Below are 115,343 nucleotides of genomic sequence, written 5' to 3' on the forward strand. Positions count from 1 at the left end.
AATCAGCAAATAAATACTAGATAAAGGGAGCTTTTGCTCCCTTTTTTATGTGGAAGGACTTAGAGAATATTTATAAAGAGATATTCGCTGTAACTTATGGTGCTCCAATGGATGAGCTATTTACACGCTACATGTATTATAAAAGAGCTAAACAAAAAATTAGCAATACAACAGTTGAAGGATTACGCAAATTTTATGAAAAAAACAACTATGAACTATTATGCAGTGAAGATACTTTTAATGATTTAGAATTTTTAGCTGATTTTTGGTTAAAGATATACAGACAAGATGATTGTTTTTCTAAGAGAATATTACAAAAATTATTTGTTTTAAAATACTCCCCTAATAGTATGTGGACATATTTAGTTACAACTTATTTTTTTAAATATAAAAATAAAAATAATGAATTAGATGAGAAAGATTTTTGTTTCTTTTTAGATAAAATAATTGCATTTATTTTTGGTTATTCATTAATAAAACCAGGAATAAGTGCATTAAAAATTCCAGTATTTGCTGAATTAGTAAATATTATAAATAATAGTCAAATTGATTTTAAAAGACATAGAATTAATAAAGAATTAATTGCTCAAATGTTTGCTGACTATAATACATTTACTAATAATAGACCAATTACTAAATCAATGCTTGCATGGTGGGCATTTTATCAGAAAGAGCAAAAAATATTTGATTCAGATAAAAGTTTTCATATAGAGCATATTTATGCTAAAAAAAGGTATGATATAGATGGTGATTTACAGAATAAAAAGAATATTGAACTAATTGGTAATAAAATATTACTTGAAAATTATGTAAATATTAGAGCCGCAGATTATAGATTTAAAGAAAAAAAAATATATTATCAAGGGTATACTACTAATGATGGGGTACAAAAGGAAGGTACTGGAATTGAAGAATTTCAAATATTAATGACTAAAGAAGATTTTAATGAAAAAGATATTATTGATAGAACAGATGAAATTAGAGATTCTTTTATAAATTATTTAGAAAAAATGAATCTAATAGAAAGTTAATTTATATACATTATCTAATCTATGGGTAAATTTTTGAAAACTTTACCCATAGATTAAGTTTGGTGTGTAAAAATCAGCAGATTTTACCCATTACTTATGTATTAGATAATATATTAGCTAATGTTTCATTTATATAATATACATTATTGCCTAATTTATGTTTAGATAAAATATTATATTCACATAATTCGTTTAAATATTTAGCTGATGTTCTTCTAGTAATATTTAAATATTCTTCTATAAATGCAATTTTTGTATATGGCATATAAAAAAGAGCATTTATAAGTTCCTGAGAATAGTAATTGAGTTTTAATTCATCTCTTATTTTATGTTTTACTTCCATCATTGTTTTTGATATTTTCTCAACAATACTGATAGTATGGCATGAAGTTTCATAAACTGCATCAAGCATAAATAATATATATGGTTCATAATCATTTGTTTTTGTAACATAATCAATTTTACTGTAATATTCCTGCTTATTTTCTATAATATATTTACTTAAATATAAAACTGGACTGTCTAAAAGTTTTTTTAAAGTTAAGTATAGCACATTGATAATACGACCAGTTCTGCCATTACCGTCAAAAAAAGGATGAATTTTTTCAAACTGATAATGAATTATTGCCATTTTAATAAGATTATCAAGTTCTGGATATAAAGCATCATTATTAATAAAGTTTTCTAAGTCAGCAAATAATATTTCTATTTCCTGTTTTGTTTGTGGTGGTTCATAAATAACTTTACCTGTTGCAGCATTTAATATTTTAGTTCCACTTTGACTTCTAATTCCAGCATTATTTCTTTCAAGTATAGACTGAATTTCACATATTCCATTTATTGTTAAAAGCTCAGTATTTTTAATAATATCATAGCCACTGTATAGTGCTTCTACATAATTTTCTACTTCTTTTGCTGCAATATGTTGTGATTTATCAAAAATAAACTGTTTATAAAGTTCATCATGTGTTGTAATAATATTTTCAATAGCAGAGCTGTCTTTAGCTTCCTGTAAAAATATGAAGTTAATCAATATTTTTTCATTAGGAATTGTTTTCACAATACCTTTAAGCTCTGCAAGCTTTTTATTTGCAATATTAACTTTTTTTAATATGGATACTGTTTCCATATTATCTGTAATATTTATTTTATCCAAATGATACACCTTAATATAATTTTAATTATATATAAGCAATCAAAAAAATCAATAGATAATGGGTAAATTTTTTAAAATTTTTCTTAACTAACAGGACATATGTTACATTTTTAATAAAAAATAAATCTTAATTTAATATAAATCAAGCAATAATTTATTTTCAATAACAATCTCATATGGAGATTTAAAATTTAAGCATGTTTTAGCAGTATTATTATATCTATCTTCATGCTGTTTAAGAGCCTTAATTAATTCATCTTTGGAATAGAATTTATTATTTGCATATAAAATTTTTCCATCCTCTCTATGACTTCTTTCCACCTTTCCATTCTGCCAAGGTGAATAAGGTCTTATTCGTTTAATAGTATATCCTTTCTTTTCAGCTGTCTCTTCAAAATAGCTTTTCTTGTTTGTAACTTCCTTATCATTTACAAACTCATAGCCATTATCCACTTGAATTGTTTTTAGTGGAAAGCCAAATTTACTTTCCAGTTCGTCTAAAAACTTACCTGTTTCAAATGTGCTTTTTTCTTCTACTATTTCTAATATTCTCATTCTGCTGTATTCATCTATCGCTGTTATCTGATAATATTTTTTACCATAGCTGGAAAACATTATACATTCCTGTGGAACATATTTTATATCTATCTGAACCTTGTCGCCTATATACTGACCTGTTATTGGTTCATATCTTGTATAGCTCTTTTTTGACTTGTTTAATGACTTTAAGCCTTTCTTCCTTATCTGCATACACATACTGCCAAAACTACGATTATAACCAATTTCTAGAAGTCTGACATATACCTCCGCATTACCATACAAACCATGTTCGGCATATGTGTTAAATATTAAATCAAGCTCTTCTTTACTATGCTTATTTGGACTGGTTCTTGGTCTACGACTTTTAAAAGATAAACTCTGAACTGTTCCATCATATTTCTTTAAATGCCTGTATACAAACATACGGTTCACTTGATATTTGCGGGCTGCTTTCGTTGCTCCTTTTTTTAATGCATACTCACATAACCGTTGACGAAATCGCATTTCTTCTGTTATTATCACTTTATTCATTGTTATACCTCTTAGTTTAGTTTAGTTTTTTGCTTAATTTTATACTATATACTAAGAGGTATTTTGTTATACTTATTTTTGTAACATATGTCTTATACTCTTACAAATTTTTATTTTATATATTCTTTGTAAAATCTAAAAACGATTGCAACATTTTAAGCAGTTGTTTAAGTTCTCATAAAATATATCATTAGCCGATTTATAATTAAATAATTTTCTAGGATAATTATTCATCCAGTCTTGTATTTTTTTAATATAAGCAGCTGAAAAGTTTTTAATATCAGTTTTCTTTTTAATAAATTTCCTTATAAGTTTATTATTATTCTCATTACTTCCCCTCTCCCAAGAGCAATAAGGGTGAGCATAATAAATAGTTGTTCGTTTAGATACTTTATCATACACTGATTTTTCTAAACCTGCCATATCTAAAAATTCTACACCATTATCTACTGTTATGCTCTTAAATATTAAGCTGAATTTATCTTTATACTTTCTTTCTAACTTATCTAATGCTGCTATTATACTTTTCTGTGTTTTATTTCTTAATTTGATTATTATTTCAAACCGTGATACTCGTTCTGTAAGCACCAGTAAGGCTGATTTACTGCCTTGTTTGCCCACCACTGTATCCATCTCCCAATTGCCATATAGTCGCTCTTTCAGTTCAAATGGTCGTTCGTCTATACTTCTGCCGCGTGTATTATTATAGGCTGTTCGTGGATTACTTTTACATTGTTTAGTATATTTTCTATATTCTATACTTTCTAATAGTCCTAATGATATATAGTTATATATTGTTTGGGTACTTATTGTTGATATACACTGATGCCTTAACTCTCCAGATATAACATCTGGGGAATACTTCTCATCTAACTTACTCTGTATATAGTCTAATAAGCCATATTCAATGTTATATTGTAATTTCCTACCTGTTTTACTCATTAAACCTTGCCTTATATTTAGAGAATAGTATGCACTATATTCTTTCCTTACACTCAAGTCACTGTTGAGAAATTCCACTGTCCCTCGCTTTATTTCTCGGTATATCGTGCTTTTAGACCTGCATAATATCTACGCTATTTCCAACACACTAACTTTGGATTTCAACAGACCTTCTAATTTATAACACTCAAATGCATTTAAGTGTTTATTTTTACGATTTTTTGGTGTAGTATCCATTTGTGGTTGTTACCTCTCTTACTCTATTTTTTGGCTAAAAAATATTATTTTATTTAAAGAGTTTTAACAACCACTTTTTTATTTATTCACTTTTTCGCAATCGTTTTTAGATTTTACCATTTTATATATTCTTGTATCTTTATTTATAATTTGATATTATAAATAAAAATGAAAACAGGAGTAAAAATATGGCAAAAGAAATAGAAATACAAATAAGGTTTAATGATTTAGATGGCTATGGTCATGTAAATAATGCTGTTTATTTAAGCTACTGTGAAATAGCCCGCACAAATTGTTATTCAGATATATTTCATAACAGTATTGAAAATAAAATGTGGTTTATTTTAACAAGTGCAGAAGTGCATTATAAAAAGTTTTTAAAATTAGAAGATAAAGCATTTGTCAAACTTTGGCTTTCTAGTGCAAAAGGTGCATTATTTACTTTTGAATATGAAATACATAATGGAAATGGTGTCATATATGCAGCAGCAAAAACTACTCATGCAGTATATGATGCAGTAAAAAATAAGCCTGTAAGAGTCCCACAGGCTGTAATAGATGAAGTTGAGACTTTATAATAAGTATATTACTTATATTTTCCCTTGAATAGTGAAATAGTCAATAAGCCTGCTGCAATATATCCAATAGTAGTAAAAAGTGGCAGGTTAAATATTACAGGCTGAATATCTGCTATTGCAATAAGGCTTGAGCCTATTATTATGGCAGCAGTTATTAAAGCCAGTATTATTCTTTGTATCATTCTTTCTATAAATGACTGGGCATTTTCTGAAATTTGCAGTTCAGAATTAATCTTAACCTGTCCTTTGGCTATCATTTGGAGAATATCTATTGTAAACCCTGGAATTAAAGCCAGCTTTTCTAAACTTCCGCTTAATTCCATTACTGCTTTTCGCACTTTTTTAGTAAATTCGGATGCAGGATTTTTACTGTTTTTTATATGTGCTGCTGTAATATCAATAACATTAATGTCTGGGTTTAAAAAGGCAAGAACACCTTCTAATGTCATAATACCGCGTGCAAGCATTGATATAGTAGAAGGAACTTGTATATGATGAGTATGCAGTATTTCAAGCAGTTCACTTACGATACCCGCAAGGCTCATATTTCCTAAATCCATTGTGCTGTATTTACTAAGAAACAAATCAATATCAGAATAAAGCCTGACATGGTCCACATCTTTTACAGGGTTTCCAAGTGTAAGTGCAATATCTTTTATTCTGCCTGTATCATGTTTTGCAACTGATGCAATTAAATCAGCAATAAGCCCTTTGTCCCGCGGGCTTAGTTTGCCCATCATGCCTAAATCTATCCATATAATCTGACCATCTCTTATTTTAATATTGCCGGGGTGTGGGTCTGCATGGAAAAAACCATAATCAATAACCTGAGAAATATAATCTTCTGCCAGTTTTGCAGCTATTTCTTTTTTATCATAACCACCTGCTTTCATCATTTCTTCATTATCAATAAAAAAGCCATCCACATATTCCATAACAAGTATTTTTTCAGAGCTGAGCTCTGTATATACTTCTGGGCATGTGGCATATATTACATTTTTATGGTTATTATAAAAAGTAACGGCATTTTCTGCTTCTTTAAGAAAATTCATCTCCTCCTGAGCTGTTTTCCAAAGTTCATCAATTATTGTTTCAAAATCAATAATAGTGTCTTTTTTAACTTTCTGCACCATGTTGGCAACACGACGCATAAGTTTAATGTCCTGCTCCATGCGTTTGTAAATATCACGCCTTTGGATTTTTAAGACAACCTGAGTGCCACTTTTTTTTAATTTTGCTGAATGGACTTGTGCAATAGAAGCAGAGCCTAATGATTTATAGCTAAAATCATCAAAAAGCTCAGAAATATCTTTATTATATGTTTCCTGAATAATAAAGCATAAATCTTCGTCACTCATAGGCGGAACATCAGTTCTCAGCTTTTCTAATTCTTTAAGAAATGCTTGGGGCAGGGCATCTGTCTGCATAGACATTATCTGCCCCATTTTAATATAAGTTGGACCTAAATCTTCTAATATGCTGCGTAATTTTTCAGGCGTAATACCTGTAATAATATTATGTTTTCTAATAATAGAAAGTATTTCACGCAGGCGTGTCCTTTCATTATACTTACTTTTCATTTTTTTCTTTTTCTATTTCTGCTATTTTGTCTTTTAATATTTTAATATCTTCATCAGATAAGTTTTTCATATCTTTAATCTGGCTTATAAGGTCGGAATTTAATTCTTTTTCTTTTTCAATGATTTTTTCCTGCAGATTATGTTTTAATTCTTCATTTAAAGTTTTTCCCTGCTCAACAGTAAGAGCACCTCTTTCAATTAATTCATCAATTAATTTTTTAGATTTTTCGCTTGTTTTAGCAATAGCTCCAACACCAAATAAAAATGCTTTTTTCAAATCATCACTTAAATTGCTCATTTTATCCTCCTTGTATTAAAATACAGCTTTTAGGACACATTTTTATAATATATAAAAGTATTTAAGATGTGATATATCCATAAGCTATACTCTCAATTATATAATATAATAAGATAAAAGAAGATAATATATCTGTCAATCCATTTTTTATGTTGTCATTGTAACCATTTTTGTTATACTGCAACATATTATATACATACAACATATACATAATGGAGCATCCTATGATAATTGAATTAAGAAATGAAGAAACAGGAAATGTAAAAAAAATAAGTCATGGTATAAATTGGTTTTTACTGATTACTGCACCAATCTTTGGCATAACATTATTTAAGAATAAGTTAAACCGTTCTGGTTTTATAATGCTTATAACAAGTGCCTTATTTGTTTTAGGGATAATATGTTTTTCTGTATTTAGTTCATCTTATGCCAGCTTATATCCTTATGCTGGAGAGCAGGTGCAGCCAAGTGCATCTTTTGTTATGCAGATATACTATTTATTAGATATAGATTATGAAGATGTGCTGGAATTTTTTCTTGTAAGCTCTGCATGTCTTATTTTATTTATATCATGTTTCAGCTGTTTTACAGCATATAATGCTAATAAATGGATTGCAGAAAATTACAGATATGCTGGATATAAAGTTATTGCACCTAATACATTAGTTCGCAGTCTTTTGAAAAAAGACTGGGGATTAACTGATGATGACTTTATAGAAGAAAGTAAATAGTGCAGGGCGGTTTTTCCGCCCTTTATTTTTATAAACCTGTTTTATACCCTTTAATAATAGATACAAACCTTTTTGGGTGCATAACAATAAGTATAATTGTAAATACTATATATATAACACTGAAAGTTATAAGCACAGTATCATGTGGTGTTGCATTTGGAATATATGCAGGAAGCATTTTATCATAAAATGGTGATAAAAATTGCAGCATAAATAATGCAAGAAGAGCAAAAGCTTCTTTTCTACCAGCAACAAGTCCTGCGATTAATGCAATAGCAAATGCAGATTGAGCAGCAGTTAACAGCAGTTCATGCATCTGCATAGCTGCAAGCGGCATAACTGTATAGAAGAAACCAGTATTATGTGGGTGGTCTGCTGTAGAGTAAGAAATGCTGTAAACAAGTGGTATCATACCAACAAGCAGTGTCCATTGGTTTAGTTTTGAAGAAACAAGGCTTCCAAGGGCAAGTCCTGCACTTCCGCGGAGAGCAAAAGTAACAGCTACAATAAATTCTGGAGCTTCTGAAGCAATTGGAGCAAGCCACTGAACAAGTAAAAATTCATTTACACCAAGCAGTTTACCGCTTGAAACAAGGCTTTCGCTGAATAATTCTGCATCTGCAAAAATAACTACGGCAGATATTAAGAAAAGCCCCCATGTAACAATAAGTCTTTTTTGTTTTGGGAGAGCAGCGATTGTTTTTGCGGGTCCTTCTATTTCTTCATTTTCTACTGGTTTTCTAATAATAATAGTAATATACCATATAAAAATACCTATTAAAACAACAGTATCAAAAAGATTTAAAAAGCCTTTTAATGGGATAGTAATTGCATATATAGTAGCAAGCATTAAAAAAAACAGTTCTGTTTTATGAGTGGATTCCAGCACAACTTTTTTTCTGAATTTAAAAGCAAATATTAAAATAATTACAGACCAGCCTACACCAATAAGAAGCCTGTTTGCACCTGTCATATTTGCAACAGCATAGTGGACATATTCACCCTGTGGGTCCTGTCCAGCCATCCATGTAAAATACATATCAACAGCATATTCTGGCAGCACTGCAATTAAAGCGACAAGAGCAACTGCAACAGCCTGAGGAATATCAAGCTGCATGACTTCGCATGCCCATGTTAAAATAAATGATGCAGAAAATATTGCAACAGCAGTAATCAGTGTCATAACAATAGGGTGCAGTTCTATACCAATCACTCTAAGCATAAAGCCCGGAATTGTTGCTGTAACTGCAATAATAATTGGCATCCAGTTTTTCATATTTTTCTCCTTTTTATTTTTTTGCACATATAAAAAAAGACCTTCGGCATGTAAAATGCCGAAGGTCTTGCCAATGATTTTCTAAATCAATGATAAAGCCAGTGTTATAAAAATAACACGAGATTGTTGACTTTATCCAAACAAATTTGGGCTACTCCCCTTCACATAAAAAAGGACAGCATTATATAAAATTAAAATACTATAATAAAAAGTGCTGCAATTATTTATTATATATTTAATAAAACTATTTATTTACAGTTTGTGCTTTGTTAAACTTCATAGTAAGGCGTGAAACTTTACGGGAAGCTTGTTTTTTATGGATAGCACCTTTGCGTGCAGTTTTATAAATAACACTTACAGCTTGTTTTAATAATGCTTCAGTATTATCAGCACCAGTTTCTAAAGCTTTCATATATTTTTTAATATATGTTTTCATAGCTGATTTATTAGATTTGTTAATCAGTCTTCTTTTTTCTGACTGACGAATACGCTTTAAAGCTGACAAAGTATGTGCCACTCTAACACCTCAAAAATTAATAATGATTATTGTAGACTAGAAAAATAGCAATATTTAAAAACTTTGTCAAGCAAATATTATAAAAAAGTAAAGATTTTTATTATTCATTGACAACACACAATATTATGCTAAAATACTATATCATTAATAGAGCATATTTTTTTAGTTAAGAATATGGGTTGTATGAAAAATGTCTTTTTAGTTTTTTTATTTTAATTACCCAGCTTTATTTTGATGAGTATGGCATTAGTTTTGCCAGAATAAATGCTTGTATTCATAGGTTTAGAAAAAATAAATGCAATAAATTATAAGGGAGGTAGGAATATGATTTATTCTACTGAAGTAGAGCATATGTGTCCAATAGCAAAAGGTGCATATCATGGTCCTGCACCAATACCACAGGAAGGTAAATGGGTTCAGGCAAAAGAAATTAAAGATATAAGCGGGCTTACTCACGGAGTAGGCTGGTGTGCTCCACAGCAGGGAGCATGCAAATTAACATTAAATGTTAAAGACGGTATTATTGAAGAAGCACTTGTTGAAACATTAGGCTGTTCAGGTATGACACATTCTGCTGCTATGGCATCAGAAATTCTTCCGGGTAAAACAATTTTAGAAGCATTAAATACAGATTTAGTCTGTGATGCTATCAATGTTGCTATGCGTGAACTTTTCTTACAAATAGTATACGGCAGGTCTCAGACTGCATTTTCAGAAGGTGGTCTGCCAATAGGTGCCAGTTTAGAAGATTTAGGTAAAGGTTTAAGAAGTCAGGTTGGCACAATGTTTGGCACAAAAGCAAAAGGTGCCAGATATTTAGAGATGGCAGAAGGTTATATTACAAGAGTTGCAGTTGATGCGGATAATGAAATTATTGGCTATGAGTTTGTAAATCTTGGTAAAATGATGGATGCAGTCAAAAAAGGCACTCCAGCAGAAGATGCTTTAAACAAGGCAAAAGGTGTTTATGGCAGATTTAACGATGCGGCAAAATATATTGACCCGCGTCATGAATAATAATAAGGAGTGTAATTATGGCATTATTTGAAAGTTATGAAAGGCGTATAGATAAAGTTAATGCAGCTTTAAAAGAATATGGCATATCAAGCTGTGAAGAAGCTCTTAAAATATGTGAAGAAAAAGGCTTTAATCCATATAATATGGTAAAAGAAATCCAGCCTATTGCCTTTGAAAATGCTTGCTGGGCATACACTTGCGGTGCTGCTATTGCAGTTAAAAAAGGCTCAAACACAGCAGCAGAAGCGGCTGAAAATATAGGTATAGGTTTACAGGCTTTTTGTATCTCTGGCTCTGTTGCAGAAGACAGGAAAGTAGGTTTAGGGCATGGCAACCTTGGAGCTATGCTTTTAAGAGATGAAACAAAATGTTTTGCTTTTTTAGCAGGTCATGAATCATTTGCAGCAGCAGAAGGTGCAATTGGTATTGTTAAAAATGCTAATAAAGCAAGACAAACTCCATTAAGAGTTATCTTAAATGGTCTTGGCAAAGATGCAGCACAAATCATTTCCCGCATTAATGGTTTCACTTATGTTCAAACTCAGTTTGACTATTCATCTGGTGAAGTAAAAGTAGTTAAAGAAAAAGCATACTCTAATGGTGAGCGTGCAAATGTTCGCTGCTATGGTGCAGATGATGTGAGAGAAGGTGTTGCAATAATGCACTTAGAAGGTGTTGATGTATCTATTACAGGCAACTCTACAAACCCAACTCGTTTTCAGCATCCTGTTGCAGGCACATATAAAAAAGAATGCAACGAGCAGAATAAAAAATATTTCTCAGTGGCATCAGGTGGCGGCACAGGCAGAACTCTGCACCCAGATAATATGGCAGCAGGTCCTGCATCTTACGGCATGACTGATACTATGGGAAGAATGCACTCAGATGCTCAGTTTGCAGGTTCTTCATCAGTGCCGGCTCATGTTGAAATGATGGGATTTTTAGGTATGGGTAATAACCCTATGGTTGGTGCGACTGTTGCAGTAGCTGTTGCAACTGCTCAGGCTTTAAAATAAGCATATTATAAATTAATTGTAAATAAAAAACCCCGCTTTTTGTTTTACTTTAAGCGGGGTTTTATATGTAGCAAAAGTTTTTATTTATAATGTTTTAATAAGTTTGCAGGTTTAAATATTTTTTATTATTATTTTTTATATTTCATATATTAAATAATATTATATTTATTGCTTACAATTAAACTCAAAAACTTTTTAGGACACTATATTTTTATTCTATAAAATATGTTTGCCGTCTTTATATACAAGCACACCATCAGCTTCTACTGTGCCACCGTTTTTCATATCTTTTATTAAATCCCAGTGCAGAGCAGAAATATTTTTTCCGCCAACTTCCTGATAGCTTGCACCAACTGCCAAGTGCATTGATTTCCCTATTTTTTCATCAAATAATATATTTTTAGTAGGTATTTGTATGTTATCATTAAGCCCGAAAGCGATTTCACCTGCAAAGCGTGAGCCTTCATCCATATCAAGCATTTTATGTAAGAAATCCTGTCCTTTTTCAGCACGAGCTTCTACAACCTTTCCTTTTTCAAACCTTAAAAAAACATTTTTTGCTTCTACACCATTATAAGTTGTAGGTATATCAAATAAAATAGTGCCTTCTGCACTGTCTTCTACTGGGCTTGTAAATACTTCCCCGTCTGGCATATTTCTATAACCGCAGCAGTTTTCCCATTTTCTACCTGTTACATTTAATTTTAAATTAGTATCTTGTCCTTTAATATGCAGCCATTTAGTGCCATTCATCCTTTCTGCTATTGCTTCCTGCTCCGCTTCTACTTTTTTCCATGCAGCTATTGGGTCATCTTCATTTAATTTACATGCTTCATAAACAAATGCTGTATATTCATCAAGAGACATTTCAGCATCCTGAGCCATAGACTGATTAGGATATGGGCATAATGACCAGCGGAATTTGCCTTCTAATTCTCGTTTATTCATAATTTCTCTGACTGGAAGAGCAGTTTTACGCATTAATGCTATTTTGCTGTGGTCTGCATTAGTAAGAGATTTTGTATTGATAGTAGAATCAATATAAATATAAGCTGTCATAATTTCAGCCTGTTTTATATCAAATTCAGGCAGATAAGTAAGCTGTTCATAGCTTGCATATTTTGCCATATATTCTTGACTTTCAGGTATAAAAAGCCTTAAAAATGGATATGCACCAAGTTTTATAATTTCTTTATACATAGCTTTTATAAGTGGTTCTGCTGATGTTTCTGCTTTTATTTGCACCACATCCCCTTTTTTTAATTTAAGAGAATGGTGGGTAATAAGTTGTGCTAATTTCTCTTCATAAGATATATACTGCATAAAATCTCCTTAGTGTGTTTTAATTTTGTAAGATTATGAGACATATGTTACAAAAATAAGTATAAAAAAATACCTCTTAGTATATAGTATAAAATTAAGCAAAAAACTAAACTAAACTAAGAGGTATCACAATGAATAAAGTGATAATAACAGAAGAAATGCGATTTCGTCAACGGTTATGTGAGTATGCATTAAAAAAAGGAGCAACGAAAGCAGCCCGCAAATATCAAGTGAACCGTATGTTTGTATACAGGCATTTAAAGAAATATGATGGAACAGTTCAGAGTTTATCTTTTAAAAGTCGTAGACCAAGAACCAGTCCAAATAAGCATAGTAAAGAAGAGCTTGATTTAATATTTAACACATATGCCGAGCATGGTTTGTATGGTAATGCGGAGGTATATGTCAGACTTCTAGAAATTGGTTATAATCGTAGTTTTGGCAGTATGTGTATGCAGATAAGGAAGAAAGGCTTAAAGTCATTAAACAAGTCAAAAAAGAGCTATACAAGATATGAACCAATAACAGGTCAGTATATAGGCGACAAGGTTCAGATAGATATAAAATATGTTCCACAGGAATGTATAATGTTTTCCAGCTATGGTAAAAAATATTATCAGATAACAGCGATAGATGAATACAGCAGAATGAGAGTATTAGAAATAGTAGAAGAAAAAAGCACATTTGAAACAGGTAAGTTTTTAGACGAACTGGAAAGTAAATTTGGCTTTCCACTAAAAACAATTCAAGTGGATAATGGCTATGAGTTTGTAAATGATAAGGAAGTTACAAACAAGAAAAGCTATTTTGAAGAGACAGCTGAAAAGAAAGGATATACTATTAAACGAATAAGACCTTATTCACCTTGGCAGAATGGAAAGGTGGAAAGAAGTCATAGAGAGGATGGAAAAATTTTATATGCAAATAATAAATTCTATTCCAAAGATGAATTAATTAAGGCTCTTAAACAGCATGAAGATAGATATAATAATACTGCTAAAACATGCTTAAATTTTAAATCTCCATATGAGATTGTTATTGAAAATAAATTATTGCTTGATTTATATTAAGTTAAGATTTATTTTTTACTAAAAGTGTAACATTTGTCCTGTTAGTTAAGAAAATCTCCTTAGTGTGTTTTAATTTTCTATTGAAAATATATAAATAATCATATATCTTAAATATACAGTTAAGTCTGTTATGTAAAATTGTCAATATTTTTATAAAAATAATCTATTCTTTTTTACATTTTTAGTATGTTTATTTTGAATATATGTATTATTTTTATAAATATTTTATGAGTATAGTTATGAAGAAATATTTGATGATTATTTTAATCTTTTCAGTATCTTTCCAGTTATATGGTCAGTCAAGTAATTTTTTTGGCAATATACATGTTATCACTCCAAAAGATTATTTTAATGCAGACAATACATCATATTATTTTGGATATGATGGCATAAAAACAATAAAAATAGATAACAGTTCGTTAATTATGAATGAGCTGGCAGTTTTTTCTAATCATGGTTATGGTCATATATCTTTCAGCAGTTTTTTAACAGGTGTTTCTGAGGCTTTATATGCAGATGACGGCTCATTAGTAATTTATAGAACAAATAATGATTTCAGCTGTCAAAATGATACAGACAGCAACTGTTTATATTCACCTGTATATATAAGAAAGATTAATAAAAAGAGTTTAACAGGCAATATGTCCTTATATAGAATAGATAATACTATTCCACTGGAAGAAAAAGATATTATTAATTTTCCAGCAGGCTCAGAACTTTATTCTATTGTGGTAGAAGTCCCGGGTTATGATTTAAGCACATTTCTAGATATGACAAGCCTTGTATGCTCTAAAAATGAAGATAATCTATGCAGAGGTGTTATAAATAATGGTGTTATAGATAAAGCAGCATTATTTGAGCTTTCAAATATAAAAGAAAAAGATAAAGAGTTTTTATTTTCAGATACAGGTGATGGTTTAGTGTATAACTTTGATTTAATAGATAATAAGGTTATCCCATACAATAAAGAGTGTGTTCAGTCTGCGGTTGCTTTTGATGATTTGCAGGGCTGTATAGAGAGCAGTATGCCAAAAGGCACAATAACACAGAACAGACATCCATCAGGCATTATTTACTGGGAGATTGATTATAAAAATCCTGCTGTGGATAATGTATTTTTTTGGGTAAATAACAGGGGAGAGCCATTTAAAGCTTATACTAACAGCAGGCTGGTTTATAATTTTAGTTTATTTAATAAAAATGCTGCTGATGTTATAAGCAGGGTATTCATTGGTAAATTTGAATAGTGGAGGTTTTATGAGGGAAAGGCATAGGTCGCAGGAAACAAAGGAAAGGTTTAAAAAAGCATTTTTTGCTTTATATGCAGAAAAAAAAATTGAAAAAATTACAATTAAAGAGGTGGCAGATTTAGCAGGTTTTAATCGCGGCACTTTTTATTTATATTATAAAAGTATATATGATTTACTGCAAAAATCAGAGCAGGAGCTTCTTGATGATTTTGCTAAAATGATAGATTTTAATGTTCAGTTTTATTTTGGTTTGATAGATGCACCAGATGAATCAATGCAGCCAAATTCTTTAGAGCATACTGAATATATCCGCATATTAAATGGTGAAAATGGTGACCCTCGTTTTAAATCCCGTATGAAAAATATTATAAAAGATGCTTATAGAAAACATATAAGTCAGGATAATTCTGTCAGGGTAAGTAAATTTGAATATCTGCTTGAATATGTTGTAGAAGCAAATATGTCTATTTTTCAATACTGGTTTATGAATAGAGATAAAGATTTTCCAAGAATTTCATTGAAAGATGTTAGTGAGATTATTCAGTATGTAGACCAGAATGGTTTTAAAAAAGCCTTTGAAACATTTGCAGATAAGTAATTGAATATATTTTATATTATACAGCTTTCACATTATAAGTCATTTTGAGCCTGATTTGTAAAGGCGAAAAAACTAATATTTTATATATTGCAGTAATGTATAATATATTTAAAACTATCTAGCTTTTTAGATACCTCGCCTTTTGGCTCAGTAAGACATAACGATACAGCTCTATTATATAATTATGTTTGGATAAATCTAAATATATAAGTTGCTATACTAATTCACACACATTGTCATTCTGAGCATAGCGAAGAATCTATATATATTAATTTCAATAATTATAAATACTATTTCTAAAACTGTTGCAGTTCTTATATTCTAGATACTTTGCCTTTCAGGCTCAGTAAGACATCTGCATTATATGAAATTTTAAAATTAAAGAGGTTTGTTTTACCAAACCTCTTATTTATATTATCTTAAATTATAAAAAGCTGCTTTTCCAAGATAATCAGAAGAATCAAGTAAATCTTCTTCAATTCTTAAAAGCTGGTTATATTTGGCTACTCTGTCAGTTCTTGATGGAGCACCTGTTTTAATCTGTCCTGCATTAGTTGCAACTGCTAAATCAGCAATGGTGGTATCTTCTGTTTCGCCAGACCTGTGTGATATGATTGCAGTATATCCTGCTCTTTTTGCAGTTTCTACTGCATCTAAAGTTTCAGTAATTGTGCCTATCTGGTTTACTTTAACAAGTATTGCATTACCAACTTTTTGTTCAATACCCTGCACTAATCTGCGTGTATTTGTAACGAATAAATCATCACCTACAAGCTGCACTTTTTTACCAAGTGCATCTGTTAGTTTTTTCCAGCCATTCCAGTCTTCTTCATCAAGTCCGTCTTCAATAGATATGATAGGGTATTTGCTTGTAAGATAAGTGTAGTATTCTATCATTTCTTCGGCTGATTTTTTAGGAGAGCTTTCAGCATTTAAGTAGTAAAATCCGTCTTTATAAAGTTCGCTGGAAGCAACATCAAGTGCAATCATAATATCATCGCCAGGTTTATATCCAGCAGTTTCAATAGCTTTTATGATAACTTCAAGAGCTTCTTCGTTTGATTTAAGGTTAGGAGCAAATCCACCTTCATCACCAACAGCAGTATTTAACCCTTTATCATGAAGCACTTTTTTAAGAGCATGGAAAGTTTCAGCCCCCATTCTTAGTGCTTCTTTGAAAGAGCCTGCACCAGCTGGCATAACCATAAATTCTTGAATATCTACATTATTATCTGCATGTTGTCCGCCGTTTAAAATATTCATCATAGGCACAGGTAAAGTATGAGCAAATACGCCGCCTAAATAGCGGTATAATGGAAGCCCGCATGATTCCGCTGCAGCTTTTGCACAAGCCATAGAAACGCCTAATATTGCATTTGCACCAAGTTTTGATTTATTATCAGTGCCGTCAATCTGTAAAAGCACTTCATCAATAAGTTTTTGTTCACAGACATCTATACCTTCTAATTCCTGACAGATGATTTCATTAACATTTTTAACTGCTGTCATTACACCTTTACCAAGATAGCGTGATTTATCACCATCTCTAAGTTCTACTGCTTCAAATTTACCAGTAGAAGCACCAGATGGCACAGCAGCTCTGCCAACAACACCACTGCTTGTAGTAACTTCTACTTCAACAGTTGGATTGCCTCGTGAATCAATAATTTCTCTTGCAAATACATCAATAATATCAGTCATTATGAACCTCCATTCATTAAATTAATGTATTTTATTATTTTTTTAAATAAAGTTCAATATATTTTACTTCATTTTTATGTTTAAAAAAAATAGTTTTTTTGTTATATATAAAACTAGATATAGTTCTAAATAACAGGCTGTAGTTGAAACTGTAAGCTTTTTGGATACTATCAAAAATTGAAGAGGTAATCGTTTTGTATAAAATACCAAATCTAGTGTATGCTAATGAAAAAGGGGAGATATTTGACCATCCAGAATTAAAAATGGCAGTTCGCAGCGGTCCTTATGATTTTATTCCTTATGAAACGGAGCTTATAAGACTTCCAAAATCATCAAGGCTTTATTTTATGCCACATACTCATCCTGTAGCTTATGATGAGAATAAGGCGAATATGATAGAGTTTAAAGAGGGCTTTGCAGTCAGTGTGTTTTTATCCCCTGGATTTTTAAGGCTTTTTTTACCGGCTTACAGAAAAACAAAAGATTACACTATGCCATTATTTGCATATACTGCGGTAGGTTATCTTGATGGCCACTTTGTAGTGCTTGCAATACAGGTGGATAATATATCAAAATGGGACCCTGCAAATTATGATTTTTCCTGTAATTTTGATAAACAGGTTGATGAATTTATAAAAAATGCCCCAGAAAACAGACTTTATAACCAGCTTAGGAAATGTGCAACAGAATATCACTGCACAGCAGCAAAAAATGTATTTTATCCACGATGGGAGTGCCCTATTCCAACAAGCCCAGCATGCAATAGTGCATGTGTAGGCTGTATTTCATTACAGGCTTCAGAATGCTGCCCGTCGCCGCAGGATAGAATATCTTTTGCCCCAACTGCTGAAGAAATTGCAGAAGTAGCAATACGCCATGGTGAAAGGGCGAAAGACCCGCTTGTAAGTTTTGGACAGGGTTGTGAAGGAGACCCATGCCTTGCAGCAGATAATATTGCAAAGGCAGTTAAAATTATTAAAAGAGAAAATCCAAACCTGACAGTTAATTTTAATTCTAACTGCTCCATACCTGATAATGTGGCAAAGGTTTTAGATGCTGGTGTAGACAGTGTAAGGGTCAGCTTAAATTCTGTAATAGAAAGCACATATAATGCTTATTACCGCCCACGCACATACAAATTTCAAGATGTAGTAAAAAGTGTAGAATTAATTAAGCAGGCACAAGTATTTTTACAGCTTAATTTATTGACATTTCCGGGAGTAAATGACAGAGCATCAGAAACATCTGCACTGCTTGATTTTGTGGAAGAATATAAAGTTGATTTAATACAGATGCGTAATTTAAATATTGATGCAGAGCTTTTACTTTCAAGTCTGCAGTTAAAGCCAGATGAAATACACGGCATAAAAAATATGATGAAACTGATTAAAAAAAGGCATCCAGAAATACAGTTTGGTTATTTTAACAGAATGAAGAAAGATTTTCATGCACACTCAGGTTTTCCTGATTTAAGACAGCCTAAAAAGGGGAAAAGCCATATTTAATAGAAATATGCCTGCCTGTATATATGGCAATAAAAAAATAATAAATACTCGTGACGGTTCATATACATTTTACAGTATGGAGTATAATGAATCCTACAAAACAAAATCAGTAGGGGCATATACTGAAAGTCTGCATAAATTTGTAAACGGCACAAATATAATAGAAAGAGCCAGAGAAAAAAATATCAGGCTTTTAGATATATGTTTTGGTATAGGGCTTAATTTAGCAGTAACATTTGATGAGGCATTAAAAAACGGTATTACAAACAGGATACATGCTCTTTCTGTGGAAAAAGATGCATCTCTTATAAGTATAGTGAAAAATACCCATATTTTAATGCCTGTAAATGGTTATAAAGTAGTCCGAAGTCTTTTAGATAATAATTATGTAGATAATTTTTCAATGGAAATATATATTCAAGATGCTGTAAATTTTATTTATTCACTAAACCATAAGTTTGATGTTATATATTTTGACCCATTTTCTAAAAAGCATAATAGTGAAATGTGGAGCGATGATATGTTCTGCAAGCTGTATTCGCTTTTAGAAACAGGTGGAGTATTAACAACTTATGCTTCTGGCAAAGGTATAAAAGAAAGCCTTGTAAATGCAGGATTTTCCATATCAAGTTTAGTTTCATTAGGCACAAGATACCAGCCTGCAACAAAAGCTGTGAAATATTGATATTATATATGCTAGATTTAGCCAAATGAACTTATCCAATAAAGTTGTACTAGCCATACAAGGAGTGTATATGGCAAGAAAATACAGTTATGAGTTTAAGAAATATCTAGTAACAGTCCTAGAAAATGGAATAATGAGTGTCAGTGAATTATCAAGATGCTGTAAAATCCATAAAGGAGTAATATGTAATATCTATAACAGATATAAGCATTCAGGCGAATCAAGGTTACATCATATCTTTACCCGCAATGAATATAGTAGAGCTTTTAAATTAAATGTGTTAACTTATAAGGCATCAAATAATTTAAGTTATGAGCAGACAGCACTACATTTTAATATACCATCAGCATCAGTAATATATGATTGGCATAATTTCTGCTGTAATTATAATGGAGATAATATGTCATATAAGAGCCCGAATAATAAACATCTTCACTTTGTAAAAGATATTAATAATCAAGCAGAAGTGTGTGAAGAATACAAATCAATGAAAGCAAGAATAGCAGAGCTTGAAAAAGAGCTGTATTACAGTTTGGATATCCTGTTGTCTGTGAGTAATATGAAAAGAAGCACTTACTATTATAATGTTAAAAAGCCTGCTGCATTAGATAAATATGCAGAAGTCAAGGCATCTATATTAGAGATATATGAAAAACCTAACAAGACTTATGGTTATCCAAGAATAACAAAGGTATTAGAGAAACTGGGTTATACTTATGACAGGAAGACAGTGTATAAATTGATGAAAGAACTAAAAATTTCATCACTAATCAGGGTTAAGAAAAGGTATAAACAAGGCAGAGTAAGTCATATATGCAGCAATAAATTAAACAGAGCCTTTACAAGTGAGAGACCATGTTTAAAATGGGTAACAGATGTGGCAGAGATAAAAATTAATAATGAAAAGGTGTATTTATCAGCAATAATGGATTTGTATAACAGAGAAATAACAGCATACAGTGTAAGCAAATATAATAATGAAGATATGGTAATTGATAGTTTAAAGCAGGCAATAGATAAAACAAAAGATACAACAGGGTTAATGATACATTCAGACCAGGGCATATTATATCAGGCTAATGAGTTTAGAAATTTATTAAAGTCCTATAATATAGAGCGGAGTATGTCAAGGCGTGGCAACTGCTATGATAATGCTGTTATGGAAAGTTTCTTTGCTGTATTAAAATGTGAATTTGTTTACATTAACAAGTTCAAAAATATAGAACAGTTTAAATATGAACTTGAAAAATATATTGATTTCTATAATAATTACAGAATCAAAGCTAATGGACTTACACCTTTACAGGAAAAAGAAATTTATTTAGTGGCTTAGTACAAAATTTTTGGATAAGTTCAAGAGTTCCCACATTGCAGTCATTTTGAGCTTGATTTTTTAAAGGCGAAAAATCTAAATTATATATGACAGTGAATCAGGCTAAGGATGAGCTAATTTAGCTTAAATTCTCTTGCTGTATTCATTGATTATATACAGTTTTCATATTACATTATACCTGCCTAAAAAATAAGCTGTCCCAGTAATCATTTATCTTCCCATTACCTGTTTTATAACCAAAGTATTTCGCCATAGAATAAAGCCCAATATAGTAGTTACTGCTTCAGCCAGCGGAACTGCTGCATAAATACCTTTTTCCCCTAAAAATAAAGGCATAATTAATATAAATGCAACAGGAAGCATCAGCCCCCTTGATACTGCTACTGCAACAGAGTGAAGTGGTTTTTGGAAGGCTGTAAAAGATGAGCTGAATATTATATTTAATCCAATAAATAAAAAGGCATATTTTACATAGTCTGCAAAAATAAGTGCAGTATCAAAGGCATCTTTATCTGAAACAGGGTTTAAAAATGTTGCTATTATTTTTTCAGGTATGAATGTAAATAATGCAAATACAAATAAGCCAATAAATATTACAGAAATTCGTGAAAGAGATATTATTTTTTGTATTCTTGTATATTTTAAAGCACCAAAGTTAATAGATATTAATGGCACAAGGGAATCGCCTACTGCATAGCAGAGCATATTTGCAGCCCATAGAGCATAGTTTATAACAGTAAATGCTTCTACACCATAAGTGCCAAGTCTTTGCACCATTATATTATTAAATAAATAAGCAACAACAGCAACAGAAGCTTCACTTAAAAGTTCAGAAGAGCCGTTATAAGATGCATATATTATTTCTTTCCATTTTCCTATTCTGCATGTTAAATACAGCCTGCCTTTTTTAAAGAAAAAGTGTAATAATATTAAAAATGTAGAAGCCATAAATGACAAGCCTGTGCCAAGTGCTGCTCCAGATATTCCCATATTCATATGGACTATAAAAATATAATCAAGTATAAAGTTTAATACTGCACCAAATAATACAGCAGTAGAAGCAAGATATGGATTTCCGTCAGTTCTTATCATTACAGATAGGCAATATTCTAAAGACTGAAATAAGAAGAAAATAGATACCATTTTAAGATATGGCACAGCATATACCATAATCTCATCATTAGCACCTAAAAGTCTTGAAACATTTTCACTAAATATAAAACAATAAGCAGTAAAAAATAATGACATTACAGTTATAGTGATTATAACTTTTGTAAAGACAGCTGCTGCTTTATATTCTTTTCTTTCTCCAAGATATTTGCCTATAAGCACTGCTACTCCAATAGTCAGCATAATGGATATACCAAAAACTACTGTTATAAGCGGTATTATAATATTGACAGCAGCAAGGGCCACACTGCTTACATATCTGCTTACAAAATATCCGTCCACCAGTGAAACAGAGCTCATGGCAATAAGCCCTATCATATTTGGAAAAGTAAATTTAAAATAAGTTTTATATATACTGCCAGAAACTATTTCTAATTCATCATATTTCATAATATTATCTTTTTAATAAAAATTTTCTGCTAAGCATAAACAATGTTAAAGCAGCAGCAAAAGTTAATAATTCACTTACTGGAATAACTGTGTAGATACCTGTTTTGCCAAAATATAAAGGCAGTATTAAAAGCATGGAGCATGGCAGTATCAGCGACCTTAATGTAGCAATTATGGCAGATTCTTTTGGTCGCAGCATTGCAGTAAAGTATGATGAAAACACCATATTTACTCCGCTTAGAAAAAATGCCCATTTAATTATACTCATAAACTCAACAGCCATATTAAAAGCAGCAGATGAAGTATTTTTAATAAATAAAGCAGTAAGAGTGTCTCCAAAAAAACTGATTAAGAAAAATATAAATATTCCATTAGATATTGTAAATATCAGCCCTGTTATTAAGAAGTTTTTAATACGGTTAAATTTACCAGCACCGTAGTTTGTGGAAATAAGTGGGTTAAGAGAGTCTGCTGCTGCATAGTTTACCATATTTCCAAGCCATAAAATATAATTAATAGCAGTAAATGCTGCAACACCTTCTTCTTTTGCATATTTCATCATTATAATATTAAATAAAGCCATAGTAACCCCAACAGATATTTCATTCAAAAATTCTGATAATCCATTAAAGCTTGATTTTAATATTTCAGAGAAATTATTTAGTTTTAATGATATTCTTAACACACCTTTTTTCATTGCAAAATGTATGAAAAGAATGATAAAACCTGCTAAAAATGATATACCTGTTGCATAAGCTGCCCCTGCTACTCCCATATTAAAAACTGCAATAAATAATGCATCTAATACTATATTAATTACTGCTCCAGTAATGAGAGCAAAAGATGCGGTATATGGGAAACCATCCACCCTTGCAAAAACTGATAAACCATAGCCTATTGTAGTAAACATTACAAAGGGGATTACTATTTTGATATATAAAACACTAATAGGTGTTGTTTTATCACTGCCGCCAATTAAATATATTATTTCTTCTGTAAATATAAGAATAATAATAGAGATTATAATAGTAATAACGGCAACTGTAATAATAGATTTTGTAAATATCTGGCATGCTTTTTCAGTATTTTTTTCACCAAGATATTTGCCTGTTGAAACAGCACCACCTACCATTACCATCATGGCAAGACCCCATATAAAGCTGAATACAGGATATGAAATATTAACTGCTGCAAGAGATAACTCCCCAGCATAATTTCCAATAAATATACCATCAACAATACCTGCTGATGACATAAGTATAAAACTTAATATATTTGGCAGGGCAAATTTATAAAACAGCCCTGTTTCATTTAAAGATGTAATATCTGACTGATTAATGTTCATAAAATAATCCTAAAATAACAGCATAAAATACATAAATGCATATTTTACTGCAAAAATATTTAAAAATTTGAAAAATTATAAAAAAATATGTGCTGAAAATAATATTCAGATACAAAGTGGTGGTTTAATGAAAAACCTGTCAAAAGAGAGTTTGTTAGAAAATGCATATTGCGGATATAAGTTCATATTCTAATCCCAGTCTTTAAGCATAACACATTTGTAACATGATGTCAAAGGAAAAAATAAATTGAAAAAATCTATCTTTATTTGTTGACATATAAGTAATATACCGCTATCTTCTATTTCAAGTAGTTATGTTTTAAGTAACTGTATTATAGTATGAAGGGTTAAGATTATGGACTTTCAAAGTTTTTCAGATAAAATAGCAGGTCTTGATTACAGCAGGTTAGAGCAGGAAGCTCTCTTATGCAGAGGCGATATTCTTACAATGACAACACTTGCTGCAAGCGGTCATCCTGGCGGCTCTATGTCAACTATTGATGTTCTTTTAACAGTTTACAATATTGCAAATGTTAACCGTAATAATCTTCATGATTTAAACAGGGACAGAATTTTTGTTTCTCATGGTCATATTTCTCCTGCTGTTTATTCATGTCTTGCTAAAAAAGGTATTTTACCGCAGGATGAGTATATTGCATATTTTAGAAAAGCAGGCAGTATGTATGAAGGTCATATTGAACGCTCTATTCCCGGTGTTGAATGGACAACAGGTAATCTTGGGCAGGGGCTTTCTGCTGCATGCGGAGCTGCTGTTGCTGGCAAAGTTAATGGCAATGAGTTTGATATTTATGTCTTTATGGGTGATGGAGAGCATGAAAAAGGTCAGATTACAGAAGCAAGACGATTTGCAGTTAAATATAACCTTTCAAATATTACAGTAATTGTTGATTATAATGCATTGCAGATTTCTGGAGATATTTCTAATGTAATGCCTTCTATGAATATTGCAGAAAGCTATAAATCTGATGGATGGGAAGTTCTGCATATAGACGGTCATAATTTTAAAGAAATAGCTGGTGCTTTATTAAAAGCAAAATCATGCAGCAGACCAGTATGTATAATTGCAGAAACTTCTATGGGAAGCGGTGTATCATTTATGGAGCATAAAGCATGTTTTCATGGTGCTCCACTTTCAGAAGAGCAGTATTATGAAGCTGTGAAAGAGCTGAAATTAGAGCCATCGCTTGAAAAATATAAAGAAATGCGTAAAGGCTTTATGTGGGCAGCTCCACATATAAAAGCAGAAAATCCTAAAATAAATATTAATCAAGGCAGCCGCATTATATATAATGCTGATGTTAAAACTGATAACAGAAGTGCATTTGGTGCTGCTTTATTAGACCTTGTAAAAATAAATAAGCCGAAAGAATATACAGATGTGGTTGTTTTTGACTGTGATTTAGCAGGCTCAGTAAAAACAAATGGTGTTGAAAAAAATTATCCTGAAAATTTCTTTCAGTGTGGTATATCTGAGCATCATACAGCAGTATGTGCCGGTGCGGCATCAGTTAATGGAGTTATCAGCTTTTTTGCAGATTTTGGCATGTTTGGTGTTGATGAAGTTTATAACCAGCAGCGTTTAAATGAAATTAACTCTGCTAATATAAAATTAGTTACTACCCATGTAGGAATAGATGTTGGCGAAGACGGCAAAACTCACATGTGTATTGATTATATAGGGCTTTTAAGAAACATATTTGATTTTAAAATCATTGTTCCTGCTGACCCTAATCAGGTTGATATAGTTATTAGACATGCAGCAAAAGAACAGGGCAATTTTCATATAGCTATGGGCAGGTCAAAAGTGCCTGTAATTACAAAAGAAGATGGCTCAGTATTTTTTGACGAAAATTATGAATATATTTATGGTGCAATTGATATTATAAGACAGGGCTCAGATGGTGCTGTATTAGCTTATGGCTCTACATTATATAGAGCAGTGCAGGTGCATGATATATTAAAATCAAAAGGCTTAAATTTTTCAGTGATTAATGTGTCTTGTCCTGCATATATCAATGATGAAGCATTTAATAAAATAGCAGGATATAAAAAAATATTCACTTATGAAGACCATATTTCATCAACTGGTTTATACTGCACAATAGCTAATATGGCTTTAAGCAGGAAGAAATTTATTGATGCCACATGTTTTGGAGTTAATGAGTTTCCAATGTCTGGTCAATCTGATGAAGTATATGATATGCTTTCATTAAGCCCTGAAAAAGTGGCAGAAAAAATTATTAAAGAAATGGGTGCATAATTGATAATTTCAGGAAGAAACCCTGTAATAGAAGCTAAAAAAAGCGGTAAAGCTAAAAAGATAATTGTCAGACAGGGGGCAAGTATCCATTTTGATAATATAAACATACCTTTTGAAGTGCTGGGAAGAAGAGCTTTTGAAGAAAAATATGGCACAGAAACTCAAGGGGTAGTATGTGTTGTAGATGATTTTGAATATACAGAGTTAAAAGATATTCTTAAAAAATCATCACGGATAGAAGGTGTTGTTTTTTTAGATAAAATACAAGACCCACATAATTTTGGTGCAGTAATAAGAGCATGTCACTGCTTTGGCATAAGGTATATTATTGTTCCACGACATGACCAAGCCAAAGTGAGCCCTGCTGTATATAAAGCCAGTGCAGGTTCGTTATTTTATACAGAAATATGCGAAGTGGTTAATCTGGGACAGGCAATAGATGAATTTAAAAGCAAAGGTTTTGCTATTGCTGCAGCAGATATTTATGGTGATATTAATTTAAAATCAACATCAAGTATCGTAAAATATCCACTTGGTGTTATTATAGGCTCAGAGGGCAGGGGTATTAGAGAAAGTATTTTAGAAAGAGCTGACTATAAACTTAAAATCAGTATGGCTTCTGATATAGATTCTCTTAATGCATCAATGAGCTGTGCGGTTATACTTTATCAGCTTTTCAGCAGGTAGAGTATTTATATGGCTTTAGTCAGGCTTGCAGTTGAAGGCAGGGTTAAGGATAAGATTATCCTTAATTTTATCAGCGAATATCAAAAACGCCTGTCGCCATACTTTAAACTGGAGCTTGCAGAGCTGGGAGAAGGTGGCAGATATTTTGAAAAATTAAGTAAACAGCAGGCTGCATCAGAAATATTTATTGCTATGGATGCAGGCGGAAAAAAGTTTACAAGTGAGGGGTTTGCAGAATGGTTTAATACTAAACGCAGCCTTTCAAAAAATATAACTTTTGTAATAGGTGAGGCAACAGGGCTGTCTAAGCAGGCACGAGAGACAGTGAGTGAATTTATATCCCTTTCTGATATGACATTTTCATATAAACTAAGTCTTATGGTAATGGCAGAGCAGATATACAGGGCTGTAACAATTATCACAGGGCATCCCTATCACAAGTAGGAGAGTAAGATGGATAAGGCGACTAAGGAACATTTCCGAGAAAAACTTCTTGCTATGAAAAAAGAGCTTATAGAAGCACTAAACAACAAGTATAATGAAGCATTAGAACTTGGTTCTGACGGTATTCAAGATACAGCTGATGAGGCATATAATCTTTATAATAAGAATATCATGCTTGGCAGAGTTGAAACAGATGCTCTTAAATTAAGACTTGTTGATCAGGCTTTGCAGCGTATTGAAAATGATACTTACGGTGTATGTATAGAATGTGAGGAAGAAATAAACCCTCGCAGACTTGAATATGTGCCGTTTGCAAGATACTGCACAGAATGTAAAAGTGAACTGGAGAAAAAAGGTTTAATTAAAATGTAGTATGGCTTTTTTAAGGGGCATTTTTCCCCCTTTTACATATATAAAAGCTGTCTTATGCTGTATAAGACAGCCTTACTGTATTTTATAATTTTCATCTGCTTTTACTATTATTTTCACTTATTATTCACCATACTAAATAATAAGCATGGTTTTGCTTGCTCTAAATTCCCTAAAAACTTTCATAATATTACATTTTAAGCCTGATTTTTACATGCGAAAAATCTATAATTATATATGTGACACGGAAGCAGATTCAGTAAGACAATGCAGGGACAGGAAGTCCCGTCTGAAAGTAAGCAAAGGGAGCATTTACTGCGACCAAGCGTGGTTTTTCAAATTCAAGGGGAGCGTTTTTTGCGACGCAAGGACTTTCCAAGCGAGCAGCGACGGAATTAAAAGTCCGCAGCTGGACAAAATTTGAAAATAAAGGATAAAATAAGATACTTTGCTTATAAATCAAGCTCAAATTTATTGATTTTGATTACTGCCATATACATTAATAAGTAATATTTCAGCATCTGTTCCTACTCTCACAGGCGGACCCCACAGCCCTATACCGCTTGAAACAATATAATAAAAACCATCATCCACAAGCATACCGTGAGAAAGAAGTGTCATTTTTCGCACAATTAAGTTCAGTGGGAATGTCTGCCCGTCATGAGTATGACCAGAAATTTGAATATCTGCATTTATACTTTTGCCGTCTTTTAATCCTTTTGGCACATGGTCAAGTATTATTACAGGTTTTGCTTTATCTTCTACTTTATCATATAGAGTTTTGATATTTTGCCGCATACTCCCATCATCATTTGTATGGCGAAGGCTGTCTCTTCCTATAATATAAACCCCTTTTTCTTGGATATAAGTAACATTATCTATTAATATATTTATATCTGCCTGTGTTAGAAGTTTTTTTATTGTTTCTGCATCTGAACTGTAATAGTCATGGTTGCCAATAACTGCATAAACTCCAAGAGGTGCATTTAGTTTTTTTAATTCATGTATATGAGCCTGTGTTAAATCTTTTATATTATTATCTATAATATCACCTATAATAAAAATAACATCAGGTTTCATATTGTTAATAATTTGGACTTCTTTACTAAGTCTTTTTGGGCTCATATCTGCCCCAATATGTAAGTCAGAAAGTGCGGCAATAGTTATATTTTCTTTCAATTCTTTTTTTAGAGTTACAGTATATGCTGTAATTTTTGTATTATGACTATTTATATAGCCGTATATTATAGTAACTAATGTAAGCACAAGGACAATAATCATCTGCACTTTATGGCTTAAAAATGGAGTATGCAGCAGTTTGAAAATAAGCCTGATAATATCTGTTGCTGCAAGATAGATAAAAAGATAGTTAGTAAAAGCAAGTATTAAATGTGTTGCAAAGATAATGCTGTTTGGAATATGTATGCCAAATGTTTTAACTAAAATTCTTGCGATTAAAAAAGTGCTGAATAATATTAAAAAAATAAAAATAATAAGCCACATATTATACTTTTTAAAAAATGCCTGATAGAGCCTGAATGCAATATATGAGCCAAAAACAATATTTTGAAGTATAATTAATAAAATGATACCCATACTTTCTCCAAGTTTTACTCTATATTACTGCTGTATCCACTATCTTTATTTGTTTGTTACATTAATCAGCACTATTTCTGAATTAGTGCCTACTCTGAAAGGCGGTCCCCATAAACCAAGTCCGCTTGTAACCAAAAAGTGAAATCCATCATATTTTTTCATACCATAAGATACTTCATACATTTTTTTTACAATAAGATTTACAGGAAAAAACTGTCCATCATGAGTATGACCAGAGATTTGTATATCTGCATTTATTTTTATGCCATCTTGTGGTGATTTTGGTATATGGTCAACTATTATGACAGGCTTTGTTTTATCATCTATTTTGCTGTATAAAATTTCAATATCTGTTCTTTCATTATTAGATGAGCTGCTGTGACGCAGACTGTCTCTGCCTATAATATAAACTTCCTTTTCTGGAATATATGCAATATCATCAATTAAGGTTGTAAACCCTGCTTTATTAAAAACTGATAAGACATCTTTTTGACTGCCACTGTAATACTCATGGTTGCCAAATACTGCATATATTCCAAATGGTGCTTCAATTTTTTTAAACTGTTCAATATATTCTTCTGTAAAATCATTTATATTATTATCTATAATATCTCCAGCAATTAAAACAAAATCAGGCTTTAAATTATTTATAATTTGTATTTTTTTATAAAGCCTTTCCGCAGTCATATCAGAGCCTATGTGAATATCTGATAATGCCGCAATAGTAAATGGTGTATGTATTGTTTTATTTAATGCAATATTATATTCATTAACTTTTGTAAGATGGCTGTTTATGAAACCAAGTATACATATAATAACAGATATTATCACAACAATAATACCCTGAATATAATGATTAATAAAAGAAATTTTAAAAAGTTTCAGTATTAATTTTATAATATCTGTAAGCAGATAAAAAATAAATATGTATATAAACAGCCCTAAAAAAATATCAGAAATAAAAATAAAAAAATCATGTATTTGATAGTCTGAAAGTTTTTCTATACTTCTTGTGATTATAAAAGAGTTGCATATTAATATAATCAATGAAATAACTGCAGATTTTTTATATTTTGTAAAAAAAGATAAATATAAGTGGTATGCTGTATATATAGAAAAAATAATATTTTGTATTATAATTAATACCAGCATGCTCATAACTTACTCCTTATAATAAGGAAAATTATATATTTAAAGCTGATACATATCAATAAAAAATCATAATAATTTTACAAATCATTTATATTTGATTATAAAAAAGACTGCCGAAAATTTATCTTCGGCAGTCAAATTCAGCTTACAGCTGCATAGGGTTCAAATATAACATAGGGGAGGTTGTTTATATTTGAAAATTAATATATATGGGAAAGAATAAAAAAGACTTAATTTGTCTTATATTATAAGTATATGTTTTTTTAGATAAAAATCAAGTCTTAAAATATAAAAAGTAAAATTATGTATATAATTTATACACATTTTATAAAAGCAATAAAAATAAAGATATAACATACTGATAATAAAGAGCAAATATTTATTTATAAAGAGTATAAAATGAAAAAGCCTGCCAAAAAGTTTACACAATTCAGCAGGCATATTAAAAATATATTTATTTTGTTATTAATTTTCCATCTTTAATAAGATACTGAGCAGAATTAATTAATTCATCACTAAAAGTGATACCTAATAATTTTGCAGTATCTAAATCAAGCAGTTTATTATAAAATTTAGGGTCATTTAACGACTGTATTGGAAGCTCTTCTGCTTTTTTGCCCTGCAGCACTTCTGCAATAAGTCTGCCTGTCATTCTACCCATTTCATAGTAGCTGAACCCTAAGGCATAAACTACACCGCCATTTAATGTTGGAGTAATATCGCCTCCAAAAACTGGTATTTTATTTTGTTTTGCAGTATCAGTTAAGGCAGACATTGCTGTTGCAATAGAGTTGTCTGTAAAGCAGTAAAAAGCATCCACTCTTGAAACAAGGCTTTCTGCTGCCTGTTTAACTTCTGCAGGTGTTGCTATTGTCTGCACAATAAGTTCAACACCAAGTTCATCACATACCTGTTTTGTTGTTTCTGCCATACTTACAGAGTTTGTTTCAGATGTTGTATAAATGATACCTAGTTTTTTAAAGTCATATACTTTTTTAAACTCAATAAGCTGTTCTTTTATAGGTATAGCATCAATAACCCCTGTAATATTTTTATTTCCTTGTGTTATAGATGAGGCAAGGCCGGCTTTTACAGGGTCAGTCACAGCAGTAAAAACAATAGGTGTATTTGGAAGCTGGTTTGCAAGAGTAACTGTCATAGGTGTTGCAATACCAACTGCAACATCAACATTATCACTTTTAAACTTGCTTGCAATAGCAGAAGAAATGTTTAAATCACCATTAGCATTCTGCAGGTCAATATTTGCATGTATATTTAACTCTTTTAATTCATCAAGTATACCTTTTTCAGCATCATTTAATGAATTGTGTGATATTAATTTTGCAATACCAATAGTTGGCAGTTCCGGTTTTTTTGCTTCATTTTTTTTGCATGCAGTAAAGCTTAAAGCAAGGCATACAGTAAGTATAATAAATAATAGTTTTTTCATAGTGATACCCTATTTTTTCACTTCTTTGCCATTTTCTAAAAATATTGTATTTTCAGAAATAAGGTCTTGTGGTATAGTTACTCCCAGTGCATTTGCAGCATCATTATCAATAATAGTTTGAGTTTCTTTTGCACCTTTCATATATCTTGTTGGTATATCTTCTGTTTTTTTGCCATTTAAAATATCTATAATCTGCTGGCCTGCAAGCCTGCCTATAACATAATAATCAGCCCCAGCAGTATATAAAACACCGCCAAACTGTAAAGAAGATGATGGGTCAGCAGAAAATACTGGCAGATTATTTGCAGCAGCAGTTGATGTGATAGAATTTAATGATGAGCATACATTATTATCTGTCACCACATAAAAAGCATCAACTCTTCCAATTAAACTTTCAGCAGCCTGTTTTATTTCATTAATATTAGTAATAGGCTGGCTGATTAATTTAATACCAAGTTTATCACATACTTCTTTTGTTACTTTATGCATTACAACAGAGTTATCTTCTGAACTTGTATAAATCATACCAAGTCTTGTAAATGGCACAATAGAGCGGAAAGCATTTATCTGGCTTTCAATATCTACAGCATCGGAAACTCCTGTAATATTTTTGCCACCTTTATCTTTACTTGGCACAAGATGAGCAGCAACAGGGTCGCTTATTGCAGCAAAAACTATTGGAGTAGTTTGTAAAGTATTAAGCAGTGCAATAGCCATAGGGGTGCCTATACCAACAGTTACATCAACACCATCTGATTTAAACTTATTTGCAATAGATGTTGCAATATTCATGTCTGCATTTGCGTTTTGAAGGTCATAATTTACTTTTATGCCTTTTGCTGTTAGTTCGTCCTGAATACCTTTTTCAACAGAATTTAATGCAGGATGAGCAAGCAGCTTTGCAATTCCTATTGTTGGAAGTTTTTCCTGAGCTGTATTTTCATTTTTTTTACAGCCTGAAATTGAAACAGCCATTAAAACTGCTGAAAACATAATAATAATTTTTTTCATTTTTTTCTCCAAATCATTATATTATATTTTGTTTTATTTAATTTTATTATTTTCTATTATTTTTGTATTTTCTGTAATTAATGCTTTTGGTATTTCAATATTTAAAGCTTTTGCCCTGTCCATATCTATAATCATAAGTGATTCATCAGGATATTTCATAAATGTAACAGGCATTTCATCTGGTTTTTTACCTTTTAAAATCTCTACAGCCATTTTGCCTGTTTTTCTTCCTGCTTTATAATAGTCAAATCCAACAGCATATAAAACACCACCATTTACTGCTGATGTATAATCTTCTGAAAATATTGGTATATTATTATTTGATGCAGCAGTTATTAGGGCATTTAATCCAGAAACAAGAGTGTTATCTGTTACCACATAAAAGGCATCTACTCTTGAAACAAGGCTTTCTGCTGCCATATTAACTTCTACTGAGCTGTATATTGTAATAGGCAGAAGCTCTATACCCATTTCTTTACATACTTCTTGAGTTATTTTAAGCATTGTAATAGAGTTTCTTTCTGCACCATTATATATAAAGCCAAGTTTTTTAAATGGATATATAGAGTGGTATATTTTTAAATGTTCTTTAATAGGCAATGCGTCAGAAAGCCCTGTTACATTATTTTTACCTTTATCAAGGCTGTCAACAAGTCCTGCACCAATCGGGTCATTAACAGTTGCAAAAAGAACTGGTCTGTCTTTAATGCTGTTTGCAAGAGCAACGGCAGTAGGTGTTGCAATACCTATTGATAAGTCCTTTTTATCTGTCGCAAATTTAGAAGCAATAGCATTAATAATATTTGCATCATTATTAGCATTCTGGCTGTCTATTAAAACATTCATATTTTGAGCTTTCAGCTCATCAATTATACCTTTTTCTATTTCAAGCAGAGCAGGGTGGTTATTAATAACCGCTATCCCAACTTTATATGAAGCACTGTTATTATCACTATTTGCAGCATTTTTATTGCATCCTGTATAAATTATAAATATAACTGTAATTAGAAGTATATATATTTTATTTTTCATAATGTATAACCTGTTTTATTAAAATCTTTGTAAGAATAACATAAAAATTTTTATTTTAAAAGGTTAATTTAGAAAAAATAATAGTATGTGTTAAATCTAGAAATAATTGCAATGTTAAATATTCAGGTCTTACTTAGCCTAAAAGGCGAAGTATCTTAATTATCCTTTATTAAAAAATTCATCCGTGAATTTTTTAAAACATGCTCTGCCGAAACAAGTTCGGCTATCGCTTACTTTCAGACGGCTCGTCCTGAGCCTGATTCTGTATCATGCTGGGCCAAAGGCGAAGTATCTATAATGGTAATGTTTTATAGTTCCTTCGCTCGCAGATACTCACTCAGGAAGACATATTTTAGTATATCAAAAATATATGCAGTATAAAAATGCTACTGCATTAAAAAATATACAAAGTAAAGTAAAATATTTATATACTTCAACTTATGCCACACTGAGCCTGCTATAGTATCATACTGAGCCAAAGGCGAAGTGTCTTAATTATCCTTTATTAAAAAATTCATCCGTGAATTTTTTAAAACACGCTCTGCCGAAACAAGTTCGGCTATCGCTTACTTTCAGACGGCTCGTCCTGAGCCTGATTCTGTATCATGCTGGGCCAAAGGCGAAGTATCTATAATGGTAATGTTTTATAGTTCCTTCGCTCGCAGATACTCACTCAGGAAGACATATTTTAGTATATCAAAAATGTATGTAGTATAAAGATACTGCTGATAAAAATATATACAAAGTTAAGTAAAGTATTCATACACTTCAATTTATGTCATACTGAGCCTAAAAGGCGAAGTATCTAAAAATTATACAATTTAAATATATTATGCAATGTTGTAATAAAATATAATTTAGCTTTTTTGCCTGTTAAAATCAGGCTTACAATGAATTATATAATAAAAATTTTTGGATAAAGCCATTTTTATTATGCTTGTAATCTTTTGGTTATAATAGTAGAATAAGATAAATAATTCAGGGGCATTAAATTGCAGGAAAGGCATTTTTATTCTACAAATGAGATTATAGAAAAAATAGATATTGAGCCTGTTGAGCTTATTAAATCATTTTATCCACTTACACTTTTAAGGCGTATATATTTAACTTTTACTTTTTTTTCTAATAAAAGTCTTATTAATCATGCAGCTTCTGGAGCATTTTATTTCCTGCTTTCTATTGTGCCTCTTGCTTTGTTTTTTGTATATGTGCTTGATTCGTGGCTTTCAGGATATGGCATAGTATCTGATTACTTTTTTCAGCTTTTATCTGAAATAAATCCAGAAATAGATAAACAGTTTTTTGAAAATCTAGGTCTTTTAACGGGTGGAAGTTCTATATATGGTATTGTGAGTATTTTTGGGCTTTTATGGAGTTCAAGGCTTATTTTTACAAGTATCAGAAATGGTTTTGATGTTATATTTCCAAGCAGCAGCCAAAGGGGATTAATAAAAAACAACCTTGTTTCACTAATATTTTTGCCTATTATATTTATTGCAACTACTGTTTTCTTTTTAGCTGGTGCAGTAATTAAGCAGTTAAATAAATTAATATATACATTAGAATTAAATGATATTATAGATTTATCATTTTTAGATAAACTTGCAGGTATCTATCCTGTAATTCTTGCTGTTTTTGTTGCATTTATGCTTTACAGATTTATTCCTAATGTGAAAATAAAAGGCACTTATACTTTAACAGGAGCTATCTTATTTGTGGCAGTTATGATTTTTACACAGAAAATATTAGGGCTGTTTATCTCATGGACTCAATACCATATATTATATGGTGTTATCAGTGCATTAATCATTGCTCTTTTTTGGACATATATACTTTTTTCACTGTTTTATTTTTTTGCAGTTTTTATATATGTGCAAAGCCACTATAAAGAGCTGGAATTTATTAAATGGTATAGTGCTGTTAATGGTAAAGCAGGTATAATTGACAAATTATTTTTTCGTAACTCTTTATCTTCTTTAAAATGTTTTCAAAAGGCAGTATCAAAAGATGAAGTAATATTTAAGCATGGAAGTAATGGCGGTTTTATATTCCTGCTTTTATCTGGAATAGTATTTTTAGAAAAGGATAAAAAGTTTGTTTCAGATATTGCAGTAAATTCATTTTTTGGAGAAAGTGGGGTAGTAGGTGAGTGCATATATGATATTGACGCTGTATGTCAGGTCCCCGGATTTATTTTGCAAATACCGCAGGACCTTTATGAAAAAATAGTTTCAGCAAGCCCAGCTATTTCTCAAAATATGCTTCAAACTGTAATTGAAAGAAAGTATTAATAGTATTTGCTGGATATATCCAAAAATTTTGCATATCAGTCATTTTGAGCCTGATTTTTCAAGGTGAGAAATCTGAATGATTTATTATTATATAAGTGCATAATATATTTAAACTATCTTATTTTTTAGATAATTTGCTTAAAAATCAATCTCAGTATTGACATACTGTTTTTTTAAACATTTATCCTTATCACTCTCATTATTACTGAATTTATTTTATAAGTTCATTATATAGATTAGTCTAAATTTACTTATGTGTTTCAATAAATAAATCTACTGCCTTTTTTAAAGATACACAGGCATTATTTATATCCCACTGCTGTTTTTCAATATTTCCGCAGTAGTTGGAAACAGCCCTTATTTGATATGGTTTTATACCAAACTTATTAGCAGCTATACCAAAAGCAGCACCTTCCATATTTTCAACAAGTGCATTTGTTTTTGCCATATATATGTTAGAAAGGCTGTTAAATTGTGGTATTAATGAAACAGTATTAGATGAAACCTTTTTAAAATTTTCATCAACTTGAAATTCTGCTCTATTATCCTTTGCTATAATAAAGCCTTTTTCGTGAATAGTAGTAAGAATATTTCCATTATAATTTGCTTCATCTGCAAAGTAATCATAATCTATACAGACAACATCACTTATTTTAATGCCTGTGTTTTGGTATGCTCCGCATATTCCTGTTAAAAGTGGATATTTTGGTTTAAATTCTGAAAAGAAAAGGGCAGAGTGAGCAGCAGCATTTGATTTGCCTGCACCTGTTATGATAATTGGTATAGATTTATATACAGCAGTATCAAAATAAAAGTAAGATGAAAAATCAGAAATATTTAAAACTTTTCTGCACTCTAAAAATGTAGGGAAAAAAATAACAATGTTAGTATTAAACATTGATTATTTCAGTCCTGCATGGTTTATCCTGTATGTGTTTGCAAGAAAATGTGCTCTTTTATATTCGCTGTTTGCAAGCACTTCTACAACATTTTGGTTTCTGCCAGTAATAAATCTAATAATAATATCAGCAGGTGCCATGCCTTGTTTTTGCAGTCTGTTTATTATTTCAGCTGCTGCCATAATATTTTCTTCACTATTATATGGGTTTGAAAATGAACTGTTAAGAAAATCAAAGCATGAAATAGTTGTAAGCCCCATACCACCTGTTACTGTCAATGAATACTGGTGTGGTTTAGATATTAGAACAGCAAGCATATTTTTATCAACATCATAAATATCTGATGCTTTTTCAAGAAGAATATCAATATCATCCTGCGAAACAGATTCTAAATTAAGCCCAGTTTCTAAAACTATGTTTTTTGCCAGATAATAAAGAGCTGTAACACGCTCATCAAAAAAAGATGGATTAATTAACTGTCTAGGATTAAACTCAGCAATAAAAGAGATGACATTTATACATAATAAAGCCAGAATACTGGCACTTAATAACTTAAAATATAATTTTTGCAATTTATTACCCAAAAATATTAATATATTTTAGGAATATAGTATAAAAAATTATTTGTCAAGCAGTTTGTTTTAAAAAAAGCCTTTCAAATCAAGAAAAAATCAACTGATTTTGCATATATGCATTAGCTAGGTATAATAGATTTATACTTTAAGTTATCTAATCAGGCTTAAAATTATATAATATTTTATTTTATTTATTTTTTCAAAATAAGATATGCTGAAATTGCAGCAGTATTTAGTGCAGGAACAAGATTTTTTTCATCAAAATCAAAATAATCATTATGATGACCTGCATATCTGTCTATACCTGCTTGAATATATGTGCCTATGCCGCCATTTTCCTGCACACAGCTCATTATACTGGCATAATCTTCCCCAGCACCAAAGCTAACATTTTCTATTACTTTTTTATATTCTGGCACATATTTTACAGCTTCTTTTACATATTCAATCATTTCCCTGCTGCTTTGTCCGCTGCTTGAACCACCTGCTGTTTTTATGGTATACGAGCAGCCTTCCATAAGTGCTGATGCCTCTATTATTCTCCTGCTTTCTTCTACCATATATTCATTTAACTGGCTTGTTTCGCCCCTTGTTTCCATAATAAGCTCAGCTTTAGCAGGTATTATATTTCTTCCCTCACCAGCTGTAAGCCTGCCAACATTTATCCTTGTAGCTCCTTTTCCATTTCTGCTGACAGCATGCAGATTAAGAGCTGCATTACATGCTGCAAGCAGTGCATTCCTGCCATCTTCCGGATATGCTCCAGCATGAGCCTGTTTACCTTGAAATGTTACATCAAATTTAGTAGAAGCAAGAAATTTATCTGCTCCGCATATAATAGTATGACTATCATTAGCCTGAAAGCCTATATGTATACCAATAATATGTGTAATACCATTACATGCACCGGCTTTAATCATAGGCATAGCTCCTCGGAGCCCTTCTTCTGCAGGCTGAAATATAAACCTGATGCTTCCTTTTAAACTGTCTTTAATATTTGCTATAATTTCAGCAGCTGCAAGTCCTAATGACACATGGGCATCATGTCCGCAGGCATGCATTGCACCATTATTGACGGATGAAAAGTTTTCTTTATTTGGTCTATGGTTTTCATCTGCTGTTTCAGTAACATCGTTGCTGTCCATATCAAAGCGAAAGGCAAGATAAGGCCCGTCATCACTAAATTTCATATCTGCCCAAAATCCAGTATAACCATGGGTCATTTTTTCAACAAGTGCAGCATCTGCCCCTTGAGATACTGCCCGCTGTTGATTTTCTTTTAATATTTTTTCAGAAGGCACACCCATCATATAATCTTTATTATTTGCTTTATCACCCATAGTAATAGTGTATCCTAACTCAGCCATTCTTTTTTGGGCAATAGATGATGTGCGAAATTCTGTCCAGCCAGTTTCAGGGTATTTATGCAAATCACGCCTGCATTTTATAAGCTCATGTTCTTTTTCTTTTGCGAGTGTTTTAATTCTTTCTATTATTATATTATCCATAATTTTTTTTACCTATTGCTATAATAGTATCTATTACAACTTACTCTTGCAGGTTTGCTTTTTTAAGCCAGACTTTCTGCAAAAGATAATTTATACCAAAAACACATTTTTTAATTATATGTTATTTTATATAAAAGTCAATATTACAGAATGGCAGTGGCATAAGGCTGCTTATAAATATTGCTGTTATGTTATGCTGAGCTATGCGAAGTATCCAGGTTTGATTTATATTATTACAGTAAAAAAGAAATATATTTATTAGCTTAGTCCAAAATTTTTGAATAAGTCTAACTGCATTATAATTTTTATATAACAAAAAAAGGCAAAGCATATAAAAGCTTTGCCATATAGTATGCCGAAGGCGGGACTTGAACCCGCACGAGGAAGCCCCACCACCCCCTCAAGATGGCGTGTCTACCAATTCCACCACTTCGGCATTAGAGATATTTATATATATTAAAAAAATTTTTTTGTCAATAGAATATAATAAATTTATTTAATTTTGTTCTTAACTAACAGGACAAATGTTACACTTTTAGTAAAAAATAAATCTTAACTTAATATAAATCAAGCAATAATTTATTTTCAATAACAATCTCATATGGAGATTTAAAATTTAAGCATGTTTTAGCAGTATTATTATATCTATCTTCATGCTGTTTAAGAGCCTTAATTAATTCATCTTTGGAATAGAATTTATTATTTGCATATAAAATTTTTCCATCCTCTCTATGACTTCTTTCCACCTTTCCATTCTGCCAAGGTGAATAAGGTCTTATTCGTTTAATAGTATATCCTTTCTTTTCAGCTGTCTCTTCAAAATAGCTTTTCTTGTTTGTAACTTCCTTATCATTTACAAACTCATAGCCATTATCCACTTGAATTGTTTTTAGTGGAAAGCCAAATTTACTTTCCAGTTCGTCTAAAAACTTACCTGTTTCAAATGTGCTTTTTTCTTCTACTATTTCTAATACTCTCATTCTGCTGTATTCATCTATCGCTGTTATCTGATAATATTTTTTACCATAGCTGGAAAACATTATACATTCCTGTGGAACATATTTTATATCTATCTGAACCTTGTCGCCTATATACTGACCTGTTATTGGTTCATATCTTGTATAGCTCTTTTTTGACTTGTTTAATGACTTTAAGCCTTTCTTCCTTATCTGCATACACATACTGCCAAAACTACGATTATAACCAATTTCTAGAAGTCTGACATATACCTCCGCATTACCATACAAACCATGCTCGGCATATGTGTTAAATATTAAATCAAGCTCTTCTTTACTATGCTTATTTGGACTGTTTCTTGGTCTACGACTTTTAAAAGATAAACTCTGAACTGTTCCATCATATTTCTTTAAATGCCTGTATACAAACATACGGTTCACTTGATATTTGCGGGCTGCTTTCGTTGCTCCTTTTTTTAATGCATACTCACATAACCGTTGACGAAATCGCATTTCTTCTGTTATTATCACTTTATTCATTGTGATACCTCTTAGTTTAGTTTAGTTTTTTGCTTAATTTTATACTATATACTAAGAGGTATTTTTTTATACTTATTTTTGTAACATATGTCTCATAATCTTACAATATAATAAATTTATTTAATTTTGTAAAATCTAATATAAAAAACATAATTATTATATTGCTGATACTTTTTTTCTATATATAAAATATCTAAAGTTTAAGCATAAAATATGTAGTTCTGAAATGTCTATATTATTTTTCAGAAACAATATAAGTGAAATCTTTATCTTTTTTAAATAAATTTTCAAGACCGCTTGTAAGATTAATAGATATTTTATCGTCAATAATAATATATCTATCGTGAGCGGCATCATCACTTGATTGACATATAACTTTGTAACCTTTATTTTTAAATTTTGCTTCTATTGTATTACAGGATAATTGCTGTTTTTGACCTTTTAAAGTAAATTCTATATCTTGATTTAAATCATTTTTGTTAAACCAATTTATTAAATTATCAATTACATTTTCTTTATATAAAAATTTATCAATAATAGTAATTTGGTTTGCATTTTTCATTAAGCTTATAATATGTTTTTTTGCTTTATCTCTATTACTGCCGCTTTCAAATTTTTTTGCATAAATATGTGTAGGTTTATCTTTTATGCAGATTTTATGGCAATCTAAAGTATTAAGAGAGATATGGTTATTTGTGAGTAATATTTTATATTTTGATTTTTCAAGCATTTCTTTATAGAACTGATTAGAATAGAGTTCTGAATATGTATCTATACATTCACAATATGGAATTTGAGTGGTTAAGGCTTTTTGCAATGCAATATCATCATTTGAAAAATAATTTATTATTTGTTCATTAGTTATTACAAATGGTTTAAAATGATAAAATAGATTATGTATTGTTTCTTTATTATAGCTATCGCCGTAATAAAATTTAAAAAATTCATTTAATAATGATTCTTCTAATACAATATAGCTCATATTTTACCTGTAAATCTTTAAATAATCAGTAAGAGTTGCATCAAAAAAACCAGTAGGAAATTTACGCTGATTATTTTCTTTATCAACAAATCTTCCTTTTTTATCTGTATATATTGCCTGAAATGGCTTATTAATTTCTTTATATTGAAATACTACTTTATCATAATCTATGATACCTTGGTTTACATTATAGCAGAGTTTATATATTAAATGTTCGCAGTGGGTTTCAAGTATGACCTGCACACCAAGTTGTGCAATAAATGCAAAAAAGTCAGCCAGTTTGCTTTGAGCTTTTGGGTGCAGGTGCACTTCTGGATTTTCAATTATTACAGTATCGCCAATTTTGGCAGTTAAGCATGCAATAAGTATAGGAAATACCATACTTGTTCCAAAGCCAGTATTTAGTGGGGAATATGCTTCCACATCGTGTGGGGCTTGATAGTATAATGATACTTTATCTGCCTGTCTATCTGCTTTTACAGTAGTCCCTAATATGTATTTCATCCAATAAGCTGTTTGGCTTCTTAATGTCGTATTAATATCATTTTCATTATCGTTATTAATTGATAATTCAACTATATTGTCATGCTGTTTTATTGAATATATATAAGGGGCATATTCTCCACGAATTCCTAAATTATCATCAGTTGTAATATCATATTGTTTATCAGGACTTACCCTATCAGCTTGCAAAAAAGTATACTTTATATTTTTATTTTGGTTTTCTTGTATTACTCCATTATCTATATTTATAGAACTGTTTATGTTATTACTAAATGTATATTCAATTTTTCCATTTACAGCTATTATTCTATCTTTAATATAGCTAGTATAATTTTTATAGTTTCCTGCTAACATACATGCAATAATTGCTGTTGATTTTCCACTGGAATTTTCACCACAAAATATAGTTAATGGTTTAATTTCTAATTTTGTATCTTCTAGCACTTTAAATTTAATAATATTTAATTCTTTAAGCATATTTAGTCCTTAATTCTTCAATATTATCTGATAATTTTATGAAATGTTCTTTCATTCTCTTAATACTATTTGATGAATTATCAAGAGTAGATTGAAACCAACTTTTGTTTATTATATTATCTAATTCTTTATGCCATGTATCTAAATCTATCTTTATTTGATTTTGTAATGATGCAGTAATAAAGAAAAGCGATTCAAACATAATCATATTAAATGTATTTGAAGTGCTGTTTCTTTTAAATGTGTTATCTTTATAAATATTATATAATAACTGCATGCTCGTTTTAAATGTATATTCTAATTTACTACATTCATTCTCATCCATACTATTCATAATACGCATATATTTTCCTAAAAAATTATCAAAACTGCCATTTATTTCAGGGTCAATATTTGCAGGTATTTTTTTAATAAGCTGGACATTATATGCCAAATAAAAAGCCAATGCTCTTAATATTACATATCTATCTCTCATTCTTTTAGAGTCTAATTTTAATGTAACAGCTTTTTTAAATTCATCGCATTCTGCTAATTCTTTTAATAATTTTGTAGATTTACCTTTATATAGAGCATGACGCATTTCCTGTTTATTAAGTGGAGTGCCTCCACTATTAATTCTTTCAAATATATCTAATTTAACTGTTTCTGGAGTATCTGCACTCATAACATATACTTGTATTTGGTATCTTTCTATTCTTGCTTGGTTGTCTCGTTGCAAATCTTTAAACAATTTTCCTTTTACACCATCAATATATGTCAAATCTTGTAGTTTAAATTCATTTTTAAAATATTCTGTGATTGTATGCAGCCTTTGTAAACCATCAACAACACTTAATCCACCACCTTTATTTTCTGCAAAATAAAATAAAGGTAATGGTATACCCATTAAAATAGATTCTATTAGCCTTGATTGTTTTTTTCTATCCCAAAGTCCTTTATTTCGCTGAAATTCAGGATTTAAGTTTATTTCTTTAAACTCATTAATTGCTCTATTGATTTCAAAAAGAGAAAATTGCTCTTTTGAAAATTCTACTTTTGCAGGATATGGGTTACTGCTTGAAGAAAATTTAATAACTTCTTCTTCATCTAATTTTTCCATTTCTTGATTAATTTCTTTTTCACTATCTTCATTTATAGATTCATTATATTGATTATATTCCTGCATCATTTACTCCAATTATTAATAATAAATACCAGTAAAAAAAGTAAAAATCAAAAAAATTATATAATATCTTTTAATTTATTGCAATAGGTTAAAAGTTCATCAACTTTTTTTACAATCCTTTCCTGCTCTTTAAGTGGCGGAAGTGGGATTAAAAAATATTTGATAGTATTTAATGAAATGTTGTCATTAGTTGATATTTTTTCTTTTTGTATTATGTTTTGTATTAAGTTTGATAATATTACATAATGTATATACTGTTCTTTTATTGTATTAATTTTTATTGTTGCAACTCGTTGATTTGTTGCCATTGGTTCTGTTATTTCCTTGATTAATAAACTTTTACCAACTGTTCCCCCTGTCATACATAAAATTATATTATTCTTATTTAAAATATATTCATCAAGTTTATTAGTATACTCATATCTAACTATATTCTTATCTATAAATCCATCTTCATTGAAATCAGAGATGCGTATAACTCTGATACCTTGTTTTTTAAATAATACACTTTTAAAAGCATATCCTCCATTTATTACTGCAATATCCCCCAGTCTGACCCATTTCCAGTTTTCAGGTATATTATAAGGTATTTCATCATCAGTTACAGGCGGCAGTGGTTTTTCTTTTTTTATTTGACCTTGGTTTATTAAATTTTTTTTCTCTTTTACAATTTTATCATAAAGTATGCTTGCAGGCTCATCCTGAATATCCTGCTGCACTAATTTTCCTTCTACTGCATACTGTAAAATAGATTTTGGCAGGTTGTCTGCAAAATATTTATCTAATGATAGTAACTTTTCTTCTTCCTGCTCTAATTTATCACATAAAGCCATAAGCTTATCAACTTTCTTCACAATTCTTTCCTGTTCTTTGAGTGGCGGAAGTGGGAAAATTATGTTTTTTAATTTTTCAGAAGATACTTCAATAACTTTCATTCCTTTTGCAATTTTATTTTTTTGTATTTGAAAGCAGCTAGAATTAAATAAATATATTAAATACAATGGGTTTATTGAATGTTTTATAATTGCGGTATGTCCACCAGTTACTATTGGATAATTACCCAGCCATGCAATACTTTTGCATACATCATTCATATTTTCACTTGTAACTGCCATAATAATATCTGAGTATTCAACTGTTTTTAGTTTATTTCCAATTTGTTCCGATGTGTATGTTATAGTAGTATTTGTTGAATATTTATAATACTTATGTATTTGTCCATAATGGATACATGGAATACCATTATTAGTAAAATCATTTTTAGTTAATCCACTTCCTCGTTTAATCACACACACTTCCCCCAGCCTGACCCATTTCCAGCTTTCAGGTATATTATAGGGTATTTCATCATCAGTTACAGGCGGCAGTGGTTTTTCTTTTTTTATTTGACCTTGGTTTATTAAATTTTCTTTTTCTTTTATAATTTTATCATAAAGTATGCTTGCAGACTCATCCTGAATATCCTGCTGCACTAATTTTCCTTCTACTGCATACTGTAAAATAGATTTTCTTAAATTTTTTATATTCATATTTTTCCTGCTGTATTTATACATTTATGCTGTGTGATTTCAATAATAAGATTTCAGACTATTCACATTCTTTTACAGTGACAACAAGTGTCATTTTAAGCATGTGTAAACAGGCGAAAAATCTTTTTATTTTTGCTCTGTTTTAATCATTATTTTTTTGCATTGTTGTAATAATATCATTTAAAAGATTATCAATATTTTCTGATATTTCTTTTCTTGTATTTATATAGTTATCAATAAACTCATAAGGGTTTAATATTTCTTCTTCCAAATGTGGAAATCCGCAGAAATCAAGGTTATAATTATTTGCAATAATTTCATCTATGCTTATAAGTTTTGATACTTCACTTTCTCTTCTGTTGTGCCACCATGCACGCACTGGGTCAAAATGAATATCAAGCATAGGGCGAGTTTTAGAAAAATGTTTATATCCTTCTGGCATTTCAAGCCTGTAATACCAAATATTTTCTGTTTTTTTGCCTTTTTCAAAAAATAAAAGGTTAGTGTTAATTTTTGTATAAGGTGCAAAAACATCATTTGGAAGCCTTATAATAGTGTGCAGGCTGCACTCTTCTAAAAGTTTCTTTTTTATACTCGTTTTAACATTACCGCCAAATAAAAAGCCGTCAGGCAGGACAAGACCGCATCTGCCATTTTCTTTTAATAAATACATAATATGCACCATAAATAAATCGGCAGTTTCTTTTGACCTTAAATTACTTGGCACAGAGCTTGTAACAGCATCTTCTTCTGCTCCCCCAAAAGGTGGGTTTGTAACAATAATATCTACTAATTCATTATCGTTATAATCTGCAACTGGGGTGCGAAGAGTGTTATCATTTATAATATTTGGCACATCTATATTATGCAGTATTAAATTTGTAACACATAGTATATGGGGGTATGGCTTTTTTTCTATACCTTTAATATTTGATTGCAGCAGTTTATAATCTTCTGGAGTGCTAATCTTATATCTATCTATGACACTTGTTAAAAAACCGCCAGTGCCGCATGCTGGGTCCAGCACTTTTTCATTAATCTTTGGGTCAATCATTTCTACTATAAACTTAGTAACAGGTCTTGGTGTATAAAACTCTCCAGATTTGCCTGCACTTTGCAAGTCTTTAAGCATTGTTTCATATATATCATTAAATAAATGGAAATCAGGCATAGCCGTAAAATCAAGCTCTTTATTTAATTTATTAATAACCTGTCTGAGTAATGTGCCAGATTTCATATAATTTATAACATCATTTATTGTAGTTTTTAAAAGCCATTTGCGTTTTGTGATATCTTGATAAGTTTCAAGGGCTTTAATATCATCAAACATATGCTCAATAAATTTTAAAAGCTCATTACCTGTAATACCTTCATCATCTGCTGCCCAGTTACGCCATTGATAGATTTTTGGCATAACAGGTTTATAGTCATCTTCTAAAAGTTCCCATTCCTGCTCTTTATAATCAAAAGCTTTTAAAAATAAAAGCCATGCAATCTGCCCTATATATTGAGCATCGCCATTTATACCTTCATCCATTCGCATTATATCTTTTAACGCTTTTGTTAAGCCTGATATTGCCATTTTTACCCCTTATGCTGCATAAATTTCATTTTCCAGCTCTTTTATAATATTTTCAAAATTTTTTCTACCCTTAAATATTCTATTTAATATATACATTGGGCTGCCTATTTTATTTACTGGCTCCAGTTTTAATATATCTATCGTTTCTAAATTTATTATGTCAGTTTCTGCATATTTATCAAGAAGTGCATTTATAACTTCCTGCACTTTCGCCCCATATTTTGCAAAATAGTTGCGTTTTTTTACATTTGCTATACGCTCTTTTTTAGTTAATGGCGGTTTATCATAAGCTATATGGCAGAGCATATCAAAAGGGTCTAAATCTCTTTTTGTGTTTGCCTTTAATTCTTCTATAAATATACCAGCTTTTTCCATTTCATCTATTATTATAGATTTTTTCTCTGCACTGTTCCAAGCCTGTAAAAAATTATCAAGAGTAGCATATTTATTTTTTATATTTTTTCTTGTATAATCTTTAAAAGATTCTGTTATAAGTTTGCCATTATAGTCTAAATATTTTACTAAATCTTTTAATACTGATACTTCCACATTATCAACATAGTATTTTTTAGGCTCATTAGTAACTGGTGGCAGTAAAGTTCCTTTCTTTTCTTCTTTTTCTGCAGTTTCTACTGTGTTTACATATTCATTACAAAAGTCATACTCTTTGTTTTTTTTAGTTATATTATATTCTTCACTTTGCAGTGGTTCGCCGTCAAAAGCATTATCAGCAAAAAGCCGTGTAACATTTCTAAAATCAATTATAGTAAAATACAGCTTGTTTTTTTCTTCCACAAGTCTTGTGCCCCTGCCTATAATCTGCTTAAATTCTATTATACTGTTTATATTACTGTCTATTACTATAAACTCTACAGTTTTAGTATCAACACCAGTAGATAAAAGTTTAGATGTGGTGACTAAAACTGGATAGCTTGAGTTTTTATTGCAAAAGTTTTCTATCTGGTTTTTTCCTTCTTCATTATCACTTGTTATCTGCATAACATATTTATTATTAATTTTGACCATATCTGCATTTTCATTAACAAGAGCCTGACGCATAAAGGCAGCATGTTCCTGATTTACACAGAAAAATATTGTTTTTGCCATTCGCTTATTATGAGCTTTTAAATAGTCAGATACATATTTTGCAACAGTTTCTGTTCGTTTTTCTAAAAAAAGTGTTCTATCAAAATCTCTATCATTATATTCTCTATCTTCTATTAAATTGCCATACTTGTCTTTCTGATTAAGCTCTGGTCTAAACCCTTCCACATCTTTATCTAATATTATGCGTATTACTTTATATGGAGCTAAAAAGCCGTCTTCTATACCCTGTTTTAAAGAATATCTTAACTAACAGGACATATGTTACATTTTTAATAAAAAATAAATCTTAATTTAATATAAATCAAGCAATAATTTATTTTCAATAACAATCTCATATGGAGATTTAAAATTTAAGCATGTTTTAGCAGTATTATTATATCTATCTTCATGCTGTTTAAGAGCCTTAATTAATTCATCTTTGGAATAGAATTTATTATTTGCATATAAAATTTTTCCATCCTCTCTATGACTTCTTTCCACCTTTCCATTCTGCCAAGGTGAATAAGGTCTTATTCGTTTAATAGTATATCCTTTCTTTTCAGCTGTCTCTTCAAAATAGCTTTTCTTGTTTGTAACTTCCTTATCATTTACAAACTCATAGCCATTATCCACTTGAATTGTTTTTAGTGGAAAGCCAAATTTACTTTCCAGTTCGTCTAAAAACTTACCTGTTTCAAATGTGCTTTTTTCTTCTACTATTTCTAATATTCTCATTCTGCTGTATTCATCTATCGCTGTTATCTGATAATATTTTTTACCATAGCTGGAAAACATTATACATTCCTGTGGAACATATTTTATATCTATCTGAACCTTGTCGCCTATATACTGACCTGTTATTGGTTCATATCTTGTATAGCTCTTTTTTGACTTGTTTAATGACTTTAAGCCTTTCTTCCTTATCTGCATACACATACTGCCAAAACTACGATTATAACCAATTTCTAGAAGTCTGACATATACCTCCGCATTACCATACAAACCATGCTCGGCATATGTGTTAAATATTAAATCAAGCTCTTCTTTACTATGCTTATTTGGACTGGTTCTTGGTCTACGACTTTTAAAAGATAAACTCTGAACTGTTCCATCATATTTCTTTAAATGCCTGTATACAAACATACGGTTCACTTGATATTTGCGGGCTGCTTTCGTTGCTCCTTTTTTTAATGCATACTCACATAACCGTTGACGAAATCGCATTTCTTCTGTTATTATCACTTTATTCATTGTTATACCTCTTAGTTTAGTTTAGTTTTTTGCTTAATTTTATACTATATACTAAGAGGTATTTTGTTATACTTATTTTTGTAACATATGTCTTATACTCTTACACTTCTATACCCTGTTTTAAAGAATATGTATATACAGGCTCTCCAAAATATGAAATATTAGATACTTCTTTATTTTCTTTTGGTGTGGCGGTCAGACCAATTTGAGAAGCACTATCAAAATATTCTAATACTTCTCGCCACTGGCTGTCTTCGCTGGCACTGCCCCTGTGGCACTCATCAACTATTACTAAATCAAAAAAGTCTTTGCTAAACTGCTTAAATATATTTTTTGTATCATTCTGTCCAGTAATACTTTGATATAACGCTAAATATATCTGGTAAGATTTATCAACCTTTCTATTTGTTACAATAGTCATATTTTCTTTAAATGGAGAAAAATCACCGGTGTAAGTCTGGTTACGCAAAGCTTCTCTGTCTGCTAAAAATAGTATCCTTTTTTTAATGCCTGCAATCCACAGCCGCCATGCAATTTGAAAAGCTACATAAGTTTTGCCTGTGCCTGTTGCCATTACTAGAAAAACTCTTTTTTCTCCATTAATTATGGCATTATATGTATTATTAATGGCATTAAGCTGGTAATATCTAGGGATTTTATCATTTTCAGTATAATATGATGAGCTTAACTGTTTTTCTTTTGCACTGTCTATATTATTATATTGTTTATATATATCCATAAGTTTATCAGGGGATGGGAAATCTAAAAGGCTGATTTCTTTTTCTATTTTTTCATTTTCACCAGAGTATTTATTATGGAAAATAAACCCATCACCATTTGATGAAAATATAAATGGAATATTAAGCATTTCTGCATATCCTAAAGCCTGCTGCATTCCATCTGATATTTTATGTTTATTGTCTTTTGCTTCAATTACTGCAATAGGTGTATGAAAATTATAAAACAGCACATAATCTGCCCGTTTAATAGTATTGGTATCACGGATACATGTATTGTGTCTTGCAATAACTCTGCCTGCTGTAAGCTGGTATTCTTCTCTTATCTGGTGTTCTTGCCAGCCTGCATTTTTAACAGCAGGTGTGATATATCTTGTGCGAATTTCCTGTTCTGTAAGCTCTTTTTTATCCATAGTATCACCTTGATACATATTATAAAAATATATTCAAAATGTAAATATAAATATATGTTATGGACTTATCCCGTCTTAATGAGCAAGAAAGGCGAAGTATCTACAACTATATATATTAAATATATCATACACTGATGTAATATAAATAATCTAGATTTTTCGCCTTTAAAAATCAGGCTCAAAATGACTTATAGTGTGAAAACTGCTAAAAATCAGGTTCAAAATAACTGTAATCTGATTTTTTTGTGTAAGTTCAGTGAGTATTAAGTATTTAATATCATCATTATTGTTTGGTTTGTTTTCTATAATCCCATGGAGCCTGCGGATTATTATCTGCCCAAAGTCCTGCTTTTTTATTTTTAGCTGTAATTTGTGCAAATATAGTGTATAACGATTTATTATAATACATGTAGTTCCATGCACAGCCTTTTTTTACCATTTCAAGATTAATATTTGTATTTCCTTTAAATATTACTGCAACAGTTCTACCATATTTATCAGTGCTTTTATTTTTATTCCTTGGTATATAAGATATATTTTGATTTTTAATCATTTCTTCAAGACATAATTGGGATTGTTCTCCAAAGGGCTGTTTCAGTTCTGGTGCATCTATGCCATAAAGCCTTATTTTCACTTTTTTATTATTATGTGTGGTAATATTTATTGTATCACCATCATGTATTGAATTGATATGTTTTATTGTGATTTTATTCTCATCTACAGCTGAAAAATCATACAATGTGTCATTTAAAAACCCACCCATACTGCCTATAATTGTCGCTATAATAATCACAGCAACAGTTCTTGGTTTAAGATTAAATCGTGTATTTTTCTTTCTTTTCATAATTTCACCGCATTATATATTAACACATTCTTCTTATTTGTTATTGAATTTCTAATTTTACTGCTTGCAAAAAGACTAATAAATACATTAATATCTTCTGAATAGTTTATAAATTATATAGAACTTTAATAACTATAAAATGTCTTACTCATAATTGCAACTATTTTATTAGAGTTTGTTATCAGTGTGCATTATGCAATATAATTGATTGACAAATTTATACAGTTTATGTAATTTATAAATTTCAGTTTTTATTAGGAGATAATATGCTTAGATACCTTATTTTAATTATTGCTGTGGCTTTTATGCCATTAACAGCATCTGCACTGACTATTGATGAAACAGTTACATTAGCTCTTGACACAAACAATAATATTAAAAGTAAACAGTATACAGTAAAAGCTAAAAATTTAGCAGCTGATAATGCTATCCTTATTTTTATGCCATCAATTGGTGTTAGTTATAATTATCAATATTCATGGCAAGATCAAACAAAAGCTCTCAATACTAAAACCGAAGGTGATTTATCAACATTCAGTGCTTATGCAAACCTTAACTTATTTAACGGCTTATCTGATTTATTTGGGTATCAGCTGGCAAGGCTTGACAGAGATATGGCAGTTTCTGATTTAGATGCTGTATCTTATCAGACTATTCTTGATGCTCAGCTTGCATTTATTAATGTATTAAAAGCAAAAAGTGATTTAGAAGTGGCAGAAAGCAATTTAAAATTACTTGAAATGCAAAAAAGAGATGCCCAAATCTCTGCTGATAATGGCTTAATTGCAAAAAATGATTTGCTGCAGACTGAAACATATTTAGCTTCTGCACAGCTTCAAAAAATTACTGCACAAAGTGCCGTTACCAGAGCTATACAAAGCCTTGAAAAAGTAATGAATAGAAAGTTAGCTCCAAATGAAGAGCTTATAGAGCCGGTGTTTATGGATGTTACTTTAGATAGTGAAGAAGCATTAAAAGAAAAAATGTTTGCAAATAGAAGTGATTTAAAAAAGTTAGAGCAGTCTTATGAAGCTGCTAAAAAGACAGAAAACCGTTCATTAAGTGGTGTATATCCAACTATTGATGCATCATTTAACTATGCAGGCTATGGTGATTCTTTTGACCCATTTGCAGGAAACCCAGGCGGAATGGATTCTAACATGACTGTTGGAATTACTGCATCATGGAATATTTTATCAGTAGCATCTGCATCAATGCTGTCTATTTCAGATAAAAGAACTCGTCAGGCACTGGCTTATTCTATTGCAGATGCAAAGCAAAATATGATGCTTGATTTACAAACTAAAATAGAAAGTTATTATACATCAAAAGCTCAGCTTGCTCAGTCAATTATAGGTGTGCAGCATGCAGAAGAAAATTACCGTGTTACTAAAAACCTTTATGACCAAAGTGCTGCAACTATGACAGAGCTTTTAGATGCATCATCTTTATTAAATGAAGCAAAAGTTGCAGAATCAAATGCCAGATACAGTGTTATATCATCTGTATATAATTTAGAATGGGTAATACAGGAAAAACTTCCTGTTCATGATGTTAATCAGTATACCCCAGTTGAAAGCCCATTAAGATAATTAACGCAAAAATCAGGCGGAGAAATATAATCTCCGCTTTTTAAGATAATTACTGCCTACATAATTTTTACATTTTTTTTAAAAATCATAAAAAACTACTTGATTTTATCATACATTTTATATAGAAAATATATGAATAAAATTTACATAAGTTTTTAATGTTAAATAACATAGATATTTATATGGGAAAGGAGTAAATATGAAAAATTTACTAGAAAAATTAAAAGCTTTTTTCAGCGGTAAAAATAGTGCTGACAAAAGCCATGCAGGCGGTTCTGCAGAGAATAATGCAGGTGAAAAACAGCCGGGTCGTTTTAAAAGATTATTTTTAAACATTAAAGCTTATGCAAAAAGAAAGCCATCTGCATTTATTGCTATTATCATTGGTATTGTTTTTGTGCTGCTTTTTATTACTTATGAAGCACTTCATTTAACAAGCACTCCACAGTTCTGCGGTATGTGCCATGTGGAAACAGAAACTGGTGCCGGTGCTGAATATCATACATGGAAGAAAAATATACATGCTGCTGTAGATGTTGGCTGCATTGACTGCCACGGCAAACCGGGTTTTTTTGGCTATATGAGAGCTAAAATGGGCGGTATGTATGACTTATTCAGTGAAATAGTTCATTCTAAAGAAAACAAAATGGCTATTTTGACAGAAGGTGCTACAAACAAAGAATATGCTGCAAAACTTGTTCCAAATGACTGGTGTTTAATATGCCACTCTGATGATGAAAATAAACGAATTAGAGAAAATACATTTATGTCTTTCTTTGGTGTGAAAATGCGTAAAGTAGATGCAGTTAAAAACCCAGAATTTAGAGAGCTTAATGGTTTAAGAGATATATATAATGATGAAATGCCAAATATTTCTTTCAGCCATGATAATCATGTTAATACTCTTGGTTTAAGCTGTATAGAATGTCACATGGGTGTTGCTCATGGTGGTGAATTCCAAAACAGAACTAAAATGGAAGACTGCTTTGCATGTCATAATGCAGAAAGAGAGAAAAATCCTGAAATAAATGCTCCAGAAAATGATGCCTGCAGCACCTGCCATACAACAGTTGCTGCTATGCATGAAGGCACATTATTATTAGAAGAAGGGCAGGAGCCAACTCCACCATCAATGATGGTAGACCAGGGGGTATATGGTGCTGAAAACTGTTCTACATGCCACATGGGAGGTGCATTTGATTTACCAACTGCTGCAACCTGCGGACCAACATGCCACGGCGATATGGATTATGGCTTTATGTATGATGATATAAGAGCTCAGTTTGATGCTGTTAAAGCTCCACTTGATAAATTAAATATGCAGCTTTATGCAGTTGTTGATAAAATGACAAAAGAACAGCATGCAAAATTTAATGAATTTAAAAATTATTATGAAATATTAGCTAATGATAATTCAAAAGGTATACATAATGACAGTATCTATGTTAAAGCTGCAGAAAAAGCAGCAGCAGTTGGCAACGAGCTTGCTTCAAGCTTAGGCATCCCTGTAGCTGCTCCAGAAGAAAATCAGGAATAGATAAGCTAATATCTTTTTTAAGATATAATATATAAGGGGCGGAAAATATTATGTTTTCGCCCCTTTTTTTGTTTTTTACAGATTTTGTTTTTATTTTGCTTGATTTATAAGATATATTTTTTATAATAAATTTTGGAGTAATGCATGACAAAAGATGATAAAAAAATAGTCCGCAATGTAATTTTATTTTGTATTATATTTTCAGTATTTTTTACAGTTTACAGGGTATCATCACTACTTGATAAAAAGTATGAGGATATTTCCCCGCAGGATAATAATACTACTGCTGCACCACCTTTTACAAGCATTGAAAATAACAGCACTCCAAAAAATTATGATAATATTGCAAAAGCATATGTTTTGCCAGCAGCTGATATGTCTTTAATGCAGGAAAATAAACAAGCTGCTGATAATAACAGCGGTATAATAAATTCTCTTGCAGATTTAAATAAAAATGATAAATCTATTGCCAGCCCTTATGATAATCTAGATATTATGCTTTATGAAGCAGCCATTCAAGGTGATTTTGAAAGTGTCCGCAGGTATATTGATATGGGAGCAAATATAAATAGTGTAGACAGCAGCGGAAGCACCATAGTTTATAGGATGAGCCTTTTAAAAAATGTATCTATGGACCAGATGAACTGCTTCAATTATCTTTTGTTAAAAGGAGCTGATGTAAATAAGGAAAACTATAACGGCTATACTCCATTAACTGCTCATTTTTCATCAAATCTTTTCAATAAGGAATTTTTAGACAGGCTTATACAAAATAATGTAGAAATCAATAACCCTGATTTTGACGGCGATACTCCGCTTCATTTTGCAGTTATGAATAATAATATAGAAGCTGTAGAATATTTATTAGAAAATGGTGCTAATGCCAATGTAAAAAATAAAGATGGCATTACACCTTTACACATTGCAGTAAAAGAAAAAAATTATGATATTACTGCCAGATTACTAGATGCAGGAGCAGATAGAAACACAAAAGATATTGACGGCATAAGTGCCTTAGATATTGTTAAAGCCAGTAATGATGTAGATTTATTTAAACTTTTCAGCATTACTCAGGAAGATATTAAAAAAGATAAACTGCAGGCAGAGCTGCAGCAGGCACTTATTAATAATATATCTAAACCAGCAGTAAAGGCTGTGAAAGAAAATATAGATAAAGGATTTTATAACAGACCAGTAAAGCAGGATAAGGGTGCATCATCTATTGATGGTAAATTTGTTGGCGAAAATCCAACTCCATTAATAGCGGCTTTATATTTTGGTTATAATGATATTGCAAAAGCTCTTATAAATATAGGGGCAGATGTAAATAAACCTAATGATTATCCTTTTTATTCTCCATTAATGGTAGCAGCAGAAAGCAGTAATAAAGAAATGGTTAATCTGCTGTTAAATAAAGGTGCAGATGTAAATTATCAATCTAAAATGGATGGTATAACTGCATTAAATGTGACAAATAGTGCAGAAATTGCAGAAATTATATTAAAAGCAAAGGCAGACCCTGATATATCATCAAATGCAGCATGTCGTTCTGCACTGCAAATGGCTGTTATTAATAATAATTATGATTTGGCAGAAATACTTTTAAAGTATGGAGCAGATGTAAACCATGTAGACTGTAGTGAATATAAACCAGTTATTGCAAATGCAATAGATACTGGCAACCCTGCAATAGTCAGACTTCTTTTAAATTATAATGCTGGAGTAAATACTGAAGTAGGCGAAGATTTATCAACCAAAGTGATAGATTATGCAAAACAGAAAGGAAATAAAATGATTATAGATATGATTAATGAAAAACTGCAGCAGTCAATATCTAAAAAACAGGAAGTTTTAAATAAAGATAACTCATCATTACTTATTAAAAACAATGTAAAACAGGAAGATAACATATCAATAAACAGTAAAATTAATGATAATATATCATTTAAAGAAAATATTGAAACAAAAATGAACAAAAACGATAACAGCTTATCAAATGAAATAGATAATATTATGGATGATATTGTTAGTGATTTATAGTATTTTTGCTAAATCATTTTAGCAGTATATGTTGCACTTTATATATTTATGTGCTACAAGTTTTTTAAATCATAAGGAGGATTTATGGAAAATTCATCAGTTTTAGATAACAGTAATAATGGAAGTTCTTTTAAAGAAAAAAAGCCAAAAAGAAAGCTTAATAAAAAAGTTCTTATTATATGCTCATTAATTACTTTTTTAATTATTTTGGCAGCAGTATATTTTATTATAAGTAATAGATATACAAAAATGGTAGAAAATTACATTAATGAAGAATTAAGCTATATTGCTCAAGATTATGGTAATAGATTTAATTATAAGCCATTTAAATGCAGTGGATTTAAGGAAGTAAAATGCAGCACTGATTTTATTGAGTTGTATGAAGAACCATATAAGTTTTCAGTAAAAAATATATCATTTACAGCAGCACCATCAGTAACTGATGTAAGGACAGTATCATCTGGCAATATTGAAATCCGTTCTGCTTATACAAAAGATGATTTAGAATCTAATAATGCTTTTATTAAGTTAAATCTTAATTTTAATTGTTCAGATAATATGACACTGTTAAGTGAGCGTTCATTACTTGCACATAATGTTGTATGCGATTCCAGTATAAATGATATACATTCAAAACAGGTAAGTATAGTTTATATGAAAAATGATATATATGCTCAAAATAGCAGTATATTTGGTGTTTTCAAAGATATTAAAGGCAATAATGAAGATTTTATGAACTTTATGTTAAATAATGCTACGGTAGTGGAATCTTCATTAAATGTTATAGAAAGCCCTGATTTATTTGAGAGTATAATGCAAATTGCTCAGATACTTTTTAAACCATACCTTGCAGAAAATATAACAAAAGAGATGGCTGTATCTTTATATGACAGGTTAAGAAGTGATTATAATCAGGTTAAAGGCTTATATGGTAATGACGAAGATGGATATGCTGCTGTTGTAGATAATTTAATAAATGCAGTAGATGGCATAGTATATCATAACAATAACTCTGTTTCAGTTTCTATTGACTTAAAAGATAAGGATAAAATAGATGATATGCTTGACTATGAATATAGAAACATTATTACTCCAGACTACTATGATATAAATATAACAAGCTCTAAATAACTGAAAAAGTATTTTATCGGCATAATTCATTTTAGATTTTAGCACAGATATTTATATAATATGACTGTTGTGAAAATGTAATTATGCCGTGGCATAAAAAATGAATAATAAAGAAATTATTATAAATGGATATGAAAATGGATTTTGATAATGATATACTTGTAGAATATTACAATGATGTAACAGAAGATATAAGATATATTAGAGAAACAGTTTTTGTTTTAGAGCAGGGTTTTTCTGAAGAATTTGATGAAATAGATAAAAAAAGTATACATTTGCTTGTAAAAGTAAATAATAAAAGAGCCGCAACAGCAAGGATATTTAAATCAGATAATAGTAATGCTAAATGGACTATTGGCAGGTTTGCAGTGTTAAAAGAATACAGGGGCATTGGGCTTGGTTCTTTTCTATTGAAAAAAGTAGAAGAAAAGATTAAAGAGCAGGGTGGCAGAACAGCGGAGCTTTCGGCACAAAAACAGGCAGAAAAGTTTTATTTATCTTCAGGCTATATTCCTATGGGAGATATATATTATGACCAGCATGCACCACATATTCATATGGAAAAAAATATAGATTAGTAATAATAAAGTAGAAAAGCAGCAGAACAAAAGGCACACAGTGCTTCACATTTCAGTAAGACAGGGGAAGCAGGCTCAGGACAAGTCGTCTGAAAGTTGAGCGACAGCCGAACTTGTTTCGGCAGAGTGTTATTTAAAAAATACAGGGGGAGTGTCTTTTACGACGCAAGCATTTCCCAACCGAATAGGGAGGAAGCAGAAATGCATAGCTGGACTGTATTTTTTAATAAAGGATAAATTTATTTACTTCGCCTTTGGCTCAGTATGACCTGATTGTAATAATCTGTATTTCTGTATAAGTTCTCATAGTCAAAGTTTTTATAATAATTCACACATTGTCATTTTGAGCAAAGCGAAAAATCTAAATATCATAAGTTTCAATAATTATACATACTATTTTTATAATTATTGCAGCTTAATTGTAATATCAGCATTATTTTCAGCACATTTAAGTATATATAAAACAGGCATATATAAAAATGCTTTAAAAAAGACTTTATCAAAAAAAATATATATGGTATAAGTATCAGAATAAATAATATGGAGTTATTTTAATGAATACATATATTATAATATCATCAATAGTGCTGATTGTTCTTCTTGTAATATTGATATTATTTTTTATAAATCGTAAAAGTATTAAAATGAAAATTTTAGAAGAGCAGGCAGAAAAAGGCAGCCCTGAAACTCAGCTTGCTCTGGGGCTTATGCTTTATTCTGGGACACAGGTGCCTGTTAATAAAGAAAAAGGGTGTGAGTATATCAAAAAAGCAGCAGAAAATGGCAGTGCACAGGCACAGTATTTATACAGTGGTATAGTTTTAGGGGCAGACAGCGAAACAGCTCCATCAAAAGAGCAGCTTTTAGAGGCTGCATCATGGATACAAAAGGCAGCAGATGGTGGCTTTTTAACAGCAGTTATCACCCTTGCTAATATGTATGCAGAAGGTAAAATTTTACAAAAAGATGCAAAAAAATCACAGCATTATTTTTTAAAAGCTGCTGAAATGGGAGATATTCAATCACAATTAACAGTTGCAGGTATATACCATTTTAGTATAGGCATGGATAGGACTATTGGTTATGCATGGTATAAGGTTGCTGCACATAATGGCAGTGAATATGCTGTGGAAGCTTCTGAAAAACTTTTTGATGAATTATCTGAAGAAAGCAAAGCAGAAGCAGTAAGGAAAGCTGATGAATATATCAGTAAATATGCAGACAGGAAATTACATTAATTATATGATACAGAGATATATTCAGTCAGATTACAGCCCACTTATAGAAATATGGAAACAGTCAGTAATACATACTCATGATTTTTTATCAAAAGAAGATTATGAATTAATACTCTCAAAACTGCCTGAATATTTCAGCAGTGTAGATATGTATGTATATAGAAAAGAAAGCCGAATAGCTGCTTTTATGGGTGTATCTGGTAATAAAATGGAAATGCTTTTTTGTCATCCTGATTATATCAGGCAGGGCATAGGCTCATCTATGGTTAAATATGCAGTTCAGTTTCTGAATATAAAATATATTGATGTAAACGAACAGAATAATAAAGCAGTAGAATTTTATAAATCGCAGGGCTTTATTGTAATAGGCAGGCAGGCTCATGATGCTTTTGGCTACAACATGCTTCATTTAATGTATAGTGAGTAAAACTAAATATGAAAAAAATTTTTTTAGCAGTATTTATTTTTGTTTCTGTAAATATAGTTTATGCAGAAGAATGCAGCCGTCCTGTAATATTTCCATTAATTGCAAAACCTGTAAATGATACAGGCATGGAATATGCAAATTATAACTGGCGGGATAAGGCTGGGGCAAATCAGGCAGTATATGCAAGCTACCGCATTAGAGAAAACCGCACTAAAAAATTAATAAAAAAATCATTCCATGCTTCCCGTGATTTATATACAGATGTGTATAATGATACTGGCAGATACAGTTTTTTAAGTTCTAAAAATTATGTGGTATCAGTATCAGATGGTGAAGTATTAAGCACTGGCAGATTTTATGCAGGCACTTATGTTGTTACAGTTAAACATACAACATGTGATGGCAGAAATTTCATTATCCGCTATGGAGAGCTTGATAAAGACAGTATCAAAGTTAAACAGGGTGATAAAGTAAAACAGGGGCAGGTAATAGGAAAGCCGGGCTTTTTGCAAAAAAAAGATGTTAATGGAAATATTGTTCCAATAGATGTAATTGCAGACAAAGTTGTTTTTATGCTGCATTTAGAATATTTTGCAGATATTTCATCTGATGATGTTTTTTCAAAAGCATTTAGTAATAACAGGTATGACAGGCGAAGTGATATAAAAGACAGTTTAGAGTTACTAGAAGAAGGATATAATAATTCCTTTTGGGAGCAGGCTGCAAAATGAGAAAATTATTAATAGTGTTATTTACATTAATATCTTTTAATGTATATGCTTCTCCCTATGCAAACCCATGGCTTTATGATAAAATGCTTGATTTTATACAAAACCCTGCAGCATATAAGGATAATTTTACAAATGGTATAATACAGGATAGAAACCCTGATATAATTGTTGGTGCATTTATAGAAAATGCTTACTCTGTATATGAAAAAGAAGAAGAATTTACAAGTGAATTAAAATCATGTGGTGATAACTGCTATCAGGATAACAGCTCAAAAGATATACTGCAGTCATACCATAAGTTTTTTTATGTATCTGCGATAGTGCTGCCAGTTTCTGAAATATTAATACAAAACCCAGCAGCAGGTGAAAATATATCATATTATATACAAAATAAACTTGTAAGCTATACATGGGAAAATGAAAACTATTTAGTTATAACTATAAATAAAGATAAACTGGAATTTAAAAAACAAAAAAACAGTATTGTAATAACTACAACAATGCAGGTTTTAAAAAATTACATACTAAACTAATTAGATTAAGCTTGGTGAACTATGAAATACAGATATATATTATTAAACATAGTTTTTATATTATTTTATTCATTAAGTGTTTTTGCATATAATGAGCAGGATATTGATTTATATAATCACTCAAACCAGCATGGTGTTATTTTTCATGCAGAAGATAAAAGAGCATATTATGATAATATAACTTATGATGTAATAAGCTATGGCAAATGTAATAAAGAGCAGTATAAGATTATAAGAAATACCGCAAAAAAACTAAAAGATAAAGAACAGCCTTTCTGGATATATAAATACTGCATTAGAGCAGAATATAAATATAATACAGAAAGCATTATAAAAGCCTATAACAGCTACAGGTTTGATTTAAATAAAAGACTGCTTGAAAGCAAAGATTATAAAGTTATTGATAATATTGTGTCATACCTGCCTGTAAACTTAAAAAAAGGCAGCAATTATCTTTACTATCTAGGAATGAGAAATAATATTATTGAGTGGAGTGAAGATAATAATGTAATGCAAATAACACTTCCAATAATGTTTAGTGGTTTAATAACAACAATGAGTTTAGAAGAAGATAACAGTATATTAGTAAAAGAAATCTTTGTATATGAAAGACCAAATGAAATGCTGCCAAAGGATGAGTATAAAGATTTATTCATCAAATAACAGCTGAACTTTTCCAAAAAACTTAGAATATAGTCATTTAGAGCCTGATTTTTACAGGCGAAAAATCTATATTATATATTGCAATAGTGCAGAATATATTTAAATTATCTATATTTTCTCATGACTTAAAAGACATTACGGACATGCCATATTTTTCCTGCTGTTATAAGTATATAACATTATTAAATAACATATGAGGCAAAAATGGATAAAATATATATCAGTATTATATCTACACTTATAATAATTATCATATCAATTTCTATTTATATATTAATAAAAACTGGATTTTATAACAGTATAATTAAAGAATTGCAGTCAGAAAATAAATATCTGCTTTCTCAAATAAGCAGTGCTGAAAGTTTGATTGACTTTCAAAATGCTAAAATAAATAACTATGCAGTTAATATGAAAAAAGTAGAAGAAAAATATATGCAGGATATAGCTTATATTAACAAAAAATATAATGCATTGCAGGAAAAATACAAAAATGCAGGTAATGTAGAATGTTTAGGTATGATGAATATGATAGATGAAAACCAAAGGAGATTTTTAAATGAAAGAGAAAAGTAAACATTTTTTTATAAATTTATATGAAAAAGCAAAAAATTACATTTTAGAAAAAATAAAAGATATTATTAAAGCAACATCAGATGATTTTGCAGCTATAAATATAGAAAAGGGATATGCAGTATATTCTTTAAACTGGTGGTTCATGAAATCATTAAAGTGGCTTATTGCTGCCATTCTTGCAGTTTTAACATTATTTTTATGGGGCTGCAGCAGCACTGCTGTAACAAAATACTATCCAGTATCAGTGCCTGTTGCATGCAGTGTAGATATACCTTTAATGCCAGAATATAATGAAGATACAGTTATTACAAATTTAAATATATTGGCTTATGCAGAAAAACTTAAATCGGCTTTAAAAATATGTAAAAATGGAGGATTAAATGATTGATAGAGCATTTAATCTGCCTGCTGAAATATGGCAGTGGCTGTGGCTTTTTATTGTATCATTTACTGGCGGGGTTGTTGGATTTATTACAAAAATTTCCCCTACATTAAAAGGCAGGTCTTTCAGAGCAAAATTTTTAGCATTATGTATGGGAATGGTAAACAGTATGTTTATAGCATATATAAGCTATGAAATATTAATGAGTATTATTGATAAACAGGGTCTTGCAGTTGCTCTTGCTGGTATGGCAGCATTTACTGGCACTGATTTATTGATTATTATGCAAAATAAAATAATAGAATTAATTAAAAGAAAAATAGATGCTGTATAGGAAAATAAAATGAATACATTAAGCAAAAAAAGTATACAAAAACTAAACACATGTCATAGTGATTTAAAAAGGCTTATAAAGACGGTGGCATTAGAAGAAAAATGTGCAGTAATATGTGGTTTTCGTGGCAGATATGAGCAGGAAAAAGCATATTATGATGGCAAAAGCAAAGCCAAATGGGGTATGAGTAAGCATAATTTAAAGCCGTCTCAGGCAGTAGATGTGGTGCCGCTGCCACTTGACTGGAATAATATTGAACGATTTGAAAAATTAGGTAGAAAAATTATGCAGAAAGCTGATGAATTAAATATAAATATTAAATGGGGCAGAGATTTTAAAGGTTTAAAAGATTATCCCCATTTTGAATTAAATACAGATATTTGATATAACTTGCAGTATCGTTACCTTGTTTTTACATTAATATTTTATAAGCAGGTAACGATTTTTATTTCTGCTTGACAAATTTTAATTTTAGCTATATATAACTATATATTTATTTTAAATAAAAATATATCTTAAAAGGAGAGAAAAGTATGAATATTTCTCAATTTATTGGAGCATATAAAGATATGCTTACAAACTATTTTAATTTTCAAGGTAGAGTATCTCGCAAGTCATTTTGGTATGCAACCGCAGTAAATATTGCAGTATCAATAGTATTATCTATAATAAGCGGTATATTATCAAGTATTTTGTTTGTTTTTGCTTATATACCATCATTATACTCTCTTGCTGTTCTTTTGCCTTCATTGGGATATTCTTATAGAAGAGTGCAGGATATAGATAAAAATGGAATTTGGTGTTTAGTGCCTTTATATAATATTTATTTGTTTATCCAGCCTGGAACAGACGGAACAAACCAATTTGGTGACAAACCTGCTGAAATATAAAAAATCTATTGTTATGCTCTAAATTTATAATGATTTTTAGAGCATAACAATTTTACTCTTTATTAAAAAATACAGTCCAGCTACGCATTTCTGCTTCCTCCCTATTCGGTCGGGAAATGCTTGCGTTGTAAAAGACACTCCCCCTGTATTTTTTAAATCATGCTCTGCCGAAGCAAGTTCGTCTTCGCTTACTTTCAAGCTCGTCCTGAGTCTTATTTTTGGATAAGTCCATTCTGTCTTTTCTAACAGCTGTTTCAATATAGTTATTTTTTCCTTTTAATATTTGAATAATATGGCAGATATAAAAATAAGTAATAATAATTTAATAATGATTTATAAAAATACTTCATTGCAAAATAAGAAAAAATATGATATACTAACAATAATATCAAAAAGTGCAGAATTTTATAATATTTTTTCTATGAAATTAAAGTAGTAGTATATTACATATTATTGTAGAATAATAAGGAGTTATTTAATGAGTACATTTAGATCCTTTGTTATCAAAGAAAATAATGGAGCTATCGTTAAAGATGTAATCTTGGAAAATACTGAAAATTTACCAGCAGGCGATGTGTTAATTAAAGTAATGTATTCTACAATTAATTCCTATGATGTTCTTTTTTCAAGAGAAAATACTTCTTTTCGTAAAAATACATATCCTTATGTTCCCGGTGTTGATGCAGCAGGTATAGTTGTTGAATCTAACTCTACTCATTACAGGGAGGGAGATGAGGTATTAATATTTGGCAATGGTTTAGGTCAGGATGTGCCCGGTGGATTTGGTCAGTTTGTTCGTGTTCCAGAATCATGGATAGTTAGTCTTCCAACAGGGTTATCTATGCAGGATAGTATGACACTTGGCTCTGATGGTATTGCTGCAGCTATTTCGGTTATGGAAATTATGGCAGCAGGTATTCAGACTAATTCAAAAGAAGTTATTGTTGGCGGCTCATCTTACGGCATAGGTGCTTTTGCTGTTTCTATACTTGCTTTATGTGGTTATAATGTTACTGCAGTTACTAAATATATGGAATGTGAAGATTTTATTTATGAGCTGGGTGCAAAAGAAGTTCTTAGTATAGACAACTTTACAGATAATTCTGGCAAACATCTATTAGAAGATAAATATGTAGCCGGCATAGATACTCTTGGTGGTGATGTTTTAGATACTATGATACGCTCAGTTAAAGGTGGCTCAACTATTGCTGTATGTGGTGCTGTTCTTAGTGAAACATTTTCATCTTCATTACTGCCTTTAATATTAAGGGGTATCAACCTTGTTGGCATAGATTCTCTTAGATGTTCTCATAGTTTAAAAAGGGAAGCTTTATATAGATTAGCAGGTGACTGGTATCTTAAAACTCTTTCATTTATGTGTAATGAAATATCTATTTTTGAAATTAATGAATATCTTGATAAAATGAATAATAATCTAATCAAAGGCAGGATAGTTGTTAATCATAAGTTATAGTTGTTTAATATGTTTCATTAGGCAGGTTTTTTATGCTGCGTGTTATTGTATTTGCTTGTTTTATACTGTTCTATTTTAATCTGAATGCAGCCCCTGCTGTTACTTTTATTGAATTTACACCTATTGCAGCTATTTCAAATGGTTATTCTTTTGGTATTTCTGAAATAAAAGTTAACAAACACACAATTTATACTATCAGTTTTAAAAAAGGAAAAGATGTTTTTGCAGTTACACCTGAAAATATGCTTCGTGGCTATTATCCTGATTTAACATTTACAGGGCTTGCTATTAACAGTAATATTATAATAATAGGCGGCAAAGAAAAAGATTTTTCTAATAAACCTTGGATTTTTATGTTTAAAATTCAGGATAATAAAATATCTATTGCAGATATTATTACAAAAGCCACAGTCAATGAATATAAATATAATTTTGAATATAATCTTCCAAGTATTGATGCTCCAAGAAGTCTGCCTGATATAGATAAGGATAAAAAAGCAGAAATAGAGCTTGATTTTTATGAAACAGGCATCACATTATATGCAGAGATAAGAGATAAAAGTTTGAATATAGATTATTCATCATCAAAGTATAACGATATTTTTAATATGCTTGATATTATGGAAGAAAAAGATGACTATCAGTTTATGCAGTATTTAATGTATGGTGTTCTTGCTGGCAGGCTTACAAAGCAGCAGGCAGAAGATATGTATATAAGCCATATTAGAGAATCTAATCTTAAATTGCAGCATCTTATTACAAATATGAAGCGTATAAAAGGGCTTTCTGAGCAGTATCAAATCAGCAGCCAAATGGTTGAATATTTTTCAAGAGATATTGAACAGGATGAACTTTTTCAGCTTATAGATAGTCTTCCTAACAGCAGGGAATTTAAAAAGCGTATTTCGCTTTTAGATGAGCAGTTAAAGCTTTTAAAAATTGATGAAGTAATATTAAATGACTTTTCAACATATATAAGCGGATATTTAAATAACAGAGAGTTTGCAGATTTATTAACTATTGCAGCTGTTCCATCTTATATTGATATTAATGCTGTTATTTCAAATATTTTTATCTTGGATAGTATTATGCATAAATATGGATATAAAATAATTTATTTAAAAGCAAGTATATAATGTTTATTTTTATATTAGGGGTAATGGATTTTGAAAACAAATAGAATGGCAGGTTTTTTTATTATTTTAGCAGCAATATATTACTGCTGGAATGCTTATGTTTTGCCAGTAAGAGCTGATGAAGCATATCTTTATTTAAAAAGCATGGGTCTTTCATGGTCAACCCTTGCACCAACAGGTTTAATAGAATATATCCTTAAAGGCATGGATTTCTTTGGCTCATCTGCATTTCAGTTAAGGCTGCCGTCTATTATTTTTATTTCTTTTTCAGCACTTATTATTTATGAGCTTACATTAAAAATATCAAATATTTATGGTGCATGGTTTAGTATGATATTATTTTTTGTTTCACCATCTATTACTTATTCTTATATTTCAATGACACCAAATGCACTTTTAATATTCTGTTTTGCCTCATATATTTATGCTTTTTATATGGTCACATCTGATAAAGATAAATCTGTAAAATATTATGTATGGATGGCTGTATCTATTATATGTGCCATTAGTGTAGATTTTTCAGGCATACTTATTTTACTAAACCAGATTATTTATATCTTAATTAAAAGAGATATTCGTTCTGATAAAAAATATTTGCTTGTTATAATTTTATCTTCTGCAGCTTTAATGATATTTGCAGCATGTCATTACTATGGCATATTTGATTTGTTTTATAAATATCCAGTAGAGTTTGGAAACCATTTTGCATACAGACTGCTGCTTTTTATAATTATTTATCTGCCTGTTATATTTATTATTTTTGCAGCAATAAGGAATAAAAAAATAGATGATACTATGCTTCCATTATTTATATCATGTATTGTTTTTGCAGCAGGCGGTATTATTTTTAGTGCAGTATATGATTATGATGTTCGTAATTTAGGAGCACTGCTTATTCCTGCATTAGTTTTATCTGGTTATTATTATGAAATGTATGGCTATAAAATAACAATAGGTGTTATTACCACAGTTTTAATGCTTGTATCTGTATATACAAATATAAGCAGTAACTCATTTCTTAAACCAAAGTATATGGATAATATAAGGATGTATGAATCTATCCGTATGTCTATACAGGATATATCAGGAAGTTATGGCAGCTGTATTTTCAGCTATGACCCACAATTATCATCTATTCTTGCATATAATACATTTACTTATCCAGAAGCCTGCACAGTAACAGAGTGTAGAAGTGTTTCAGGAGTGTTTGTTTCAAAAGAAAAAGAAGATGATTTATCTAAATTTTTTTCAGAAGTTCAGGAAGCAAATATTTATAGATTTATGAGTATAAAAGATGGTAAATCAACATTTTATTTTTATAAGGTAAGTGGTTTAAAGAAAAATCAGCAGTAAATTAATTTATATGTAGAATAATATTGAAATATTTGGTGCAGACTTTCCCATTGTCTATTCTGAGCGTAGCGAAGAATCTAATTTGTATAAGCTGCAAGAATTATAAGTATAGTTTTAAAATTGTTACAGTTTTTATATTCTAGATGCTTCGCTTAAAAGCTCAGCAAGACATAGTTGCAGTTTTTTAATTATAATAAATAGTATTTGCAGTAGTATAATTATAATAAAGTATATTTTTAGATAAGTTCACATCTCACATATATTATATTAATCTACACATTGTCTATTCTGAGCATAGCGAAGAATCTAATTTGTATAAGCTGCAAGAATTATAAGTATAGTTTTAAAATTGTTACAGTTTTTATATTCTAGATGCTTCGCTTAAAAGCTCAGCAAGACATAGTTGCAGTTTTTTAATTATAATAAATAGTATTTGCAGTAGTATAATTATAATAAAGTATATTTTTAGATAAGTTCACATCTCACATATATTATATTAATCTACACATTGTCTATTCTGAGCATAGCGAAGAATCTAATTTGTATAAGCTGCAAGAATTATAAGTATAGTTTTAAAATTGTTACAGTTTTTATATTCTAGATGCTTCGCTAAAAAGCTCAGCATGACATAGTTGCAGTTTTTTAATTATAATAAATTATATTTTTGGATAGGTCTACATATCCACAGGTATTATAATATTAAGCAGTTAATGATATAATAGAGCCAGTATTATAAGATGATGCAGTTATTATTTGATTATTCTTCTGCTTTACTGATGTGATACTGCTTTCTTTTGTATTCTGCACTGGTGTTTGTGCTGCTGCCATATTATTATCTGTATTAGTTTTTTCCATATTTTCTTTTGAAGAAACATTTGCACTTGCAGATGAATATGTGTTTTCATCAATATTTACAGTAGTTTTTTTGCTTTCATTTTCATTTATGCTGGCAGTTGTATTTTCTGTGTTTTCTTTTGAACTTATTTCAGTATTTTTCTGGCTGTTTAATTCTTTTCTTGCATCATTCATCATCTGTCTTGCTTCTGAGGCTACTTTTTGGTCCTGACTTGATGGATCAGCAGGGGCAAGAGCTGCTTTGATAACTACCTGTGCTTTTGCAATAGTTGCTTCTGGGTCATCAGCAACAGGGGAAGTGTCTATATTTACACTGCCGCCAACTGCATACTGTTTCCCGTCTGGTCCAGTCTGATAATCATAGCTTGCACCACCCTTAACATAAGAACCGCCTGCTGCAATATGTGCCTGCTCATGAGTTTTCACTTCTCTATCTCTTGATTTAAGTTTATCTACTTGTTTTTGTTCTTCTTCTGTAAGCTGTTTATCAGAGTTACTGCTTTTTTCTGGTCTTGATGCAAGTATTTCCTCACCAGTAAAATATGATATATTTTTATTATCATCAGAATTATTACTTAAAGTATTTTTATTATTTTCTTCATAACTATTTGATATTATTTGATTTTGTGTTTGTTTTTCATCTGTTGCTTTAATATTTTCTTGTGTTTGAGTGTTAGACACATTCTTATTGCTTGATGTTTCATACTGAGATGAAGTAACAGGAACATAATTGTAAAAAGAATTAGTTAAAGCAGAAACACTCATAATTTCTCCGCAAATAGTGGAAGAAATCAGGCGTGCTGCCTTAATATCAACCTGATGATATAATTTACTATCATAAATATAAACTACATTTTAATATTTTGCAAGTAAAATAATAATTTTATAGTGAAAAATGCTTTTTAGCTTTTTGTGCAAAAAAAGATTTATGTTGATGAATATATTTGTTGATTAAATTTGTTCATATTGCTTAAAAAATAATCAAAAATATATAGAACAAATGTTGTTATTTGCTAGATATATCAAGAAAAATTAAAAAAAATTAGATTTTATTTTTTAAACTACAGTGCATGTTGATATTGCATTTATATCTTATTGATAAATCATTATATTTTTATGCAAAGTTATAGTAAATGGATTTTTGTATAAAATAGTCTGCATAATATTTTTATGTTTTATATATAATATTTATTAAAAAATTATGTAAAACTAGATAAAATAGTAATTATTTAATATTTTTATAAAAAAATAATATATAAATATATATTTAAATTGCTTGACTAATTATAAAAATTTTATTACAAATGGGAAAGGATGACATATAATGTATTAAAATGTCATAATATGTATAAAGAGGGTCAAGTGGGTTTTTCAGGTAATTATCTGAATAAGTTTGATGAAGCTGGCAGATTAAGTCTTCCTGCAAAAATGCGTGAAGAGCTGCGTGCAGGCTTTGGCAATGATGCATTAATGGCATACTCCATTAATGGTATAGTGAAAATCTACCCAAAATCCGTTTATGATGTAAATATGAAAAATATGCATGAAGCAGCAAAGCAGAATGCAAATGCATATAAAATATTTAGAATATTAAGTTCATCAGCTTTTGCTGTAGAAATAAACAGCTCAGGCAGAATGAATATACCTGCACAAATAAGACAGAGTGCTGATTTAAAAGAAGAATGTTATGTTATTGGTTCTTATGATGTTATAGAGCTTTGGAATAAAGAAAAATGGGAAAAAGAAAGTGCTTCTTTTGATTTAGCATTAGAAGATAATGCTGCTGTTTTATCAGGTTTTATGGATATGATTGTTTCGGAGTAATATAAGTGCATATCTCCGTTTTGTATTATGAGTTAATTGATAGTTTAAATATTTCTGCTGATGGTATATATGTTGACTGCACTGGCGGTGGTGGAGGCCATGCTGGTTTGCTGCTTGAAAGGCTTGGAGAAAATGGCAGGCTTATTATCTTTGACAGGGATATAGATGCTGTTGCAAGGCTTAATAGTAAGTTTGCAGAAGATAGAAGAGTAGAAGTTGTGCACAGCAATTTTGCAGATATTGATACTGCTCTTTTAAGCAGAAATATTGAAAAAGTAGATGGGATATATGCAGACTTTGGTGTATCATCCTTTCAGCTGCAAGAGGCTGAGCGTGGGTTTTCTTTTAGAAAAGACGGCCCGCTTGATATGCGTATGGATACTACTTGTGGAGAACCTGTAAGTGAAATCATCAATACTTATTCTGAAAGTAACCTTTCTACTATAATTTATAAATATGGTGAAGAAAGGTTTTCACGCCAGATTGCCTCAGCAGTGATAAAAAGGCGTGCTGTTAAACCATTTGCTGCAACATTAGATTTTGCAGAAGTTGTTAAAGGTGCTATACCTAAAAAATTTCATAAAAAAGGCATAAACCCTGCAACAAAAACTTTTCAGGCTTTTCGTATTTTTGTAAATGGAGAGCTTGATGCAGTAGAAACATTAATGAGTAAAGTATCTTCTCTATTAAAAACTAATGGACGGTTTGCTGCTGTTTCATTCCATTCATTAGAAGATAGAATAGTAAAAGAATGGCTTAATCATTATGCAGCACCATGCACATGTCCTGACAGTTTTCCAGTATGTGTATGTGGTAAAGAGCCAGAGATGAAAGTAATAACTAGAAAACCTATTGTTCCAAGCGAGAAAGAGGTAATGCATAACCCTCTTTCACGCAGTGCAAAATTAAGGGTAGGAGAGAGAATATAATGAGAGTAATAAGTCAAGAGAGAGTATCGGGCATAGGTATATCACTTGCCCCTGTTATGGTTATCAGCACATTAATTTTCGTATTTTGTATGGCAATACTTATGATATTTCGTCAGCACTGTATAAGTGAAGGTTATAAAATATCAGAGCTTGCTAATGAGCTTGATAGAAAATCTTTGCATTATGAAGCAGTTTCTCAAAAATATTCTGATGCTTTAAGGTGGGAAGTGCTTTTTAATAAGGCAGAAGAAATGGACTTTATTTTTCCAGTAGGCGGTAAAGTTTATTATGTTCAAAAGTAGCACAATATTTAAGCTTTTCAGCATATTTTCATTTGTTATATTTGGAATAGTATTTCTCAAGCTTTTTTATTTGCAGGTAATACAGGGCGAGAAATATGAGAAAATGGTGGAAGTTCAGAGTGATCCAAGACTGTCTGTATTTACTGACAGAGGATATATTTATGACAAAGACGGCAGGCTTTTAGCAAGGAATAAAAGTGCAGGCTCTCTTTATGCTTATAGAAAAAATATACCAAATAAATATAATTTTTTCAAAGCATTAGAAGAAAACGGCATAAAAGTAAGCCAGAAAACTAAAAAAGCATTAAAAGAAACAGATTCATTTACATGGATTGCAAGACAGATAGATTTAGAAAAAGCAGAAAAACTTGCGGGTAAGATTCAAGGTCTTGAATATTTTGTTGAAGATGCAAGATTTTATCCACAAGGCTCTTTGATGGCAAATATTGTGGGGTTTACTGGCTCTGATAATATTGGCAGAAGTGGTATAGAATACTTTTTAAATAGTAAATTAGAAGGTAAAAAATAAATGTTACAAGTATAAAAGATTCTAGAAGAAAAGTTATTCTTTTTGAAGATAAAGGAGAGCTTGCAAAGCCTGATACTCAGGTATATTTAACATTATCATCAAGAATACAGGCTGGAGCTGAGCATATATTAAGAGAAGGTGCAAAAGTATTTGGAGCAAAAAATGGCTCTGTTGTAGCAATGGATATAAAAACTGGGGAAATAATAATTTCTGCTAATGTAAACAGCTTTAACCCGCATATTTACTGGAAATATCCAAGTGCATACTGGAGCAACCACAGTTTTAATTATGTTTTTGAGCCCGGCTCTATTTTTAAATCTGTAGCATTCAGTTATCTGCATAATAGTGATAAGCTTGACAGAAACAGGCTGATAGATACAAGTAAAAAAATAACTATTGGAAAATATACTTATTCTGATACAAAATATTACGGCACATTAACTGTTGATGAAGTTTTTACTCATTCAAGTAATATTGGTATGACTCAGCTTATTAGAAATGAAAATAATAATAAGCAGAGTTTTTATGATTTTTTAATAAAATCAGGTTTTGGCGATAAAACTGGTATATATGGAGCAAGCGAGGAAGCAGGTATTATTAAGCCTGTTTCAGCATGGTCAAAAACAAGCCTTACTTCTATGGCAATAGGTTATGAAGTCCTTGTTACTCCATTGCAGGTAGTTCGTTTTTATGGGGCTCTTGCAAATAATGGCATAATGGTAAACCCTAAAATAATATCTAAAATAGTAAGGGGTAATGAGATAGCGATACCAGAGCATGTTGAAACTCAAGTTTTATCAAAGGAAACTGCAAGCTATATGCTTGATTTAATGCAGAAAACTGTTGAAGACGGCACAGGGCAGAAAGCAAAAACTCAATTAACAAAAATAGCTGGTAAAACAGGAACGGCAAGAGTGTATGATAATAAAGCAGGTGCTTATTCTACTCAAAACTATTCTGCAAGTTTTGCAGGAGTTTTTCCTGCAGAAAATCCAAAAGTAGCTATGATAGTAGTGTATGAATCACCTAGAAGCTCAATATATGGCGGCTCAACTGCTGCAAATATTTTCAGGCAGATAGCAGAGTTTGTTTCTACTGAAAAACATTATTTTGAGCCGGAAATAGAGGTGGCAGCAAATGAAAATTAAAGAGCTGGTATCAAAATTAAACCCAGTAAAAGTTAATTACTGTGGCAAAGAAAATATAGAAGTTAAAAATATTGCTCAAGATTCTAGAAATCCGAAAGGCACAGTATTTTTTGCATATAAAGGTGAAAGTTATAATTCTAATAAAGATGCAGAAAATATATATAAAAGCGGTATGGCGGAATTTATTATATGCGAAGAAGATTTAGGTGATAATATCGCCCATGCAGTTATAAAAAATGGCAGGAAGCTTTTGGCTGCTGCTGTATCAGCTTTTTATAATGAGCCTATGAAAAAATACTGCTCTATGGCAGTAACTGGAACAAATGGTAAAACTACTTCCACATATATTATGGAAAGTATTTTTCATGAAGCAGGTATGAAAACATGCAGAATAGGCACTACTGGCATTATGATAGATGATGAGTTTGTAGAAATTGATAATACTACACCCTCTCCTGAGCTTGTATATTCAAGCCTTGCCCGCGGACTAGAAATCGGCTGCACAGCTCTTACTATGGAAGTATCAAGCCATGCACTTGCACAAGGCCGCATAAATGGTGCTTTTTTTGAAATAGCAGTGTTTACTAACTTAACAGGCGACCATTTAGATTTTCATAAAAATATGGAAAACTATTTTGAAGCAAAAGCACTGCTTTTTACTGATACTTACAGCAAACACAGAGTTATAAATGTAAGAAATGAATATGGTAAAAAATTAGCAGACAGAATAAAAGAAAACTTAATTACTTTTAATATTTTTGATAATAATGCAGATATTTTTCCAGTAAAATATACATCAACAGTGTATGGAATAGATGCAGAAATATCTGTATTTGGTAAAATAATAAATATTCATTCTATGCTTATAGGTGAATATAATTTAGAAAATATTTTAGGAGCAGTGGGTGCAGCTTATTCATTAGGAATAAGTTTAGATGATATAGCAAAAGGTATAAAAAACCTTAAAAATGTGCCGGGCAGGCTGGAGAAATTTAGTAATAAAAATATTACTGCATTTGTAGATTATGCACATACTGATGATGCTATTGTTAATGCCATCTCATCACTCAGGCAGGTAGCAGGCGGCAGAATAATCACAGTATTTGGAGCAGGTGGCGATAGAGATACTGCAAAGCGTCCTAGAATGGCTTATGCTTCCACAGAGCTTTCAGATATTACTATCATTACAAGCGATAATCCACGAACAGAAGACCCGCTTAAAATAATAGATGATATTGTAAAAGGTGTTAAGCAGGGCAGCAAATATTATGTAGAAGCAGATAGAGAAAAAGCTATTGCAAAAGCTGTATCTATTGCAAAAGAGCATGACATTATATTTATTGCAGGCAAAGGGCATGAAGATTATCAGATTATAGGAAAAAATAAACATCATTTTGATGACAGACTTGTAGTGCAGAAATATCTTGGAGCATTATAATGAAAGTATCAGATATTTTAACAAAAGTTCCTGTTATAAAGAGTGATATAGTATGTGATGAAGAAGTAAACGGTGCTTTTCTTGATTCCAGACTTGTGCATCGCGGCTCACTTTTTTTTGCATGCTGCGGTGAAAATGCAGATGGGAATTTATATGCTCAAACAGCATTAGATAAAGGTGCTGTTGCAGTTATTATGGATAATGAAAGCATATATAATGAAGTGCATGGCAATAAATTATTAGTTAATAATACTTTGGAATTTATGCAGCAGTTAGGAAGATACAGGTTTGATGAACTGCATAATTCAAATAAAATAGTGATAGCTGTTACAGGTTCCTTTGGCAAAACAGGAATGAAAGAAATGCTTAAATACATTTTCAGCCAGAATGAAAGAGTATATGCAACAGAGGGCAATAAAAATAATATGCTTGGTGTTATGCTTACAGGCTGTGGAATAGATGATAATGCTGGCACAATAATAATAGAGCTTGGTTCAAATAATTTTGGAGAAATCAAAGAGTTAACAGAAATTGTCCGCCCAAACACAGCAATAGTTACAAGTGTAGGGCATGCTCACATTGGCAGATTTAAAACATTTGAAAGGCTGCTGTTTGAAAAAATGTCTATAAGTGACGGCTTAACAAAGGACGGCGAATTTATTATACCTACAAAACTGACACCATTTGTTCCAAAAGGAGATTTTAAATTTAGAACTTTTGGAGAAAGTGCATTTTCAGGCATAAGAATAACAGAATATAAGCACCATGGCGAATATATTACATTTAAAACAAGTTTAACTGAAAAAGAGTTTAGGATAAATCATCCATATATGCATATTGCAGAAAACTCGCTTTGTGCCATATATGCAGCACTTTTATCAGGTATTGATGAAGAAAAAATTTTTGCTGGTCTTATAAATTATAAATTACCAAAAGGACACGGCAGTTTTGAAAATATTGGTGATATATTTTTAATTGATGACAGCTATAATGCAGGGTTTGAATCTTTTATAAAAAGCACAGAAAGCCTGCATTTAATTAATAAAACACCAAAATATGCAGTATATGGTGAAATGGGTGAAATAGAAGGGTATGAAGAAGAGCTTTATAATGAAATTACTCAGCTTGCTTTTTCTTATCCTGATATTAATTTCTACCTTACAGGGCAAAGCTATGCAAAAGCAAAAGAGCTTGAAAACAGAAAAATATTTTTAACAAAAGATGACTGTATAAAAGCAGTAAAAGAAATAAAAAACGGTGTAGTTATAGTAAAAGCTTCAAGAGCTAAAAAATTTGAAGATATAGTAAAAGTAGTAAAAGAGAAGTAGGAGCAGAGTATGCTTTATAATTTATTATACCCGCTTTCATCACAGTTTACATTTCTGAATGTATTTCAATACATTACATTCAGGACTATGTTTGCAACACTCACAGCCTTAATCATTACAATGCTTATAGGCGACATTGTTACAGATATGCTGAAAAGGTGGAAGCTCTCACAAATAACAAAAGGTTATGAGCCAAAACGCCACAAAGCAAAAGAAGGTACCCCAACTATGGGCGGTATAATGATTATAGGCACAACAATGATTTCTACATTATTATGGGCAGATGTTACTAACCATTATATTATACTGCTTTTAATATTATTTACAGGCTTTGGAGCAGTAGGGTTTGCTGATGACTATGTGAAAACTATTAAAAGAAACCCTGAAGGCTTAAAAGGCAGAACAAAACTTGTATATGAAATTATTATATCTACAATTGTAGTTTATTTATTAATAATGCTTGATAATTCTGGTAAAGTAACAAGCATAACTTTACCATTTTTTAAAAATTTTATAATAGATGTCAGCTGGTTTTATCTGCCATTTGCTGTATTTGTAATAGTTGCATGCAGTAATGCAGTAAATTTAACAGATGGCTTAGATGGGCTTGTTACAGTGCCAGCTATTACTGCTTTTGCGGTTTATGGTTTATTTGCATACATTATGAGTAACTATACATTTACAAACTACTTATATCTGCCGCATCTTCCTCAGACTGGGGAGCTTGCAGTATTCTGTGGTGCAATGTTTGGTGCAGGGCTTGGGTTTTTATGGTTTAATACATTTCCTGCAACTATTTTTATGGGTGATGTAGGCTCTCTTTCAATAGGCGGCTCATTAGGCTTAATTGCATGTATGGTTAAACAGGAAATACTGCTTGTTATTGTTGGCGGGTTATTTGTTATGGAAGCATTATCTGTAATATTACAGGTAGGTTATTTTAAAATAACACATGGTAAAAGGCTTTTTAGAATGGCACCACTTCACCACCATTTTGAATTAAAAGGCTGGAGTGAGCCGAAAATTATTATCAGGTTTTGGATAATTACATTTATACTTGCAATACTTGCAATAAGCACACTTAAATTAAGGTAGGTAAAAGTATGAAAGCTGCAATTATAGGATATGGCAAAAGCGGTGCCGCAGCAGAAAAATTATTAAGATTAAAATGCTTTGAAAGTATTGATATTTTTGATGATAAAAATGAGAAGTATGCAGATATTGCAGAATATAAAAATGAATATGACTTAATTTGTGTAAGTCCTGGTATTGATTTAAATAAATATACAAATATATGTGGCAATATTACAAGTGAAATAGAGCTTGCCTATGAAGAAATGAATAAGAATGCAAAAATTATTGCAATTACTGGCACAAATGGCAAGTCAACTACTACACATATAACTGCTCAGATAATAAATAATGCAGGCCTAAAAGCTGCTGCATGTGGAAATATTGGCTATCCTTACGGAATGGCAGTATTAGAAAAAGATGCTGATGTATATGTAATAGAGTTATCAAGCTTTCAAATAGAGCTTTTGAAAAAATTTAATGCTGTTTCAGGCTGTATTATAAATGTTACACAGGACCATTTAGACAGATATAAAACTATGGATAAATATTATAAAGCAAAACTTATGCTTTTAGATTTTATAGATAAAGATGGTTTGTTTGTAACAAATACTGATGAAATAATAAAAGCAGAAGTGCAAAAGCATAATATAAAAACTACATATATTGATGATGATTTAATAAACTATCCAAAATATAATGGTAAAATATTAGATTTTGGTAAATTTAAGATAGATACTTCTAAATTTAAACTGTTTGGAAAACATAATCTTATAAACTTATCCTATGCCTTAACTATGGCAGATAAAGTTTGTGATTTCAAAGGAGATGTTTCTGATTTGTTGGAAAATTTAACAAGTATGCCCCACAGAACTGAATTAATAGCAGAAACTGGTGGTGTAAAGTGGATAAATGACTCTAAGGCAACAAATGTAGATTCTGTTTATACTGCACTGCAAAGCATAGAGAAACCATCTATTTTATTGATAGGCGGCAGAGATAAGAAAAGTGATTATAAACCACTGGTTGATTTAATAAATAAAAACATAAGCAAAGTTTGTTATTTTGGTGAAGCAGCTGATTTAATAAAAAATCAGATTTCATCATTTTTAAAAGATGTAGAAGAAGAGTGCTTTGACAGTTTAAAAAACTGTATAAAAACACTTGCAGAAAATACTAAATCAGGCACAACCGTATTACTTTCCCCAGCCTGCACAAGTTTTGATGAATTTAAAAGCTATGAAGACAGGGGTGTAAAATTTAAAGAGTATGTGCTTGAATATACTAAATAGTGGGTAAGTATATGATAAATATTAAAGATATTCGGTTTCAAATACTTAGCATTTGTGCACTGCTTATTATGATAGGACTTATTTTTATATATAATACAAGTGCACCGCAGGCAATCAGGCTTGAAAGACATGAGCTTTATTTTTTTATTAAGCAGTTTATACATGTAATTATAGGCTTTATAGCTTTAATGGCAGCATATAAAATACCTTTGAATTTTTACAGAAAGTTTGTAATGCCAATATTTTTTGTAACATTAATTCTTTTAATTGTAGTGTTTTTTATGCCGGGAGCAAATGGTGCAAAAAGGTGGATATATCTTCCTTTTGTAACTTTTCAGCCATCAGAGATAGCAAAGTTTACAGTTGTGCTTTATTTAGCCCATTATTTAGATAAAAAAAATGATAAAATGTGGGATTTTATGACTGGGTTTCTGCCAGCTACACTGCTTGTTGGTATTTTGGCAGCTTTAATTATTGTAGAGCCTGATTTTGGAACAACTACATTAATAGTTATTGTAGCTTTTACAATGTTTATAGTTGGCGGAGCAAGGCTTACCCATATTTTTGGAATAGTAGGTATAGTTATTCCTATATTAGTTGCGGCACTGCTTGCAGGGGAATACAGAAAAGCAAGGCTTTTAAACTTTTTAGACCCATGGCAGGACCAGTATGGTGTAGGTTATCAGCTAATTCAGAGCCTTGCCTCAGTTGGCAGTGGTGGTTTATTTGGCAGAGGGCTTGGAAATTCTACACAAAAACTTTTTTTTCTGCCTGAAGCACATACTGACTTTATATATGCAATTATTGCAGAAGAAACTGGGCTTATTGGAGCAAGTATAGTTTTTCTTATAATAGTATTTTTATTCAGGAAAAACTTACAGGCTGCTTTTATACATGAAGATAAATTTAAAAGACTGCTTGTATTTGGTCTTTCATTTTTGATATTTGTGCAAAGTTTTGTGCATGTATTTGTTGTTATAGGACTTCTTCCTACAAAAGGTTTAACACTGCCTTTTGTTTCTTATGGCGGCTCAGCACTTGTGGTTACAATGTTTTTCATAGGTGTTATTTTAAGGTCAATAGATGAGGCAGAAGTGCAATGAAAGTAATATTTGCAGGTGGCGGCACCGGCGGGCATTTATATCCTGCTGTTGCAATTAGTGAACAGTTAAAAAAAAATAATATAAATTACTACTTTATGGTATCAGACAGGGGCATAGAAAGGAATATTTTAAGACCATTAAACTGTCAGTTTGAAGAACAGAAAGTGTCTGCTTATATGAACCAGTCTGTAACTGGCAAAATAAAAGCATTGTTTAATATGATAAAAGCTACAGGCAGAGCATTAAAAGTAGTGCAGAAAGGTGATAAAGTAATATTAACAGGCGGGTTTGCTGCTGCACCATCTGCAATAGCTGCTGTTTTAAAAGGCTGTGATTTATATCTGCATGAGCAAAATAGTGTAATGGGGCTTGTAAATAGAATTTTTGCAAGGTTCAGCAAAAAAGTATTTTTATCATTTGAAAATACTAAAAATGCAAAAGGCAGCTTAATAGTTACCGGCAACCCTGTAAGAGAGGTTTTTTATAATACTGCACCTAAAAAAGATTATACTGGCAGGCTGCTTATTTTAGGCGGCTCTCAGGGCAGCAGAAAAATAAATAAATTAATTTCTTCATCAATTGATGAAATAATGTCATTAGGCTTTAATGTTACACATCAGTGTGGAGCAAAACTTTTTGATGAAACAGTGCAAATGTATGGCAGCAAGATTGATGAATATAAGGAAAGGCTTATTTTAAAGCCTTATATAGAAAATGCAGTTGATGAAATGAGTAATGCTGATATTATAGTTTCCCGCTCTGGAGCAGGGGCTGTTTTTGAAATAAAAGCATTAAAATGCCCTGCAATATATATTCCATTTGCTGCAGCAAGTGAAAATCACCAGTATTATAATGCTTTAGAAGAAAAAGAAAAAGGCTGCTGCATAATACTTGAAGAAGATAAGGCAGGGACTGCATCACTAAAAGATGCTTTAAATGAGATAAAAGAAAATATTACAGTTTTCAGGGACAATTTAGAAAAAAGCCCTGTGCAGAAAAGCAGCGAAATAATATTTAAAGAATTAGAAATTATATAGATGGAGTGTAGAATTGAATAGTGTATTTGGCAGATTTTCCCATATACATTTTGTAGGTATAGGCGGCATTGGAATGAGCGGTATTGCTGAAGTGCTGCATAATATGGGATTTAAAGTAAGCGGCTCAGATATAAACGAAAATGCTAATGTCAAAATGCTTAGAGAGATGGGTATTAAAATAAGCATTGGTCATGATGAATCAAATGTTGAATATGCAGATGTAATAGTTTATACAAGTGCAGCCCGTGATGATAATCCAGAACTTGTTAGAGCCAGACAGGAAAGAAAGCCTGTTATTAAGCGTGGAGAAATGCTTTCTGAACTTATGAGATTAAAGTTTGCAGTAGCTGTTGCAGGCTCTCATGGCAAAACTACAACTACTTCTATGGTGGCAGAGATTGTCAAAGCTGCTAAATTAGACCCAACAATATTAATAGGCGGCAGATTAAACAGCACTAACAATAATGCAAGCTATGGTAAAAGTAACATAATGATTGCAGAAGCAGATGAGAGTGACAGGTCCTTTTTAATGCTTTATCCATCTATTGCTGTTATTACAAATATAGATTATGAGCATATGGAAAGTTATAAAGATTTTGATGATGTAAAAGAAAGTTTTACAGAGTTTGCTAATATGGTGCCATTTTATGGAACAAGTGTTTTATGTATTGATAATAATAATGTGGCAGATATAATACCAAACATTACAAAAAGATTTATCACTTACGGCACAAAGGCACAAGCTGACATTAGAGCAGTTAATATTAAAAAAGACGGTTTTAGTGTATCTTATGATGTTAAAAAAGGTGAAGATATTTTAGGGCATATTGAAATAATGCTTCCGGGGGACCATATTGTATTAAACTCTCTTGCAGCATTAACAGCAGCTATGGAAATGGGTATAGAGTTTGACATAATTGCAGAAACTCTTAAAAACTTTTCAGGTGTTCAGAGAAGAATGTCTATAAGATATAAAAGTGAAAAATATATTGTGATAGATGATTACGGCCACCACCCAACAGAGATTGCAACCACATTGAAAGCTGTCCGTGAAGCAAGCCCTGAAAGCAGTATTGTTGTTATATTTCAGCCACACAGATATACAAGAACAAGGGATTTAATGAGCGATTTTGCAAAATGTTTTATGGATGCAGATAAACTTTATATCACAGATATATATGCAGCAAGTGAAAAAGCTATTGAAGGCATTGTGGCAGAAAAATTAATTGCAGAAGTGAAAAATCATGGATTTAAAGATGTTTCTTATCTTCCAAATTTAAATGATTCGCTATCTGATTTTGATGATAATAATGAGAAACATACTATTATTATGACTTTTGGTGCAGGAAGCATAACTAATTTTTCATATATAATTGCAGATTATTTAAAAGAAAGGGGCAAATAATGGATAAAAACAGTAAAATATGTGTTATTTACGGTGGAATGAGTGCAGAAAGGGAAGTGTCTCTTAAAAGCGGCAAAAATATGGCGGACGCTCTTTTAAAAAATTTTCCTAATGTGTCGTTAATAGATGCAGATTTTTCTTTGGCTGAAAAATTAGCAGTATTAAAACCTGATTTATGTGTCATAGCTTTACATGGCACATACGGAGAAGATGGCTGTGTTCAAGGTATGCTTGAAATGATGGGAATACCTTATACTGGTGCAGGAGTTGCTGCAAGTGCTGTTGCTTTTGATAAACTTTTAGCAAAACATACTTTTATAGATTATGGACTACCTACACCAAAATATACTATTTTAAAGGAAGATGACAAGCAGCCTCCATTTATGCCATGTGTTGTAAAACCAGCAAGGCAGGGTTCAAGTATAGGTATTAGAATAGTAAAAGATATAAAAGACTATGCAGCAGCTGTTGAAGAAGCATTTAAATATGACAGTAAAGTATTATGCGAAGAATTTATAGAAGGTAAAGAGCTGACTATTCCTGTTATGGATATGCAGGCATTTCCACCTATATGGATACGACCTAAAAAAGGCTTTTACAACTATGAAAATAAATATACTGCTGGTATGACAGAATATCTGCTTGATACTGGTTTAAGTTCATCAAGGCTTAAAAGTTTAAAAAAACTTGCAGTAAAAGCATATAGTGCATGTGGCTGCAGGTCTATGGCAAGAATAGATATTATTGCAACAGATAGAAAATTTTATGTAATAGAAGTAAATACTATTCCTGGTATGACTGCCACATCATTAGTGCCAAAATCTGCCAGTAAATTAGGTATTTCTTTTGAAGATATTGTAAAAAGAATTGCAGAAAGTGCATCACTTGATAATAAATAAAGGAAGGGGATAAGATAATGAAAGGCGGCATTATCAAACTTGTATTATTATCAGGGTTTGTTTTTGGTGTAGGCTTTGGAGCTGCAACAGTAGTTAATAAAATAAAGCAGACTAATGTGTTTGTCATTAAAAGTGTAGAAGTGCAGGGAGTAATCAATGCAGACAGACAGGCTATTAAAAAGATAGGCACAAAGTTTATAGGGCTTAATCTTTTTGACAGCAGGCTTAAAGAAACTATTGTTTCAGATGACCCATGGGTGCAGCGAATAATAGCAAGCAAAGTATTACCTGATAAAGTTAATTTAATAGTTTATGAGGAAAAGGCTTTATTTCCTTTTAAAAACAGGCAAAACAAATGTTTTGTATTTACAGGCAGCGGCAAAGAAATGTCTTTTACCTGCAATAATGTAAATATAAAAACAGCAAATAAAATTCATTTTGATAATGCTATGAAATTTGCTGCTATATTAGAGCAGATGCCGGAACTTAGGGATAAACAGATAACCTTAAAAGATTACAGTTTTGAAGTTGTAATGGGTAATGAAGTGCTTCGTTGTCCTTATGATTATGAGCTTTTGAAAAATAATTATGTATTATATGAAAATACAATTAAAGAAAGATATAAAAGCATAGAATATGCTGATTTAACTGTAAATAACAGAATATATGTAAAGGGGGTGCTCCATGCCTCATAAAGATAATATATATGTAGGTCTGGATATTGGCACAACAAAAATATGCACAGTTGTTGCCCGCCAGAATGCAGAGGGTGGTATTGATGTTATTGGGCTTGGTTCTGCTCCAAGCACAGGTATTCGCAAAGGTGTTGTTATAAACATTGATTCTACTGTTAAAGCAATAAAAGATTCTGTTGCTATGGCAGAAAGAATGAGCGGTGTAACGATTAAAAGTGTATGTGCAGGTATAGCTGGAGGCCATATTGAAAGTTTTAATGAAAATGGTGTTGTAGCTGTAAAAAATGGTGAAGTTACTGCCAACGATGTAGCAAGAGTAATAGAATCTGCTTCAGCTAAAAATATACCTGTAGGTTATGAAGTGCTGCATATTCTTCCACAGCAGTTTAAATTAGACGGACAGGATGAAATAAAAGACCCAATAGGTATGTGCGGTGTCCGTTTAGAAGTTGATGTGCATATAGTAACAGGAGCAGTTTCTTCGGCTGCAAATATTACAAAATCATGCTCAAAAGCAGGTATTGCAGTAGAAGATATTTATTTAGAACAGCTTGCGTCAAGCGAAGCAGTGCTGACTGATGAAGAAAGAGAAATCGGTGTATGTTTAATTGATGGCGGTGGTGGCACAACTGATATGGCTGTATTTAACAGAGGAGCATGCTATCACACAGCAGTTTTACAGATTGGCGGCAATAACTTTACAAGAGATTTAACAAGCGGTCTTTCTACAAGTGAAGCAGAAGCGGAAAAAATTAAAATAACAGAAGGCTGTGTATTAACTGACTTAGTAGGTGCTGATGAAGTGATAAGTGTGCCATCCGTTGGTGGCAGACCGCCAAGAACTATTTCTAAATCAGTTATGGCTCAAATATTGCAGTTAAGAGCAGAAGAAATATGCGAGCTGTTTTTAGGCGAGATTAAAAATAAAAAATTAATGGATATGCTGCCAGCTGGTGTTGTTATGACAGGCGGTATGTCAAACTTTAAAGGCATAGAAGAGCTTGCTTCACATGTATTAGGTTTAAATGTGAGAGTAGGTCATCCTGTTGGTATTGGCGGACTTTCTGATCAGGTAAATAATCCAATATATGCAACAGCAGTTGGGCTTGCAAAACTTCATGCAAAAAAAGGTCATTCCCAAAACCTTATAAGCAGTGATTACAGTGAAGACGGCTTATTTAAAAAAGTTGGGGACAGAATGAAAGACTGGTTAAAAGAGTTTTTCTAAAATTAAAGAGCAAATAAAAATAATATTAATAGAAGTTTAAAAGCTGTTATTTTTTTGGCGTTGAAAATAGCAGCAAAAGGGGATATTATAATGGACGATTTATTTTTAAATGAACAAATACCTTATGAAAATGGCGCAAGTATTAAGGTAGTAGGAGTAGGCGGAGCAGGTGGCAATGCAGTTGCCAATATGATTTCTGCAAATGTTGGAAATGTAGATTATATTGCAGTAAATACTGATGCTCAGGCTTTAAGAAAAAGTGGTGCAAATACATGCATCTTAATTAGTAAACTTGGTTTAGGTGCAGGCGGAAGACCTGAAAAAGGTAAAGAGTATGCACTTGAAGCTATTGATGAAATCAGAAACTCTATAAAAGATGCTGATATGGTATTTATTACTGCTGGTATGGGTGGCGGCACTGGCACTGGTGCTTCTCCTGTTATTGCAGCAGCAGCAAAATCACAAGGAGCATTAACTATTGCTGTTGTTTCTACTCCCGATTCTATGCTTGGAGAAGAAAAAGTAAATATTGCTCAGGATGGATTAAAAGAGTTAATGAATCATGTTGATTCATATATTGTAGTTCCAAATGATGGTATGCAGCAGGCAGGTCATAAATTAACATATAAACAGGCATTAAAAATGGCTGATGATGTTCTTCGTCAAAGTATTCAAGGCATTTGTGAAATAGCTAGCGGCAGTGGTCATATAAATATTGACTTTGCTGATATTAGAACAGCTATGGAGCATCAAGGCAAGGCTGTTATGGGTATAGGAACTGCAAGCGGTGAAAATAGAGCTAAACAGGCTTTTGAAAATGCATTAAAAAATCCGCTTTTATTAGATACAAGTATAAAAGGTGCTCATGGAGTGCTTTATAATATTTCTGGTCATGAAGATGATTTATTAATGGATGAAGTTGCTGAAATTACTAAATTAGTAAGAGAATATGTTGGAGAAGGCGGTAAAACATTAATTAAACAAGGTATTTTATATGACAACAGGACTGATGGAACTATATCTGTAACAATTGTTGCAACAGGTATTAATAATACAAAAAGTCATGAAAATTTAACAAAAGTAGATGAAATTAAAAAAGCTAAACCAACTGGTGCTGTTGTTACAAGTATGCAGGATAAACTTAAAAAAATATCAAAAGAAGACCGTAATCTGCAAGGTATAAGCAGCAGATTAAATGAAGATTATTTTGAAATACCAACATATTTAAGAAAACAAAACGACTAATATGAATATCGTCCATTTAATCAATGTGCGGTGGTTTAATGCTACCGCATGGTATGCACTAAGGTTAATAGAAAGTGGTATACTTGCAGGTGACAGAGCAGCTGCAGCAGGGCTGCCTGATTCTCCTGTAATTAATAAAGCAAAAGAATTAGGGGTGCAGACTGTTGAAGCACCTTTTACTTCTAATAACTTTTTTGACTTTTTTAAAAATCTTAGAAAAATACATAAGTTGATTAAGGACATTGATGCAGATACTCTTGTATGCCACAGGGGAGAAATGTTTTGGATAATCGCTCTTGATAAGTTTATATTTAGAAGAAAGTATAAACTTATAAGAGTGCGGGGCGATGTAAGGCCGCCAAAAACTGATATATTTAGTAAGTTTACTCATAATACTGCATGTAATCATATTATTACTTCTGCAGATTTTATAAGAACATTCTTTATAGAAAAACTTAAAACAAATGCAAATTATATTGATACTATATATGGCGGAGTAAATAGAAGTGTTTTTTATAAAGATTATAAAAAACGCATAAATGTAAGGCAGCACTATAATTTTAAAGATGATGATTTTGTAGTAAGTGTTGTTGGCAGGTTTGACCCAGTAAAGGGTCATAATGTTTTTTTAAAAGCATGCAGCAGAGCATATAAAAATGGTTTAAAAGAATTAAAGATTATGCTGGCTGGCTTTCCTGAAAATATTAAACTTGATGAGATGCAGAAAATGGTAGAAGATAACGGATTAAATGATATTACTATTATTACTGGTAAAGTTGATGATATTACAGGAATTATGAATGCATCAGATTTAGGGGTAATATCTTCCTTAGGAAGTGAAGCGGTATGCAGGGTTGCTATGGAGTTTATGGCATGTGGTGTGCCTGTAATATCAAGCAATGCTGGAGTTCTTCCAGAAATGCTGCCACAGCAATACAGATATGATATATATGATGATGAAAGGCTTGCTTTTCTTATAACAGAAAAAAAAGGCTTTATTAAAATATATGACCAGAAAGATTTTTATAATGAATTTATAGAAAAAATCAATTTACATTCATAAACAGGCTCAGTATGACTTTTGTGTTATAAGATTATATTTATTCCTTACAATTAATACTCAAGAACTTTTGATAATACAATAAAAAAAGAGCTTCTTGAAAGCTCTTTTTCTTTATATAATTATTTCATTATTTTTAAATTTATTACAAATAAAATAATGGCAACACCTACAATTATCATTGCTATACCAAGCACAAGGCTGATATATACTGAAACTATTTTAGGAACAGCAGCAATTAAAAGTGCTAAAAGAATACCAGCAATGCCACCAGCCATTAATACTTTCCATGCAGGATAACTTCTTTTTTTCCATTCAACAGCTGTTACAACTGCGGTAACACTTTTTAATGCTATCCAAAAACCTACTAATAATGGAAGAAAATTTTCAAGAGCAGACTGGCTGCTTAATAGCATAACACCAATTAATATAGAAATACCACCCTCTATTAAATAGTAGATAGAGCCTTTAAAATCTCTTAAACTTATAAATAAAAATATATTTGCAAGCCCTGTAAAAATCATTAATATGCTTATAATCAGGGCAAATGCAGCCATTGTGCCTGCAGGATTCATTATAATAATTACACCAAATACTATAAGAAGCACTGCAAAAATAATACTTGTTAAATAGTTTGCTGACATAATATCTCCTTAAAAGTGGTATGAAAACCCAATGGTATATTTAAGCTGCTGCATATCAAGTGTATCTGATATACTGCCAATACCTGCTAAATCTAAATTAAATTTAGGATTTTGAGAATAAGTATATCTAAACTCAAAAAATGCACCCCATCTGCCGTCTTTTGTAAAAAGATATTCAACACCTGCAAATGCATCAACCCCTATTAACTGGCTGTTTTGTGTAAAATCATTATAGTAAACACCGTTATTTGTTCCGCCAGAAATATCAAATGCAGCAAAATTATATGATACACCAATACCTATCCATGCATTAACTATATTTGATGAGGTCATATAAGCAACATTTAGTGCTACTGGTGCCATATTAGCCCTGCCTTTTATCTTCTGATTTTTTGTAGTGAAATCGCCGCCAATATAGTCTGCACTAAGTCCTATAGAGAAATTGCCCCAAAAGTCATTTAATATATTATAATATACAAAACCACCTCCACCGGGAGCTAAATCACCCCATTCATTAGAAATTCTGTCAGTTAAATTGCCAGTAATGGCTGCCATACCATACCTTTTTGCATAGCCATAATTATATGGCTTATTAGTTCTGTCATCTGCATAAGCAAAATTACAGGCAAATGATAAAGTAATAATTACTAAAAATAATTTTTTCATCTATATGTTTAGTCCTCAATTAAATCTGCAGGGTTTATTGGATACTGCCCAGTAAAACATGCAAAACAGAAATTATTATCTATAAGCACTTTTTTCATTCCTTCAAGAGAAATATATCCAAGAGTATCTGCTCCTATAAATCTTCTGATTTCATCTTCTGTATGTGTATTAGATATAAGCTCTTTTTTTGTTGGAGTATCTATTCCATAGTAACATGGATAACTTGTAGGCGGAGCAGAAATTCTCATGTGTATTTCTTTTGCTCCAGCATCACGAAGCAGTTTAACTATTTTTTTACTTGTAGTTCCGCGGACAATAGAATCATCAACAACAACTATTTTTTTACCTTTAATAAGGTTTCTAACAGGGTTAAGTTTTACTCTGACACCAAAATCGCGGATATTTTGTGATGGCTCAATAAATGTTCTGCCAACATAGTGGTTCCTGATAATACCAAGCTCAAAAGGGATTTTACTTTCTTCAGAGTAGCCAATAGTTGCAGTAATACCAGAATCTGGCACGGGTATAACAATATCTGCATCTACTGGACATTCTTTTGCAAGCATCTTGCCAAATCCTTTACGCACTTCATAAACAGACTGACCAAACATAAAAGAATCAGGTCTTGCAAAATATACATGTTCAAAAACACATGGTGCAGGGTTTTCTACTTTACCATTAGGAAAGTATGATTTTACACCACTTGCGTCAACAACAACCATTTCGCCCGGCTCTACTTCTCTAACAAAATGGGCATCAATTAAGTCAAGAGCAACTGTCTCGCTTACAAATACATAGCCGTCTTTCATCATACCCATAGCAAGCGGGCGGACACCGTGTGGGTCTCGCATAGCAATAAGTTTATTATCAGCCATAAATACCATAGAGTATGAGCCTGTAATTTGAGTCATAACATTAGAAAGGGCTGTAATAAAGTCTTCATTTTTTAATCTTTTAGCAAGCAGGTGCATAATAGTTTCAGAATCTGTTCCAGTAGAGAAGATTACACCATCTTGTATAAGCTGCCTGCGGATTTTAAAAGCATTTATTAAATTGCCATTATAAGCAAGAGCACAGTCACCAATTGGCAGTTCTGCTATTATTGGCTGAAGATTTCTTGTTGAAAAAACACCATCTGTAGGGTATCTGTTATGACCAATAGCTATTTTGCCATGTAGTTTTTTAAGACGCTTTTTTGTATAAACATCTGCAACTAAACCTTCTCTTTTTTCTGAATTAATATGTTCACCATCATAGGCAGCAATACCTGTGCCCTGCTGACCTCTATGCTGCAAGGCATATAAGCATAAGTAAACTAAATTAGCAGCCTCATGGTTGCCATATACACCAGCTATTGCACATTCATCATAAAATTTATCTGCACCATCAATCACTATAACACCTTTATAATTATTTGATTTATCTATATATCATAAGAGAATATAAATGTCATTAAATTTTATAAAAAATAATTGCTTTTTTTCATATTTAGTAGTAGTAATTTGAAAAATAATACTTAAAAACAGTAACTAGAAATCTATGGTGTTTTATGGCACTTATTAAAAATAGAAAATTTGCTTTAACATTATTTTGTATAGCTGCCTTATATTCCACATGGGGTGTTGTATATCTTAGTATAAAGTTTGCTCTTGTTTCTTTTCCGCCAGTTTTGCTTTCAAGTATAAGATATATGTCCGCAGGCTCTATATTTCTGCTTTGGTCATTTTTTATAAAAAAAGACAGGGCATTGCCTGCAAAAACACAGTTTATTACTATTTTCTTTGCATCATGTATGATGATAGTAATAGGTGGTGCATTTTTAAATATATCAGGTCTTTACATTAATTCTGGCACTATTGCTCTTTTAATGGGCTCTACCCCTTTATGGATGGTTGTAGTAAGCTGGTTTCTTGGGTATGACAAAAAGCCTTCTGCATCTGTCTTTGCTGGATTAATTGGCGGCTTTATTGGTGTTGGAGTGCTTGCTGTATCAACTGGTATTTTAGGCGGGTCTAATGCTGTTTTAGGCATTATAACTATATTTATATCTATGGCAGGCTGGGTGGCAGGCTCTATTTTTTTAAAACACAGGCATTCTGATATGGATATGATTAAAAGTCTGGGCTTTCAAATGGTTACAGGCGGTTTAATAATGTTTGGCATATCTTTTTTAACAGGGGAGTGGGCTGGCTTTGATATATCAGAGATTACATTAAAAGCATTTTTAAGCACTCTGCATTTAATATTTTTTGGCTCAATTATAGGTTATACTTGTTATGTATGGCTTTTATATAATACCCCTACTCATATTGCTATTTCTTATGCTTATGCAGAGCCTGTTGTGGCAGTTGTTGTGGGAGCTTTATTTGGTGGAGAGCCTATTAACCGCATAACTATATTTGCTTGTGTTTTTATAATAATCTCTGTATTTTTTGTTATAAGAGATAAAAAATAAAATTAAAAAAATTTTGAACTTAATATTATTATTTATGTCATTTTTATATAAGAGGGATAAAATGAGTGATGCACAGGTTATTGAACAAGTTTTAAATGGCGATACAGGTGCCTTTGAAATTTTAATATTAAAATATCAGTCGCAGATATTTTATTCTGCTTTAAATATAGTAAAAAATAAAGAATATGCAGAAGATATTTGTCAGGATGCTTTTTTAAAAGCATATCAAAAACTTGATACTTTAATGGATAAAGAGCATTTTTATCCATGGTTAAAACGCATAGCAGTTAATCTTGCCCTTAACCACTATGAAAGAGATAAAAGAATAGTGGATATGGAAGATGAAGAAAGTGAAGTGGATTATTTTGACAGGTTGACAACTGGCGAATGTCCTGAAGACTATATTATTAAAGATGAGCTTAAAAAATATGTTAAATTTTTTGTAGACGGTCTGCCTGACAAATTTCGCAATATTATCATTTTACGCGAAGTAGAAGATTTAAGTTATGAAGAAATAGCAGAGATGTTAAATATATCTTTAGGTACTGTTAGAAGCAGGCTTTTTAATGCAAGGCAGATAATAAAAGAAAGACTTATTAAACAAGGTCTTATAGACAACGCTTTTGCAGAAGCTAAATGAAATGGAGCATAATATGAAAAAAGAATGTGTAGATATTAGACCTCTTTTATATGCTTATATTGATAATGAACTTGCAGGTGAGCAAAGCAGTATTGTTACAAGTCATATTTCTGAATGTGAAAGCTGTAAAGCACAACTTGCGTCAATGTATAGAGTGCGTGATATGGTAAAATCAGTTTATGCACCAAAAGAAGATATTGATTTATCTAAAAAAATTATGGCAAATATTAAATTTAATAATAAATATGGTAAAATACAAACTACTAAAATAAAAGAGAATATGGAAGAAAAAACTGTCAATATAAATAATAAAGCAAAGCAGTCTTTGCCAAAAATAGTTGCTGGTAAAGTGCTTTATATTGCAGTTGCAGCTGCTGCTGTAATATTTGCTATTGCTGCAACTGTTACATATTTTGAAAAATCTAACCCTGTGTCTGTTGAAATGGCAAACCAAACTTATGATAAATTTGAAGATTATGTTTTAGAGCATTATACAAACTCTTATGCAGGTCCGTCGGCTCAGGCATCAGTGATTTCGGTAAATTTTGAAAAATGATTCGGTTTATTCTTTCCATAGTATTGCTTTTATCAACAGCAGGAAATATATTTGCTGCTGATAAAGCAGTTGTCTTTAAATGTTTAAATAAAAACAGGTATGAAGTCTATCTAAATCTGCAGGATGATTATAGAGCAGATTCTTCTATGCTTGGTTCTATTTCCCGCCAGCTTTTAAGGGGCTTTTTTTCAATAGATAGAATACCTGATAAATATTACAGTGTTGAGAAAATAGATAATATTTCTTATTTTGGCTTTGATATAACACAATATACTGTTATTCCAAAGGATAAAGACAGGTTTAGACAAATATTATGGCTTGATAACAGCGAGCGTATTGTAAAATTAGAAGTATATGATAATGTAAATACATTCATGTTTGCTTTCAGTGGCTTTGACTATATGAATGGAGCAATGCACAGCCGTCATCATAAAGGCATGGGGCATGGTATGGGCAAAGGAATGAAGCGAGGCACGGTGGGGGGGGGCTTAGGTGAGGAACGAGAAGGTCCTAATGGCTATCGTGGAAATGTAGCAGATAAATTTAAATTTTGGGATACTCCAGAGTTTTATCACGGGTTTAGACATTTCCACACAACAGTTTTTAATAGAAATGTTTTTGATTTATCATTTGAAGATGGGATAAACAGATTTTCAGTATTTATAAAACCAGCAGACAGGCAGATAGAGCCTGTAAGCACAATAGTTTATGGTAACTATTTATTCAGCAGAATAATAGATGATGTTGAATACACTGTATATGGCACAGTATCTTTTGGGTTTATGGAAGATATAATAAATCTTATCCATGAAAATATAAAAACAGTGATAGATACTGCATCACAAGGCGGCATTTTAACATCAGAAATTTATAATAAAAAATGATACCTTTCAAGGAGGAATTTTAATTAATGAAAAAATTATTTTTAGCAGCAATGCTTATTTTAGCTTTTACGGTAAATGCTTTTGCAATACCTTCTAGTTTTTCGCCTGTTGTAAAAAAAGCAGCTCCTAGTGTTGTAAATATAAGCACAACAAAAACTGTTACTCGCCAGATAGACCCATTTTTTCAGGATTTTTTTGGCGGTATGTTTGGTGGAACTCATCCATTTGGCTTTGGAAACAGTGGTCTGCAGAAATATAAATCTACTGCATTAGGCTCAGGGTTTATTATTGATAGAGATGGTTATATAGTTACAAATAACCATGTAATTGAAGGGGCAGAAGAAATTATTATTAAATTTCAAGATGATAGAGAGTTTAAAGCAGAAATTATTGGAACAGACCCGCTTACAGATTTAGCACTTTTAAAAATTGATACAAAAGGTGCAAATATTACGCCTATTTTATTAGGCAATTCAGATACAGCAGAAATTGGCGACTGGGTTGTGGCAATAGGTAACCCGCTTGGTCTTGGCGGCACAGTAACAGCAGGTATATTATCAGCAAAAGGCAGAGTGTTAGGTGATGGACCATACGATAACTTTATACAAACAGATGTTTCTATTAATCCCGGAAACTCTGGCGGTCCGCTTGTCAATATGGACGGGGAAGTAATAGGTATTAATACTGCAATTATCCAGTCAGCTCAAGGGCTTGGGTTTGCTGTGCCTGTAAATATGCTTAAAAATATACTGCCAAAATTGAAGAAAGATGGCAAGGTATATAGGGGCTGGGTAGGTATAGTTATGCAGCCACTTGATGAACAGCTTGCAGCATCATTTGGTTTATCTGATACAAAAGGTGTATTGATTGCAGATGTTACAAAAGGTGAGCCGGGAGATAAAGCCGGGCTTAAAGCAGGAGATGTTATTGTTGCAGTTGATGGCAGGCAGGCACAAACATCAAGAGAGCTTGCAGGTATTATTGGCTCAAAAAGTCCAAATGAAAGAGTTGTTTTAACAATTATCCGTGATGGAAAAAGGCAGAATATTACTGTAAGATTAGGAGAAAGACCAAGCAATAACCAAACAGCAGCAAATTATTATAATGTTAAGCCAAAACAAAGAGCTGGCGATATTGTTGTAAAAGATATAGATGCACAGCAGGCTAGAAAGTTAGGCATATCTAATGGGGTCATTATTACAAGCCTTAATGAAGATACTCAGGCATATAAAAAAGGTTTAAGAGAAGGTCATGTAATTGTTCTTTTAAACAACAAGGCTGTAAATAATGAAAACGATTTTTACAGAATTTATGATAAAATAAAAAAAGGTGATTTAATGGCAGTAAAAGTTGTGCTGCCTAACGGTTCAAACTTTATAGCATTTGCAAAATCAGAGTAATTTATTAAAATTAAATATTGATGTGATAAACTGCACTTAAACATTAATTTAAGTGCAGTTTTTTTAGATACTTCGCTTATAAGTCAAGCTCAGTATGACTAATGCAGGGACAAGGAAGTCCCGTCGTATAGCGTAAGCGATGGGAGCATTTACTGCGACCGAGCGTGGTTTTTCAAATTCAGGGATGAATTTGAAAATAAAATATAAATTAAGATACTTCGCTTATAAGTCAAGCTCAGTATGACTAATGCAGGGACAAGGAAGTCCCGTCGCATAGCGTAAGCGATGGGAGCATTTACTGCGACCGAGCGTGGTTTTTCAAATTCAGGGATGAATTTGAAAATAAAATATAAATTAAGATACTTCGCCTTTCAGGCTCAGAACGAGCCGTTTGAAAGTGAGCGACAGCCGAAATTGTTTTGGCAGAGCATGATTTAAAAATACAAGAATGTATTTTTTAGTAAATGATAAATTAATTTATTTTGGTATATTATAGCCTTTATTAACTATATACCAGCTTATAGCTTCACCTGCTTTCTTTTTATTCCAATATATTTTAGCAGTATTTATATCATTTTCATTTTCTTTTTCGTTGTTAAAATATTCAAGTTTCCCCCCCCCATTAAAGATATATCTTCCATTTGCAATAGACTGGGCACCAATAGCAATTCTTTCTTTATCTATATTTTCATTTATATCATCAGTTACAAGGCTTTGTCCAAATGAATGGAATTTATAGCCTGCATGAGCTGTCATATTTAAAATAGTAGGCACAATGTCTTTATGGCTTCCGGCTGTATATTTTAGCTTATATTTATGCACCCCACTGCCATATATTATTAAAGGTATAGATGTAGATGTAAATATTTTTCTATCAGGGTCTGGATAGCTTCTGTCAAAATGGTCGCCAGTAATAAAGAAAATACTGTCAGGGTATGATTCATAAGTTTTCTTAATAAAATCAGCTGCACTTTTAATAGAATATTCTGTTACTGTTAAAATTTCAGGTGTTATTCCTTGAAACCTTTTTTCTTTTGGATAATTAGTATCAAGAAAATTTCTGATTTTTTCTGTATCAATATTATAGTATTTTTTTGTATCTATATCATAAGGCGGGTGGTTTGATGCAGAAAGTATCATATTAAATGTTGGTTTATCATGGTGTTTATCAAGGCTTTCAAGTATAAAGTCAAACCCTTCATTATCATATATACCCCATGTGCTTTTCTGTTTATTATGTATATTTTCCATACCGTAGCTTTTATTAAAGCCCTGTGATGTAGTGTATGAGCCTATTTTTCGCCATGCGGAGCTTCCAAAGTAAAAAAAGTTTGTATCATACCCTAAATCTTTAAAAATTCTGCCAGTAGAAGAATCAAAACATGGTATTTTCCCAGTCATTTCGCTTACTGGGAAATATGTGCCGTAAAGCCCTGTAATCATCATATCCATTGTTTCTATTGTGCCATATCCGTTTTGGATAAATACTGGGACTTTTAAGCCATCTTTTGAATTTGCAAGTGCAGCTAACTCACTTCCAATCCCCCCCCCGTTTATAAATTCTTCTGATAAATGATAATCTGAAAGTGATTCCATAATTATTAAAAATATGTGTTTAGCATTACTTTTACCATTATACAAAACTTCCTGTTCCATTACACTGCTGATATTATCTTGATTTGTATATTCATCTTCAAAATATATCTGCATAACCTGCTGTATAGTTTTGCCGCCTGCATATTTTTCAAAACTTTCACCTTTTATATCTTTATAAGCTCTATATACTCTGTCTAAATCATGCAGTGCACCGGGAGCTGCTTTTTTCAGGAAATTATTTTCTGGAAGTTTTACAATATAGCTTAAATCGCCGCCTTTAAGATTAAATGTTGAAGATGCTGCAAGTATTAAAATATAACTTATTAAAATCCCTAATAGCACAGTTTTTTTAATAGAGATAGAGCTTTTTATATTTTCAATTTTTTTATATATTTTACTGTAAATAAATACAGCAATGGCAGTTAAAATCACAGATGCTGCAATTTTTGGCAGTGCATTATAATCACTATTTAGTGCAGTATGAAATATTGCAGACTGGTCATCATATATAACGCCAAGCATTATAATATTAAATGTATCATTAAAAATGCTGTAATAAGTGTCATTTACAAAGGATGCAATTATAATAATATATGAGATTATTGATGTAAATATCATAATAACAGGTGTTTTTGCTGATTTTATAAATGAAAAAAGAATATATAATGCGGCAAAAATAAAAGCAGCAGGTGCAGCAAGCCTGCCGTCATAACGAAACCCTGCAAACAGTGTTTGCCCTATATCAGAAACAGGCAGTGAATTTGAGCCATAAGCTCCAGTAATTGCAGAATTTAATATACCAGAGTTTATAATAAAACCTATTCTGCATAGTCCAAATATTATTAAAAGGTATGCAAAAAATGTAATGATTTGAATATATGTTTTAAGAATTTTATTATTCATTTAATTTCTCTTAAAAATTTATTAAATACATATTATATAAAAAACTACAAATATTGCAACCAATATATTTTTTTGTTTTCTTTTTAAAAATAGTAGTGTAGTATAAGTTAATATTTAAGTATTTGGTGGCTTTATGTTTCGCAGCTCGTTAATCATAATATTAGTATTATTTATTATTCCTTTTACAGTATCAGCACAAAAACAACCATCAGGCATATCATCTAGTAAAGAGCGTGTAGTATTAGTAACAGTAGAGAAAGTGTCAGAAGGGATGAGCTTTCCAACAATGATGATAACGGGTTCAGCCTATTTTAGTGAAAGCTCAGAAGTAGCAGCAGAAAGTGCAGGCAAAGTATTAAAAGTATATGTAAATGAAGGCGATGCAGTAGAGATAGGTCAGCCACTTGCAAGTTTAGATGACAGTTTATTAAGTTACAGTGTATCAAGTGCAGAAGCATCCACTAAGCAGGCAAAATCTAATTTAGATAAAGCATTAAGGGACTTTAACCGCAATAAAGCCTTATATAACCAGCATTCCATATCTCAGCAGAAATATCAAGACTCATTAACAGATTACACAAATGCACAAAGTATGTATATATCATCCTTGTCACAGCAGAAGCAGTTAGAGACTCAGAAAGATAAAATGGTAATCAAATCCCCGTTAAAAGGAGTAGTGATTAGTAAGAATGTGGAAGTTGGCGAATGGGTTAATTCTGGCGGAGTAGTAGCAGGAGTAGCTACCTTGACTTATGAAGCAAAAGTCTATATTCCAGAAACAGTGCTTCCCTATATTAAAGCTGGTCAGTCAGTAACAGTTAAGACAAGCCGTAAAGAATATACTGGCAAAGTGTTATCTATCAATTCCAAAGGTGACCCAGCCACTAGATTATTTTTAACAAGGATAGATTTAGGTCAAGACCCAGATTTAAAAGAAGGAGTTCTTGTAATCGCCTTAATCCCATCAGGCAGTAAAATCCATTCCTTATTAGTTCCGCGAGATGCTGTTGTAGAGCGAAACAGTGTTAAGGGAGTATTTAAAGTATCAGAAGATGAGCGAGTAAGATTTATCCCAGTAAAAATAATAGGCTATAACGGTGGCTATGCAGCAGTAAGCTCTGTAACAGAAGGCTCATTAAAGAAAGATGACCAGATAGTATTAGACGGCAATAATGCAGTAAATAATGGTGTAAAAATTAAAATAACTTCTAAAATAGGATAAGGCAGATAATTAAGGTTATATATAAATATGATTAAGTTTGCAGTTGAAAACCCAGTGAAAGTGCTGGTAGGAGTATGTTTTTTAGTAATATTTGGTATTCAGGCTTTTTTTAATATGCCATATCGTCTAATACCAAGCATTGAATATCCGCAGATTTCTATCAGCACATACTGGCGTGGTGCATCCCCTTATGAAATAGAAAAAGAAATACTTGAAAGGCAGGAACGAGTGCTTAAAACTATTCCCGGTGTAATAGACTGTGAAAGCACTGCACGGGAAAGTTCTGCTTATATTACATTAATGTTTGATAAAGATGTGCCTGTAAATGATGCAATACTTCTTGTTGCCAATAAATTAAATGAAGTTAGCGGATACCCTGATAATATAAACCAGCCTACAATAAGGGCTGCAAACACTGATACTGTTTCTGTTGTAGATTTAATGCTTTTAACAGATGATACAAATAAACGCTCTATTGATGAATATTTAAGTTTTTTTGAAGAAACAATTAAGCCTTATTTTGACAGAATAAAAGGTGTGGCAGATGTCAGCTACTGGGGTGGCAGAGCAAGGCAGATACATATTGATGTAGACCCATACAGGTTAAGTGCATATAATATTACTCTTTCAGCAATAATCAGTGCATTAAAACAGGAAAATGTAAACATTTCAGCCGGAACTATTGATTTTGGAGCAAAAGATTACAGGTTTCGCACAATAGGGGAAGCAAAAACTCCGCAGGATATTAGAGATATTGTAGTAATTTCAAGTGATAATGCAAGAATTAAGCTTAATGATATAGCACAGGTTGATTATGGATTTTCTAAAAGGAATACAATAGTAAGCTATGGCAATACAAATGCTTTAAGTGTGGGTATTGTTGCTCAGGCAGGGGCAAATGTATTAGAGCTTACAAACGATGTAGATAAAGTTGTAGAAAATTTAAATAACGGAATATTAAAAAATAACGGCTTAAAGTTTGTAAAAATATCTGACCAGAAAAATTATATTTTACAAGCTGTTGAATTAGTAAAATCTAATATTATTGTTGGTGGAATATTAGCTGTTATTGTGCTTTTAATATTTTTACGAAGTGTTCGTGCAACATTAGTTATTGCTGTTACCATTCCAATATGTATTATTGGAACATTTTTAATAATGCATATGCTTGGCAGGTCATTAAATGTAATAAGCCTTGCAGGTATTGCATTTTCTGTTGGTATGTTAATAGACAACTCTATTGTTGTGCTTGAAAATATTGACAGGCACATAGCTTTAGGCGGCAAAAAAACGATTAATTCAGTAGTAAAAGCCACAAAAGAAGTATGGGGTGCAATTTTAGCATCTACTCTTACAACAATAGCAGTATTTCTTCCTATTGTTTTTATAAAAGAAGAAGCAGGGCAGCTTTTTGGAGATATTGCAATAGCAGTTAGTGCAGCTGTTGCTTTAAGCCTTGCTGCATCTATTACAGTTATCCCTGTATTATCAAAAATACTATTTTCAGCAGGTGAAAATAAAGAGAAAAATATAGCAGTGATAAACATAATAAAAAATAAATTAGCTGCACTGCATATAAATGAAAATATAAAAGAAAAGTTAATAAAATACAGTCCAAATAATATGATTGTTTATGTTGGAAGTTTTTTTGTAAAATATATAGTTTTAATATCTGATAAGATTAATTCAAGTTTTATTATAAAATTAGCTTTTATTGTTACAGTAACAGGGTTTTCCATATTAAGTGCTTATATGCTTATGCCTAAAATGGACTATCTGCCACTTGGCAATAAAAATATGATGGAATCGCGGTTTACTCCACCACCGGGTATTTCATACAATGAAAGAAAAGCTATGGGCGATTTTATTTACAGAGAATTAAAGCCATATATAGAAAGTGAAAAAGACGGCTATCCGCAGATAGACAGCTTCGTATTTATTGCAAGTTCTACTTATGTGGCACTTCGTGCAACAAGTAAAGATGAAGCAAGAGTTGTGGAATTACAGCCATTACTAGCATCTGTTGCAGCAAGGCTTCCGGGTATTACGGCATCTACTTCGCAAGTGCCATTATTTAATATTGGCAGAGGTTCAAGCAATACATTTTTAATGAATGTGGCAGGAGCTATGGAGTATGAGAGCCTTGTAAATACAGTCCGCCTTATTCAAGACAGAATAATGAATGAAATACCAGAAGTGCAGCTGCGGTTAAACCCTGCATCAAATCCTGTATATCCAGAAGTGCAGATTATACCAAACCGTGAAGCATTAAAATCTGCAGGTATTACTGCCACAGAGCTTGGTATATCTGTAGATGCTTATTTAGATGGCAGAAAAATTGGAGAGTTTAAAGATTCATCTATTGGAACAATAGATATTATGCTGCAGGGGGAAAGAAAGAGTTTTGATAATCCAGATGAAGTATATTCTATATTAGTAAATTCTGGCTCAGGGTTTCCAGTTCCAATATCCAGCCTTGCAGAAACAAAGGAAGTAATGGGTATAGAAAGAATAAGAAGATATAACTATCAGCGTTCATTTTTGTTTATTATCACACTTCCAAAAGGTATGGTATTAGAGCAGCTGCAGGATAAAATAAATAAAAAAGTGCTAGAGCCTATGAGAGAAGAAGGACTTTTACAGGGTATTACAGTTTATACAAGCGGAGCATCATCAAAACTTGAAAGTGCTAAAAATGCTCTTTCTGGAAACTTTCTGCTTGCAATACTTATTACATATCTTTTAATGGCAGCACTGCTGAACAATTTCTTTTATCCGTTTATTATTATGTTTTCTGTGCCTCTTGCAGCATCAGGCGGGTTTATTGGGCTTGAGTTGGTAAATAAATATGTAACGGCACAGTCGCTTGATATTATTACTATGCTTGGGTTTATTATGCTGATAGGCTCAGTTGTAAATAACCCTATATTAATAGTTTATCAGACTTTAAATAATATAAAATATGGTATGAGTGGAAGCAGTGCAATCCATGATGCTTTAAAAACACGGATTAGACCTATATTTATGAGCACAGCCACATCTCTTTTTGGTATGCTGCCGCTTGTTTTAGCAAATGGGGCAGGCAGTGAGCTTTATCGTGGTATGGGAAGTGTTATATTAGGTGGTATAGCTTTATCTACTATATTTACACTGTTTTTAATACCTGCATTATTATCACTGTTTTTAGGCAGAAAAAAAGGCTTGCAGTAAGTGAATGATATAATTTTTTATATAAATATATTATCTTATTCTTTATTGCTAAACATACATTTACAAAGTCATAATAAAAATTTATTGCACTTTATCTATAATTAAAGTATTTTATTTATATATAGATATTATATATAATGTTATATTTTTTGCCTTTAAAAACAGGCTCAAAATGACTGATACTTAAAAGTTTTTTTGGCAGGTCAAAAGCCTGTGAAAATAAACATAGTGGAGAGATAATTATGCAGATAGTTAATTCATTAAAAAATCGCAGAACATATTATAATATTAAGAAAGAACTGCCAGTATCCATTGAAAAAGTTATAGAAATGGTAGAAGAGATAACAGAGCTTGTGCCTGATGCTTTTAATATGAAAAGCAGCCGTGTATTTATTGTATATGGGGAAATGCAGAATAAATTATGGGATAAAATATATGATACTTTTGGTGGAAAAGTGCCAAGAGAGAAGATTGATAGTTTCCTTGCAGGATATGGGACTATTCTATATTTTTATGATGGTAAGCTGGTATCTGATATGCAGAATAAATTTCCAGCTTATGCTGCAAATTTTCCAGTGTGGGCAAATCAAGCAAGTGGTATGCTGCAGTTTGCTGTTTGGAGCGGTTTAAGAGAGCTTGAAATAGGTGCGTCCCTGCAGCATTATAATCCAGTAATAGATAAAGCCGTTAAAGAAATGTTTAATATTCCTGAAGAATATGTGCTTGTTGCAGAAATGCCATTTGGTGCTATTGAAAAAGAGCCTGCACAAAAGGAAAAAGAAGATATTAAACAAAGAGTTCAAGTGATTTCTTAATATAAAAAAAGGGGATAAAATATTATATCATTTATCCCCTGAAATATTATAGATTAAGTTTAATCAGATTATATCAGCCCGAGTGGTATCATCGCATCAGCAACACGAGTAAAGCCTGCAATATTTGCACCCATTAGATAGTTTCCTTTAAATCCATATTCTTCAGCTGTTTCAAAGCATGTTTTATGAATATCACGCATAATTGTTTGAAGCCTTGCATCAGTATAATCAAATTTCCAAGTATCTCTGCATGCATTTTGCTGCATTTCAAGAGCAGATGTTGCAACACCACCTGCATTAGTTGCTTTGCCGGGAGCATAAAGCACATTAGATGACTGAAAAAGATGGATAGCTCTAGGAGTGCTTGGCATATTTGCACCTTCTGTTACACAGAAACAGCCATTTTTTATTAATTTTTCTGCATGTTTTTCATTTAATTCATTTTGTGTAGCACAAGGCATTGCAATATCACAAGGAATATCCCATATAGAGCCATTTTCTTTATATTCTGCATTTGGGTGATATTTAATATATTCTTTAAGGCGTTTATATTCTACTTCTTTTATTTGTTTAATAGTATCTAATTTGATACCATCAGCATCATATATATAGCCGTTTGAGTCAGAACATGCAATAACTTTACCGCCTAACTGCTGCACTTTTTCCATAGCATATATTGCCACATTACCTGCACCAGAAACCACAACTGTTTTGCCATCAAAAGATTTTTTTCTAGTCTGCAGCATAAGCTCAGTAAAATAAACAAGCCCATATCCTGTGGCTTCTTTACGGACGAGAGAGCCGCCATAAGCCATGCCTTTACCAGTAATAACACCTGATTCAAATCTGCCGGTTAATCTTTTATACTGCCCGAAAAGATAGCCTATTTCTCTACCGCCAACACCAATATCCCCTGCGGGAACATCTGTATATTCACCAATATATTTATGGAGTTCTGTCATAAAACTTTGGCAGAAACGCATAATTTCTGCATCTGATTTACCTTTTGGATTAAAATCTGAGCCGCCTTTTGCACCACCTATTGGCATACCAGTAAGTGCATTTTTAAATATCTGCTCAAAACCTAAAAATTTAATAATACCAAGATATACTGAAGGGTGAAAACGAAGACCGCCTTTATAAGGACCCATTACACTTGAAAATTGAACACGAAACCCTCTGTTAATATGTATTTCACCTTTATCATCTATCCAAGGAACTCTGAAAATTATCTGCCTTTCAGGTTCACATATTCTTTCTATAAGTTTTTGCTCCATATATTCTGGATGTTTATCTAAAACTAAACCAAGAGTTTCTAAAACTTCTCTAACAGCTTGATGAAATTCAACTTCTCCGGGATTTCTGTTGACAATCTGCCGATAGATAGATTCTATTTTTTCATTCATTATTGTTGACATAACACCACCTTTATTTTTTATGCTGATTATGTTATCATAACTTATTTTTTTAATCAATAGTAAAAAATAACTATTAAATATGATTTAAAATTGTTTTTTTATAAATAAATGATGTTTGTTATAAAATAATACTTGCAATTATAAAAAAAAGAGATATTGTATAAGATACCGATTAATAATCGGAATAATTTTTATTACAGGGAGTATAATGGATATTAATGTTGGTGAGTCGGTATTGATGCTGGGGCTTGCTGTTCTTCTAGTTTTTCTTAATGGTTTCTTTGTTTTATCAGAATTTTCAATTGTAAAAATAAGGCGTTCTCGTTTAGAGGAGCTGGTTAAAATAGGCAGACCAAATGCAAAACTTGCTCTTGGTATGACACACAAGCTGGATTCCTATTTAAGTGCTACTCAATTAGGTATAACATTATCATCTCTTGCATTAGGATGGGTAGGTGAGCCTGCTTTTGCAAGACTTTTAGAATATTTATTTGCAGATTTTTTTGGTGTTAATAAAACACTGCTTCACACTGTAAGTTTTGTTATTGCTTTTACTTTTATTACCCTTATGCATGTGGTAATGGGCGAGCTTATACCAAAATCTATAGCTATTGCCAAAACAGAAGGTGCTGTTTTAAAAGTAGCTGCACCACTTCATTTCTTTTGGGTAATATTTTTTCCATTAATTAAAACTTTTGATTTTCTTTCAGCATTTTTCTTAAAAAGACTGGGAATACACCCTGCATCAGAAGCAGAAACTGCTCATTCAGAAGAAGAATTAAAATTTATTGTTGGCGAAAGTGTTCGTGGTGGAGTATTAGATTCTGTTGAAGAAGAAATTATCAAAAATGCAGTTGATTTTTCAGATACAGTTGCAAAAGAAATTATGACACCAAGAAAAGATATAGTATGCCTTATTGCTGATAAATCTTATGAAGAAAATCTTGCAATAGTAAAAGCATCTAACCATACAAGATATCCATACTGTGAAGGTGGCAAAGATTCTATTGTTGGTATGATACATATTAGAGATTTATTTGAAAATCAGCTTTCACAAAACCCGTGCAGTGATTTATCAAAACTTGTAAGAGAAATGATTATTGTGCCAGAAACTGCTTCTATTTCAGATATACTTGCAAAAATGAACAGGCGGCAAATCCATACTGCATTAGTATTAGATGAATATGGCGGCACAGCCGGTCTTTTAACTATGGAAGATATTATTGAAGAGATTATGGGTGATATATCTGATGAACATGATGAAAAAACAGAAGAATGCAGGCAGATAGATGAAAATACATTTGAGTTTGACGGAATGGCATCATTAGAAGATTCTGGGGAAAGGATTGGCATTAATTTTGAAGATGAAGAGCAGGTAACAATAGGCGGATATGTATTTAATCTTTTAGGCAGGGTGCCTGTTGCTGGAGACAAAGCAGAAGATGAATCATGTATATATGAAGTATTAGATGTTGATGGCAACCGTGTTAAAAAAATAAGAGCTGTATTGAAACAAAAAGATACTAACAATTCAGAAAGTTTTGAATAAAAAATATATTATAAAATATTTTAATTTTACAAACCCGCATTTATAATGTGGGTTTAATTTTTATAAATATTATATTTTTTGTAACTATTTCAGTGTAATTTATGACTATTATCAAATGAGGTGTTATATGAAAAAAGCATTAATTGTTGTTATGTTTTTAATGTCTTTTGCAGGTTATTCTTATGCAAATGATATGTGGATAAATTTAGGCTACAGCTATTATCTGCCAGAAGAAAGCAGTGCAAAAGCTCCTTTGGGACCTGTAAATTTAACTATTGGCGGTCAAGTTACAGACTGGGTGGCTATTGATTTCAGCATAGGTTATTTATGGGATTTAAAGCCACATCAGGCAGAGACAGATATTAATATAATGCCTGTCCGTCTTAATTTTCTTATACAGCCATGTTTTGATACAGGTATGTTTGATGTGCTGCCATATATTGGTATAGGGCCGCAAATATCTGCAAACAATACAGATTATGCAAACAATATATTTTCTTATGGCTTTTCTGCAAAAGCTGGTGTAAGATTTATTGAAAATGGGTTTTTATTTGGTGTAGGTTTAGAATATTTATATAATCCATTAGAAGTGGAATATAATGGTTTAAAAAACAAATATAATGCATCAGGCATTATGTTTGGCGGCGAAATAGGTGTAGTTTTTTAGCATATTTTATTATATAAAATGAGGTGAAAAATGAAAGTTTTTATGAAAATTTCTTTTATTATGGCTGCAGTATTTGCAGTTTCTTTTAATTATGCTTATGCACAGGAAAGCAAATCTAGAAGTAATGACAGCTGGTTTTTAGCAGGCTATTCTTATACATTCCCAGACAGTGGTGCAATGGAAGGTTTGCAGGGACCTGCAACTATTACTATTGGTGGTGATTTATGGCGTTTTATTGGTTTAGAGCTTACTCTTGGCGGTAGATGGGATACACAAAATTATACTAGCAGCTCTAATATAGGTGATATTAATATACCTTATGAAGCAACAAATATATTATGGTCTTTTGATATGAAACCATATTTAATTCTGCAGCCAAAGTTAGGTGTTGATATGATTTCTTTAAGACCATATTTTGGTATTGGTCCTTCTTTTCATTTTACAGGTATAAATTCAACAGAAGAATTTCTTGGAAAATCTAGTAAAGATTCTGCATCATCTTTTGATGTGGGTGTTTCAGTAAAAGCAGGCTTAAGGCTGCAGGCAATTAAATTTTTATTTGTAGGCGTAGGCACTGAATATTTATATCATCAGGCAAAATTGAATAATAAAACTTATAATTTTTCAGGCTGGACAGTTGGTGCTGAAGTTGGCTTTATTTGGTAAAAATATATGAATATTGTTAATGGTGTTTTATTAAAAGGTGTTGTATGGCTAGATTAATATATGCAAGTTGTTTTATTTTTATTTTTTCGTTTTCAGGTTTTTGTGCTGAACAAATGCAGCATACAGATATTGCCGGCACATATAGAATAGTTTTTTTTGGTTCACAGGTAGTTAAGCACGAAAAAGAAAAAGACTCCGCATTAGATGGTATTGCAGATAAATTTTATATTTCCAATAACTGCAAAAAAGCTCAGGAATTATATCCTGCAATTATTAATCATGGTTTGAGAAATAAATGCAATACTGTTACTCAGTCTAAAATTTTAGATGGTATTGTTTCAATATCCTATGATAATGCAAATTATCTGCATATTAAATCCCGCTTGCAGATGGAGGGTGGTGTAGTTGATATGTCTGCATCTGACAGGTATCAATATACAGTGTATGCACCAATAAAGTATGGTAACACCCTTAAAGGTAAAGGGATAGTCAGCTGGAATTATGACAGCACAAATAACAGACCTTCATCTAATTCTGTGTCTTTTTTAGAAAGTCCTTTTTATATTACTAAACTTGGCAAAGATATACTGCGAATAGATATAACTCTTGTAGGCAAAAATGTAAAAGTAATTGATAAAATGATTAAAATTGATGCTGTTAATACCATTATTTTAGAAAAAATGGATATGCGTTCTACTGATTTGGAAAATAAGATACAAAAACAGTTTGCTAAAATAAAATAAACTTTCGCATGCTTTAAAAAAAGCACTTTTACAAATATGTGTAAAGGTGCTTTTTATGTTTTTATTGCAGTAATGTATAATATATTTAAATTATCTGTTTTTAATTTATAAGTTACTTATATGTGTTAGTATATTTTTTTGCTTAAGTCAAAATATATAACTGTCTTACTGCCGCTTAATACAAAAATATTATGATATGTATAATTTATTGAATATTAAGACTGTGCATTATAATAATGGTATACTGTGGCTGTAATATAATATATTATAAATATGATTATGTATTTACAAATATTACAATTTAATTTAATATTTTATAAACTGCAAAAATATTAGAATATTATCAATATTAATTTATAAGGGTTTATTATGTCAAATATATTTTGGGATAGAGTAAAAAAGAAGTTTGAAGAAAGATACAGCCAAAAGGGCAGCAGTGAAACAGAAAATAATGAAGTTTCTGATAATCTTTTTTCCCATAAAAAAGGAGAGCTTACTCCGCGGGAAAAGCTGCTGCATTTTACACTTAAAGAAAATAAACATTTATCAGGGGATGAAAAAGCAGCTTTTGATAAAATACATGGCACTATTATATATATGCAGAAGTTTTTAAAAGACCCTGTTGCATTTGGCTTATCTCAGGTTGATAAAAATCTTTTAGATAATATGGATAAAAAAATAGAGATTTTAACATATTTTTATAATGTCGCACATATCCGCACAAAAAGCACAGCATATCTTTATCAAGTATTAAAATTTTTAACATCAATTTTAGAAGAAGTAAATAAGTATAGTGATGATGCATATCTTGATATATTTACAGTTAAAAAATACACTACCTGCCTTGTTCCTAAATGGTTTCCTTTGCATGATTTATTACTAGAAGTAGTTGAAGTATATAAAAAGATGTATTTTGAAAGCAAAGAGTATGAAAACTATGAAGAAAGCATAGATGGTATTCCTAACATATATTACCGCAGCGGAATAGATGAAGATTTTATCCATAACAGGAATATTTTAAACATAGATGATGATAATATTGAAAAGTGGGTAATGGATTTTAAAATAGAAAAAAATAAATATTTAGTTGGAGAATATAGTGTTTTATATGATAAACTTTATGAAGCAGTAATATTTTTACAAAACTATCTTAAAGATCCGGTAGAATTTGGTTTAGCTAATATAGACAAGAGATTTTTAGAAGAACATAGAAGAGAGATATTAATACATTTGCACCATGATAAAAATAACGAAGATGATGCCACATTATATTATTTATTGAAATTTCTTATATTATTGATAGTAAGCATAAATGAATACAGCAGTAAAATATTTATTACAGTTAAAAGTTTGGAGGATATATATGATGATTTGCCAGAATATCTGCCAGCATATAATATGATACAAGATATATCAAAAATGTATGTAAATCTTTATAAAGATGTCTTTACTGGCGAATTAGAACATGATGAGTATGAGTGGATATTTGAAGATGAAAGCGAATTAGAGTATATATACCTTAACAGCTATGATAATATTGAAGATGATATTGAAAGCGATAATGATGAAGATTACGATGATGAATATGACGAAGACTACGATTATGACGAAGATGATGAATATGAAGAAGATAATGAAGCATACGAGAGTAGAAGAGTAATAGAAGAAGCGAAACATGATGCTATTTCGTCTTATATACAGGAAAAAATGGCAGAAATACAGGCAAATCCACTAAATGCAGAAAAAATTAACAGAGAAATAATGGAGAAAATGGGTAGTCTTGGTTTTATAGATGCTGATATGCAGGCAGATATAACAAAGCTGCAAAGAGTAAAAGCAAATGCTTATATGAACCTTTTTCAGCTTAATTATGATGAGTTTTTTAAATTAACAAAACAGGAGCTTATATCGTATAATAATAAAGCAGAAAAGATTTTAGATAATATGATAAATATTCTTTTATATGAAGCACATATTATTTCAAATGAAGATGAAACAAATATTAAGATAGATGAAGAAACTATAATCTTAACAAGAACAAGGGAGTTTTTATCATTATTGATAGATGAAGACAGCAATATAAAGATTGTAATGTTGACCCCTTATTATTTTTCTGATAACAATGAAAAAGTTATAGGATTTGCTTCTGATAATATAGTCAAAAAAGATGGTGTGTTTGAAGTATTTAATTTTAGAGATATTATATATTCACTTATGATTGTAGATAGTGTGGATGCTGAATTTATAAATAAATTTGATATAACTATAAAACTTTACTATACTTTATTATTTGGAGCATATTCTATGAATAATAGAAACTATTATGCAGCGGATAAAGAATATTTATCAGATGAAGAGATAGAAGAAGTAATATCAAAAAGAACCATATACAGCTTATATAATATGGTTAATCTTGCACTAATTTCCAGTGTTTATACTCATGGGGATAACAGGATAACATCATTAGAATCCATAGAGCTTGATGCTAAAAAAGCATTGCTTAGCTGTAAAGAGCCTGTATGTGAAATATTTATAGTTGAAGAATGTGATGATGAATTAAATGTTTTAGCATATAAAAGTTGTGTTTATAAAAATAATAATAAGTGGATTACTGATAATATTAAAGAAATGATAAATTCTATTATGAAGGGTAATAGAATGATAGAATTATAAGGGGTTAAAGGTATGAGTCAAGAAAATTTATTAAATGCTGTTATCAGCTCTAATATTGATGAAATTGTTAATTTATTGAAATCTGGAGTTGAAGTTACTAAAGATATTGTTTCAGAAGCTGATAAAACTTTAAAAGAGTTTGAAAAGCAGAGCAAAAAGAATAAAGCATTATTAAATGATACCACTATTGAGCATACAAATCAGTATCGTATATACAAAATGTTATTTCTTTATATGAAAGGTTATGAACTTAAAAGTATATTGACTACATACGGATACAATGTTGAAAGTAAGCAGATAGAAAATAAACAAAAAGTTAAAAATAAAAAAGATTTAATAAAGATGTTAAAGGATGATACTGTGTATTTAGGCTCCCTTGATATTAGTAAAATAGATGATTTTTCAGAGCTTTTCAAATCTGCTAAAAAAAGAAAAGATTTTAAAGGAATAGACCTTTGGGATACAAAACATGTAAAAGATATGAGCTATATGTTTGCAGGCTTTGACTTTAAAAAAGTGAAAGAAGGGAGCGATGACCTTTATAACTGGATAAAAAACTTAGATGTATCAAATGTGGAAAATATGGCAGGTATGTTTTTTGGAGCTAAAAGTTTTAATCAAGATATAAGCGGCTGGAATGTATCCAGTGTAAAATATTTTGATAGTATGTTTTCAGGTGCATTATCTTTTAACCAGAATATAAATAACTGGGATGTGTCAAGTGCTGTCAGAATGAATAGTATGTTTCGCCATGCAGAAAGTTTTAACCAGCCGTTAGATAAGTGGAATGTATCTAATGTGTCTCTTATGGGCTTTATGTTTTATGGTGCTGTTAGCTTTAATCAGGATATTAGTATGTGGGATACAACTAATGTTGAATATATGAGAAGAATGTTTGATGGAGCATTATCATTTAACCAAAATATTGACAACTGGAATATAAGCAGTTTATTGACAAATATTGGGCATCGTGAAGAATTGGAAACTAATTATTATGAAAATGAAGATGTATATTGTATGTATGGTTACCACCACATTGCTCCAAAAGATATAACTATCAATGAGTATAAAAAGGTAGTATATGGGTTTGATAATAAGACTAATTTAAAATATTATAAACCGGAAAAGACTGAACTGTGGGATAACTATTTTATGTTTAAATATGCTCAGTTTGACTGCCCTGCAAAACCGAAATGGCTTGATATACCTGAGAAAAAAGATGGTAAATATAAACCAGTAACTAGATTACAGCTTTTTGCATTAGTATATGATGAAGATGTGGCTTTAGCTGATATTGATATATCAGAGATAACAGATTTATCAGGGCTTTTTTATAGCAGCTCCATTTCTAAAGGCATAGATTTTACAGGTGCTGATGGGTGGGATACAGCACATGTAAAAGATATGAGCTATATGTTTTATAAAGCAACTGATGTGGTATTTGATATAAATAACTGGAATGTATCTAATGTAGAGAATATGGAAAGAATGTTTAGCAAATCTCGTTATTTTAACAAGCCTTTACATAAGTGGGATACAGCAAATGTAAAAAATATGAGCTATATGTTTGCTGGTTGTGAACAATTCCACCAAGATATAAGTAACTGGAATGTATCTAATGTAGAAAATATGGAAGGAATGTTTTATGGATGTCGTTTTTTTAACTACCCACTTAATAGCTGGGATGTTTCAAAAGTTACTAATATGAGTAAAATGTTTAAGCAAGCTTATTATTTTAATCAACCACTTGATAAATGGGATGTGTCAAAAGTTACTAATATGAGTGAAATGTTTATGCAAGTTTATCATTTTAATCAACCACTTGATAAATGGGATGTATCTAATGTGAAAAATATGGAAGGTATGTTTTATAATACTGGAAGCTTTAACCAGCCACTTAATAGCTGGAATGTATCAAATGTAGAAAATATGCATGCTATGTTTGCTTATTCTAAACATTTTAACCAGCCGCTTGATAAGTGGGATGTATCTAATGTGAAAAATATGGAAAATATGTTTGGTTCTTCAGAGAAAACTAAAGAATATATGAAAATATTTGGTATAAAGTAAATATACAGTGTATTATACAATATATTTTATAAAGGGGAGATGAAAATCGGTAGATTTAATGTAAGAACTCTATGTCATACTGAGCCAAAGGCAAAGTATCTAAAAATTAGATATTTTAAATATATTATGCACTGCTGTAACATGTATGATTTAGATTTTTCGCCTTTAAAAAATCAGGCTCAAAATGACAGCAGTCTAAGCTTTTTGTGTAAGTCAACTCTGCACTATAATCCCTTTCTTTTTGCTTCCTGCCATTTTTCTTCCATTTCTGCAACAGTAGTGGTTTCAAGTGTTCTGCCTGTTTCTTTAAGTGATTTTTCAATAAATCCAAAGCGTCTGCGAAATTTATTATTTACTTTTCTTAAAGATTCATCAGCACTAATGTCTAAATGAGTTGCAAGGCGGGAAAGAACAAATATCACATCACCTAATTCTTCGCTGATATGCTCTTTATTTTTTTCTTTATAAGCATCATGCAGTTCGTTTAATTCTTCCTGTAGTTTTTTAAACACCTGTTCAGGATTTTCCCAGTCAAAACCATATTTAGATGCTTTTTTTTGCAGTTTTTCTGCCTGCATTAAAGATGGCAGACTTTTTGGCACTTTATCAAGAATAGAGTCTGGGGCTGTTTTATCTTTATTTTCTTCTTTTTTTATTTCATCCCACCTTTCTTTTACCTGTTCAGCTGTTTCATAATGTTCATTTTTAAAAACATGTGGGTGTCTGCGGATTAGTTTTTCATTAATACCGCAAATAACATCTTCTATATTAAAAAGACCGTCTTCACATGCAGTTTGTGAATGAAAAACTACATGTAAAAGCACATCGCCAAGTTCTTCTTTAATATTTTCTATATCCTTATTGTCAAGAGCATCAATCAGCTCGCAGGTTTCTTCAATAAGAGCATCTTTTAAACTGTATAATGTTTGTTTCCTGTCCCATGGGCAGCCATCAGGTGCACGAAGTTTTTTTACTATATCTATTAATTTATCAAATTCGTTCATAATATCTCCTGTATCTTATTTGGTATATATTAACTTGAAAAAATTTACAATATATTTTTAAACATAAAAATGGTATAAATATTTTTAGCAAAATGGACTTATCCAAAAAATTTAGACTAATCTTAATAAATTTATATTAAAAAATACTGTCCAGTTACGGACTTTTAATTCTATTGCTGCTCGCTTGGAAAGTCCTTGTGTTGCACAATATTCTCCCCATGAATTTTTTAAATCATGCTTTGCCGAAAACAAGTTCGTCTGTTGCCTACTTTCAGACAGTTTCTGTCTCTGAATTGTCTTACTGAGCTTGATTATTAAGCGAAGTATCTAAAAAAGAATATAATTTAAATATATTATGCACTGCTGTAACATATATAATTTAGATTTTTCGCCTGTAAAAAATCAGGCACAAAATGACTGTAGGCTAAGTTTTTTTTGCTAAGTTCATAAACACAGAAATTGAGCCAATGAAATTTGTTTTTAAAAGTAAAATACCAGCACTGGTGGATGCTGGCATTTACTTTTTTAAGTTCTTATAGAGATTAATAGTAATTTGGGGTTATTACAACATTAACCTTTTATAGGAGAAGTTTGAAAAAAATATCTCAATAGTTAATAGACTTTTTTATTTTAACAAAGTTCAAAAAAATATAGACAAAATTATTATAATATATAAAATCTATAAAAATAATTATATTAATGAGTATACTATGGACGGATTAACTTTTTATAAACTTATTCATATATTAAAAGAAAAATTAATTAATTCTAAACTAAATACATTAACTATTGATAAAGATTCTGTTTTTTTATCATTTTATGCAGGCGGTATTTTTAATCTGGAATACAGGGCTGCTCCTGCTCCGCCAGTTTTAAAAAAAGTAGTAAATATAATAGGTGAAAGCCCCGGTGCAATTTCTGCTATTCATGGGGCATTTGTAACGGATATTGGCACTTTTTCCTATGAAAGAGCCTGCTTTATAGAGCTTAAAAAAAGAAAGGCAAGTGGAAAACTTTTAACTTATAAGCTTATTTTAGAGCCTGCTGGCAACTATGCAAACTTTTTTCTGCTTTCAAGTGAAGATATTATTTTATATTCCCTTTCTCCACGAACTATTGATGCAGATAGAAATATAGGGGCAGGTGGCAGATACAGCCTTCCAAAAGCTAATAAAAAATATACTCTTTTAAAATATGATGGTGCAGTGTCATTTAATGAGCTTTCTGGCTTTTATCCAGTTACTGCAAAATATGCAGATATGCTGCTTGAAAAATATTCTTTTGCAGAAAGCTGCAGGATAATTCAAAATAATCTGCTTGATGATAAATTTTACATAGATGAAAAAGGTAAAGTTATCCCATTTTATATTGATAATGCAAAAGTAATCACTTATGAATATTTAGGAGATTATTTCTGTGTAAAGGAAAATAAATCTGCCTCAAAAGATATTTCTCGCAGAATTAAGAAACTTTATACTTTAAAGCGTGATAAATATTTAGATTTAGCAGAAAAACTTGAGCAGGAATTAAATACTGCAAAAAAATATCAGGAAATACTAGATGAGGCAGAATTAATCAAAAATAATCTTTATAAAGTTCAGGCAGCAGGTAAATATATTTTTGAGAAATACAGCAAAGATGGAATTTGTGAAGTAGAATATAATGTGGAGCATGGGGACAATTTACAGAAAAAAAGTGAAAAACTTTTTAAAAAGGCTTTCAGACTAAAAAAATCAGTTTCATTAATAGAAGAAAGACTGCAGGATACAATGCAGCTTGCCTTATTTTCTGAAGAGCAGATATTTTATGCTGAAACACTTTCTGAAGAAGAGCTTTCAGAATTTGAGAAAATACTAGATGATGAAAGTAAAAATAAAAACAAAAAACAGAAAAAAGAGCTGTTAAAGCCATTTTTAGAATATGTTGGTGATGGTTTCAGATTATATGCTGGTAAAAATTCTGCATCAAACCATGAGCTTGTTTTCAAGTTTGCTCAAAGTGATGATATATGGTTTCATGGAAGAAATATTCCATCAGCTCATATTATCATAAGGCTTGAGAAGGCAGAACTAACTAATGAAATAATAGAATTTGCAGCAAAAGTTACAGCATATTACTCAAAATACGGCAGTGAAAGCCTTATTGATATTGACTATACTTATAAAAAATATGTTACAAAGCCTAAAAATACACCTGCTGGGTTTGTAATTTATAAAAGATTTAAAACTATTACTGTAAAACCTTTTACAATGCAGGAAATAAGTAATTATGGACTATTAAAATAAAATAATAAATAACTGTATCGTGTTTTTGATTTATAATTAAGGCACAGGACGAGCCGTCTTTAGTAAGTGCAGGCAGGACTTGTTCCGACCAAACGC

The 115,343-nt window shown here is 31.1% G+C and carries 101 protein-coding genes, 1 tRNA gene and 2 pseudogenes (1 of these 104 running past the window's edge); 67 read left to right on the forward strand and 37 right to left on the reverse strand.

Going from position 1 to position 115,343, the window contains the following annotated elements; all coding sequences use genetic code 11:
- Both N508_RS09900 and N508_RS09905 read left to right on the forward strand, forming a co-directional pair.
- Positions 1-13: the final stretch of a putative manganese-dependent inorganic diphosphatase gene (locus tag N508_RS09900; RefSeq protein WP_023276939.1), read on the forward strand. The gene continues 1,628 nt to the left of window position 1, outside the view; only the last 13 of its 1,641 coding nucleotides appear in the window; the start codon falls outside the window, past its left edge; the stop codon is at positions 11-13.
- A 94-nt stretch (positions 14-107) separates the two neighbouring features.
- The gene (locus tag N508_RS09905) at positions 108-1,031 is read left to right on the forward strand and encodes a GmrSD restriction endonuclease domain-containing protein (protein WP_051350822.1); all 924 of its coding nucleotides are present in this window, start codon (positions 108-110) and stop codon (positions 1,029-1,031) included.
- A 94-nt stretch (positions 1,032-1,125) separates the two neighbouring features.
- On the opposite strand, the gene N508_RS09910 is transcribed toward N508_RS09905, so the two are convergent.
- The 3 genes from N508_RS09910 to N508_RS09920 form a co-directional block, all read right to left on the reverse strand.
- A complete protein-coding gene (locus N508_RS09910; RefSeq protein WP_040637439.1) occupies positions 1,126-2,196 on the reverse strand; it encodes a Fic family protein in 1,071 nt (356 codons plus the stop codon).
- 123 nt (positions 2,197-2,319) lie between these two features.
- Entirely contained in the window at positions 2,320-3,258 is a 939-nt protein-coding gene (locus N508_RS09915; RefSeq protein WP_023276087.1) for a DDE-type integrase/transposase/recombinase, read from the reverse strand.
- 135 nt (positions 3,259-3,393) lie between these two features.
- On the reverse strand, positions 3,394-4,278 hold the full coding sequence (locus tag N508_RS09920; RefSeq protein WP_179077821.1) for an IS30 family transposase: 885 nt from the start codon (positions 4,276-4,278) through the stop codon (positions 3,394-3,396).
- 347 nt (positions 4,279-4,625) lie between these two features.
- Between N508_RS09920 and N508_RS09925 the strand changes: the two genes are divergently transcribed.
- Complete coding sequence (locus tag N508_RS09925; RefSeq protein WP_023276542.1) at positions 4,626-5,015, forward strand: acyl-CoA thioesterase; 390 nt, start codon at positions 4,626-4,628, stop codon at positions 5,013-5,015.
- A gap of 8 nt (positions 5,016-5,023) precedes the next feature.
- On the opposite strand, the gene N508_RS09930 is transcribed toward N508_RS09925, so the two are convergent.
- Together N508_RS09930 and N508_RS09935 are read right to left on the reverse strand one after the other, a co-directional pair.
- Positions 5,024-6,595: an ABC1 kinase family protein gene (locus tag N508_RS09930; RefSeq protein WP_023276543.1), complete on the reverse strand. Its 1,572-nt coding sequence runs from the start codon at positions 6,593-6,595 to the stop codon at positions 5,024-5,026.
- Positions 6,585-6,893, reverse strand: coding sequence for a phasin family protein (locus N508_RS09935; protein ID WP_023276544.1), 309 nt, complete (start codon positions 6,891-6,893; stop codon positions 6,585-6,587). The genes N508_RS09930 and N508_RS09935 overlap by 11 nt, the downstream gene beginning before the upstream one ends.
- Positions 6,894-7,117: 224 nt before the next feature.
- On the opposite strand from N508_RS09935, the gene N508_RS09940 reads away from it, so the two are divergent.
- Positions 7,118-7,624, forward strand: a complete 507-nt coding sequence (locus tag N508_RS09940; protein WP_023276545.1) for a hypothetical protein — start codon at positions 7,118-7,120, stop codon at positions 7,622-7,624.
- Positions 7,625-7,652: 28 nt separating this feature from the next.
- On the opposite strand, the gene N508_RS09945 is transcribed toward N508_RS09940, so the two are convergent.
- Together N508_RS09945 and rpsT are read right to left on the reverse strand one after the other, a co-directional pair.
- Positions 7,653-8,900, reverse strand: coding sequence for a calcium:cation antiporter family protein (locus N508_RS09945; protein ID WP_023276546.1), 1,248 nt, complete (start codon positions 8,898-8,900; stop codon positions 7,653-7,655).
- A 244-nt stretch (positions 8,901-9,144) separates the two neighbouring features.
- Positions 9,145-9,417: a 30S ribosomal protein S20 gene (gene rpsT / locus N508_RS09950; RefSeq protein ID WP_023276547.1), complete on the reverse strand. Its 273-nt coding sequence runs from the start codon at positions 9,415-9,417 to the stop codon at positions 9,145-9,147.
- A gap of 324 nt (positions 9,418-9,741) precedes the next feature.
- Between rpsT and N508_RS09955 the strand changes: the two genes are divergently transcribed.
- The gene (locus N508_RS09955; RefSeq protein WP_023276548.1) at positions 9,742-10,434 is read left to right on the forward strand and encodes an iron-sulfur cluster assembly scaffold protein; all 693 of its coding nucleotides are present in this window, start codon (positions 9,742-9,744) and stop codon (positions 10,432-10,434) included.
- Positions 10,435-10,451: 17 nt separating this feature from the next.
- The gene (locus N508_RS09960; RefSeq protein WP_023276549.1) at positions 10,452-11,450 is read left to right on the forward strand and encodes a GGGtGRT protein; all 999 of its coding nucleotides are present in this window, start codon (positions 10,452-10,454) and stop codon (positions 11,448-11,450) included.
- 216 nt (positions 11,451-11,666) lie between these two features.
- On the opposite strand, the gene N508_RS09965 is transcribed toward N508_RS09960, so the two are convergent.
- Complete coding sequence (locus N508_RS09965; protein ID WP_023276550.1) at positions 11,667-12,773, reverse strand: aminopeptidase; 1,107 nt, start codon at positions 12,771-12,773, stop codon at positions 11,667-11,669.
- 131 nt (positions 12,774-12,904) lie between these two features.
- Between N508_RS09965 and N508_RS09970 the strand changes: the two genes are divergently transcribed.
- From N508_RS09970 to N508_RS09980, 3 genes are all read left to right on the forward strand, one after another.
- On the forward strand, positions 12,905-13,843 hold the full coding sequence (locus tag N508_RS09970) for a DDE-type integrase/transposase/recombinase (protein ID WP_023275060.1): 939 nt from the start codon (positions 12,905-12,907) through the stop codon (positions 13,841-13,843).
- 239 nt (positions 13,844-14,082) lie between these two features.
- Entirely contained in the window at positions 14,083-15,090 is a 1,008-nt protein-coding gene (locus N508_RS09975; protein ID WP_023276551.1) for a hypothetical protein, read from the forward strand.
- 10 nt (positions 15,091-15,100) lie between these two features.
- Complete coding sequence (locus tag N508_RS09980) at positions 15,101-15,691, forward strand: TetR/AcrR family transcriptional regulator (protein ID WP_023276552.1); 591 nt, start codon at positions 15,101-15,103, stop codon at positions 15,689-15,691.
- A gap of 414 nt (positions 15,692-16,105) precedes the next feature.
- Here the strand turns inward: N508_RS09980 and eno are convergent, their stop codons facing one another.
- On the reverse strand, positions 16,106-17,392 hold the full coding sequence (eno, locus tag N508_RS09985; RefSeq protein ID WP_023276553.1) for a phosphopyruvate hydratase: 1,287 nt from the start codon (positions 17,390-17,392) through the stop codon (positions 16,106-16,108).
- A 194-nt stretch (positions 17,393-17,586) separates the two neighbouring features.
- Between eno and N508_RS09990 the strand changes: the two genes are divergently transcribed.
- The 3 genes from N508_RS09990 to N508_RS10000 all read left to right on the forward strand — a co-directional run bounded on the left by N508_RS09990 (position 17,587) and on the right by N508_RS10000 (position 20,915).
- On the forward strand, positions 17,587-18,897 hold the full coding sequence (locus N508_RS09990; protein WP_023276554.1) for a radical SAM family protein: 1,311 nt from the start codon (positions 17,587-17,589) through the stop codon (positions 18,895-18,897).
- Between the two features lie 7 nt (positions 18,898-18,904).
- The gene (locus tag N508_RS09995) at positions 18,905-19,582 is read left to right on the forward strand and encodes a tRNA (5-methylaminomethyl-2-thiouridine)(34)-methyltransferase MnmD (protein WP_023276555.1); all 678 of its coding nucleotides are present in this window, start codon (positions 18,905-18,907) and stop codon (positions 19,580-19,582) included.
- A 70-nt stretch (positions 19,583-19,652) separates the two neighbouring features.
- Positions 19,653-20,915 (forward strand): IS3 family transposase, encoded by a 1,263-nt coding sequence (locus N508_RS10000; protein WP_179077837.1) that lies wholly within the window; start codon positions 19,653-19,655, stop codon positions 20,913-20,915.
- 210 nt (positions 20,916-21,125) lie between these two features.
- On the opposite strand, the gene N508_RS10005 is transcribed toward N508_RS10000, so the two are convergent.
- Positions 21,126-22,475: an MATE family efflux transporter gene (locus N508_RS10005; RefSeq protein WP_023276558.1), complete on the reverse strand. Its 1,350-nt coding sequence runs from the start codon at positions 22,473-22,475 to the stop codon at positions 21,126-21,128.
- A gap of 4 nt (positions 22,476-22,479) precedes the next feature.
- Positions 22,480-23,820 carry an MATE family efflux transporter gene (locus N508_RS10010; protein WP_023276559.1) on the reverse strand — a complete coding sequence of 447 codons (1,341 nt, stop codon included), beginning with the start codon at positions 23,818-23,820 and terminating at the stop codon, positions 22,480-22,482.
- A gap of 355 nt (positions 23,821-24,175) precedes the next feature.
- Between N508_RS10010 and N508_RS10015 the strand changes: the two genes are divergently transcribed.
- Genes N508_RS10015 through N508_RS10030 form a run of 4 tightly spaced genes read left to right on the forward strand, consistent with a single transcriptional unit; the run spans position 24,176 to position 27,604 of the window.
- Positions 24,176-26,101: a transketolase gene (locus N508_RS10015; RefSeq protein WP_023276560.1), complete on the forward strand. Its 1,926-nt coding sequence runs from the start codon at positions 24,176-24,178 to the stop codon at positions 26,099-26,101.
- Positions 26,102-26,788 carry a TrmH family RNA methyltransferase gene (locus N508_RS10020; RefSeq protein WP_023276561.1) on the forward strand — a complete coding sequence of 229 codons (687 nt, stop codon included), beginning with the start codon at positions 26,102-26,104 and terminating at the stop codon, positions 26,786-26,788.
- A 9-nt stretch (positions 26,789-26,797) separates the two neighbouring features.
- Positions 26,798-27,232, forward strand: a complete 435-nt coding sequence (locus tag N508_RS10025) for a 23S rRNA (pseudouridine(1915)-N(3))-methyltransferase RlmH (protein WP_023276562.1) — start codon at positions 26,798-26,800, stop codon at positions 27,230-27,232.
- A gap of 9 nt (positions 27,233-27,241) precedes the next feature.
- Positions 27,242-27,604, forward strand: coding sequence for a TraR/DksA family transcriptional regulator (locus N508_RS10030; protein ID WP_023276563.1), 363 nt, complete (start codon positions 27,242-27,244; stop codon positions 27,602-27,604).
- Between the two features lie 468 nt (positions 27,605-28,072).
- On the opposite strand, the gene N508_RS10035 is transcribed toward N508_RS10030, so the two are convergent.
- The 5 genes from N508_RS10035 to N508_RS10055 form a co-directional block, all read right to left on the reverse strand.
- Positions 28,073-29,197, reverse strand: a complete 1,125-nt coding sequence (locus N508_RS10035) for a metallophosphoesterase (RefSeq protein WP_023276564.1) — start codon at positions 29,195-29,197, stop codon at positions 28,073-28,075.
- A 45-nt stretch (positions 29,198-29,242) separates the two neighbouring features.
- On the reverse strand, positions 29,243-30,355 hold the full coding sequence (locus N508_RS10040; protein ID WP_023276565.1) for a metallophosphoesterase: 1,113 nt from the start codon (positions 30,353-30,355) through the stop codon (positions 29,243-29,245).
- Positions 30,356-30,803: 448 nt separating this feature from the next.
- A complete protein-coding gene (locus N508_RS10045) occupies positions 30,804-31,799 on the reverse strand; it encodes an ABC transporter substrate-binding protein (protein ID WP_023276566.1) in 996 nt (331 codons plus the stop codon).
- A gap of 9 nt (positions 31,800-31,808) precedes the next feature.
- Positions 31,809-32,810, reverse strand: coding sequence for an ABC transporter substrate-binding protein (locus tag N508_RS10050; protein ID WP_023276567.1), 1,002 nt, complete (start codon positions 32,808-32,810; stop codon positions 31,809-31,811).
- A gap of 33 nt (positions 32,811-32,843) precedes the next feature.
- On the reverse strand, positions 32,844-33,842 hold the full coding sequence (locus tag N508_RS10055; protein ID WP_023276568.1) for an ABC transporter substrate-binding protein: 999 nt from the start codon (positions 33,840-33,842) through the stop codon (positions 32,844-32,846).
- A gap of 992 nt (positions 33,843-34,834) precedes the next feature.
- Between N508_RS10055 and N508_RS10060 the strand changes: the two genes are divergently transcribed.
- Positions 34,835-36,133, forward strand: a complete 1,299-nt coding sequence (locus N508_RS10060; protein ID WP_023276569.1) for a YhjD/YihY/BrkB family envelope integrity protein — start codon at positions 34,835-34,837, stop codon at positions 36,131-36,133.
- Positions 36,134-36,380: 247 nt separating this feature from the next.
- Here the strand turns inward: N508_RS10060 and N508_RS10065 are convergent, their stop codons facing one another.
- The 14 genes and pseudogenes from N508_RS10065 to N508_RS10130 all read right to left on the reverse strand — a co-directional run bounded on the left by N508_RS10065 (position 36,381) and on the right by N508_RS10130 (position 51,181).
- On the reverse strand, positions 36,381-37,031 hold the full coding sequence (locus N508_RS10065) for a phosphorylase family protein (protein ID WP_023276570.1): 651 nt from the start codon (positions 37,029-37,031) through the stop codon (positions 36,381-36,383).
- A 3-nt stretch (positions 37,032-37,034) separates the two neighbouring features.
- Positions 37,035-37,604, reverse strand: a complete 570-nt coding sequence (locus N508_RS10070) for a hypothetical protein (RefSeq protein ID WP_040637255.1) — start codon at positions 37,602-37,604, stop codon at positions 37,035-37,037.
- Positions 37,605-37,798: 194 nt separating this feature from the next.
- Positions 37,799-39,115 (reverse strand): amidohydrolase, encoded by a 1,317-nt coding sequence (locus tag N508_RS10075; protein WP_023276572.1) that lies wholly within the window; start codon positions 39,113-39,115, stop codon positions 37,799-37,801.
- Positions 39,116-39,468: 353 nt separating this feature from the next.
- A tRNA-Leu gene (locus N508_RS10080) sits at positions 39,469-39,551 on the reverse strand.
- A gap of 121 nt (positions 39,552-39,672) precedes the next feature.
- The gene (locus N508_RS10085; protein WP_023274862.1) at positions 39,673-40,611 is read right to left on the reverse strand and encodes a DDE-type integrase/transposase/recombinase; all 939 of its coding nucleotides are present in this window, start codon (positions 40,609-40,611) and stop codon (positions 39,673-39,675) included.
- Between the two features lie 235 nt (positions 40,612-40,846).
- Complete coding sequence (locus N508_RS10090) at positions 40,847-41,593, reverse strand: hypothetical protein (protein WP_023276573.1); 747 nt, start codon at positions 41,591-41,593, stop codon at positions 40,847-40,849.
- A 3-nt stretch (positions 41,594-41,596) separates the two neighbouring features.
- Positions 41,597-42,574 carry an AAA family ATPase gene (locus tag N508_RS10095; protein ID WP_023276574.1) on the reverse strand — a complete coding sequence of 326 codons (978 nt, stop codon included), beginning with the start codon at positions 42,572-42,574 and terminating at the stop codon, positions 41,597-41,599.
- A complete protein-coding gene (locus N508_RS10100) occupies positions 42,567-43,739 on the reverse strand; it encodes a DUF262 domain-containing protein (protein WP_023276575.1) in 1,173 nt (390 codons plus the stop codon). The genes N508_RS10095 and N508_RS10100 overlap by 8 nt, the downstream gene beginning before the upstream one ends.
- A 56-nt stretch (positions 43,740-43,795) precedes the next feature.
- Positions 43,796-45,268, reverse strand: a complete 1,473-nt coding sequence (locus N508_RS10105; protein ID WP_023276576.1) for a restriction endonuclease subunit S — start codon at positions 45,266-45,268, stop codon at positions 43,796-43,798.
- A gap of 142 nt (positions 45,269-45,410) precedes the next feature.
- Entirely contained in the window at positions 45,411-46,850 is a 1,440-nt protein-coding gene (locus tag N508_RS10110) for a class I SAM-dependent DNA methyltransferase (protein WP_023276577.1), read from the reverse strand.
- A 9-nt stretch (positions 46,851-46,859) separates the two neighbouring features.
- Positions 46,860-48,197 (reverse strand): annotated as a pseudogene (gene hsdR, locus N508_RS10115) (EcoAI/FtnUII family type I restriction enzme subunit R); the annotation flags it as partial.
- Positions 48,198-48,248: 51 nt separating this feature from the next.
- Positions 48,249-49,187: a DDE-type integrase/transposase/recombinase gene (locus tag N508_RS10120; protein ID WP_023276087.1), complete on the reverse strand. Its 939-nt coding sequence runs from the start codon at positions 49,185-49,187 to the stop codon at positions 48,249-48,251.
- 106 nt (positions 49,188-49,293) lie between these two features.
- Positions 49,294-50,337 (reverse strand): annotated as a pseudogene (locus tag N508_RS10125) (DEAD/DEAH box helicase family protein); the annotation flags it as partial.
- 283 nt (positions 50,338-50,620) lie between these two features.
- Positions 50,621-51,181 carry a thermonuclease family protein gene (locus tag N508_RS10130; RefSeq protein ID WP_023276580.1) on the reverse strand — a complete coding sequence of 187 codons (561 nt, stop codon included), beginning with the start codon at positions 51,179-51,181 and terminating at the stop codon, positions 50,621-50,623.
- Between the two features lie 266 nt (positions 51,182-51,447).
- Here N508_RS10130 and N508_RS10135 point away from each other — a divergent pair, with 266 nt between their 5' ends.
- The 18 genes from N508_RS10135 to N508_RS10220 all read left to right on the forward strand — a co-directional run bounded on the left by N508_RS10135 (position 51,448) and on the right by N508_RS10220 (position 67,793).
- Positions 51,448-52,773 (forward strand): TolC family protein, encoded by a 1,326-nt coding sequence (locus tag N508_RS10135; RefSeq protein ID WP_023276581.1) that lies wholly within the window; start codon positions 51,448-51,450, stop codon positions 52,771-52,773.
- 199 nt (positions 52,774-52,972) lie between these two features.
- The gene (locus N508_RS10140; protein ID WP_023276582.1) at positions 52,973-54,310 is read left to right on the forward strand and encodes a NapC/NirT family cytochrome c; all 1,338 of its coding nucleotides are present in this window, start codon (positions 52,973-52,975) and stop codon (positions 54,308-54,310) included.
- A 144-nt stretch (positions 54,311-54,454) separates the two neighbouring features.
- On the forward strand, positions 54,455-56,350 hold the full coding sequence (locus tag N508_RS10145) for an ankyrin repeat domain-containing protein (RefSeq protein WP_023276583.1): 1,896 nt from the start codon (positions 54,455-54,457) through the stop codon (positions 56,348-56,350).
- 84 nt (positions 56,351-56,434) lie between these two features.
- Positions 56,435-57,481 carry a hypothetical protein gene (locus N508_RS10150; protein ID WP_023276584.1) on the forward strand — a complete coding sequence of 349 codons (1,047 nt, stop codon included), beginning with the start codon at positions 56,435-56,437 and terminating at the stop codon, positions 57,479-57,481.
- A 137-nt stretch (positions 57,482-57,618) separates the two neighbouring features.
- A complete protein-coding gene (locus N508_RS10155; protein WP_023276585.1) occupies positions 57,619-58,059 on the forward strand; it encodes a GNAT family N-acetyltransferase in 441 nt (146 codons plus the stop codon).
- A gap of 554 nt (positions 58,060-58,613) precedes the next feature.
- Positions 58,614-59,297 carry a tetratricopeptide repeat protein gene (locus tag N508_RS10160; RefSeq protein ID WP_023276586.1) on the forward strand — a complete coding sequence of 228 codons (684 nt, stop codon included), beginning with the start codon at positions 58,614-58,616 and terminating at the stop codon, positions 59,295-59,297.
- Entirely contained in the window at positions 59,257-59,724 is a 468-nt protein-coding gene (locus N508_RS10165; RefSeq protein WP_023276587.1) for a GNAT family N-acetyltransferase, read from the forward strand. The genes N508_RS10160 and N508_RS10165 overlap by 41 nt, the downstream gene beginning before the upstream one ends.
- A gap of 8 nt (positions 59,725-59,732) precedes the next feature.
- On the forward strand, positions 59,733-60,455 hold the full coding sequence (locus tag N508_RS10170) for a M23 family metallopeptidase (protein WP_023276588.1): 723 nt from the start codon (positions 59,733-59,735) through the stop codon (positions 60,453-60,455).
- The gene (locus tag N508_RS10175) at positions 60,452-60,988 is read left to right on the forward strand and encodes a hypothetical protein (RefSeq protein ID WP_023276589.1); all 537 of its coding nucleotides are present in this window, start codon (positions 60,452-60,454) and stop codon (positions 60,986-60,988) included. The genes N508_RS10170 and N508_RS10175 overlap by 4 nt, the downstream gene beginning before the upstream one ends.
- Positions 60,989-61,009: 21 nt before the next feature.
- The gene (locus N508_RS10180) at positions 61,010-61,651 is read left to right on the forward strand and encodes a hypothetical protein (protein WP_023276590.1); all 642 of its coding nucleotides are present in this window, start codon (positions 61,010-61,012) and stop codon (positions 61,649-61,651) included.
- Positions 61,652-61,855: 204 nt separating this feature from the next.
- On the forward strand, positions 61,856-62,224 hold the full coding sequence (locus N508_RS10185) for a hypothetical protein (RefSeq protein ID WP_023276591.1): 369 nt from the start codon (positions 61,856-61,858) through the stop codon (positions 62,222-62,224).
- Entirely contained in the window at positions 62,208-62,612 is a 405-nt protein-coding gene (locus N508_RS10190) for an Rz1-like lysis system protein LysC (protein WP_023276592.1), read from the forward strand. Before N508_RS10185 ends, N508_RS10190 begins: the two co-directional genes overlap by 17 nt.
- On the forward strand, positions 62,605-62,940 hold the full coding sequence (locus N508_RS10195) for a hypothetical protein (RefSeq protein ID WP_023276593.1): 336 nt from the start codon (positions 62,605-62,607) through the stop codon (positions 62,938-62,940). The genes N508_RS10190 and N508_RS10195 overlap by 8 nt, the downstream gene beginning before the upstream one ends.
- A gap of 9 nt (positions 62,941-62,949) precedes the next feature.
- A complete protein-coding gene (locus N508_RS10200) occupies positions 62,950-63,324 on the forward strand; it encodes a M15 family metallopeptidase (protein ID WP_023276594.1) in 375 nt (124 codons plus the stop codon).
- Positions 63,325-63,473: 149 nt separating this feature from the next.
- The gene (locus tag N508_RS10205; protein ID WP_023276595.1) at positions 63,474-63,830 is read left to right on the forward strand and encodes a DUF805 domain-containing protein; all 357 of its coding nucleotides are present in this window, start codon (positions 63,474-63,476) and stop codon (positions 63,828-63,830) included.
- Positions 63,831-64,308: 478 nt separating this feature from the next.
- Positions 64,309-65,304, forward strand: coding sequence for an acrylyl-CoA reductase family protein (locus tag N508_RS10210; RefSeq protein WP_023276596.1), 996 nt, complete (start codon positions 64,309-64,311; stop codon positions 65,302-65,304).
- Between the two features lie 32 nt (positions 65,305-65,336).
- On the forward strand, positions 65,337-66,440 hold the full coding sequence (locus N508_RS10215; protein WP_023276597.1) for a hypothetical protein: 1,104 nt from the start codon (positions 65,337-65,339) through the stop codon (positions 66,438-66,440).
- Positions 66,441-66,470: 30 nt separating this feature from the next.
- Complete coding sequence (locus N508_RS10220) at positions 66,471-67,793, forward strand: ArnT family glycosyltransferase (RefSeq protein WP_040637263.1); 1,323 nt, start codon at positions 66,471-66,473, stop codon at positions 67,791-67,793.
- A gap of 699 nt (positions 67,794-68,492) precedes the next feature.
- On the opposite strand, the gene N508_RS10225 is transcribed toward N508_RS10220, so the two are convergent.
- On the reverse strand, positions 68,493-69,413 hold the full coding sequence (locus N508_RS10225) for a putative metalloprotease CJM1_0395 family protein (RefSeq protein ID WP_023276599.1): 921 nt from the start codon (positions 69,411-69,413) through the stop codon (positions 68,493-68,495).
- A gap of 597 nt (positions 69,414-70,010) precedes the next feature.
- Here N508_RS10225 and N508_RS10230 point away from each other — a divergent pair.
- From N508_RS10230 to N508_RS10310, 17 genes are all read left to right on the forward strand, one after another.
- Complete coding sequence (locus N508_RS10230; protein WP_179077836.1) at positions 70,011-70,472, forward strand: division/cell wall cluster transcriptional repressor MraZ; 462 nt, start codon at positions 70,011-70,013, stop codon at positions 70,470-70,472.
- 5 nt (positions 70,473-70,477) lie between these two features.
- Positions 70,478-71,401 carry a 16S rRNA (cytosine(1402)-N(4))-methyltransferase RsmH gene (gene rsmH, locus N508_RS10235; protein WP_023276601.1) on the forward strand — a complete coding sequence of 308 codons (924 nt, stop codon included), beginning with the start codon at positions 70,478-70,480 and terminating at the stop codon, positions 71,399-71,401.
- Positions 71,401-71,703, forward strand: a complete 303-nt coding sequence (locus tag N508_RS10240; protein ID WP_023276602.1) for a hypothetical protein — start codon at positions 71,401-71,403, stop codon at positions 71,701-71,703. Before rsmH ends, N508_RS10240 begins: the two co-directional genes overlap by 1 nt.
- Entirely contained in the window at positions 71,690-72,232 is a 543-nt protein-coding gene (locus N508_RS10245) for a penicillin-binding protein 2 (protein WP_251930612.1), read from the forward strand. Before N508_RS10240 ends, N508_RS10245 begins: the two co-directional genes overlap by 14 nt.
- A 125-nt stretch (positions 72,233-72,357) precedes the next feature.
- Positions 72,358-73,380 carry a peptidoglycan D,D-transpeptidase FtsI family protein gene (locus N508_RS10250; protein WP_286011354.1) on the forward strand — a complete coding sequence of 341 codons (1,023 nt, stop codon included), beginning with the start codon at positions 72,358-72,360 and terminating at the stop codon, positions 73,378-73,380.
- Positions 73,370-74,818, forward strand: a complete 1,449-nt coding sequence (locus N508_RS10255) for a UDP-N-acetylmuramoyl-L-alanyl-D-glutamate--2,6-diaminopimelate ligase (RefSeq protein WP_023276604.1) — start codon at positions 73,370-73,372, stop codon at positions 74,816-74,818. Before N508_RS10250 ends, N508_RS10255 begins: the two co-directional genes overlap by 11 nt.
- Positions 74,818-76,146, forward strand: coding sequence for a UDP-N-acetylmuramoyl-tripeptide--D-alanyl-D-alanine ligase (locus tag N508_RS10260; protein WP_023276605.1), 1,329 nt, complete (start codon positions 74,818-74,820; stop codon positions 76,144-76,146). Before N508_RS10255 ends, N508_RS10260 begins: the two co-directional genes overlap by 1 nt.
- A gap of 9 nt (positions 76,147-76,155) precedes the next feature.
- Positions 76,156-77,241, forward strand: coding sequence for a phospho-N-acetylmuramoyl-pentapeptide-transferase (mraY, locus tag N508_RS10265; protein ID WP_023276606.1), 1,086 nt, complete (start codon positions 76,156-76,158; stop codon positions 77,239-77,241).
- Positions 77,242-77,249: 8 nt separating this feature from the next.
- The gene (murD, locus tag N508_RS10270; RefSeq protein WP_023276607.1) at positions 77,250-78,509 is read left to right on the forward strand and encodes a UDP-N-acetylmuramoyl-L-alanine--D-glutamate ligase; all 1,260 of its coding nucleotides are present in this window, start codon (positions 77,250-77,252) and stop codon (positions 78,507-78,509) included.
- 11 nt (positions 78,510-78,520) lie between these two features.
- Positions 78,521-79,612: a putative lipid II flippase FtsW gene (gene ftsW / locus N508_RS10275; RefSeq protein WP_023276608.1), complete on the forward strand. Its 1,092-nt coding sequence runs from the start codon at positions 78,521-78,523 to the stop codon at positions 79,610-79,612.
- A complete protein-coding gene (locus tag N508_RS10280) occupies positions 79,609-80,649 on the forward strand; it encodes a UDP-N-acetylglucosamine--N-acetylmuramyl-(pentapeptide) pyrophosphoryl-undecaprenol N-acetylglucosamine transferase (protein ID WP_023276609.1) in 1,041 nt (346 codons plus the stop codon). The genes ftsW and N508_RS10280 overlap by 4 nt, the downstream gene beginning before the upstream one ends.
- A gap of 13 nt (positions 80,650-80,662) precedes the next feature.
- Positions 80,663-82,054 (forward strand): UDP-N-acetylmuramate--L-alanine ligase, encoded by a 1,392-nt coding sequence (gene murC, locus N508_RS10285; RefSeq protein WP_023276610.1) that lies wholly within the window; start codon positions 80,663-80,665, stop codon positions 82,052-82,054.
- Positions 82,054-82,953 (forward strand): D-alanine--D-alanine ligase, encoded by a 900-nt coding sequence (locus tag N508_RS10290; protein ID WP_023276611.1) that lies wholly within the window; start codon positions 82,054-82,056, stop codon positions 82,951-82,953. Before murC ends, N508_RS10290 begins: the two co-directional genes overlap by 1 nt.
- A gap of 17 nt (positions 82,954-82,970) precedes the next feature.
- Positions 82,971-83,648: a cell division protein FtsQ/DivIB gene (locus N508_RS10295; RefSeq protein WP_023276612.1), complete on the forward strand. Its 678-nt coding sequence runs from the start codon at positions 82,971-82,973 to the stop codon at positions 83,646-83,648.
- A complete protein-coding gene (gene ftsA / locus N508_RS10300) occupies positions 83,638-84,876 on the forward strand; it encodes a cell division protein FtsA (RefSeq protein ID WP_023276613.1) in 1,239 nt (412 codons plus the stop codon). Before N508_RS10295 ends, ftsA begins: the two co-directional genes overlap by 11 nt.
- 90 nt (positions 84,877-84,966) lie before the next feature.
- Complete coding sequence (gene ftsZ, locus N508_RS10305) at positions 84,967-86,121, forward strand: cell division protein FtsZ (RefSeq protein WP_023276614.1); 1,155 nt, start codon at positions 84,967-84,969, stop codon at positions 86,119-86,121.
- A 1-nt stretch (position 86,122) separates the two neighbouring features.
- Positions 86,123-87,184 (forward strand): glycosyltransferase, encoded by a 1,062-nt coding sequence (locus tag N508_RS10310; protein ID WP_023276615.1) that lies wholly within the window; start codon positions 86,123-86,125, stop codon positions 87,182-87,184.
- 119 nt (positions 87,185-87,303) lie between these two features.
- Here the strand turns inward: N508_RS10310 and N508_RS10315 are convergent, their stop codons facing one another.
- Genes N508_RS10315 through purF form a run of 3 tightly spaced genes read right to left on the reverse strand, consistent with a single transcriptional unit; the run spans position 87,304 to position 89,885 of the window.
- On the reverse strand, positions 87,304-87,825 hold the full coding sequence (locus N508_RS10315) for an HdeD family acid-resistance protein (RefSeq protein ID WP_023276616.1): 522 nt from the start codon (positions 87,823-87,825) through the stop codon (positions 87,304-87,306).
- A 9-nt stretch (positions 87,826-87,834) separates the two neighbouring features.
- Positions 87,835-88,491 carry a hypothetical protein gene (locus N508_RS10320; RefSeq protein ID WP_023276617.1) on the reverse strand — a complete coding sequence of 219 codons (657 nt, stop codon included), beginning with the start codon at positions 88,489-88,491 and terminating at the stop codon, positions 87,835-87,837.
- Between the two features lie 8 nt (positions 88,492-88,499).
- Complete coding sequence (gene purF / locus N508_RS10325) at positions 88,500-89,885, reverse strand: amidophosphoribosyltransferase (protein WP_023276618.1); 1,386 nt, start codon at positions 89,883-89,885, stop codon at positions 88,500-88,502.
- Positions 89,886-90,040: 155 nt separating this feature from the next.
- On the opposite strand from purF, the gene N508_RS10330 reads away from it, so the two are divergent.
- The 5 genes from N508_RS10330 (at position 90,041) to N508_RS10350 (ending at position 94,426) form a co-directional block, all read left to right on the forward strand.
- Positions 90,041-90,946, forward strand: coding sequence for an EamA family transporter (locus N508_RS10330; RefSeq protein WP_023276619.1), 906 nt, complete (start codon positions 90,041-90,043; stop codon positions 90,944-90,946).
- Positions 90,947-91,007: 61 nt separating this feature from the next.
- Positions 91,008-91,586 carry an RNA polymerase sigma factor gene (locus N508_RS10335; RefSeq protein ID WP_023276620.1) on the forward strand — a complete coding sequence of 193 codons (579 nt, stop codon included), beginning with the start codon at positions 91,008-91,010 and terminating at the stop codon, positions 91,584-91,586.
- Positions 91,587-91,599: 13 nt separating this feature from the next.
- Positions 91,600-92,142: an anti-sigma factor family protein gene (locus tag N508_RS10340; RefSeq protein ID WP_023276621.1), complete on the forward strand. Its 543-nt coding sequence runs from the start codon at positions 91,600-91,602 to the stop codon at positions 92,140-92,142.
- Positions 92,139-93,026 (forward strand): hypothetical protein, encoded by an 888-nt coding sequence (locus tag N508_RS10345; RefSeq protein WP_023276622.1) that lies wholly within the window; start codon positions 92,139-92,141, stop codon positions 93,024-93,026. The genes N508_RS10340 and N508_RS10345 overlap by 4 nt, the downstream gene beginning before the upstream one ends.
- Positions 93,027-93,052: 26 nt before the next feature.
- Complete coding sequence (locus tag N508_RS10350) at positions 93,053-94,426, forward strand: Do family serine endopeptidase (RefSeq protein WP_023276623.1); 1,374 nt, start codon at positions 93,053-93,055, stop codon at positions 94,424-94,426.
- 477 nt (positions 94,427-94,903) lie between these two features.
- Here the strand turns inward: N508_RS10350 and N508_RS10355 are convergent, their stop codons facing one another.
- Complete coding sequence (locus N508_RS10355) at positions 94,904-96,925, reverse strand: LTA synthase family protein (protein WP_242345830.1); 2,022 nt, start codon at positions 96,923-96,925, stop codon at positions 94,904-94,906.
- Positions 96,926-97,058: 133 nt separating this feature from the next.
- Here N508_RS10355 and N508_RS10360 point away from each other — a divergent pair, with 133 nt between their 5' ends.
- The 3 genes from N508_RS10360 (at position 97,059) to N508_RS10370 (ending at position 102,172) form a co-directional block, all read left to right on the forward strand.
- Positions 97,059-98,147 (forward strand): efflux RND transporter periplasmic adaptor subunit, encoded by a 1,089-nt coding sequence (locus N508_RS10360; protein WP_023276627.1) that lies wholly within the window; start codon positions 97,059-97,061, stop codon positions 98,145-98,147.
- Between the two features lie 27 nt (positions 98,148-98,174).
- Positions 98,175-101,357 (forward strand): efflux RND transporter permease subunit, encoded by a 3,183-nt coding sequence (locus N508_RS10365; protein WP_023276628.1) that lies wholly within the window; start codon positions 98,175-98,177, stop codon positions 101,355-101,357.
- Between the two features lie 242 nt (positions 101,358-101,599).
- The gene (locus N508_RS10370; RefSeq protein WP_023276629.1) at positions 101,600-102,172 is read left to right on the forward strand and encodes a nitroreductase family protein; all 573 of its coding nucleotides are present in this window, start codon (positions 101,600-101,602) and stop codon (positions 102,170-102,172) included.
- Positions 102,173-102,240: 68 nt separating this feature from the next.
- On the opposite strand, the gene gdhA is transcribed toward N508_RS10370, so the two are convergent.
- Complete coding sequence (gene gdhA, locus N508_RS10375; RefSeq protein ID WP_023276630.1) at positions 102,241-103,590, reverse strand: NADP-specific glutamate dehydrogenase; 1,350 nt, start codon at positions 103,588-103,590, stop codon at positions 102,241-102,243.
- Between the two features lie 208 nt (positions 103,591-103,798).
- Between gdhA and N508_RS10380 the strand changes: the two genes are divergently transcribed.
- The 6 genes from N508_RS10380 to N508_RS10405 all read left to right on the forward strand — a co-directional run bounded on the left by N508_RS10380 (position 103,799) and on the right by N508_RS10405 (position 111,958).
- On the forward strand, positions 103,799-105,139 hold the full coding sequence (locus N508_RS10380; protein ID WP_023276631.1) for a hemolysin family protein: 1,341 nt from the start codon (positions 103,799-103,801) through the stop codon (positions 105,137-105,139).
- Between the two features lie 127 nt (positions 105,140-105,266).
- Entirely contained in the window at positions 105,267-105,806 is a 540-nt protein-coding gene (locus N508_RS10385) for an outer membrane beta-barrel protein (protein ID WP_023276632.1), read from the forward strand.
- Positions 105,807-105,836: 30 nt separating this feature from the next.
- Complete coding sequence (locus tag N508_RS10390) at positions 105,837-106,472, forward strand: outer membrane beta-barrel protein (RefSeq protein ID WP_023276633.1); 636 nt, start codon at positions 105,837-105,839, stop codon at positions 106,470-106,472.
- 44 nt (positions 106,473-106,516) lie between these two features.
- Positions 106,517-107,215, forward strand: coding sequence for a hypothetical protein (locus N508_RS10395; protein ID WP_023276634.1), 699 nt, complete (start codon positions 106,517-106,519; stop codon positions 107,213-107,215).
- Positions 107,216-107,584: 369 nt separating this feature from the next.
- A complete protein-coding gene (locus N508_RS10400; RefSeq protein WP_023276635.1) occupies positions 107,585-109,888 on the forward strand; it encodes a hypothetical protein in 2,304 nt (767 codons plus the stop codon).
- A gap of 12 nt (positions 109,889-109,900) precedes the next feature.
- Positions 109,901-111,958, forward strand: coding sequence for a BspA family leucine-rich repeat surface protein (locus N508_RS10405; protein WP_023276636.1), 2,058 nt, complete (start codon positions 109,901-109,903; stop codon positions 111,956-111,958).
- Positions 111,959-112,182: 224 nt separating this feature from the next.
- Here N508_RS10405 and mazG read toward each other — a convergent pair whose 3' ends face one another.
- A complete protein-coding gene (mazG, locus tag N508_RS10410) occupies positions 112,183-112,962 on the reverse strand; it encodes a nucleoside triphosphate pyrophosphohydrolase (RefSeq protein WP_023276638.1) in 780 nt (259 codons plus the stop codon).
- 710 nt (positions 112,963-113,672) lie between these two features.
- Between mazG and N508_RS10415 the strand changes: the two genes are divergently transcribed.
- Positions 113,673-115,247, forward strand: a complete 1,575-nt coding sequence (locus tag N508_RS10415) for an NFACT RNA binding domain-containing protein (protein WP_023276639.1) — start codon at positions 113,673-113,675, stop codon at positions 115,245-115,247.
- Positions 115,248-115,343: the final 96 nt, after the last annotated feature.

Origin of the sequence: Mucispirillum schaedleri ASF457 (assembly GCF_000487995.2) — a bacterium.
Taxonomy (GTDB): Bacteria; Chrysiogenota; Deferribacteres; order Deferribacterales; family Mucispirillaceae; genus Mucispirillum; species Mucispirillum schaedleri.

Excerpts from the sequence above, each read along its gene's own strand:
- N508_RS09905 (WP_051350822.1), top strand. The coding sequence starts at position 108 with ATGGATGAGCTATTTACACGCTACATGTATTATAAAAGAGCTAAACAA.
- N508_RS09915 (WP_023276087.1), bottom strand. The coding sequence starts at position 3,258 with ATGAATAAAGTGATAATAACAGAAGAAATGCGATTTCGTCAACGGTTA.
- N508_RS09925 (WP_023276542.1), top strand. The coding sequence starts at position 4,626 with ATGGCAAAAGAAATAGAAATACAAATAAGGTTTAATGATTTAGATGGC.
- N508_RS09930 (WP_023276543.1), bottom strand. The coding sequence starts at position 6,595 with ATGAAAAGTAAGTATAATGAAAGGACACGCCTGCGTGAAATACTTTCT.
- N508_RS09935 (WP_023276544.1), bottom strand. The coding sequence starts at position 6,893 with ATGAGCAATTTAAGTGATGATTTGAAAAAAGCATTTTTATTTGGTGTT.
- N508_RS09940 (WP_023276545.1), top strand. The coding sequence starts at position 7,118 with ATGATAATTGAATTAAGAAATGAAGAAACAGGAAATGTAAAAAAAATA.
- N508_RS09945 (WP_023276546.1), bottom strand. The coding sequence starts at position 8,900 with ATGAAAAACTGGATGCCAATTATTATTGCAGTTACAGCAACAATTCCG.
- N508_RS09955 (WP_023276548.1), top strand. The coding sequence starts at position 9,742 with ATGATTTATTCTACTGAAGTAGAGCATATGTGTCCAATAGCAAAAGGT.
- N508_RS09960 (WP_023276549.1), top strand. The coding sequence starts at position 10,452 with ATGGCATTATTTGAAAGTTATGAAAGGCGTATAGATAAAGTTAATGCA.
- N508_RS09965 (WP_023276550.1), bottom strand. The coding sequence starts at position 12,773 with ATGCAGTATATATCTTATGAAGAGAAATTAGCACAACTTATTACCCAC.
- N508_RS09970 (WP_023275060.1), top strand. The coding sequence starts at position 12,905 with ATGAATAAAGTGATAATAACAGAAGAAATGCGATTTCGTCAACGGTTA.
- N508_RS09975 (WP_023276551.1), top strand. The coding sequence starts at position 14,083 with ATGAAGAAATATTTGATGATTATTTTAATCTTTTCAGTATCTTTCCAG.
- N508_RS09980 (WP_023276552.1), top strand. The coding sequence starts at position 15,101 with ATGAGGGAAAGGCATAGGTCGCAGGAAACAAAGGAAAGGTTTAAAAAA.
- eno (WP_023276553.1), bottom strand. The coding sequence starts at position 17,392 with ATGACTGATATTATTGATGTATTTGCAAGAGAAATTATTGATTCACGA.
- N508_RS09995 (WP_023276555.1), top strand. The coding sequence starts at position 18,905 with ATGCCTGCCTGTATATATGGCAATAAAAAAATAATAAATACTCGTGAC.
- N508_RS10000 (WP_179077837.1), top strand. The coding sequence starts at position 19,653 with ATGGCAAGAAAATACAGTTATGAGTTTAAGAAATATCTAGTAACAGTC.
- N508_RS10005 (WP_023276558.1), bottom strand. The coding sequence starts at position 22,475 with ATGAAATATGATGAATTAGAAATAGTTTCTGGCAGTATATATAAAACT.
- N508_RS10010 (WP_023276559.1), bottom strand. The coding sequence starts at position 23,820 with ATGAACATTAATCAGTCAGATATTACATCTTTAAATGAAACAGGGCTG.
- N508_RS10015 (WP_023276560.1), top strand. The coding sequence starts at position 24,176 with ATGGACTTTCAAAGTTTTTCAGATAAAATAGCAGGTCTTGATTACAGC.
- N508_RS10025 (WP_023276562.1), top strand. The coding sequence starts at position 26,798 with ATGGCTTTAGTCAGGCTTGCAGTTGAAGGCAGGGTTAAGGATAAGATT.
- N508_RS10030 (WP_023276563.1), top strand. The coding sequence starts at position 27,242 with ATGGATAAGGCGACTAAGGAACATTTCCGAGAAAAACTTCTTGCTATG.
- N508_RS10035 (WP_023276564.1), bottom strand. The coding sequence starts at position 29,197 with ATGGGTATCATTTTATTAATTATACTTCAAAATATTGTTTTTGGCTCA.
- N508_RS10040 (WP_023276565.1), bottom strand. The coding sequence starts at position 30,355 with ATGAGCATGCTGGTATTAATTATAATACAAAATATTATTTTTTCTATA.
- N508_RS10045 (WP_023276566.1), bottom strand. The coding sequence starts at position 31,799 with ATGAAAAAACTATTATTTATTATACTTACTGTATGCCTTGCTTTAAGC.
- N508_RS10050 (WP_023276567.1), bottom strand. The coding sequence starts at position 32,810 with ATGAAAAAAATTATTATTATGTTTTCAGCAGTTTTAATGGCTGTTTCA.
- N508_RS10055 (WP_023276568.1), bottom strand. The coding sequence starts at position 33,842 with ATGAAAAATAAAATATATATACTTCTAATTACAGTTATATTTATAATT.
- N508_RS10065 (WP_023276570.1), bottom strand. The coding sequence starts at position 37,031 with ATGTTTAATACTAACATTGTTATTTTTTTCCCTACATTTTTAGAGTGC.
- N508_RS10075 (WP_023276572.1), bottom strand. The coding sequence starts at position 39,115 with ATGGATAATATAATAATAGAAAGAATTAAAACACTCGCAAAAGAAAAA.
- N508_RS10085 (WP_023274862.1), bottom strand. The coding sequence starts at position 40,611 with ATGAATAAAGTGATAATAACAGAAGAAATGCGATTTCGTCAACGGTTA.
- N508_RS10090 (WP_023276573.1), bottom strand. The coding sequence starts at position 41,593 with ATGAGCTATATTGTATTAGAAGAATCATTATTAAATGAATTTTTTAAA.
- N508_RS10095 (WP_023276574.1), bottom strand. The coding sequence starts at position 42,574 with ATGCTTAAAGAATTAAATATTATTAAATTTAAAGTGCTAGAAGATACA.
- N508_RS10100 (WP_023276575.1), bottom strand. The coding sequence starts at position 43,739 with ATGCAGGAATATAATCAATATAATGAATCTATAAATGAAGATAGTGAA.
- N508_RS10105 (WP_023276576.1), bottom strand. The coding sequence starts at position 45,268 with ATGAATATAAAAAATTTAAGAAAATCTATTTTACAGTATGCAGTAGAA.
- N508_RS10110 (WP_023276577.1), bottom strand. The coding sequence starts at position 46,850 with ATGGCAATATCAGGCTTAACAAAAGCGTTAAAAGATATAATGCGAATG.
- N508_RS10120 (WP_023276087.1), bottom strand. The coding sequence starts at position 49,187 with ATGAATAAAGTGATAATAACAGAAGAAATGCGATTTCGTCAACGGTTA.
- N508_RS10130 (WP_023276580.1), bottom strand. The coding sequence starts at position 51,181 with ATGAAAAGAAAGAAAAATACACGATTTAATCTTAAACCAAGAACTGTT.
- N508_RS10135 (WP_023276581.1), top strand. The coding sequence starts at position 51,448 with ATGCTTAGATACCTTATTTTAATTATTGCTGTGGCTTTTATGCCATTA.
- N508_RS10140 (WP_023276582.1), top strand. The coding sequence starts at position 52,973 with ATGAAAAATTTACTAGAAAAATTAAAAGCTTTTTTCAGCGGTAAAAAT.
- N508_RS10145 (WP_023276583.1), top strand. The coding sequence starts at position 54,455 with ATGACAAAAGATGATAAAAAAATAGTCCGCAATGTAATTTTATTTTGT.
- N508_RS10150 (WP_023276584.1), top strand. The coding sequence starts at position 56,435 with ATGGAAAATTCATCAGTTTTAGATAACAGTAATAATGGAAGTTCTTTT.
- N508_RS10155 (WP_023276585.1), top strand. The coding sequence starts at position 57,619 with ATGGATTTTGATAATGATATACTTGTAGAATATTACAATGATGTAACA.
- N508_RS10160 (WP_023276586.1), top strand. The coding sequence starts at position 58,614 with ATGAATACATATATTATAATATCATCAATAGTGCTGATTGTTCTTCTT.
- N508_RS10165 (WP_023276587.1), top strand. The coding sequence starts at position 59,257 with ATGAATATATCAGTAAATATGCAGACAGGAAATTACATTAATTATATG.
- N508_RS10170 (WP_023276588.1), top strand. The coding sequence starts at position 59,733 with ATGAAAAAAATTTTTTTAGCAGTATTTATTTTTGTTTCTGTAAATATA.
- N508_RS10175 (WP_023276589.1), top strand. The coding sequence starts at position 60,452 with ATGAGAAAATTATTAATAGTGTTATTTACATTAATATCTTTTAATGTA.
- N508_RS10180 (WP_023276590.1), top strand. The coding sequence starts at position 61,010 with ATGAAATACAGATATATATTATTAAACATAGTTTTTATATTATTTTAT.
- N508_RS10185 (WP_023276591.1), top strand. The coding sequence starts at position 61,856 with ATGGATAAAATATATATCAGTATTATATCTACACTTATAATAATTATC.
- N508_RS10190 (WP_023276592.1), top strand. The coding sequence starts at position 62,208 with ATGAAAGAGAAAAGTAAACATTTTTTTATAAATTTATATGAAAAAGCA.
- N508_RS10195 (WP_023276593.1), top strand. The coding sequence starts at position 62,605 with ATGATTGATAGAGCATTTAATCTGCCTGCTGAAATATGGCAGTGGCTG.
- N508_RS10200 (WP_023276594.1), top strand. The coding sequence starts at position 62,950 with ATGAATACATTAAGCAAAAAAAGTATACAAAAACTAAACACATGTCAT.
- N508_RS10205 (WP_023276595.1), top strand. The coding sequence starts at position 63,474 with ATGAATATTTCTCAATTTATTGGAGCATATAAAGATATGCTTACAAAC.
- N508_RS10210 (WP_023276596.1), top strand. The coding sequence starts at position 64,309 with ATGAGTACATTTAGATCCTTTGTTATCAAAGAAAATAATGGAGCTATC.
- N508_RS10215 (WP_023276597.1), top strand. The coding sequence starts at position 65,337 with ATGCTGCGTGTTATTGTATTTGCTTGTTTTATACTGTTCTATTTTAAT.
- N508_RS10225 (WP_023276599.1), bottom strand. The coding sequence starts at position 69,413 with ATGAGTGTTTCTGCTTTAACTAATTCTTTTTACAATTATGTTCCTGTT.
- N508_RS10240 (WP_023276602.1), top strand. The coding sequence starts at position 71,401 with ATGAGAGTAATAAGTCAAGAGAGAGTATCGGGCATAGGTATATCACTT.
- N508_RS10245 (WP_251930612.1), top strand. The coding sequence starts at position 71,690 with ATGTTCAAAAGTAGCACAATATTTAAGCTTTTCAGCATATTTTCATTT.
- N508_RS10255 (WP_023276604.1), top strand. The coding sequence starts at position 73,370 with ATGAAAATTAAAGAGCTGGTATCAAAATTAAACCCAGTAAAAGTTAAT.
- N508_RS10260 (WP_023276605.1), top strand. The coding sequence starts at position 74,818 with ATGAAAGTATCAGATATTTTAACAAAAGTTCCTGTTATAAAGAGTGAT.
- mraY (WP_023276606.1), top strand. The coding sequence starts at position 76,156 with ATGCTTTATAATTTATTATACCCGCTTTCATCACAGTTTACATTTCTG.
- murD (WP_023276607.1), top strand. The coding sequence starts at position 77,250 with ATGAAAGCTGCAATTATAGGATATGGCAAAAGCGGTGCCGCAGCAGAA.
- ftsW (WP_023276608.1), top strand. The coding sequence starts at position 78,521 with ATGATAAATATTAAAGATATTCGGTTTCAAATACTTAGCATTTGTGCA.
- N508_RS10280 (WP_023276609.1), top strand. The coding sequence starts at position 79,609 with ATGAAAGTAATATTTGCAGGTGGCGGCACCGGCGGGCATTTATATCCT.
- N508_RS10290 (WP_023276611.1), top strand. The coding sequence starts at position 82,054 with ATGGATAAAAACAGTAAAATATGTGTTATTTACGGTGGAATGAGTGCA.
- N508_RS10295 (WP_023276612.1), top strand. The coding sequence starts at position 82,971 with ATGAAAGGCGGCATTATCAAACTTGTATTATTATCAGGGTTTGTTTTT.
- ftsA (WP_023276613.1), top strand. The coding sequence starts at position 83,638 with ATGCCTCATAAAGATAATATATATGTAGGTCTGGATATTGGCACAACA.
- ftsZ (WP_023276614.1), top strand. The coding sequence starts at position 84,967 with ATGGACGATTTATTTTTAAATGAACAAATACCTTATGAAAATGGCGCA.
- N508_RS10310 (WP_023276615.1), top strand. The coding sequence starts at position 86,123 with ATGAATATCGTCCATTTAATCAATGTGCGGTGGTTTAATGCTACCGCA.
- N508_RS10315 (WP_023276616.1), bottom strand. The coding sequence starts at position 87,825 with ATGTCAGCAAACTATTTAACAAGTATTATTTTTGCAGTGCTTCTTATA.
- N508_RS10320 (WP_023276617.1), bottom strand. The coding sequence starts at position 88,491 with ATGAAAAAATTATTTTTAGTAATTATTACTTTATCATTTGCCTGTAAT.
- N508_RS10330 (WP_023276619.1), top strand. The coding sequence starts at position 90,041 with ATGGCACTTATTAAAAATAGAAAATTTGCTTTAACATTATTTTGTATA.
- N508_RS10335 (WP_023276620.1), top strand. The coding sequence starts at position 91,008 with ATGAGTGATGCACAGGTTATTGAACAAGTTTTAAATGGCGATACAGGT.
- N508_RS10340 (WP_023276621.1), top strand. The coding sequence starts at position 91,600 with ATGAAAAAAGAATGTGTAGATATTAGACCTCTTTTATATGCTTATATT.
- N508_RS10345 (WP_023276622.1), top strand. The coding sequence starts at position 92,139 with ATGATTCGGTTTATTCTTTCCATAGTATTGCTTTTATCAACAGCAGGA.
- N508_RS10350 (WP_023276623.1), top strand. The coding sequence starts at position 93,053 with ATGAAAAAATTATTTTTAGCAGCAATGCTTATTTTAGCTTTTACGGTA.
- N508_RS10355 (WP_242345830.1), bottom strand. The coding sequence starts at position 96,925 with ATGAATAATAAAATTCTTAAAACATATATTCAAATCATTACATTTTTT.
- N508_RS10360 (WP_023276627.1), top strand. The coding sequence starts at position 97,059 with ATGTTTCGCAGCTCGTTAATCATAATATTAGTATTATTTATTATTCCT.
- N508_RS10365 (WP_023276628.1), top strand. The coding sequence starts at position 98,175 with ATGATTAAGTTTGCAGTTGAAAACCCAGTGAAAGTGCTGGTAGGAGTA.
- N508_RS10370 (WP_023276629.1), top strand. The coding sequence starts at position 101,600 with ATGCAGATAGTTAATTCATTAAAAAATCGCAGAACATATTATAATATT.
- gdhA (WP_023276630.1), bottom strand. The coding sequence starts at position 103,590 with ATGTCAACAATAATGAATGAAAAAATAGAATCTATCTATCGGCAGATT.
- N508_RS10380 (WP_023276631.1), top strand. The coding sequence starts at position 103,799 with ATGGATATTAATGTTGGTGAGTCGGTATTGATGCTGGGGCTTGCTGTT.
- N508_RS10385 (WP_023276632.1), top strand. The coding sequence starts at position 105,267 with ATGAAAAAAGCATTAATTGTTGTTATGTTTTTAATGTCTTTTGCAGGT.
- N508_RS10390 (WP_023276633.1), top strand. The coding sequence starts at position 105,837 with ATGAAAGTTTTTATGAAAATTTCTTTTATTATGGCTGCAGTATTTGCA.
- N508_RS10395 (WP_023276634.1), top strand. The coding sequence starts at position 106,517 with ATGGCTAGATTAATATATGCAAGTTGTTTTATTTTTATTTTTTCGTTT.
- N508_RS10400 (WP_023276635.1), top strand. The coding sequence starts at position 107,585 with ATGTCAAATATATTTTGGGATAGAGTAAAAAAGAAGTTTGAAGAAAGA.
- N508_RS10405 (WP_023276636.1), top strand. The coding sequence starts at position 109,901 with ATGAGTCAAGAAAATTTATTAAATGCTGTTATCAGCTCTAATATTGAT.
- mazG (WP_023276638.1), bottom strand. The coding sequence starts at position 112,962 with ATGAACGAATTTGATAAATTAATAGATATAGTAAAAAAACTTCGTGCA.
- N508_RS10415 (WP_023276639.1), top strand. The coding sequence starts at position 113,673 with ATGGACGGATTAACTTTTTATAAACTTATTCATATATTAAAAGAAAAA.